Source organism: Micromonospora sp. NPDC049836 (assembly GCF_044465125.1).
Classification (GTDB): Bacteria; Actinomycetota; Actinomycetes; order Mycobacteriales; family Micromonosporaceae; genus Micromonospora.
The window spans coordinates 55891-166565 of record NZ_JBITLH010000009.1 but is presented as its reverse complement, the minus strand read 5'-3'; the positions used below and the strand labels follow the sequence as shown (position 1 = coordinate 166565).

At 74.5% G+C, this 110675-nt stretch carries 110 protein-coding genes (2 of these 110 only partly in view); 66 read left to right on the top strand and 44 right to left on the bottom strand.

Annotated elements, in window-relative coordinates; all coding sequences use genetic code 11:
- A protein-coding gene (locus ACIBPB_RS23845; RefSeq protein ID WP_396841690.1) for a molybdopterin-dependent oxidoreductase crosses the window boundary here: on the bottom strand, positions 1-1733 show its 5' portion. Its footprint begins 430 nt before the window's first position; only the first 1733 of its 2163 coding nucleotides appear in the window; it begins with the start codon at positions 1731-1733; the stop codon falls past the left edge of the window.
- Between the two features lie 229 nt (positions 1734-1962).
- Between ACIBPB_RS23845 and ACIBPB_RS23840 the strand changes: the two genes are divergently transcribed.
- On the top strand, positions 1963-2361 hold the full coding sequence (locus ACIBPB_RS23840) for a DUF2267 domain-containing protein (RefSeq protein ID WP_396841689.1): 399 nt from the start codon (positions 1963-1965) through the stop codon (positions 2359-2361).
- Between the two features lie 16 nt (positions 2362-2377).
- On the opposite strand, the gene ACIBPB_RS23835 is transcribed toward ACIBPB_RS23840, so the two are convergent.
- Positions 2378-3622, bottom strand: a complete 1245-nt coding sequence (locus ACIBPB_RS23835) for a hypothetical protein (RefSeq protein WP_396841688.1) — start codon at positions 3620-3622, stop codon at positions 2378-2380.
- A 31-nt stretch (positions 3623-3653) separates the two neighbouring features.
- Complete coding sequence (locus ACIBPB_RS23830; RefSeq protein ID WP_396841687.1) at positions 3654-4172, bottom strand: NUDIX hydrolase; 519 nt, start codon at positions 4170-4172, stop codon at positions 3654-3656.
- 43 nt (positions 4173-4215) lie between these two features.
- Between ACIBPB_RS23830 and ACIBPB_RS23825 the strand changes: the two genes are divergently transcribed.
- Positions 4216-4962 carry a class I SAM-dependent methyltransferase gene (locus ACIBPB_RS23825; protein WP_396841686.1) on the top strand — a complete coding sequence of 249 codons (747 nt, stop codon included), beginning with the start codon at positions 4216-4218 and terminating at the stop codon, positions 4960-4962.
- Between the two features lie 6 nt (positions 4963-4968).
- Here ACIBPB_RS23825 and ACIBPB_RS23820 read toward each other — a convergent pair whose 3' ends face one another.
- A complete protein-coding gene (locus tag ACIBPB_RS23820) occupies positions 4969-5397 on the bottom strand; it encodes an OsmC family protein (protein ID WP_357326030.1) in 429 nt (142 codons plus the stop codon).
- Positions 5398-5547: 150 nt separating this feature from the next.
- Here ACIBPB_RS23820 and ACIBPB_RS23815 point away from each other — a divergent pair, with 150 nt between their 5' ends.
- Positions 5548-6042 (top strand): type II toxin-antitoxin system PemK/MazF family toxin, encoded by a 495-nt coding sequence (locus ACIBPB_RS23815; protein ID WP_396841685.1) that lies wholly within the window; start codon positions 5548-5550, stop codon positions 6040-6042.
- Between the two features lie 7 nt (positions 6043-6049).
- Entirely contained in the window at positions 6050-7057 is a 1008-nt protein-coding gene (locus ACIBPB_RS23810; protein WP_396841684.1) for a phosphotransferase enzyme family protein, read from the top strand.
- Positions 7058-7069: 12 nt separating this feature from the next.
- On the opposite strand, the gene ACIBPB_RS23805 is transcribed toward ACIBPB_RS23810, so the two are convergent.
- Positions 7070-7705 (bottom strand): GGDEF domain-containing protein, encoded by a 636-nt coding sequence (locus ACIBPB_RS23805; protein ID WP_396841683.1) that lies wholly within the window; start codon positions 7703-7705, stop codon positions 7070-7072.
- Positions 7706-7943: 238 nt separating this feature from the next.
- Here ACIBPB_RS23805 and ACIBPB_RS23800 point away from each other — a divergent pair, with 238 nt between their 5' ends.
- The 3 genes from ACIBPB_RS23800 (at position 7944) to ACIBPB_RS23790 (ending at position 10826) form a co-directional block, all read left to right on the top strand.
- The gene (locus tag ACIBPB_RS23800) at positions 7944-8198 is read left to right on the top strand and encodes a DUF397 domain-containing protein (protein WP_357326041.1); all 255 of its coding nucleotides are present in this window, start codon (positions 7944-7946) and stop codon (positions 8196-8198) included.
- A 116-nt stretch (positions 8199-8314) separates the two neighbouring features.
- Positions 8315-9202 carry a helix-turn-helix domain-containing protein gene (locus ACIBPB_RS23795; RefSeq protein ID WP_396841682.1) on the top strand — a complete coding sequence of 296 codons (888 nt, stop codon included), beginning with the start codon at positions 8315-8317 and terminating at the stop codon, positions 9200-9202.
- 151 nt (positions 9203-9353) lie between these two features.
- Positions 9354-10826, top strand: coding sequence for a protein kinase (locus tag ACIBPB_RS23790; RefSeq protein WP_396841681.1), 1473 nt, complete (start codon positions 9354-9356; stop codon positions 10824-10826).
- A gap of 23 nt (positions 10827-10849) precedes the next feature.
- Here the strand turns inward: ACIBPB_RS23790 and ACIBPB_RS23785 are convergent, their stop codons facing one another.
- Together ACIBPB_RS23785 and ACIBPB_RS23780 are read right to left on the bottom strand one after the other, a co-directional pair.
- Positions 10850-11677 (bottom strand): MOSC domain-containing protein, encoded by an 828-nt coding sequence (locus ACIBPB_RS23785; RefSeq protein ID WP_396841680.1) that lies wholly within the window; start codon positions 11675-11677, stop codon positions 10850-10852.
- A 91-nt stretch (positions 11678-11768) separates the two neighbouring features.
- Entirely contained in the window at positions 11769-12470 is a 702-nt protein-coding gene (locus ACIBPB_RS23780; RefSeq protein ID WP_396841679.1) for a carbon-nitrogen hydrolase family protein, read from the bottom strand.
- A gap of 456 nt (positions 12471-12926) precedes the next feature.
- Here ACIBPB_RS23780 and ACIBPB_RS23775 point away from each other — a divergent pair, with 456 nt between their 5' ends.
- On the top strand, positions 12927-13514 hold the full coding sequence (locus ACIBPB_RS23775) for a hypothetical protein (RefSeq protein WP_396841678.1): 588 nt from the start codon (positions 12927-12929) through the stop codon (positions 13512-13514).
- Between the two features lie 213 nt (positions 13515-13727).
- On the opposite strand, the gene ACIBPB_RS23770 is transcribed toward ACIBPB_RS23775, so the two are convergent.
- Together ACIBPB_RS23770 and gdhA are read right to left on the bottom strand one after the other, a co-directional pair.
- On the bottom strand, positions 13728-15095 hold the full coding sequence (locus tag ACIBPB_RS23770; RefSeq protein ID WP_396841677.1) for a hypothetical protein: 1368 nt from the start codon (positions 15093-15095) through the stop codon (positions 13728-13730).
- Between the two features lie 165 nt (positions 15096-15260).
- Positions 15261-16598, bottom strand: coding sequence for an NADP-specific glutamate dehydrogenase (gene gdhA / locus ACIBPB_RS23765; protein WP_396841807.1), 1338 nt, complete (start codon positions 16596-16598; stop codon positions 15261-15263).
- An 891-nt stretch (positions 16599-17489) separates the two neighbouring features.
- Between gdhA and ACIBPB_RS23760 the strand changes: the two genes are divergently transcribed.
- The 3 genes from ACIBPB_RS23760 to ACIBPB_RS23750 all read left to right on the top strand — a co-directional run bounded on the left by ACIBPB_RS23760 (position 17490) and on the right by ACIBPB_RS23750 (position 20212).
- Positions 17490-18083, top strand: a complete 594-nt coding sequence (locus tag ACIBPB_RS23760; RefSeq protein ID WP_396841676.1) for a hypothetical protein — start codon at positions 17490-17492, stop codon at positions 18081-18083.
- Between the two features lie 460 nt (positions 18084-18543).
- A complete protein-coding gene (locus ACIBPB_RS23755) occupies positions 18544-19515 on the top strand; it encodes a pirin family protein (RefSeq protein ID WP_396841675.1) in 972 nt (323 codons plus the stop codon).
- Between the two features lie 31 nt (positions 19516-19546).
- Positions 19547-20212, top strand: a complete 666-nt coding sequence (locus tag ACIBPB_RS23750) for a hypothetical protein (protein WP_396841674.1) — start codon at positions 19547-19549, stop codon at positions 20210-20212.
- Between the two features lie 214 nt (positions 20213-20426).
- Here ACIBPB_RS23750 and ACIBPB_RS23745 read toward each other — a convergent pair whose 3' ends face one another.
- The gene (locus ACIBPB_RS23745; protein ID WP_396841673.1) at positions 20427-21089 is read right to left on the bottom strand and encodes a DUF1345 domain-containing protein; all 663 of its coding nucleotides are present in this window, start codon (positions 21087-21089) and stop codon (positions 20427-20429) included.
- A gap of 9 nt (positions 21090-21098) precedes the next feature.
- Positions 21099-21368: a DUF2795 domain-containing protein gene (locus tag ACIBPB_RS23740; protein WP_357327873.1), complete on the bottom strand. Its 270-nt coding sequence runs from the start codon at positions 21366-21368 to the stop codon at positions 21099-21101.
- Positions 21369-21517: 149 nt separating this feature from the next.
- Between ACIBPB_RS23740 and ACIBPB_RS23735 the strand changes: the two genes are divergently transcribed.
- A complete protein-coding gene (locus tag ACIBPB_RS23735) occupies positions 21518-21922 on the top strand; it encodes a DUF2267 domain-containing protein (protein WP_357327876.1) in 405 nt (134 codons plus the stop codon).
- Between the two features lie 129 nt (positions 21923-22051).
- Here the strand turns inward: ACIBPB_RS23735 and ACIBPB_RS23730 are convergent, their stop codons facing one another.
- Positions 22052-23200, bottom strand: a complete 1149-nt coding sequence (locus tag ACIBPB_RS23730) for a CaiB/BaiF CoA transferase family protein (RefSeq protein WP_396841672.1) — start codon at positions 23198-23200, stop codon at positions 22052-22054.
- Positions 23201-23502: 302 nt separating this feature from the next.
- On the opposite strand from ACIBPB_RS23730, the gene ACIBPB_RS23725 reads away from it, so the two are divergent.
- The 4 genes from ACIBPB_RS23725 to ACIBPB_RS23710 all read left to right on the top strand — a co-directional run bounded on the left by ACIBPB_RS23725 (position 23503) and on the right by ACIBPB_RS23710 (position 26226).
- Positions 23503-24462 (top strand): TerC/Alx family metal homeostasis membrane protein, encoded by a 960-nt coding sequence (locus ACIBPB_RS23725; protein WP_396841806.1) that lies wholly within the window; start codon positions 23503-23505, stop codon positions 24460-24462.
- 91 nt (positions 24463-24553) lie between these two features.
- A complete protein-coding gene (locus tag ACIBPB_RS23720; RefSeq protein ID WP_396841671.1) occupies positions 24554-25153 on the top strand; it encodes a sulfite oxidase-like oxidoreductase in 600 nt (199 codons plus the stop codon).
- Between the two features lies 1 nt (position 25154).
- Positions 25155-25916 carry a ferredoxin reductase gene (locus ACIBPB_RS23715; protein ID WP_396841670.1) on the top strand — a complete coding sequence of 254 codons (762 nt, stop codon included), beginning with the start codon at positions 25155-25157 and terminating at the stop codon, positions 25914-25916.
- A 16-nt stretch (positions 25917-25932) separates the two neighbouring features.
- Entirely contained in the window at positions 25933-26226 is a 294-nt protein-coding gene (locus ACIBPB_RS23710) for a DUF6510 family protein (protein ID WP_046565919.1), read from the top strand.
- Positions 26227-26272: 46 nt separating this feature from the next.
- On the opposite strand, the gene ACIBPB_RS23705 is transcribed toward ACIBPB_RS23710, so the two are convergent.
- On the bottom strand, positions 26273-27502 hold the full coding sequence (locus ACIBPB_RS23705; RefSeq protein WP_396841669.1) for an MFS transporter: 1230 nt from the start codon (positions 27500-27502) through the stop codon (positions 26273-26275).
- Between the two features lie 382 nt (positions 27503-27884).
- Between ACIBPB_RS23705 and ACIBPB_RS23700 the strand changes: the two genes are divergently transcribed.
- The 3 genes from ACIBPB_RS23700 to ACIBPB_RS23690 all read left to right on the top strand — a co-directional run bounded on the left by ACIBPB_RS23700 (position 27885) and on the right by ACIBPB_RS23690 (position 32009).
- Entirely contained in the window at positions 27885-28418 is a 534-nt protein-coding gene (locus ACIBPB_RS23700; RefSeq protein ID WP_396841668.1) for a GNAT family N-acetyltransferase, read from the top strand.
- 96 nt (positions 28419-28514) lie between these two features.
- On the top strand, positions 28515-30665 hold the full coding sequence (locus ACIBPB_RS23695) for a glycogen debranching N-terminal domain-containing protein (protein WP_396841667.1): 2151 nt from the start codon (positions 28515-28517) through the stop codon (positions 30663-30665).
- A 42-nt stretch (positions 30666-30707) separates the two neighbouring features.
- Positions 30708-32009, top strand: coding sequence for an NAD(P)/FAD-dependent oxidoreductase (locus ACIBPB_RS23690; protein ID WP_396841666.1), 1302 nt, complete (start codon positions 30708-30710; stop codon positions 32007-32009).
- Between the two features lie 9 nt (positions 32010-32018).
- Here the strand turns inward: ACIBPB_RS23690 and ACIBPB_RS23685 are convergent, their stop codons facing one another.
- The 3 genes from ACIBPB_RS23685 to ACIBPB_RS23675 all read right to left on the bottom strand — a co-directional run bounded on the left by ACIBPB_RS23685 (position 32019) and on the right by ACIBPB_RS23675 (position 35024).
- Positions 32019-33155: an AI-2E family transporter gene (locus tag ACIBPB_RS23685; protein WP_396841665.1), complete on the bottom strand. Its 1137-nt coding sequence runs from the start codon at positions 33153-33155 to the stop codon at positions 32019-32021.
- 43 nt (positions 33156-33198) lie between these two features.
- Positions 33199-33987 carry a spermidine synthase gene (locus ACIBPB_RS23680; protein ID WP_396841664.1) on the bottom strand — a complete coding sequence of 263 codons (789 nt, stop codon included), beginning with the start codon at positions 33985-33987 and terminating at the stop codon, positions 33199-33201.
- Positions 33988-34052: 65 nt separating this feature from the next.
- Positions 34053-35024: a DUF2267 domain-containing protein gene (locus ACIBPB_RS23675; RefSeq protein ID WP_396841663.1), complete on the bottom strand. Its 972-nt coding sequence runs from the start codon at positions 35022-35024 to the stop codon at positions 34053-34055.
- 197 nt (positions 35025-35221) lie between these two features.
- On the opposite strand from ACIBPB_RS23675, the gene ACIBPB_RS23670 reads away from it, so the two are divergent.
- The gene (locus ACIBPB_RS23670) at positions 35222-35536 is read left to right on the top strand and encodes a hypothetical protein (protein WP_396841662.1); all 315 of its coding nucleotides are present in this window, start codon (positions 35222-35224) and stop codon (positions 35534-35536) included.
- A 151-nt stretch (positions 35537-35687) separates the two neighbouring features.
- On the opposite strand, the gene ACIBPB_RS23665 is transcribed toward ACIBPB_RS23670, so the two are convergent.
- Together ACIBPB_RS23665 and ACIBPB_RS23660 are read right to left on the bottom strand one after the other, a co-directional pair.
- On the bottom strand, positions 35688-36032 hold the full coding sequence (locus tag ACIBPB_RS23665) for an STAS domain-containing protein (protein WP_396841661.1): 345 nt from the start codon (positions 36030-36032) through the stop codon (positions 35688-35690).
- A gap of 132 nt (positions 36033-36164) precedes the next feature.
- A complete protein-coding gene (locus ACIBPB_RS23660; protein WP_396841660.1) occupies positions 36165-37031 on the bottom strand; it encodes a GNAT family N-acetyltransferase in 867 nt (288 codons plus the stop codon).
- A gap of 352 nt (positions 37032-37383) precedes the next feature.
- Here ACIBPB_RS23660 and ACIBPB_RS23655 point away from each other — a divergent pair, with 352 nt between their 5' ends.
- The 5 genes from ACIBPB_RS23655 (at position 37384) to ACIBPB_RS23635 (ending at position 41794) form a co-directional block, all read left to right on the top strand.
- A complete protein-coding gene (locus tag ACIBPB_RS23655; RefSeq protein ID WP_396841659.1) occupies positions 37384-39144 on the top strand; it encodes a SpoIIE family protein phosphatase in 1761 nt (586 codons plus the stop codon).
- Positions 39141-40187 carry a B12-binding domain-containing protein gene (locus ACIBPB_RS23650; protein WP_396841658.1) on the top strand — a complete coding sequence of 349 codons (1047 nt, stop codon included), beginning with the start codon at positions 39141-39143 and terminating at the stop codon, positions 40185-40187. Before ACIBPB_RS23655 ends, ACIBPB_RS23650 begins: the two co-directional genes overlap by 4 nt.
- Positions 40188-40276: 89 nt before the next feature.
- Positions 40277-40624, top strand: coding sequence for an STAS domain-containing protein (locus tag ACIBPB_RS23645; protein WP_396841657.1), 348 nt, complete (start codon positions 40277-40279; stop codon positions 40622-40624).
- Between the two features lie 71 nt (positions 40625-40695).
- The gene (locus ACIBPB_RS23640; RefSeq protein ID WP_396841656.1) at positions 40696-41139 is read left to right on the top strand and encodes a response regulator; all 444 of its coding nucleotides are present in this window, start codon (positions 40696-40698) and stop codon (positions 41137-41139) included.
- Between the two features lie 115 nt (positions 41140-41254).
- Positions 41255-41794 (top strand): ATPase, encoded by a 540-nt coding sequence (locus tag ACIBPB_RS23635; RefSeq protein ID WP_396841655.1) that lies wholly within the window; start codon positions 41255-41257, stop codon positions 41792-41794.
- Positions 41795-41800: 6 nt separating this feature from the next.
- On the opposite strand, the gene ACIBPB_RS23630 is transcribed toward ACIBPB_RS23635, so the two are convergent.
- Positions 41801-42634: a hypothetical protein gene (locus tag ACIBPB_RS23630; protein ID WP_396841654.1), complete on the bottom strand. Its 834-nt coding sequence runs from the start codon at positions 42632-42634 to the stop codon at positions 41801-41803.
- A 331-nt stretch (positions 42635-42965) separates the two neighbouring features.
- On the opposite strand from ACIBPB_RS23630, the gene ACIBPB_RS23625 reads away from it, so the two are divergent.
- The gene (locus ACIBPB_RS23625) at positions 42966-43916 is read left to right on the top strand and encodes an endonuclease/exonuclease/phosphatase family protein (RefSeq protein WP_396841653.1); all 951 of its coding nucleotides are present in this window, start codon (positions 42966-42968) and stop codon (positions 43914-43916) included.
- A gap of 6 nt (positions 43917-43922) precedes the next feature.
- On the opposite strand, the gene ACIBPB_RS23620 is transcribed toward ACIBPB_RS23625, so the two are convergent.
- Together ACIBPB_RS23620 and ACIBPB_RS23615 are read right to left on the bottom strand one after the other, a co-directional pair.
- On the bottom strand, positions 43923-44351 hold the full coding sequence (locus ACIBPB_RS23620; protein WP_357327937.1) for an OsmC family protein: 429 nt from the start codon (positions 44349-44351) through the stop codon (positions 43923-43925).
- Between the two features lie 91 nt (positions 44352-44442).
- A complete protein-coding gene (locus ACIBPB_RS23615) occupies positions 44443-45411 on the bottom strand; it encodes a serine/threonine-protein kinase (RefSeq protein ID WP_396841652.1) in 969 nt (322 codons plus the stop codon).
- A 193-nt stretch (positions 45412-45604) separates the two neighbouring features.
- On the opposite strand from ACIBPB_RS23615, the gene ACIBPB_RS23610 reads away from it, so the two are divergent.
- Positions 45605-45820 (top strand): hypothetical protein, encoded by a 216-nt coding sequence (locus ACIBPB_RS23610; RefSeq protein ID WP_396841651.1) that lies wholly within the window; start codon positions 45605-45607, stop codon positions 45818-45820.
- Between the two features lie 7 nt (positions 45821-45827).
- Here the strand turns inward: ACIBPB_RS23610 and ACIBPB_RS23605 are convergent, their stop codons facing one another.
- Both ACIBPB_RS23605 and ACIBPB_RS23600 read right to left on the bottom strand, forming a co-directional pair.
- Entirely contained in the window at positions 45828-46619 is a 792-nt protein-coding gene (locus ACIBPB_RS23605; protein ID WP_396841650.1) for an alpha/beta fold hydrolase, read from the bottom strand.
- Complete coding sequence (locus tag ACIBPB_RS23600; RefSeq protein WP_396841649.1) at positions 46616-47512, bottom strand: SDR family oxidoreductase; 897 nt, start codon at positions 47510-47512, stop codon at positions 46616-46618. The genes ACIBPB_RS23605 and ACIBPB_RS23600 overlap by 4 nt, the downstream gene beginning before the upstream one ends.
- 143 nt (positions 47513-47655) lie before the next feature.
- Here ACIBPB_RS23600 and ACIBPB_RS23595 point away from each other — a divergent pair, with 143 nt between their 5' ends.
- The 3 genes from ACIBPB_RS23595 (at position 47656) to ACIBPB_RS23585 (ending at position 50850) form a co-directional block, all read left to right on the top strand.
- A complete protein-coding gene (locus ACIBPB_RS23595; protein WP_357327976.1) occupies positions 47656-48396 on the top strand; it encodes a response regulator transcription factor in 741 nt (246 codons plus the stop codon).
- Complete coding sequence (locus ACIBPB_RS23590) at positions 48374-49903, top strand: sensor histidine kinase (protein WP_396841648.1); 1530 nt, start codon at positions 48374-48376, stop codon at positions 49901-49903. Before ACIBPB_RS23595 ends, ACIBPB_RS23590 begins: the two co-directional genes overlap by 23 nt.
- 176 nt (positions 49904-50079) lie before the next feature.
- The gene (locus ACIBPB_RS23585; RefSeq protein ID WP_396841647.1) at positions 50080-50850 is read left to right on the top strand and encodes a helix-turn-helix domain-containing protein; all 771 of its coding nucleotides are present in this window, start codon (positions 50080-50082) and stop codon (positions 50848-50850) included.
- Positions 50851-50921: 71 nt separating this feature from the next.
- Here the strand turns inward: ACIBPB_RS23585 and ACIBPB_RS23580 are convergent, their stop codons facing one another.
- Complete coding sequence (locus ACIBPB_RS23580; protein WP_396841646.1) at positions 50922-51317, bottom strand: VOC family protein; 396 nt, start codon at positions 51315-51317, stop codon at positions 50922-50924.
- Between the two features lie 181 nt (positions 51318-51498).
- On the opposite strand from ACIBPB_RS23580, the gene ACIBPB_RS23575 reads away from it, so the two are divergent.
- The 4 genes from ACIBPB_RS23575 to ACIBPB_RS23560 all read left to right on the top strand — a co-directional run bounded on the left by ACIBPB_RS23575 (position 51499) and on the right by ACIBPB_RS23560 (position 56619).
- Complete coding sequence (locus tag ACIBPB_RS23575) at positions 51499-51648, top strand: hypothetical protein (RefSeq protein WP_357327958.1); 150 nt, start codon at positions 51499-51501, stop codon at positions 51646-51648.
- A gap of 4 nt (positions 51649-51652) precedes the next feature.
- Positions 51653-53068 carry a class I SAM-dependent methyltransferase gene (locus tag ACIBPB_RS23570; protein ID WP_396841805.1) on the top strand — a complete coding sequence of 472 codons (1416 nt, stop codon included), beginning with the start codon at positions 51653-51655 and terminating at the stop codon, positions 53066-53068.
- Complete coding sequence (locus ACIBPB_RS23565; RefSeq protein WP_396841645.1) at positions 53061-55106, top strand: sulfatase-like hydrolase/transferase; 2046 nt, start codon at positions 53061-53063, stop codon at positions 55104-55106. Before ACIBPB_RS23570 ends, ACIBPB_RS23565 begins: the two co-directional genes overlap by 8 nt.
- 229 nt (positions 55107-55335) lie before the next feature.
- Positions 55336-56619: a citrate synthase gene (locus ACIBPB_RS23560; RefSeq protein ID WP_396841644.1), complete on the top strand. Its 1284-nt coding sequence runs from the start codon at positions 55336-55338 to the stop codon at positions 56617-56619.
- Between the two features lie 85 nt (positions 56620-56704).
- On the opposite strand, the gene ACIBPB_RS23555 is transcribed toward ACIBPB_RS23560, so the two are convergent.
- Together ACIBPB_RS23555 and ACIBPB_RS23550 are read right to left on the bottom strand one after the other, a co-directional pair.
- Positions 56705-56899 (bottom strand): helix-turn-helix transcriptional regulator, encoded by a 195-nt coding sequence (locus tag ACIBPB_RS23555; protein WP_396841643.1) that lies wholly within the window; start codon positions 56897-56899, stop codon positions 56705-56707.
- A gap of 342 nt (positions 56900-57241) precedes the next feature.
- The gene (locus ACIBPB_RS23550) at positions 57242-58639 is read right to left on the bottom strand and encodes a glycosyltransferase family 4 protein (protein ID WP_396841642.1); all 1398 of its coding nucleotides are present in this window, start codon (positions 58637-58639) and stop codon (positions 57242-57244) included.
- Between the two features lie 320 nt (positions 58640-58959).
- Here ACIBPB_RS23550 and glgX point away from each other — a divergent pair, with 320 nt between their 5' ends.
- Genes glgX through ACIBPB_RS23530 form a run of 4 tightly spaced genes read left to right on the top strand, consistent with a single transcriptional unit; the run spans position 58960 to position 65799 of the window.
- The gene (glgX, locus tag ACIBPB_RS23545) at positions 58960-61080 is read left to right on the top strand and encodes a glycogen debranching protein GlgX (protein ID WP_396841641.1); all 2121 of its coding nucleotides are present in this window, start codon (positions 58960-58962) and stop codon (positions 61078-61080) included.
- 2 nt (positions 61081-61082) lie between these two features.
- A complete protein-coding gene (treY, locus tag ACIBPB_RS23540; protein WP_396841640.1) occupies positions 61083-63389 on the top strand; it encodes a malto-oligosyltrehalose synthase in 2307 nt (768 codons plus the stop codon).
- Positions 63386-65119, top strand: coding sequence for a malto-oligosyltrehalose trehalohydrolase (gene treZ / locus ACIBPB_RS23535; protein WP_396841639.1), 1734 nt, complete (start codon positions 63386-63388; stop codon positions 65117-65119). Before treY ends, treZ begins: the two co-directional genes overlap by 4 nt.
- Before the next feature lie 47 nt (positions 65120-65166).
- On the top strand, positions 65167-65799 hold the full coding sequence (locus ACIBPB_RS23530) for a DUF6518 family protein (protein WP_396841638.1): 633 nt from the start codon (positions 65167-65169) through the stop codon (positions 65797-65799).
- A 64-nt stretch (positions 65800-65863) separates the two neighbouring features.
- On the opposite strand, the gene ACIBPB_RS23525 is transcribed toward ACIBPB_RS23530, so the two are convergent.
- Positions 65864-68713, bottom strand: a complete 2850-nt coding sequence (locus tag ACIBPB_RS23525) for an AfsR/SARP family transcriptional regulator (protein ID WP_396841637.1) — start codon at positions 68711-68713, stop codon at positions 65864-65866.
- A gap of 113 nt (positions 68714-68826) precedes the next feature.
- Complete coding sequence (locus tag ACIBPB_RS23520) at positions 68827-69462, bottom strand: calcium-binding protein (protein ID WP_357328813.1); 636 nt, start codon at positions 69460-69462, stop codon at positions 68827-68829.
- Between the two features lie 149 nt (positions 69463-69611).
- Between ACIBPB_RS23520 and ACIBPB_RS23515 the strand changes: the two genes are divergently transcribed.
- Positions 69612-70181: a GNAT family N-acetyltransferase gene (locus tag ACIBPB_RS23515; RefSeq protein ID WP_396841636.1), complete on the top strand. Its 570-nt coding sequence runs from the start codon at positions 69612-69614 to the stop codon at positions 70179-70181.
- A gap of 10 nt (positions 70182-70191) precedes the next feature.
- Here the strand turns inward: ACIBPB_RS23515 and ACIBPB_RS23510 are convergent, their stop codons facing one another.
- Complete coding sequence (locus tag ACIBPB_RS23510; protein WP_357328820.1) at positions 70192-71670, bottom strand: glutamate--cysteine ligase; 1479 nt, start codon at positions 71668-71670, stop codon at positions 70192-70194.
- A 186-nt stretch (positions 71671-71856) separates the two neighbouring features.
- On the opposite strand from ACIBPB_RS23510, the gene ACIBPB_RS23505 reads away from it, so the two are divergent.
- Positions 71857-72195, top strand: a complete 339-nt coding sequence (locus ACIBPB_RS23505) for a DUF3817 domain-containing protein (protein WP_396841635.1) — start codon at positions 71857-71859, stop codon at positions 72193-72195.
- A gap of 9 nt (positions 72196-72204) precedes the next feature.
- Here ACIBPB_RS23505 and ACIBPB_RS23500 read toward each other — a convergent pair whose 3' ends face one another.
- Entirely contained in the window at positions 72205-73065 is an 861-nt protein-coding gene (locus ACIBPB_RS23500; protein WP_396841634.1) for an alpha/beta fold hydrolase, read from the bottom strand.
- A 36-nt stretch (positions 73066-73101) separates the two neighbouring features.
- On the bottom strand, positions 73102-73650 hold the full coding sequence (locus ACIBPB_RS23495; RefSeq protein WP_357328861.1) for a hypothetical protein: 549 nt from the start codon (positions 73648-73650) through the stop codon (positions 73102-73104).
- Between the two features lie 139 nt (positions 73651-73789).
- On the opposite strand from ACIBPB_RS23495, the gene ACIBPB_RS23490 reads away from it, so the two are divergent.
- Genes ACIBPB_RS23490 through ACIBPB_RS23480 form a run of 3 tightly spaced genes read left to right on the top strand, consistent with a single transcriptional unit; the run spans position 73790 to position 77764 of the window.
- Positions 73790-74914, top strand: a complete 1125-nt coding sequence (locus ACIBPB_RS23490; protein WP_396841633.1) for a Vms1/Ankzf1 family peptidyl-tRNA hydrolase — start codon at positions 73790-73792, stop codon at positions 74912-74914.
- On the top strand, positions 74907-76664 hold the full coding sequence (locus ACIBPB_RS23485) for a thiamine pyrophosphate-binding protein (protein ID WP_396841632.1): 1758 nt from the start codon (positions 74907-74909) through the stop codon (positions 76662-76664). The genes ACIBPB_RS23490 and ACIBPB_RS23485 overlap by 8 nt, the downstream gene beginning before the upstream one ends.
- Before the next feature lie 50 nt (positions 76665-76714).
- Complete coding sequence (locus ACIBPB_RS23480; protein ID WP_396841631.1) at positions 76715-77764, top strand: iron-containing redox enzyme family protein; 1050 nt, start codon at positions 76715-76717, stop codon at positions 77762-77764.
- A gap of 9 nt (positions 77765-77773) precedes the next feature.
- On the opposite strand, the gene ACIBPB_RS23475 is transcribed toward ACIBPB_RS23480, so the two are convergent.
- Entirely contained in the window at positions 77774-77998 is a 225-nt protein-coding gene (locus ACIBPB_RS23475; RefSeq protein ID WP_357328838.1) for a CDGSH iron-sulfur domain-containing protein, read from the bottom strand.
- A gap of 227 nt (positions 77999-78225) precedes the next feature.
- Here ACIBPB_RS23475 and ACIBPB_RS23470 point away from each other — a divergent pair, with 227 nt between their 5' ends.
- Positions 78226-79638: a hypothetical protein gene (locus ACIBPB_RS23470; protein ID WP_396841630.1), complete on the top strand. Its 1413-nt coding sequence runs from the start codon at positions 78226-78228 to the stop codon at positions 79636-79638.
- Between the two features lie 233 nt (positions 79639-79871).
- Positions 79872-81008: a SigB/SigF/SigG family RNA polymerase sigma factor gene (locus ACIBPB_RS23465; RefSeq protein WP_357328844.1), complete on the top strand. Its 1137-nt coding sequence runs from the start codon at positions 79872-79874 to the stop codon at positions 81006-81008.
- A gap of 162 nt (positions 81009-81170) precedes the next feature.
- On the opposite strand, the gene ctaD is transcribed toward ACIBPB_RS23465, so the two are convergent.
- The 5 genes from ctaD to ACIBPB_RS23440 all read right to left on the bottom strand — a co-directional run bounded on the left by ctaD (position 81171) and on the right by ACIBPB_RS23440 (position 86873).
- Positions 81171-83174 carry a cytochrome c oxidase subunit I gene (gene ctaD / locus ACIBPB_RS23460; RefSeq protein WP_396841629.1) on the bottom strand — a complete coding sequence of 668 codons (2004 nt, stop codon included), beginning with the start codon at positions 83172-83174 and terminating at the stop codon, positions 81171-81173.
- A gap of 88 nt (positions 83175-83262) precedes the next feature.
- Positions 83263-83994 (bottom strand): ATP-binding protein, encoded by a 732-nt coding sequence (locus ACIBPB_RS23455; protein ID WP_396841628.1) that lies wholly within the window; start codon positions 83992-83994, stop codon positions 83263-83265.
- A gap of 91 nt (positions 83995-84085) precedes the next feature.
- Complete coding sequence (locus ACIBPB_RS23450; protein ID WP_396841627.1) at positions 84086-84550, bottom strand: DUF4383 domain-containing protein; 465 nt, start codon at positions 84548-84550, stop codon at positions 84086-84088.
- 159 nt (positions 84551-84709) lie between these two features.
- Positions 84710-85864, bottom strand: coding sequence for a glycosyltransferase (locus ACIBPB_RS23445; protein WP_396841626.1), 1155 nt, complete (start codon positions 85862-85864; stop codon positions 84710-84712).
- A gap of 28 nt (positions 85865-85892) precedes the next feature.
- Positions 85893-86873, bottom strand: a complete 981-nt coding sequence (locus tag ACIBPB_RS23440) for a glucosyl-3-phosphoglycerate synthase (RefSeq protein ID WP_396841804.1) — start codon at positions 86871-86873, stop codon at positions 85893-85895.
- A 248-nt stretch (positions 86874-87121) separates the two neighbouring features.
- On the opposite strand from ACIBPB_RS23440, the gene ACIBPB_RS23435 reads away from it, so the two are divergent.
- From ACIBPB_RS23435 to ACIBPB_RS23415, 5 genes are all read left to right on the top strand, one after another.
- Positions 87122-88162, top strand: a complete 1041-nt coding sequence (locus tag ACIBPB_RS23435; protein WP_396841625.1) for a Gfo/Idh/MocA family protein — start codon at positions 87122-87124, stop codon at positions 88160-88162.
- Positions 88155-89243, top strand: coding sequence for a zinc-binding dehydrogenase (locus ACIBPB_RS23430; RefSeq protein ID WP_396841624.1), 1089 nt, complete (start codon positions 88155-88157; stop codon positions 89241-89243). The genes ACIBPB_RS23435 and ACIBPB_RS23430 overlap by 8 nt, the downstream gene beginning before the upstream one ends.
- 108 nt (positions 89244-89351) lie before the next feature.
- Positions 89352-91646, top strand: a complete 2295-nt coding sequence (gene secA2 / locus ACIBPB_RS23425) for an accessory Sec system translocase SecA2 (protein WP_396841623.1) — start codon at positions 89352-89354, stop codon at positions 91644-91646.
- A 216-nt stretch (positions 91647-91862) separates the two neighbouring features.
- On the top strand, positions 91863-92579 hold the full coding sequence (locus tag ACIBPB_RS23420) for a GAF and ANTAR domain-containing protein (protein ID WP_396841622.1): 717 nt from the start codon (positions 91863-91865) through the stop codon (positions 92577-92579).
- 76 nt (positions 92580-92655) lie between these two features.
- Entirely contained in the window at positions 92656-93159 is a 504-nt protein-coding gene (locus ACIBPB_RS23415; protein WP_396841621.1) for a DUF2231 domain-containing protein, read from the top strand.
- A gap of 28 nt (positions 93160-93187) precedes the next feature.
- On the opposite strand, the gene ACIBPB_RS23410 is transcribed toward ACIBPB_RS23415, so the two are convergent.
- Entirely contained in the window at positions 93188-94111 is a 924-nt protein-coding gene (locus tag ACIBPB_RS23410; RefSeq protein WP_396841803.1) for a DUF3500 domain-containing protein, read from the bottom strand.
- 61 nt (positions 94112-94172) lie between these two features.
- Entirely contained in the window at positions 94173-94565 is a 393-nt protein-coding gene (locus ACIBPB_RS23405; RefSeq protein ID WP_396841620.1) for an ankyrin repeat domain-containing protein, read from the bottom strand.
- 68 nt (positions 94566-94633) lie between these two features.
- Here ACIBPB_RS23405 and ACIBPB_RS23400 point away from each other — a divergent pair, with 68 nt between their 5' ends.
- From ACIBPB_RS23400 to ACIBPB_RS23355, 10 genes are all read left to right on the top strand, one after another.
- Positions 94634-95011: a signal peptidase I gene (locus tag ACIBPB_RS23400; protein ID WP_396841619.1), complete on the top strand. Its 378-nt coding sequence runs from the start codon at positions 94634-94636 to the stop codon at positions 95009-95011.
- A 116-nt stretch (positions 95012-95127) separates the two neighbouring features.
- A complete protein-coding gene (locus ACIBPB_RS23395; protein ID WP_396841618.1) occupies positions 95128-95580 on the top strand; it encodes a cysteine dioxygenase in 453 nt (150 codons plus the stop codon).
- A 62-nt stretch (positions 95581-95642) separates the two neighbouring features.
- Positions 95643-96131 (top strand): rhodanese-like domain-containing protein, encoded by a 489-nt coding sequence (locus tag ACIBPB_RS23390; protein WP_396841617.1) that lies wholly within the window; start codon positions 95643-95645, stop codon positions 96129-96131.
- Between the two features lie 104 nt (positions 96132-96235).
- Positions 96236-96808: a winged helix-turn-helix domain-containing protein gene (locus tag ACIBPB_RS23385; protein ID WP_396841616.1), complete on the top strand. Its 573-nt coding sequence runs from the start codon at positions 96236-96238 to the stop codon at positions 96806-96808.
- A gap of 301 nt (positions 96809-97109) precedes the next feature.
- The gene (locus ACIBPB_RS23380; protein WP_357322810.1) at positions 97110-97718 is read left to right on the top strand and encodes a winged helix-turn-helix domain-containing protein; all 609 of its coding nucleotides are present in this window, start codon (positions 97110-97112) and stop codon (positions 97716-97718) included.
- A gap of 61 nt (positions 97719-97779) precedes the next feature.
- Complete coding sequence (locus ACIBPB_RS23375; RefSeq protein WP_357322813.1) at positions 97780-98409, top strand: uridine kinase; 630 nt, start codon at positions 97780-97782, stop codon at positions 98407-98409.
- 242 nt (positions 98410-98651) lie between these two features.
- Complete coding sequence (locus ACIBPB_RS23370) at positions 98652-99050, top strand: TraR/DksA family transcriptional regulator (protein ID WP_396841615.1); 399 nt, start codon at positions 98652-98654, stop codon at positions 99048-99050.
- Between the two features lie 48 nt (positions 99051-99098).
- Positions 99099-99974 carry a DUF72 domain-containing protein gene (locus ACIBPB_RS23365; RefSeq protein WP_396841614.1) on the top strand — a complete coding sequence of 292 codons (876 nt, stop codon included), beginning with the start codon at positions 99099-99101 and terminating at the stop codon, positions 99972-99974.
- Between the two features lie 56 nt (positions 99975-100030).
- The gene (locus ACIBPB_RS23360) at positions 100031-101563 is read left to right on the top strand and encodes a site-specific integrase (protein ID WP_396841613.1); all 1533 of its coding nucleotides are present in this window, start codon (positions 100031-100033) and stop codon (positions 101561-101563) included.
- Positions 101564-101592: 29 nt separating this feature from the next.
- Positions 101593-102426: a hypothetical protein gene (locus ACIBPB_RS23355; protein WP_396841612.1), complete on the top strand. Its 834-nt coding sequence runs from the start codon at positions 101593-101595 to the stop codon at positions 102424-102426.
- On the opposite strand, the gene ACIBPB_RS23350 is transcribed toward ACIBPB_RS23355, so the two are convergent.
- The gene (locus ACIBPB_RS23350) at positions 102423-103511 is read right to left on the bottom strand and encodes an IS630 family transposase (RefSeq protein WP_396841611.1); all 1089 of its coding nucleotides are present in this window, start codon (positions 103509-103511) and stop codon (positions 102423-102425) included. The genes ACIBPB_RS23355 and ACIBPB_RS23350 overlap by 4 nt on opposite strands.
- 215 nt (positions 103512-103726) lie before the next feature.
- On the opposite strand from ACIBPB_RS23350, the gene ACIBPB_RS23345 reads away from it, so the two are divergent.
- The 3 genes from ACIBPB_RS23345 (at position 103727) to ACIBPB_RS23335 (ending at position 105258) form a co-directional block, all read left to right on the top strand.
- The gene (locus tag ACIBPB_RS23345) at positions 103727-104077 is read left to right on the top strand and encodes a hypothetical protein (RefSeq protein WP_396841610.1); all 351 of its coding nucleotides are present in this window, start codon (positions 103727-103729) and stop codon (positions 104075-104077) included.
- Between the two features lie 60 nt (positions 104078-104137).
- Entirely contained in the window at positions 104138-104392 is a 255-nt protein-coding gene (locus ACIBPB_RS23340; protein WP_396841609.1) for a hypothetical protein, read from the top strand.
- 437 nt (positions 104393-104829) lie between these two features.
- Positions 104830-105258 carry a DUF2267 domain-containing protein gene (locus tag ACIBPB_RS23335; RefSeq protein ID WP_396841608.1) on the top strand — a complete coding sequence of 143 codons (429 nt, stop codon included), beginning with the start codon at positions 104830-104832 and terminating at the stop codon, positions 105256-105258.
- Here the strand turns inward: ACIBPB_RS23335 and ACIBPB_RS23330 are convergent.
- Positions 105215-106051, bottom strand: coding sequence for a DUF72 domain-containing protein (locus ACIBPB_RS23330; protein ID WP_396841607.1), 837 nt, complete (start codon positions 106049-106051; stop codon positions 105215-105217). The genes ACIBPB_RS23335 and ACIBPB_RS23330 overlap by 44 nt on opposite strands.
- A 225-nt stretch (positions 106052-106276) precedes the next feature.
- Between ACIBPB_RS23330 and ACIBPB_RS23325 the strand changes: the two genes are divergently transcribed.
- Both ACIBPB_RS23325 and ACIBPB_RS23320 read left to right on the top strand, forming a co-directional pair.
- Complete coding sequence (locus ACIBPB_RS23325; protein ID WP_396841606.1) at positions 106277-106564, top strand: hypothetical protein; 288 nt, start codon at positions 106277-106279, stop codon at positions 106562-106564.
- Between the two features lie 9 nt (positions 106565-106573).
- Positions 106574-107845, top strand: a complete 1272-nt coding sequence (locus ACIBPB_RS23320) for a cupin domain-containing protein (RefSeq protein ID WP_396841802.1) — start codon at positions 106574-106576, stop codon at positions 107843-107845.
- A 356-nt stretch (positions 107846-108201) separates the two neighbouring features.
- Here the strand turns inward: ACIBPB_RS23320 and ACIBPB_RS23315 are convergent, their stop codons facing one another.
- Positions 108202-108624, bottom strand: coding sequence for an MmcQ/YjbR family DNA-binding protein (locus ACIBPB_RS23315; RefSeq protein WP_396841605.1), 423 nt, complete (start codon positions 108622-108624; stop codon positions 108202-108204).
- Positions 108625-108724: 100 nt separating this feature from the next.
- Here ACIBPB_RS23315 and ACIBPB_RS23310 point away from each other — a divergent pair, with 100 nt between their 5' ends.
- Positions 108725-109276, top strand: coding sequence for a dihydrofolate reductase family protein (locus ACIBPB_RS23310; RefSeq protein ID WP_396841604.1), 552 nt, complete (start codon positions 108725-108727; stop codon positions 109274-109276).
- 35 nt (positions 109277-109311) lie between these two features.
- Here ACIBPB_RS23310 and ACIBPB_RS23305 read toward each other — a convergent pair whose 3' ends face one another.
- Both ACIBPB_RS23305 and ACIBPB_RS23300 read right to left on the bottom strand, forming a co-directional pair.
- Positions 109312-110538, bottom strand: coding sequence for an MFS transporter (locus tag ACIBPB_RS23305; RefSeq protein ID WP_396841603.1), 1227 nt, complete (start codon positions 110536-110538; stop codon positions 109312-109314).
- Positions 110535-110675 carry the 3' end of a class I adenylate-forming enzyme family protein gene (locus ACIBPB_RS23300; RefSeq protein ID WP_396841602.1) on the bottom strand. The gene runs 1440 nt beyond the window's last position, so 141 of the gene's 1581 nt are visible here — the last part of the coding sequence; its start codon lies beyond the right edge, outside the window; its stop codon occupies positions 110535-110537. The genes ACIBPB_RS23305 and ACIBPB_RS23300 overlap by 4 nt, the downstream gene beginning before the upstream one ends.

The window sequence follows — 110675 nt, the reverse complement described above, 5'->3', positions numbered from 1 at the left end:
TTCATCAGGAACCGGCCGGCCGGGGCGACCAGCACCAGCGGGAACCGGCGGGCCAGCTCCCGGTCGGTCGCCTCCACCGGCGGGGTGTGCCCGGGCAGCGGGTCCACCCCGAGCCGGACCAGCGACGGGTCGTGCAGCCGGGCCCGACCGTCGGGGGTGCGGAACCCGCCGTGGGCGTACGGTGCGCTGCCCACCGCCACCCCGGTGGTCCGGACGTACGTGCGTTCGCGCAGCTCCTCGAAGCTGACCGGGGTGCCGCGCAGCAGTTGCCGGGCCAGCTCCTCGTCGCTGTCGCGCAGCCGGGGATGGTCGATGCCCAGCGCGGCGGCCAGCCGGCGGAAGATCTCGGTGTTCGGCAGCGCCTCGCCGGGCGCCTCGGTGACCGGCAGGTTCAGCGTCGTGTAGTGGTGGCCGTAGGAGGAGTGCAGGTCGAGGTGCTCCGGCTGCATGGTGGCCGGCAGCACCACGTCGGCGTAGTCGCAGGTGTCGGTCCAGCGCTGCTCCAGCACCACGGTGTGCAGGTCGTCGCGGCGCAGGCCGGCGAGCAGCCGGTTCTGGTCCGGTGCGGTGGCCGCCGGGTTCGCGTTGAACACCACCAGCGAGGTCACCGGCGGGTCGGCCTCCCCGGTGAGCACGGCGGCGAGCCGGCTCATGTTCACCGACCGGGCGGGCGGGGCCGGCATGTCCGGCGGGCGGACCACCGGCCCCTCCTCGATCGGGTGGTGCCCGCTGGTCGACACCAGGGCGCCCCCGCCCGGGTACCGGAAGTCGCCGGTGACCAGCGGCAGCGCGCAGATCGCCCGGATCGCCTGCCCGGCGCCGTGGTGGCGTTGCAGCCCCAGCCCGACCCGCACGGCGGTGGGCCGGGTGGTGGCGATCCGGGTGCCGAGGTCGCGGACCACCTCGACCGGCAGGCCGCACTCGGCGGCGGCGCGCTCCACCGGCCACTCGCCGAGCCGGGCGGCCAGCTCCGGCCAGCCGACGGTGTGCGCGGCCAGCCACTCCTCGTCGGCCGCGCCGGCGTCCAGCACGTGCCGCATCAGGCCGAGCGCCAGCGCCGCGTCGGTGCCGGGCAGCGGGGCCACGTGCTGGTCGCTGCGGGCCGCGCTGTCGGTGCGCAGCGGGTCGATGGTGACCAGGTACGCGCCGCGCTCCCGGGCCTGCTGGATGAACGGCCAGAGGTGCAGGTTGGTGGCGAGCGGGTTGGCGCCCCAGAGGACGATCAGCCGGGCGTCCACGATCGACTCGGGCTCGAAGCCGACCGAGCCGCCGTAGATCGAGCGCAGCGCGGCCTGCGCCGCCCCGGTGCAGATGGTGGTCTCCAGCCGCGACGCGCCCAGGTGCGCGAAGAGCCGCGGACCCAGGGACCAGCCCTGCACGTGGCCCATGGTGCCGGCGAAGTAGTACGGGAGGACCGACTCGGGCCCGTCCCGGTCGATGCCGGCGCGCAGCCCGGTGGCCGCCCGGGCGATCGCCTCGGCCCAGCTCGCCGGCCGGTAGGAGACCCGCCCGACCCCCTTCGGCCCGGTCCGGACGTAGGGGGTGGTGAGCCGGTCGGGGCCGTTGACCGCGTCGAGGTAGCGGTTGACCTTGCCGCAGAGCGCCCCACGGGTGAACGGGTGATCACGGTCGCCGCGCAGCGCGACGGCGCGGCCGTCCGCCACCGTGAGCTGCCAGACGCAGGTGTCGGGGCAGTCGAGCGGGCAGGCGCCGGGGTGGGTGCTGCGAGCCATGCGGCGAGCCTACCGAGCCACGGCCGCGCGGCGCTGACCTGAGCGCGCCGGGCGCGGGCACCCCGGACCGCCGGCCCGACGCGCTGGGCGGCGGCCCGGGGGCGCCATGCCGGCACGGCCCCTCGGCGGGCCGCCGACCGGCTCGGGCCGCCGTTTGCCGCCGCCCGGGCCGGGTAACCGGCGGGTCGTCCGCCGCCGCGTCGGCGGCCGGTGGTCACAGGAGGCTGGTGTGCGGTTTCCCCGATTCGTGGAGGCGGTGTCCCGCCGGGCCGAGCTGCCCGACGACCTGGCCGCCACGATCTCCCGCGCGGTGCTGCAGACCCTCGCCGACCGGGTCACCGGCGGCGAGTCCGGCGACCTGGCCGCCCAGCTGCCCGACGAGCTGAGCGGCTACCTGACCGCCCCGGCCGAGGAGCCGGCGACCGGCGGCGCGGTCGACTTCGTGCACCGGGTCGCCGACCGGGCCGCGGTGGACCCGGCGGTGGCCGAGATGGGCACCCGCGCGGTGCTGACCACGCTGCGCGAGACGGTGACCGTGGGCGAGTTCCACGACCTGGTGGCCCAGCTGCCGAAGGGCTTCGACGCGATGGTCGACCCGATCCCGCGCCCGCCCTACGGCGCCCCCTGAGCCGCGTCGGCCCGGCTCACCACTGCTCGGGCGGGTCGGCCAGCTCGGCCTCGGGCAGCTCCTGCGGCTCCGCCACCCAGGCCGAGTAGACCGGCAGGCTGTGCCAGGGCCCGCCATTGCTGTCGGTGGCCACCGCGACCACCGCGTACGGGTGCCCGAAGCGCAGCTCCGCGCGGCGGGCCACGCCCTCCGGCGGCAGGCCGGCGGCCACCCCGAACGCGGTCACCGCAGCCGCCTCGAAGCCGTACCGCCCGTACCGGGCCACCGCCGACTGCACCGCCGCGTACGGCAGATCCGGGTTGCCGAGCAGCGTGCCGAGCGCCCGCGCGGCGGCGTCGAAGCCGAACCCGGCCGGCGTGAGGTCGTGCCGGCTCTCCGCCGACCAGCAGGGCAGCACGGCGCTGGCCAGCTCCTCCCGGCCGTCCCGGGCGAAGGTGCGGATCGGCTCCTCCCGTACCGTCCAGGCGGGACCGTCACCGAGCGGCAGGTCGAACAGCGACCGCCGGCCGGGCCGCTGCCCCGCGGGCCCGGTGGCCGCGCTCACGGCCAGTTCCTGGGCCGCGGCGAGCACGTCCACCGCCGGCACGTCCGGGGCGGCGGCGACCGAGAAGACCAGCAGGCCCGCCTCGCCGTCGGCGCCCGGCGCCGGCCGGGCCGGCGCGGCGTGCACCGCGACGTCCCCGGCCCGCGCGCTGGCCGCGATCCAGCAGGAGTGCCCGTGCCAGGGGGTACGCAGCACCCGCGCCAGCCGGCCCGCCCACGCGCTGCCGGCGCCGAGCTGGTCGGCCGGCGCCACCTGGAACGGGTCCGCCCAGGACACCCGGGTGGCCAGCGCGCTGGCCAGGATCAGCAGGGTGTCCGCCTCGACGGCCACCGGGAACCGTTCGATCAGCCCGCCGGTACGCTCCCGGGCCCAGGCGTCGAGGGCGGCCTGGTCGGGCAGCGGGCCGCGCTCGGTGCGCTCCGGCAGGCCGGCCCGCCACCGGGCCAGCCCGTCGAAGGGCTGCCGTTCCCAGAGCGCGGTGGCCGCCGCGACCAGCGGGTGCGGCGCGGCCAGCAGCGCGTGGGCCGCCGCCGAGGCGGTGGCCGCGTCGGTGCCGAGGGCGTCCTCCAGCCCGGCCCGGGCGTCACCGGTGGCGGCGGGGGCGGTGAGGGCGAGCAGCAGCCAGGCGCCCAGCGGGGAGGCGATGTGGTGGGCCTCGCCGGCGGCGCCGTGCAGCCGCTCGGCGTACCGGGCGAGCGGTAGGTGCAGAGGGGTCACCGCTCCACTGTGCCGGTTGCCGGCGCGTACGTCACGACCACAGCTCGAACGGCTCATCGATCTCCGTGCCGGCCAGGAACGCCGGCAGCAGCTCCGGCAGCCGCCCCGGGTAGCAGCGCGGCCGGTCGGCGACCAGCTCGGCCACCGGCCACCAGCGGAAGCCGAAGTAGTCCTCCACCTCGTAGTCGAGCCGGTGCGTCTCGTCGATGTCGGGTCCCGGCCCGGGCAGCCGTACCGGGACCACCACCTCGTCCTGGAGGTGGCGCAGCCGGCGGTGCACGAAGCTGGCCCGGCGCCGCCAGGTCGGCGCGCCGACCTCGGCCGGGCCGACCACGATCCCGGTCTCCTCCCGCAGCTCCCGCAGCGCCGCGTCGAGGTAGGTCTCCCCGGGGTCGAGGCCGCCGCCGGGCAGCTCCCACCAGACGCCCAGCCGGGGGTGCTCCGGGTCCCGGGTGTGGAACAGCAGCACCCGCTCGGCGCTGTCGAGCACCACCAGGCGGACCGCGCGGCGCTCGATCACCGGCAGGTCGCGGGGCAGTTCGGGTTGCACGGCTCCTCCGGAGGGACGGTGGCGACGGCGCCACCCTGCGATGATGGTGATCATGTCGCAGCTCTTCGGCGAGGTCGCCGACGACTACCACGAGGCCCGCCCAGGCTATCCAGCGGAGCTCGTCGAGGCGATCCGCGGGTACCACGGCGGCCCGCCGGTCACCCTCGTCGAGGTCGGCGCCGGGACCGGCCTGGCCACCCGGACACTGCTCGACCTGGGCGCGCGGACGACCTGCGTGGAACCGGACCGCCGGATGGCGGCCGTGCTCGCCGCCCGCTTCCCGGAGGTCGAGGTGGTCGCCGCCGCGTTCGAGGAGTGGACCCCGCCGGCCGGCGGCGTGGCCGCGCTGGCCTGCGCGATGGCCTGGCACTGGCTCGACCCGGCCACCCGCAACCGGCGGGCGTACGACGCGCTCACGCCCGGCGGCACCCTGGCCGTCTTCGGCCACCGCTACGACTACCTGGACCCGGCCCACGCCGCCGGGCTGCGGGCGGCGTTCGAGTCCGTCGATCCGCAGCCGACCACGGACCGCCCGGACGGCTGGGTCCACGACGACGTGCTCGCCAGTGGGCTCTTCACCGACGTGCGGTCGCGGATGTTCCGCCGGGCCGTGCCGCTGGACACCGCGGCGTACCTGCGCCTGGTTGCCACCTTCTCGCCGCAGCTCAAGCGCCCGCCGGAGCTGCGGGAACGGGTGCGCGACGCGCTGCGCGCGACGATCGACGGGTTCGGCGGCAGCGTGGTGCTCGACCTGCGCACCACCCTGGTGCTGGCCCGCCGCCCGGCCTGACCGGCCTCAGCCGGGATCCGGGTGGCCGGTCAGCTCGGCGTGCCGCAGCCGGACCGGGGTGCCCCGGCGCAGCGAGTTGGGGATCTCCGCGATCGCGTCGACCCGGTCCACCAGCTCCCGCAGCCGCGCCGCGTCCGCGTCGCCGTCGAGCCGTACGTCGTAGCCGATCTCGGTGGAGACGGCGGGGTCGCCGGTGAAGTCGCCGTGCACGGTGATCTCGACCCGGTGCAGGGTGATGCCCAGCGCCCGAGCCTCCCGGAACAGGTCGTTGGAGACGCAGCCGGCGACGGCCAGATAGAGCAACTGCCCGCCGTTGAAGCCGAGCCCGTCCCCGCCACCGTCGGCCGGCCGGTCCACCACCAGCGTGAACGGCCCGGCGGACCCGATCGCCGCGGGCCGGTCCGGCAGGCTGCGGGTACGCACCTCGAAGGGCATCGGACCACCTCCGTACCCGACTCAACCACCCGGGGCCGGTCGGCCGCCTCGGCGCTTCGGCCCGAACCGGCGTCGACCGCCCGGCCGACCTCGACCGGTGGCCAGGGCCGGCCGGGCCGCCCGGCGACGGCGGGCGATAGGCTGCCGGCCGTGGCAGGTCTGTTGAGGAGCGTGGCGTCCCGGCTCGGCCGGATCACCGGGGGCGCCGCGGCGCCGGCCGGCACCCCGCGGGTGATCCCCGCCCAGCTCGCGCGGCGGCGCCAGGTCGCCGCCCTGCAGCGGCGGGAGCTGGCGTACGCCCCGGAGCTGGACGGCCAGGCCGACCCGGGAGAGATCGTCTGGACCTGGGTCCCCTACGAGGACGACCCCCGGCAGGGCAAGGACCGACCGGTGCTGGTGGTGGGCCGGCAGAGCCGGACGCTGTACGGGCTGATGCTGTCCAGCCAGAGCGACCGGGACGGGCAGCGGCACTGGCTGGCCCTCGGCCCGGGGGAGTGGGACCGCGACAAGCGCCCGAGCTGGGTACGCCTGGACCGGGTGCTCACCATGCGCGAGGACAGCATCCGCCGCGAGGGCGCCGTGCTGGACCGGCCCCGGTTCGACCGGGTGGGCCAGGCGCTGCGCGCCGGCTACGGCTGGCGCTGACGGGCGGGTGGACGAGCGGCTCGCCGCCCGGGTCGCGGCCGAGTTCGGGCTGCGCCTGGTCAGCTCCGCCCCGGTGGACCTGGGCGCGGATCCGGCCGCCCGGACCTGGCGGGCGACCACCGCCGACGGTCACGCGTACGCGGTGAAGCTCACCGGCGGGGGCACCCCGGCCGGCTCGGTGGTGGCCGCGCTGCTGGCCGAGCGGGGCGTACCCGGTGTGCCCGCGCCGCTGACCACCCGGGACGGGCGGCTCGACGCCGTCCACGACGGGCGCCGCCTCACCGTGGTGCCGTGGGTCTCCGACGAGCCGGCCCCCGACGGCGACCTGCGCGCCGCGCACTGGCGCGGCTACGGCGCGCTGCTCGCCGCCGTCCACGCGGTCCCGGTGACCGGCGAGCTGGCGGGGCTGCCCCGCGAGGACCACAGCCACGCCGCGGTCGGGGCGGCCGTCCGCGAGACGGACCGCCGGTTGCGCGCGGTCGACGGGGCCACGGCCGACCGCTGGACCGGGGAGGTGGTTGCCCACTGGCGGGCCGCCGGCGCCGACCTCGACCGGCTGCTCGCCGCGGTGGACCGGCTCGGCGCGGAGTTGCGGGCCCGCCCGGCCGAGCTGGTCGTCTGCCACGGCGACCCGCACCTGGGCAACCTGCTGCTCGGCGCGGACGGGCAGGTCTGGTTGATCGACTGGGACGACGCCGTGCTCGCCCCGCGGGAACGCGACCTGATGTTCGTCCTCGAGGGCGGGCCGGCGTTCGCGCCGCGGGGGCGGGTGGACGAGGCGTCCTTCCGGGCCGGCTATGGGCCGGTGACGCCGGACCCGCTGCGGCTGGCGTACCACCTCGGGGTGCGGGCGCTGGACGACATGTGGAGCTGGTCGGCGGAGGCGGCCGATCCCGGGCGGCCGGAGGCGGACCGGGTGCGCGCGCTGCGGATCCTGGCCGGGCTGCGGTCGCCGTCGGGGCTGCTCACCCTGGCCCGGGGTGCGCTGGCGGCGGCGGGCCGCTGGCCGCGGTGACCGGCCGGCCGCTCAGCACTCGGCCATCAGCTCCCGCGCGGCGCGCGCGGCGCTGACGCTCTTCGCCTGGTACATCGCGGCGTCCGCCCGGCAGAGCGCGTCGGTGAGCTGGGTGGGTCCGTGTACCGGTGCGAGCCCGACGGACGCGGTGACCTGCACCGTCCGGGTGCCGACCGGGATGGGCGCGGCGAGCGCCTCGCAGAGCCGGCGGGTGGCGTGCTCGATCCACCGACGGTCCATGGTGGGGCTGGCCAGCAGGCCGGCGAACTCGTCGCCGCCGAGCCGGGCCACCAGGTTGTCCCCGGCGAACGCGGCCAGCCGCTGCGCGACGCTGATCAGCACCTGATCGCCGGCGGCGTGCCCGTAGCGGTCGTTGACCTGCTTGAAGCCGTCGAGGTCGAGCACCACGGCGACCAGCGGCCGGCCGGCCGGGTTGGTCAGCAACGCCGCCGCGAGCCGGAAGAAGGCCCGCCGGTTCGGCAGGCCGGTGAGCGGGTCGTGGCTGGCCGCGTGCCGTTCGGCCTCCAGTTCGGCCTGGAGCAGTTCGACCTCCGCCTCGGCGCGCAGCGCCCGGCGGCGCAGTTGCCAGACGGAGACCAGGGCACCGACGGCGGAGACTCCGGAGGCGACGGTCATCGGATCCGGCACGCGCCCTCCTCCCCGTAACGCACGGGTCTGGGCCCCCGCCCGCGCTCGTCTCGACCGGCAGCCTGGTTACCCAAAGTGAACGGTTGGGCACACCGCACGTGCGTTATCATGCTCGCTGTCCAATGCAGATGCAATAGCAGATGCACGTGCATCACGATCCTGAATAGACGACATCCCCTCCGCCGCCAGCACCGCCCCTCCCCGCGGCACCGGCTGGCTCGGCCCAGAAAGACGCCCAATGCAGCAGCCTGAGAACGGCGTACCCACCAGCCAACTGCCGCCGTTGCGGTGGCAGAAGAGCCGCCGGAGCAACCCCAGCGGGAACTGTGTCGAGCTGGCCGAGCTGCCCGGCGGCGCCGGGATCGCGGTGCGCAACTCCCGGCACCCGGAGGGTCCGGCGCTGATCTACAGCGTGGACGAGATCGCCGCCTTCGTGCTCGGCGCCCGCGACGGCGACTTCGACCACCTGATCGCCGGCCGCCCGTCCCCCTGACCCGACCGACTCGGCCGTCCGGGGGAGTTCACCTCACCGAGGGTTCATGGCATGCTTACTCGTCGGTTGGGCTGGGGCGCCCGGCCGACACCCGCCGGCATGCGAAGGACGCGCACGTGACGATGGTGCCCGCCGAGGGCGGCCCGGCCAGTGGGCCGACGGTGCTGCGCATGCTGCTCGGGGGGCAGTTGCGCCGCCTGCGGGAAGGCGCCGGGGTCACCCGGGAGGCGGCCGGCTGGGAGATCCGCTCCTCCGAGTCCAAGATCAGCCGGATGGAGCTGGGCCGGGTCGGCTTCAAGGAGCGCGACGTCGCCGACCTGCTCACCCTCTACGGCGTCACGGCCGAGCAGGAACGGGCGGCGCTGCTGGCCCTGGCCCGCGACGCCAACAGCCCCGGCTGGTGGCACCGCTACGGCGACGTCCTGCCCAGCTGGTTCCAGTCCTACCTCGGCCTGGAGGCCGCCGCCGCGCTGATCCGCACGTACGAGGTGCAGTTCGTGCCCGGCCTGCTCCAGACCGCCGACTACGCCCGCGCGGTGATCCTCCTCGGTCACCAGGGCGCCCCGCCCGAGGAGCTCGAACGCCGGGTCGGCCTGCGGATGAAGCGCCAGGAGCTGCTGCACCGCCCCGACCCGCCGCAGCTCTGGGCGGTGCTCGACGAGGCCGCCCTGCGCCGGCCGATCGGCGGGCACGCCGTGATGCGTGCCCAGCTGGACGCCCTGATCGAGGCCACCGCCGCCGCGCACATCCGGTTGCAGGTCGTGCCCTTCGACGCCGGCGGGCACGCCGCGGCCAGCGGTGCCTTCAGCATCCTGCGCTTCGGCGACGAGGACCTGCCCGACATCGTCTACATCGAGCAGCTCACCAGCGCGATCTACCTCGACAAGCGCGACGACCTCGACTACTACGCGCTGGCCATGGAACGGCTCTGCGTCGAGGCCGCCCCGCCCGAGAGCACGCCCGAGCTGCTCGCCAAGATCCGCGACGAGCTCTACCCGGGCTGACCCGGCCGGGCGTTTCCCCGGCTGCCGGGCCCGCTCGTCGACCCCCCGGGTGGTGCGGGTGCGACCCGGTTCGGTTGGGAATCGCCCGACCGGTGCGGAACCGGGCACCGGGTTGGCCGAGCCGGCCGGGCGGCAGGCAGACTGGGGCACCATGTCGCCGTTGACGCCCTCGCTGCGCCTGCACGATCGGTACGTCCTGCGCGAGCGCATCGGACTCGGCGGGATGTCCGAGGTGTGGCGCGCCGACGACGAGGTGCTGCACCGCCCCGTCGCGGTCAAGGCCCTCGCCACGCAGCTCGCCGCCGACCCGCACCTGCGCGCCACCATCCAGCGCGAGGCGCGCGCCGCGGCCCGGCTCACCCACCCGCACGTGACCCAGGTGTACGACTACGGCGAGGCCACCCTGCCCGACGGCGCGGTCGTGCCGTACCTGGTGATGGAGTTGGTGGAGGGGCGCACGTTGGCCGACCGGTTGTCCGGCGGCCCGCTCGCCTGGCCCGAGGCGGTCCGGTTGGCCGGCCAGGTCGCCGGCGCGCTGGCCGCCGCGCACAAACTCGGCGTGGTGCACCGCGACATCAAGCCCGGCAACGTCATGCTCACCGAGACCGGCGCGAAGGTCCTCGACTTCGGCATCGCCACGCTCGCCGGCCCCCGGCACCCGCTGGCCGGCCAGACCGGCGAGCTGATGATGGGTACGCCCGCCTACTTCGCCCCGGAGCGGATGACCCCCGGCCCGGCGAACCCGGCCAGCGACGTGTACGCCCTCGGCGCACTGCTCTACCGCACCCTCACCGGCCGGGCCCCGCTGCCCGTGCAGACCTGGGACGACGTACTCGACCTGCGGACCCAGCGGCCCCCGGTGCCGCCGCTGCGCATCCCCGGGCTCCCCGCCGACGTCGCCGAGCTCACCCTGGCCTGCCTCGCCGCGGACCCGGCCGGGCGACCCACCGCCGCCCAGCTCGCGGCCCGCTTCGGCGCCGGCCGGCCCGCCGACCCGCCGACCGCGGTCCTGCCCACGGTGGCCCAGCCCGAGCAGGCCCCGACGCTGATCGACCGGGCCGCCGTGCCGGTCCACCCGACCCCGCCACCGCGAGCCGCGGCCCGCCCGGTCCCGCCACCGCGAACCGTGGCCGGCCCGCCGGTCCGGTCCAACCGGCTCCTCGGCGTGCTCCTCGCGGCCGGCCTGGTGCTGCTGCTCGGCCTCGTCGGCACGCTGCTGCTCGACGACGACCCGCACTCGCCCGCGGCCACCGCGCCGGGCACCACCGCCCCGGCCGACGAGCCGGCCCCCGAGTCGTCCAGCGCGCCCGCGCCGGCCACCACCGGGCCCGCCAGCGCCCGCCCGGCGCCGGTCACCCTGCGCCAGCTCGCAGCGCAGTTCGCGGACCTCCTCAGCCAGGCCGTGGCGGACGGCCGGGTCGACGGGAAGATCGCCAACGACCTGCGCAAGAAGGCGGGCGAGCTGGACCGGGGCAAGCCCAAGGACCGCGCCAAGCGGATCGAGGACCTCCGCGAGCGCATCGACGACGCCGCCGACGACGGCACGCTCGACCAACGGACCGCCGCCGCCCTCCAGCGGCTGCTCGCCGCGTACGCGCTGCTGCACGGCCGCGGCCAGGGCTGACCGGGGGCCGTAGCAGGCTCCGGTCAGTCCAGCCGCACCGGGTCGCCGACGCGGACCTGCCCCGGGCGCACCACCTGCGCGTACCCGCCGACGCAGGGCTGCGCCGCCAGGCCGGGCAGCGGCACCACCCGGTTCAGCCGCGCGGGCGCGCGCAACGCGTCCGGGTCGCGGGGGAGCGGGCCGTGCGCCAGGGTCGGGACCGCGCAGCGGGGCGTCGGCGCCAGCATCCGCAGCACCACCTCGTCGCCGAGCCGCAGCTCCCGCCCCACCCAGTCGTTCTCGGCGAAGCCCGCGCCCTCGGTGTCGAGCAGCAGGTTCGGCCGGTACCGGGCCGGGTCGACCACGCCGGCCGGCACGGCCGCGCCGAGCCGGCGCAGGGTCGCGGTGGTCACCAGGTGCAGCGGCGCGAAGTCGACGAAACTGCCCGGCGGGGCGGCCGCCCCGAGCCGACCCTCGTCCATCGGCACCGGAACCGTCACACCCGCCGCGAGCACCGCCTCCGGGCGGGACCGTTCGAGAACGGCGTCCGGCGGTGGAGTGTCGACCAACGTCACCGGCTCGCCCAGCACCTCGGAGAGCACCGCGTCCACCCGGTCGTCGTCCGCGCCGACGGTGCGGCCGTCGGGCAGCACGATCCGGACCGGTCCGGCCCCGGCGGCCCGCAGCCTGAGCAGGGCCCGCCAGCGGTACGGATTCTTCGCGCTGGCCACCCGGCCGGACACCCGGTCCAACAGCGCGAGCCGCCGGTCGCCGACCAGCCCACCCGCCCGCACCTCCGCCGCGTCCAGTTCCTCGCCGAGCAGCGACTTCACCGGGTAGCGCCGGATCCCGGCGATCTGCCCGAGCAACACCTGCCACCCCTCACCCGGGCCGCTCCACCCGTCATCCGTACCCTCCCCGGACCGCGGCCCGCCACGTGGGTGGGCCGGCCGCCGCCGGCGCTCAGTGGAGAGTCGCCCGTACCAACTCGCCGGTGCCCGTGCCGGCCCGCCCCACCGGCGACCCGTCCGGCATCCAGATCCCCGAACCGCCCGCCGCCCGCGGGTAGCCGCCACCGGTGCCCCCGGCGAAGCTCGCCACCGCCACCCACACCCGGTGCGTGGTGGCGATCCGTCGGGCCCGCTCCGCCGGCACCGCCGCGTCGTCGGCCGTCTCCAGCACCCCGGCGAGGTACGCGTCCGCGCCCAGGGCCGCCGTCCCGGCCGCGTGTTCGGCGATTCCGGTGTCCCGGCACACGGCCAGGCCGAGCCGCCAACCGTCCACCTCGAGCACCGCCGGTCGGGTGCCGGGCGCGAACCGGTCCGGCTCCGCGCCACCCAACCACATCTTCCGGTACGCCACCCGGGCGCCGCCCCCGTCCACCGCGAGGACCGCCAGGTAGGGCCGGCTTGGCCCCGGCGCCGGGGCACCCACCAACGCCACCGCCCCCGTCTCGGCGCACGCCACCACGAGCGGCGCGAGCCGGGCGTCCCCGGGCCGCACCGGCTCGGCGTCCAGCTCGTACCCGGTCAGCGACAGCTCGGGAAAGACCACCACCCGCGCCCCGGCCGCGCGCACGGTCGCGGCGTGCACGGCCGCGTTGCCGGCGACGTCGTACGAGCGGCAACGCGGTTGGGCGACCGCCAGGCGCAGCGGCGTACGCATCGGCCCCACCCTTCTTCCTCCACCGTCGGTGCCCGCAGCCTAGGCGTCACCGGCCCAACCCGCCTTCCCCGATTGCGGCATGGTGTGGTGTCCGTGGCCGGGAAGGGCCGCTTTGCCGCATCCGGAGTTGACCATCCCGGCCGGGCGCCGTGGCCGTCGCTGGGTGGTATGTCCGGTCCGACGGTGACCCGGGACATCCCCCGGCCGGAATGGTTGGCGGCCGGGGGTCGTTGAACACGGGTGAACGGCCGAGGAAGAGCGCCTCACCCCGGGTGCCTGCCCTGCGGGAATGATGGTGGGCAGCCGGTCGTTACACCTGGTCCCGGCGCCGTGAAGAGGCCCCCGCCCCGCGGGCCGGGTGATCCCCCCTTTCAAGACTTTCTGAGCGCCTGACGGTGCTTGCGCACGTTGCGACCCCCATCGCCGTGTGCGCCGACCCCCGAATGGAGCTTTCCCATGAACACGATGCTGCGTAAGAGCGTGCTCGGTATCGCTGGTCTGACCGTTGCCGGTGGTCTCGCCGCCGGTCCGCTGAACCATCACGAGGCCACCCCGAACACCGCCCTGACCGAGGCCGCCGTCGTGCAGGCCGACAAGCCGGACATGGGCAAGCTGATCCCGCACGGTGTGCAGGGCGCCCAGTCGCGTATCGACCTGTCCGATGAGCAGACCGCCAACGCCAAGGCCATCATCGCCGCCACGAAGAAGGCCGGTCTGCCGGAGCGGGCCGCGGTGATCTCCATCGCGACCAGTCTGCAGGAGTCGAAGCTGGAGAACCTGGGCCACCTCGGCGACCGCAACGACCACGACTCGCTGGGCCTGTTCCAGCAGCGCCCGAGCTCGGGTTGGGGCACGCCGGAGCAGATCACCGACCCCGAGTACTCCACCCTCGCCTTCCTCAAGGGCCTCAAGCAGGTCGACGGCTGGCAGGACATGCCGCTGACCGTCGCCGCGCAGACCGTGCAGGTCTCGGCCTACCCGGACGCCTACGCCCAGTGGGAGCAGCAGGCCGCCGACATCGTCGCCCAGCACTGGAACAGCTGACCACAACCACCAACCACCAAGCGTGAGAGCTGACAAGCTCAGGAACGTGACTGCCGCTGGCCGGCACCCGAACCGGGTGCCGGCCAGCGGCGTCTGTGTGCCCGTAGGGCCAGGCAGCCCAAGCCTCAGCAGGCTGCGCACACGGCAGCGCAGCCCAGGCCCCGGCGGCTGCGGTGCAACCGGTGCTTCAGCGGGCCGCGTGCAGCCGGCGCTTCAGCAGGCCGCGTACAACCGGCGGGTTCCCGCGCCGGCGGCCCACGCCGCGCGGTCGCTGAACCGGCACCCGAAGTCGGCTGCCCGCACCGCCCGCGGATCGGTGACCGCGTCGCCGGCCGGCCGCTTCCCGGTGCGTACCCAGGAAACCAGGTCGTCCCAGGCGGCGCCGGCCTCGGCCGGGCTGAACTCGCAGTGCTGCGCGGCGCGGACGGCGCGCTGCACGACCAGCCGGCTGCGCCCGTGCCATGCCGCGTCCCGGGCGTAGGCCTGCTCCATGCTGAAGGGTACGAAGAGGTCGCCGAGGTCGTGCAGGGTGAGTACCGGCACGGTGGGCCGGCCGTTGATCCGGGGCACCTCGGTCAGCGTCGGGGACAGCCGCTGCCGCAGGTTCTCCGGGGCGACCCGCTGCACGGTGGCGTTCAGGTCGACCGGGCTGTTCGGGGAGTACCGGGTGAGCAGGTTGGTGGCGAGCTGGCCGGGCCGCTGGGCGGGGGAGTCGCCGCCGTCGGTGGTGGTGATGCCGAACAGGAAGTCCTTCCAGACCGCGAAGGCCGCGTCGGCGCCGGGCCGGGGACCGCCGGAGCGTTCGATGGTGACGGCGCGCAGCTGCTTGCCGAGGTCGTTGGTGGTGTCCGGACCGCCCGGCGTGAGGCCGGCCAGGCCCAGCGCCACCTGGATCCGGGGCACCGCGTTGGTCAGGTAGTCGGCCGGCGTCGGGTAGGCGCGCACCCCGGCGAGGGCCTGCGCGACGAGGTTGTAGTCGAGGAAGAAGTCGAACAGCTCGTGGTCGCCGAGGACGCCGCACATGGGCAGCGCCCCGTCGTAGTAGCCCGGGTACTGCTCCAACGAGCGGCCGATGATGTGCCCGCCCATCGACACACCGGCGAGGTACACCCGGTGTGGGCGTCGCACCGTGTCGGCGAAGAGGTCGGCCAGGTGCCGGGTGCTGAGCACGCCGGAGCGGATGTCGTAGCCGTTGCGGTCGTACGAGGACGACGCCCAGGCGTATCCCTGCCCGAGCAGGCGCTGGCGCAGGTCGTACGCGGGCGGCTCGGGGGAGAGCTCGGTGCCCTGACCGCGGTAGCCGTGCGCCCACATGACGAGGTCGCCGTTCCAGCGGGCGGGGGTCTCGATGATGTAGCCGGCGTGCTCGTGCACGCCCTGGCGGACGGTGGTGGGCGCGCCGCCGACGACCAGCGGCGCCAGGGGCGGGTTGCTGATGGTGTAGCCGGGCAGCGGCTGGCCGCCGTCGGTGCCACGGTCGCCCGCGACGGCGGGGGTGGCGCCGGCGAGGCCGGCCGCGAGGGTGAGGGCCGCGCCGGCGGCGAGCAGCCGGCGGACCAGGCGGGTGGATGAGGTCAGCATCGTTGCTCCCCCGGGGACGGGTGCCGCCCCGGGACGGGGGCGGCCAGGCGGGACGGATGCCTACCGGCCGGTAGCGCCCTGAACGTAGGCCCGACCTCGACCCCTGTCAATCGCTGACTGACCGCATGGTCAGCCCGGCCCGCCCGCTCCGGCCACAGTGGCGGCTCAGACCAGACCGTGCGCCAGCATCGCCTCGGCGACCCGGCGGAAACCGTTGATGTTCGCGCCGGCCACGTAGTCGCCGGGCAGGCCGTACTCCTCGGCGGTGGCCCAGCAGCGGGCGTGGATGTCCCGCATCGTCTCCCGCAACCGCTGCTCCGACTGGGCGAACGTCCACGCGTCCCGGCTGGCGTTCTGCTGCATCTCCAGCGCGCTCACCGTCACCCCGCCCGCGTTGGCCGCCTTGCCCGGGGCGAACCGCACCCCGGCCCGGCCCAGGATGCGCACCGCCTCCGGGGTGGTCGGCATGTTGGCTCCCTCCACCACCGCGACGCAGCCGCCGGCGACCAGCGCCGTGGCCTCCGCGCCGCCGATCTCGTTCTGCGTCGCGCAGGGCAACGCCAGATCGCAGGGCACCTCCCAGACGGTACGACCGGAGACCGCCACCGCGTGCGGCACATGCCGCACGTAGTCGTCCAGCCGGACCCGGCGCTCCTCCTTCAACTCCCGCAGCAGCTCCAGGTCGATGCCCTTCTCGTCCAGCACGTACCCGTCCGAGTCGGAGCAGGCCACCACCGTGCCGCCGAGCTGGTGCACCTTCTCGATCGCGTAGACGGCCACGTTGCCCGAGCCGGAGACCACCACCCGCTTGCCGTCCAGGCCGTCCCCGGTCTGCTTCAGCATCTCCTCGGCGAAGAAGACCGCCCCATAGCCGGTCGCCTCCCGCCGCACCTGCGCACCCCCGTACGCGAGCCCCTTGCCGGTGAGCACCCCCGACTCGTACCGGTTGGTGATCCGCTTGTACTGCCCGAACAGATAGCCGATCTCCCGGCCACCCACCCCGACGTCCCCGGCCGGCACGTCCGTCTGCGCGCCGATGTGCCGGTACAACTCGGTCATGAAACTCTGGCAGAAGCGCATCACCTCCCGGTCCGAGCGGCCCTTCGGGTCGAAGTCCGCGCCCCCCTTGCCGCCGCCGATCGGCAGCCCGGTCAACGCGTTCTTGAAGATCTGCTCGAAGCCGAGGAACTTCACGATGCCCAGGTAGACCGACGGGTGGAAGCGCAGACCACCCTTGAACGGCCCGAGCGCACTGTTGAACTCCACCCGGAAACCCCGGTTCACCCGTACCCGGCCGTGGTCGTCCTCCCAGGGCACCCGGAAGATGACCTGCCGCTCCGGCTCGCAGATCCGCTCGACGATCCGCGCGTGCGCGTACTCGGGGTGCCGGGCCAGGGCCGGACCGATGCTCTCCAGCACCTCGCGGACCGCCTGGTGGAACTCGGGCTCACCCGGGTTCCGCTTGACCACGTCCGCGAACACCGTCTCGACGGTCTCCGGCATCACCGTACGCCCCTTCCGGTCCCGGACCGGGCCTCGTCGCCCCGCCGGATCGGCATCCCGCCGACGCCCCCGAGTACGGATCGTCACCGCCGTCCGGTTCACTGATCCGCTGGACGACTGGATCTAGAACGCGGGTCAGCTTGATCGTTGCGATCGGCCCCGTGGGTGGTTGCGGTGGGCGGGTGGGACCCGCCGTGCCCGGCTCCGGGCGGTCAGGCTTGGTCCCTGCGCCGGTCACGGCAGGTCCCACCCGCGTCGTGCGTGCGCACCGTCGGGATGGTCGCCCGTCGGGACAGCCGTGATGGCCGCTCCGGCCGCCGCCCCGGCGCCGCCCGGGCGAGCCGGGTCCGGGAGGACGGTACGCGGCTGCGACGGGTGTGCGGCCCGGCTCCCGCGGTGAGTGGAACGTCATGGAGGTCTCCGGGCTCCGGAAACCTCCATACCGTTCCACCGACGGTTGGACGTCCGTGCACCACTGGGTGGCTTGAGGTGGTCTGTCCGGTTCGGGGGTGTGGTCGGCGGCACCGTGGGCCCGGAATGGCTGGGGGCCGGGGGTCGTTGTATCCGCGTGAACGGCCGAGGAAGACCACCCCACGGGGTGCGGCCCCACCGGGTGCAGGCCCCACAGGGTGCCGGGCCCTCGGGAATGATGGTGGGCCGGCGGTCGTTACATATGGTCCCGGCGCCGCGAAGAGGCCCCCCGCCCCGCGGCCGGGATGATCCCCCTAAGACTTTCCTCTTTGGGTGCGCGCCACCGGCGTGCGTTCCGAAGACCTTTCCCTTTGGGTGCGCGCTTATCGCGTTGTCATCCGTTGAGCGCCTGACGGTGCTTGCGCACACGATGCCGACCCCCCGGTCGGGTGTGCGCCGACCCCCGAATGGAGCTTTGTCATGAACACGATGCTGCGTAAGAGCGTGCTGGGTATTGCTGGTCTGGCGTTCACCGGTGGTGTGTTCGCCGGTCCGATCGCCGCCCACGCCGACACCCCGACCATGCAGGCGAAGCCGGTCGCGGCCGTGCAGGCCGACAAGCCCAGCGTCGACAAGGGCAAGCTGATTCCGCACGGTGTGCAGGGCGCCCAGTCGCGTATCGACCTGTCCGATGAGCAGACCGCCAACGCCAAGGCGATCATCGCCGCCACCAAGAAGGCGGGTCTGCCGGAGCGGGCCGCGGTGATCTCCATCGCCACGAGTCTGCAGGAGTCGAAGCTGGAGAACCTGGGCCACCTCGGCGACAAGAACGACCACGATTCGCTGGGCCTGTTCCAGCAGCGCCCGTCCAGTGGTTGGGGCACGCCGGAGCAGATCACCGACCCGGAGTACGCGACGCTGGCGTTCGAGAAGGGTCTGAAGCAGGTCGACGGCTGGCAGGACCTGCCGCTGACCGTCGCCGCGCAGACCGTGCAGGTCTCGGCCTACCCGGATGCCTACGCCCAGTGGGAGCAGCAGGCCGCCGACATCGTCGCCCAGCACTGGAACAGCTGACCACAACCACCCAAGCACCAAGCACACGCTGGCCGGCACCCGACAACGGGTGCCGGCCAGCGGCGTCTCCCGCCAGCCAAGCACAACCGGCTCAGCGAGCAGCCACCGCCGGCCGACGAACGCCCACCACAGGCCGAAGGGTGAGCGTGCCTGCCGAACCGACGACCGAACACAACGGCCCGACCGAGCAGTCACCGCCGGCCCGCGAAGGCCCACCACGGACCGGAGGCCAGAGCGGACCCGCCGACGACCGAACACAACGGCCTGAGCAAGTACAGCCGGTCACCGCCCGACGCCGAACGCCCACGACGGGCTGGGGGCGAGGGTGACCGGCGCAGGGATCAAGCCTGACCGCCCGGAGCCGGTCACCCTCGCCCCCAGCCCCCAAGCGCAACCACCCAGCCCGGTAGCAGGCCCGAACACCGTGATCATCGACAAGAGCGGAGCGTAGAGTCGGGCGGTGGACCGTACCGAATCGTTGCCCGCCCAGATGCTCCCGCCCGGTGCCGCCCCGGCGGAGCAGCCCAGCGTGCTGCTGCCCGGCCACGACGTGCCGCTCGGCCGTTACACCACGGTGCGGCGGCTGCTGCCGCAGCGGCAGCGGCGGCTGGTCGGGGCGTGGTGTTTCGTGGACCATTTCGGACCGGACGACGTCAACGAACGCCCCGGCATGGAGGTGCCGCCGCACCCGCACACCGGCTTGCAGACGGTCACCTGGCTGCTCGACGGCGAGATCGTGCACCGGGACAGCCTCGGCAACGTGCAGCCGATCCGCCCGGGCCAGCTCAACGTGATGACCTCCGGGCACGGTATCGCCCACTCGGAGCGTTCGCCGGTGGTGCACCCGCCGGTGATGCACGGCGTACAGCTGTGGGTGGCGTTGCCGGATCCGGCGCGTGCCGGGGCCGCGGACTTCGCGCACCACGCGACGCTGCCCCGGTGGCGCGAGGGTGACCTGGACGTCACGCTGCTGGTCGGCGAGGTCGGCGGCGAGCGTTCGCCGGCCGTGGTGTACACCCCGCTGCTGGGCGCGCAGCTCGAGGTTCGCGGTCCGGCGCCGGCCACGTTGCCGCTGCGCCGCGACTTCGAGTACGGCTTGCTGGCGATGTCCGGCGCCGCGGAGGTGGACGGGGTGTCGCTGGAGGTGGGCGCGCTGCTCTACCTGGGCACCGGCCGGGACACGCTCACCGTGCGGGCCACAGCGGGCAGCAAGCTGCTGTTGCTCGGCGGTACGCCGTTCGAGGAGCCGCTGGTGATGTGGTGGAACTTCGTCGGCCGTTCGCACGAGGAGATCGTGGCGGCCCGGGAGGAGTGGATGGCGGGGCGGCGCTTCGGCACGGTGGCCGACGACCCGGCGCCGCCGCTGCCGGCTCCGGCGCTGCCGACCACCCGGCTGAAGGCGCGCGACCGCAGCGGCGGCTTCCAGGACTGAATGCCCGCCCCTCGCCCGGGTAGACGTGGGTATGCCGACCACTGGGATCGCCAGCATCGAGGACAAGAAGCGGCTGGTCCGCCGGCTCGCCGGGGACGGTCGCGGCTTCGCCGAGCAGTACGGGTTCCGGGTGACGAACAACCCGGCGCAGTTGTTCCAGGTGCTCTACCTGTCCGTCCTGCTCGCCCGCCGGGGTGATTTCCGCAAGGCGGTGGACGCCGCGGCGGCGTTGCGGGACGCCGGTTGGGACAGCGCCGCCCGGATGGCCCGCTCGCTGCACGAGGATCGGGTTCGGGTGCTGCGCGGCGCGGGGCAGCGCGGTGACGTGGACGCGCTCGCCTCGACGCTGGGCGACCTGGCCCGGACGGTGGTCGACCGGTATCGGGGTGACCTGCGCCGGTTGCGTACCGGCGCGCACCAGGATCCGGCCCGGGAGCGGCGGTTGCTCACCGCGCTGCCGGGTGTGGACGACGCGGTGGCCGACCTGTTCCTGCGGGAGGCGCAGGCGGTGTGGCGGGAGGTGGCCCCGGTGGCGGACCGGCGGGCGCTGGCCGCGGCCCGGCGGCTGGGGCTGGGCCGGTCGGCGCAGGATCTGGCGGGCCTGGCCGGCAGCGGCGAGTCGGAGCGGTTGGCCTGGCTGGTGGGGGCGTTGGCCCGGGTGGATCTGGAGAAGCGGTACGCGGAACTGACCGGTTGAGCCGGAGTGCCGCCCGCCACAGTTTTGCGAAAGTCACCCGTTCGGCTGATGTTGCATCGTAGGATGATCGTGGCAGTGATGCCCGCCCGGTTCGGGCGAACATCCACCGCCTGGCGGTCGCGACCCGGTTCGGGCGCGGACCGGCAGGAGCAGGTGTTGCGTGGCGCCCCAGGTCGCGGTTCGTGACCCGGGGCGCCCGCCTGTCGTCCGGGGCTCACGGGGCGAGGCTGGCCAGCAGGTTCACCGTCGCCGCGACGATGACCGCGCCGAACAGGTACGACAGCAGCGAGTGCCGCAGCGCCGTGCGGCGCATCTCCGACGTGCACAGGTCGGTGTCGGAGACCTGGAAGGTGGTGCCCAGGGTGAAGCCGACGTACGCGAAGTCCGCGAAGCAGGGTGGCTCGTCCTGGTGGAAGTTGATCCCGCCGGGTGTCCCGCTGTAGTACAGCCGGGCGTACCGGGTGGTGAAGACGGTGTGCACCACGAACCAGGAGAGCACGACGCTGAGCACGCCGAGCCCTCCGTACAGGTCACGAGGCAGGCCGGTCCGGACGCTGTGCGCGGTGGTCAGCACCACGCCGACGGCGAGCAGGCTGGCCAGGCAGGCGGCCAGCAGCAGGCCGTCCCGGGTGGCCCGGTTCGGGTCCTCCAGCTTGGCCAGTCGGGCCGTGCGGGCGGCGTCCAGCTTGCCCAGCCGGGACCATTGCAGGACCAGCCAGCTCAGCGCGGCGGTGTCCCAGCCGACCAGCGGGGCGAGCGTCGGCGCGATCATGACGGCGGCCGCCCCGCCGGCCACGACGCCGACCAGCGTCATGCCGACCAACTGGACCGCCGCCGGCAGGTGCCGGCCGGCCCGCCCGGCCGTCCGGCGCGCCACGGTACGGGATCAGATGCCGCGCAGGTGCTGCGAGACCCGCGTGTGCGGCTCCCGCGCCTGTGCCGCCCGCTGTGACCGGCTGACCTCGGGGGCGGCGTCGATGCCGGCCGACCGGGCCACCTCGGTGCCGTTGGCGTAGTCCACCGGGGGCAGCGCGCGCAGCGCCCGCAACACCTCCGGCGGGGCACCCTCCCGTTCGGCCTCCCGGATGACGTCGTCCTTCCCGGCCGGATAGTCCAGCGCGGACAGGTACTCAAGGACGTCCGTGTAACTCGCCATGGGTCGGGCTCCTCGCGCCTGTAGTCACGGTCACGACCGGCGGCGGTTACCCGTCGCGCGCCTGGTCACGCGCGGTCCGGTCGGGAAATGTGGCGCGGTTTCCGGCGCTGCGGGGCGGGTAGCCGGGCAGCCGTGAGGGGGGAGCGCCGATGAACTACGACACCTTCGTCGACCAGGTCGCCCAGCGGGCGGCAGCGCCCACGGAACGGGCTGCCGCACTGACCCGGGCCGCCCTGGAGACCCTCGCCGAACGGCTGACCGGCGGCGAGGTGCTGGATCTGGCGGCGCAGCTACCCAAACCGCTGCAACAGGTGCTCAAGCCGCACCCGGCCACGGAGGCGGCGGAACGGTTCGGGGCCGCCGAGTTCGTCGCCCGGGTGGCGCAGCGGGCCGGCGTGGACGAGAACGTCGCCCGCGACGGCGTGCGCGCGGTCTTCACCACGTTGCGCGAGGCGATCAGCGGCGGCGAGTTCGACGACGTGGTGGTGCAGTTGCCGCGTGACTTCCGGGCGGTGGTCGAGCCCGCGATGGCACCGGGCGCCACCCGCCGCTGACCCGGCCCGGCGGCGCCTGCCCGCTGTCGCGACGTCCCGCGCCGGCCGGCTCAACCACGCCCACCCCTTCTCCGGCCCGGGTGGCCGCGGCAAGCCCGCCTGCCGGGGGCAGGGAGGCGCTCGGACGGGTCAGGCGATGGTGCCGGTGGACCGGAGGGCGGCGATCCGGGCGGCGTCGAAGCCCGCCTCGGCCAGCACCTCGTCGGTGTGCTCGCCGGGCTCGGGCGGGGGCCGGCGTACCGAGGTGGGGGTGGCGGAGAAGCGTGGGGCGGGCGCCGGCTGGGTGACCCCGTCGGGCGCGACGAAGACGCCGCGCGCGGCCAGGTGCGGGTGAGCCGGCGCCTCCGCCCAGTCCAGCACGGGCGCCGCGCACGCGTCGGAGTCGGCGAGCAGCTCCGCCCACTCGTCGCGGGTACGGGTCCGGAACAGCCGCGCCCACGCCGCCCGCAGCGCCGGCCAGTTCGCCGGGTCGGTCCGGTCCGGCGCCTCGTCGCCGTCGAGTGGGAAGCCGGTGAGCCGGACCAGCTCGTCGTAGAAGCGCGGCTCCAGGGCACCCACCGCCAGGTGGCGGCCGTCGGCGCACTCGTACGTGTCGTAGAAGGGGGCGCCCCCGTCGAGCAGGTTCGTCCCGCGCGCGTCCTGCCACATGCCCACCCGGCGCAGCGCGTGGATCTGGGTGGCCAGCACCGACACGCCGTCCACGATGGCCGCGTCGACGACCTGGCCGGGCGCGCCGGCGCGGACCGCGTACAGGGCGGCGACGACGCCGAGGGCCAGCATCATCCCGCCGCCGCCGAAGTCGCCGAGCAGGTTCATCGGCGGCACCGGCCGCTCGCCGGCCCGGCCGGTGCCGTGCAGCGCGCCGGTCAACGCCAGGTAGTCGATGTCGTGGCCGGCGGTGGGGGCGAGCGGCCCGTCCTGCCCCCAGCCGGTCATCCGGCCGTACACCAGGCGGGGGTTGACCGCCCGGCAGTCCGCGGGCCCGAGGCCGAGCCGCTCGGTGACCCCCGGCCGGAAGCCCTCGACGAGCGCGTCCGCGCCGGCGACCAGGGCGAGCACGACGTCCCGCCCGGCGGGCGTCTTGAGGTCGACGGCGAGCGAGCGCCGGTTGCGGTTGAGCAGGTCGCCGGGCAGCGCGCCGAAGCCGCCGCCGCCCACCCGGTCCACCCGGACCACGTCCGCACCGAGGTCGGCCAGCATCATGGCGGCGAACGGGCCGGGTCCGATGCCGGCCAGCTCGATCACCCGTACGCCGGTCAGGGGTCCCTGGTCAGTCATCGCGTCACCATAGGTCCCGATCGCGCCGGGCACCACGTCGCGGCGTGCACACAGCGGTTGACCAGGGCAATCATGTGCGTCCCCAGTTGGCGTCCGGGCCGGGGTGCCCTAACCTTGGACGCGCGAGGGGAGTACTTCCCACGAACCATTCCGGTCAGTACGGCACGCCTGGACGTGCCTCGGGTGGTTGCCCACGTTCTGGTGGGTGAAGGAGACCTCGAACATGACACGGTGTTCGAGGAGGCCCTGTGACCGCGTTGTCCCCCCTGTCCGCCACCGAGCTGTCGTCGGTGGGCACCCCCATGCTCTGGGCGGTGACCATCGCCGGCGTGCTCGCCCTGCTGGTGCTGGACTTCCTGGTCACCCGCCGGCCGCACGAGGTGTCGCTCAAGGAGGCGCTCGGCTGGTCGGCGTTCTACGTCGCGCTGCCGCTGGCCTTCGGCGTCTGGGTGTGGTCGCGGTGGGGCTCCGAGCTGGGTGTGCAGTACCTGACCGGCTACCTGGTGGAGAAGTCGCTCTCGGTCGACAATCTCTTCGTCTTCATGCTGCTGCTGGCCGCGTTCGCGGTGCCCGCCGTGCTGGCCCAGCGGGTGCTGCTCTACGGCATCGCCGGCGCGCTCGTGCTGCGGGCGGTCTTCATCGCCCTGGGCGCGGCCGCGCTGCAGACCCTCGACTTCGCCTTCCTGCTCTTCGCGCTGATCCTCATCGCCACCGCGGTGAAGCTGCTGCGCGACGCCCTGTCCGGGCACGCGCAGGAGGTCGACATCGACACGATGCGGTCGGTGCGGCTGCTCCGCAAGGTCATGCCGGTGGTCGACGAGTACCACGGTCCGAAGCTGACCATCCGGCACGCCGGGCGCCGGGCGCTGACCCCGTTCGCCCTGGTCGTGGTCGCGGTGCTCGCCACCGACGTGGTCTTCGCGGTCGACTCGGTGCCCGCCGTGTACGGCATCACCGAGGACCCGTACCTGGTCTTCGCCACCAACGCGTTCGCCCTGCTCGGGCTGCGCGCGCTCTACTTCGTGCTGCACGCCGCGCTGAGTCGCCTGGTGCACCTCAGCTACGGCCTGGCGGCCATCCTGGCGTTCATCGGGCTCAAGCTCGGCCTGCACTGGGCGCACGGGATCTGGCCGGGCGTGCCGCAGATCCCCACGCTGGCCTCCCTCGGCGTGATCGTCGCCGTCCTGGTCGTGGTGACCCTCACGAGCCTGCGCGCCACCCGCGACCCGGTGGGCGGGGCGGCCCCGGGAGACCCGAGGTAGCGGCCGGACGACCGGCCGCGCGGTGGTCGATCACGCGGCGGAGTCGGCCGAAGCACTGCCGCCGCGCACCCCGGGGTGGTACGACTGACCGGTGGGAATTGTGTCGCCAGGCTTTCAGGGCCGGCCCCGCTCGGCCGAACCGGCCCTGCCGCCGGGCCAGTACCTCACCCAGGACTTCCCGGTGCTCTCGGCCGGGCCGACGCCGAGGGTGTCGTTGGACACCTGGGAATTCGTGCTCAGCACCGAGGACGGCCGCGAGTTCCGCTGGTCCTGGGACGAGCTGATGTCCCTGCCGCAGGAGACCCCGACCGTGGACATCCACTGCGTGACCCGCTGGTCGAAGCTGGCCACCACGTGGCGGGGCGTCTCCCTGGACACCCTGCTCGACGGGGTCGACACCGCGGCCCGCTACGCGCTGGCCCACTCCTACGGCGGGTACACCACGAACCTGCCCCTGGACGACCTGCGCGGCGGCCGGGCCTGGGTGGCGCACACCTTCGACGGCGAACCGCTGCCGGCCGAGCACGGCGGGCCGGCGCGGCTGCTCGTCCCGCACCTGTACTTCTGGAAGTCGGCCAAGTGGGTGCGCGGGATCCGGCTGTTCGTCGACGACCATCCCGGCTTCTGGGAGACCGCCGGCTACCACGACTACGGTGACCCGTGGCGCGAGCAGCGCTACCAGGGCGACTGAGGTGGCCGCACCCACGAGTGGCCGGGTGGCCGCCACCCCGCTGACCTGGCAGGTGGCCCGGCTGGCCGAGCGGCGGATCGAGACGGCGAGCGCGCACACCCTGGTGCTGGACGTGCCCGGCTGGCCCGGACACCTGGCCGGGCAGCACGTCGACGTGCGGCTGACCGCCCCGGACGGCTACCAGGCGGCCCGGTCGTACTCGCTGGCCGCGCCCGCCGACGGCGAGCGCATCGAGCTGAGCGTGCAGCGGGTGTCCGACGGGGAGGTGTCGCCGTACCTCATCGACACCTATGCCGAGGGCGACCCGGTGGAGGTGCGCGGCCCGGTCGGCGGCTGGTTCGTCTGGCGTACCGACGAGACGGCCCCGGTGCTGCTGGTGGCCGGCGGCTCCGGGGTGGTGCCGCTGATGGCCATGGTCCGGGCCCGGCGCGCGGCGGGCAGCCGGGTGCCGTTCCGGCTGATCTACTCGGTCCGCACCCCCGACGACGTCTTCTACGCCGACGAGCTGCGCCGCCGCGCCCGCGAGGACCAGGGCCTCGACGTGGCGTACGTGTACACCCGGGCGGCCCCGGAGGGCTGGCGGGGCGAGCCGCACCGGATCGGCCTGGCCGACGTGAACAGCCACGGCTGGCCGCCGGAGTTGGAGCCGCTCTGCTACGTCTGCGGCCCGACCGGTTTCGTGGAGACCGTGGCGGACCTGCTGGTGGGGCTGGGGCACCCGACCCGGCGGGTGAAGACCGAACGGTTCGGCCCGACCGGCTGACGAGCGAGGAGGACGCATGACGGATCTGTCCTATCTGGACGGCAACATGCTCGACGGGCCGCTGCGCGAGATCTTCGCGGTCGACCTGAGCAGCGCCACCGGGCGGTGCGCCAACTGCGGCACGACCGGCCCGGTGGCCGGGCTGCGGGTCTACTCGCACGCCCCCGGGCTGGTCGGCCGCTGCCCGGCCTGCGCCGATGTGATGCTCCGGCTGGTCCGGGCCCCCGACCGGGCCTGGCTGGACCTGCGCGGCTCCACGTACCTCATGGTCCCGATGCCGCTAGACCAGCCCCACCCCGGCCCGCTCTGACCGGGCCGGCCCGCCGGGTGGTCGGCGGGCCGGCGTACCGGTCCGGTCAGCCGTCCGTTTCCGCCAACCGCCGCCAGACCAGCGCGGTGAGCAGCGTCAGCGCGGCGGCCGCCAGCCAGAACGGGGTCAGGACGCTGCCGGTGGCCCGGGCGACGGTGCCGCCGAGCGCCGTGCCGACGGCGGCCCCGCCCAGGTCGGCGAGGGAGTAGACGCTGTTCACCCGGCCGCGCAGCCGGTCCGGCACGAGGCGCTGCCGCAGCGACACCACGAGCACGCCCCAGACCATGGTGTGCGCGCCCCAGATCGCCAGGGCCGCGCCGGCCAGCCAGGGCTGCCGGGTGACCGCCAGCACCAGGTGCAGACCGATCTCGATCAGCAGTCCGGCCCGCAGCAGCGCCGGGGTGCCGAACCGGGCCCGCAGCCGGGTCGCCAGGGTGCTGCCGGCGAGGCCGCCGAGCGCCGAGGCGGTCAGCAGCACGCCGTACCCGACCGGGGCGAGGTCGAGGCGTTGCCGGGCGTAGAGCACGAACACCGCGAACGCCGCGCAGAACGCCACGTTCATCACCGCGATGCTGAGCGCCAGGGTGCGCAGCACCGGTGCCTGCCAGAGCGTGCGTACCCCGGTGGCGATGTCGGCCCGGATCGAGCGCACCGGCCGCGCGGCGCCGGGCTCCGGCGTGGCCGGCGGGACGGGACGCCAGCGGAGCAGCGCCAGCAGCAGCGCGGCCAGCCCGAAGGTGGCCGCGTCGAACCCGAACGGCAGCGCCGCGGCCAGCACGAAGAGGTAGGCCCCGAGCGGCTTCGCCGCGAACTGGTTGCCGACGACGAAGGTGGCGAAGAGCCGGCTGTTCGCCTCCTCGAGCCGCTCCGGCGGCACCACGGAGGGCAGCAGCGCCCCGGACGCGGTGTCGGCGAGGGTCTCCCCGATCCCGGTGAGCAGGAACGCCAGCAGGATCAGCGGCACGGTGGCCACCCCGGCGAGCACCGCCCCGGCCAGCGCGGCGAGGACCAGGCCCCGGCCGACGTTGACCGCGACGATCAGCCGGCGCCGGTCGAGGCGGTCGACGAGCGCCCCGCTGACCAGAGCGAACAGCAGCCAGGGCAGTTGTGGGGCGAGGGCCGCCGCGGCCACCGCGGCCGGGTCGGGGGTGAGCGAGGCGACCAGCAGCGGGGCCGCGACCATGGTGACGCCGTCGCCCAGGTTGGACACCGCGCTGGCGGTCCAGAGCCGGTAGAAGTCGCGGCCGAGCCGGCCGGTGGGAGCGGTGGCCGTCATGCCGGCCACCGGACAGGGGTACGCGGTCCGGGCGCGGCGGGGCGCCCGGACGGGATCTCCGGAAACACGAGGAACTCCCTCGGAAGCGATGTGGTGGCGTACGCACGCCAGGACGGGGGACCCGCGCGGGGCGGGTCGCCTGATCGCTTCGCGGCCGAGGGGGAGGTGTCGGGGGAGCGGCGGGGCGGCTGCCGGGGGCGGCCGCCGGCGGCCCGGATCAGGACACCGTGGTCCCCAGCGGCGAAGCGGAAACCAGCATCGTGCCGAGCGGAGCAATCCTCATGATCGACCTCCCGTCGTCCGGGCCCACGGTAGGGGACGTGCCGCCTCCGCGCGACCCCGGTCGCATCCCGTTCGCGCCGGTGGGCGAGAGTAGGGCAACGTGAGATACCTTCGTACCGACGGCCGGGTCGGCATCCGGCGTCCGCGCCCCGCCGACGAGGCCGAGTTCATCGCCGCCGCCCGCCGCAGCCGCGACCTGCACCATCCCTGGCTCGCCGCCCCCGACGACCCGGAGAAGTACGCCGCCTACCTGCGCAAGAACCGCAGGCAGGACGCCGACGGTTACCTGTTCTGCGACCGGGCCAGCGGCGAGATCGCCGGGTACGCGAACATCAGCGGCATCGTGCTGGGCGCCCTGCGCGGCGGCTACCTGGGCTACGCCGCCTTCCTGCCGTACGCGGGCACCGGGCACGCCTCGGCCGGCATCCGGCTGGTCATCGCGCACGCCTTCACCGCGCTCGGGCTGCACCGCCTGGAGGCGAACATCCAACCCGGCAACGAGCCGTCGAAACGGCTGGCGCAGCGGCTCGGCTTCCGGCTGGAGGGCTTCTCCCCGGACTACCTCTTCATCGACGGCGCCTGGCGGGACCACGAGCGCTGGGCGATCACCGCGCCGCTACCCGGAGAGGGCTGAGCGGCCCCCGCCGTCCTGGCGTTGCGGTTCCCGGGCCGGGCTTCGCCCGGATCGGGTGATGGCCGCCTCACCCGTGCCGCTCCTACCGTCGGCGGCATGGTTGTGGCACGTCCGACCCCGGCCGATCCGACCCCCGGCCTCGCCGCCTCCGGCGGGCCGGGCGACCAGCGGGCGGCCCCGCCCGAGCTGGGCCCCCAGTCGATCGCCGTGCTCAGCGGCCCGACCTTCATGTACTCCGACCCGGCTGGGGACGTGCCGCCGGGCAGCATCGGCGGGCTCGTCCACCTGGACACCCGGCTGCTCAGCGGGTGGACGCTGACCGTGAACGGTGGCCGCTTCCTGGTGTTGCGTTCGGAGACCATCGACCACTACTCGGCGCAGTTCGTGCTCACCAATCCGGAACTGCCCGGCCTGCCGCCGGACAGCGTCGGGGCCGGCCGGCTGCGCTACGTCGGGGAGGGCTTCCACGAGCGGATCGAGCTGCTCTCGTACCGGGCCGAACCGGTCCGGGTCGAGCTGCGCCTCGCCGTCGCGGCCGACTTCGCCGACCTGTTCGAGGTCAAGTCCGGGGTGCGGGACCGCTCGGCGGACATCGTCCGCCGGCACGACCCGGACGGCAGCCCGCTCTGCTTCCGCTACGAGACCGACGGCTTCGCCGCGCAGACCGAGGTCTGCTCGTCGCTGGCGCCGGACCGGATCGAGGGCGACGAACTGGTCTGGGAGGTCCAGCTGCAACCCCGGCAGGAGTGGCAGCTGAACCTGTCCGTGCCGCTGCCGCCCGGGCCGGGCACGGTCGAGCCGGTCCGCGGGGACATCGCCGACGTGTTGCACCGCCGGTACTCCAACCCGGTGCGCGCCTGGATCGAGAACCGGGCGACGCTGGACAGCGACAACCCGGTGCTGGAACGCACCACCCGGCAGTCCCGGCACGACCTCGCCGCGCTCCGGCTCGAACTCGAGGTCAAGGGGCAGCGCGTCGAGCTGCCCGGCGCCGGACTGCCCTGGTTCCTCACCGTGTTCGGCCGGGACACCCTGATCACCGCGTACCAGACGCTGACCGCCGGGCTGGCGTTGGCCCGCGGGGCGCTGGTGGCGCTCGCCCGGTTGCAGGGCACCCGGTGCGACGACTTCACCGACGAGGAACCCGGCCGGATCCTGCACGAGGTCCGCTTCGGCGAGCTGACCCGGACCGGGGCGAAGCCGTACACGCCGTACTACGGCACCGCCGACGCGACCCAGCTCTGGCTGATCCTGCTCTCCGAGTACTGGCGGTGGACCGGGGACGACGAGCTGATCCGCCGGCTGCGGCAGCAGGCGCTGGCCGCGCTGCACTGGATCGACCACTTCGGCGACCGGGACGGTGACGGTTACGTCGAGTACGCCACCCGCTCCCCGGAAGGGCTGGGCAACCAGTGCTGGCGGGACTCCCCGGACGGCGTCTGCTTCTCCGACGGCCGGATCCCGGTGCTGCCCATCGCGACCTGCGAACTGCAGGGCTACACGTACGACGCGAAGCTGCGCCTGGCCGAGCTGGCCGACGGGCCGCTCGCCGAGCCCACCCTCGCCGCCCGGCTGCGCGACGACGCCGCGCGGCTGTACCGGCAGTTCAACCAGGACTTCTGGCTCGACGAGCGGGGCGGCTTCTACGCGGTCGGGCTGGACGGCGACAAGACGCCCATCGACTCGAAGACCTCCAACATGGGACACCTGCTGTGGAGCGGGATCGTGCCGCCGGAGCGCGCCGGGGCGGTGGTGCGCCAGCTCATGCACGAGGACATGTACTCCGGCTGGGGCATCCGCACCCTGTCCCGCGAGGACCGGTTGTTCAACGCGCTCGGCTACCACCTCGGCACGGTCTGGCCGCATGACAACTCCATCGCGGTGCTGGGCCTGGCCCGGTACGGCTACCGGGCCGAGGCCAACCGGATCAGCCTGGCCCTGCTCGACGCGGCCGAGCAGTTCGGCTACCGGCTTCCCGAGGCGCTCAGCGGATACATCCGCGAACGCACCATGTTCGCCGTGCCGTATCCCACCGCGTGCAGCCCACAAGCCTGGGCGGCGGGGGCGCCGCTGGCCCTGGTGCGGGCGATGCTCGGTCTCAACCCGGTGAACGGCCGCCTGGAGATCGACCCCGACGTGCCGGCCGAGATCGGCCGGATCACCGCCTCGCGGGTCCGCGCCTTCGGCCACCACTGGGACCTCGAGGCGGTCGGCCGCGCCGGTCACATCCGCCTGGCGCCCGGCTGACCCGAACGTTTGTCGAGGTCCTCGACGGGAACGGCAGCGGGCATGACGAAACCTCGTGTGGTGATCGTGGGGGCCGGGTTCGCCGGATACCACGCGGCGAAGACGTTGCACCGACTGGCCGGCAAGCGGGCCGAGATCGTCCTGCTGAACACGACCGACTACTTCCTCTACCTGCCGCTGCTGCCGGAGGTCGCCGCCGGGGTGGTCGAGCCGACCCGGATCGCCGTACCGCTGGCCGGCACCCTCGACGGCGTCCGGGTCGTGATCGGCGAGGCGAACCGGGTCGACCTGCAGAACCGCTGGGTCGGCTACCGCTCCCAGGAGGGTGACCTCGGCCAGCTGGCGTACGACCGGCTCGTGCTCTCCGTGGGCAGCGTCAACAAGCTGCTGCCGATCCCGGGGGTGACCGAGTACGCGCACGGCTTCCGCGGCCTGCCCGAGGCGCTCTACCTGCACGACCACGTGGTCCGTCAGCTCGAGCTGGCGGAGCTGACCGACGACCCGGCCGAGCAGCGGGCCCGGACCACCTTCGTGGTGGTGGGCGCCGGCTACACCGGCACCGAGGTCGCCGCGCACGGCCAGCTCTTCACCGACCGGCTGATGGCCCAGCGGCCGCACCTCAAGGTGCGCCCCCGGTGGATGCTGCTCGACATCGCCCCGCGCGTCCTCCCCGAGCTGGACCAGCGGATGTCCGTCACCGCCGACCGGGTGCTGCGCCGGCGCGGGGTGGACGTGCGGATGGGCACCTCGGTCTCCGAGGCCACCCCGGACGGGGTCATGCTCACCGACGGCGAGTACGTCCCCACCTGCAGCCTGGTCTGGTGCGTCGGGGTACGCCCCGACCCGTTCGTCGCCGAGGTGGGCCTGCGCACCGAGCGGGGCCGGCTGGTGGTCGACGAGTTCCTCAACGTCCCCGGCCACCCCGAGGTGTTCGCCTGCGGTGACGCGGCCGCGGTGCCCGACCTGACCCGCCCCGGGCAGATCTGCGCGATGACCGCCCAGCACGCGCAGCGGCAGGGCAAGCTCGCCGCGCACAACATCGCCGCCTCCTACGGCCAGGGCACCCGGAAGCCGTACAAGCACCACGACCTGGGCTGGGTGGTCGACCTCGGTGGCAAGGACGCGGCGGCCAACCCGCTGAAGGTGTCCCTGGCCGGCCTGCCGGCGAAGGCGGTCACCCGCGGCTACCACCTGCTCGCCATGCCCGGCAACCGGGCCCGGGTGGCGGCGGACTGGGCGCTGGACGCCACGCTGCCCCGGCCGGCGGTGCAGCTCGGGCTGGTGCCGGCGAACGCCGTGCCGCTGGAGAGCGAGTCGCCCGAGGTGGTGGCCCGCGGTCGCTGAACGCTCCGGTCAGCCGCCGGCCGGCGGCGGGGTCTCCCGCGACGGGGTCCCGCCGCCGGCCGGCGGCCGTGCCGGGTGGCGGCGCCGATCCGGCGCGGGCGGGGGCAGCGTCCGCCGCCCGGCCGGGGCGAACTCGCGCAGCAGGATCTGCCCGACGCCCGCCGCCGGGATCGCCAGCAGGGCGCCCAGCAGGCCCGCCAGCTCGGCCGCGAGCAGCACGCTGACCAGCACGGTCAGCGGGTTCAGCCGGACCGCGCGGGACATGATGACCGGTTGCAGCAGGTGGTTCTCGAGCTGCTGGTAGATCACGAAGAAGACCAGCACCACCACCCCGGTGGTGGGGGAGTGCAGGAATCCCGCCCCGGCCGCGACGATCGCGCCGATCGTCGCCCCGACCAGCGGGATCAGGTCGGCCACGGCGACCACCAGGGCGATCACCGCGGCGAACGGCACCCCGGCGACGAAGAGCACCAGGAAGGTCAGCCCGCCGCAGATCACGCTGATCAGCAGGTTGCCGGTGAGGTAGCCGGTGATGGTGCGGGAGGAGTCCCGGCCGATGCGGCGCAACCGCTCCGCGGCGCCGTCGCCGAGCAGCGTGAGCGTACCGGCGATGATCTTCGGGGCCTCCAGCACCATGAGGTACGCCAGCACCACCACGGTCACCACGCCGGCCACCGTCTCCAGCACGCCCCGGACCACGCCGACCGCCGGCTCGCCGAGCCGGCTGCCGTAGCGCTGGAGCTGGTCGGCGTGGGCGTCGGCGTACCGCCGCAGGTGGAACCGCTCCAGCAGCTCACCGAGCTGGCCCCGGCCGGCCCGGGCCTCGCGTACCAGGTCGGGGGCGCGATCGGCGAACCGGGCCAGCTCGTCCAGCAGCGGCAGCACGATCACCGCGGCCAGCGCGGCGAGGACGGTGAAGGCGGCCACGAAGACCAGCAGGGTGGCCAGCGCCCGGTGCCGTACGAACCGGCGTTCCACGCCGTCGACCAGGGGCTTGAGGGCGACCGCGAAGAACGCGGCGACCAGCGCCCAGACGAGCACCCGCCGGGTCGCCCAGACCAGGCCCAGCACCAGCGCGGTGGCCAGCACCAGACCGATGACGATCAGCGCCCGCCGGGCGGTGGACCGGTCGTCGGCGTGGCTCATCCGGCGCGGCTACCCGCGCGCCGGGCGGGGAAACCCGGCCGGCTCAGCGACCGGCCAGGTCGGCGTCGGTGGCCGGACGGGCACCGGCGACGAACGCGTCGAGGTCCGGCCCGTGCAGCACCGCGCCGGGGATCGGGTCGCGGGCGGCGCGGGCGGCCAGCCGGCCGACCGGCAGCCGGCCCGCCCGGTGGGTGGCGGCGAGCACCAGGTTGCCGTACCGCCGGCCGCGCAGCATCCGCCGGTCGGCGACCAGGCAGACATCACCGAAGACGGCGCGCAGCGTCGCCACCTGGGTACGGGAGATCACCAGCGGCGGCAGGTCGGTGACGTTGACCAGGTAGACGCCGTCCGGGGCGAGCACCCGGGCCACCTCGGCGACGAACTCGACGGTGGCCACGTGCCGGGGCATCCGGGCGGCCCGGTAGACGTCGGCCAGCACCACGTCGTAGTGCCCGGACGACGCGCCGCGCACCGCCTCCCGGGCGTCACCGATGATCACCTCGACGTCGGCCGGCAGCGCGGGCAGCTCCCCGGCGACCAGCTCCACCACGGCCGGGTCCCGCTCGACGACCCGCTGCGGCGAGGTGGGGCGGGTGGCGGCCAGCCAGCGCGGCAGGGTGAGCGCGCCGCCGCCCAGGTGCAGGGCGGCCAGCGGGCGGCCCGGCGGGGCGGCCAGGTCGACCACGGCGGCCATCCGCCGGATGTACTCGAAGTGCAGGTGGCGCGGTTCGGAGACGTCCACGTAGGACTGTTCGACGCCAGCGGCGAGCAGGGTCCGGCCGGTGGGCCGGACCGGGTCGACGACGATCTTCAGACCCTCGGCGTTGTGCACGGCGGGCAACGCTACCGGCACCGCGCCGGGCCGGCGGGCGGGGTGCCCGCCGGCCCGCGGCCGGCTCAGCCGGCGGCCATGCCGGCGCCGGCCTCGTCGATGGCCGCGTCGACCCGCCGGGCCAGGTCCACGTCCGGTGCCGTGACCCCGTCGACCTGCCGGCTGCGCACCGTGATCACCGCGCTGTCCGGATCGGGCCGGCCGATCTGCGGCCCGCGGCCGGCCTCCACCCGGAGCCGGTCGAGCCGGTCGAGCACCCGGTCCAGGTTGCCGGCCGGCAGCTCGATGGTGCGCACCAGCGACTGCCGGTCGCTGGACCAGTACGGCAACCCGGCCAGCGCGTCGCGCAGCTCCTGCTCGCTCAGGGGCGCGGTGGCCGAGGTCGGACCCACCAGGCCACCGCCGGCGGGCTCCGACGGGCCGAGCAGATCCCGCAACCCGTCCGGTACGCGCAGCGACTCGACCAGCTCGCCGTCGGCGTCGGCCAGCGCGGCGAGGGTCGCCTCGGCCTGGTAACGCGCCTGCTCCGGGGTGAGGCGGCTGCGCCGGCCCACCTCGGCCAGGAAGCCGGGCAGGTCGCGGCGGCGCTCGATGCCGTCCACCGGCACCACGTCGTGCAGCTTCACCGGCACCGCCTCGAGCAGCCGTTCCCGTTCCGCGTCGTCGAGCGCCCAGGCCAGCGCCAGTACGGTGGCCTCGGCCGCCACCTTGGCGGTGGAGAAGTCCACCCCGGCCCGCCGGCTGACGTCGTCGACGAGATCCCGGTAGCCGAGGGTGGTCACCCCGGCGGGTCGCTCGTCGGGCAGCGGCCGGGTCCGTTCCGGCACACCGGGCTGCGGCGGCGCCGGGCCACCGCGTACGTCCGACTTGTGCCGGTTGGCGGGCGCCGGGCCGGCCCGTTCGTGCCGGTCCAGCGAGGCGATCTGCTTGGACGCGCTCAGGCTGGCGCCGACCTCGCTCGGCTGGCGACCGCGCTCCCGGGCCTGCCGGGCCAGTGCCCGGCGGCGTTGGTTGTCGCCCTCCATCTGCTTGCGCATCGTCGCACCTCGTTCCTCGTTGGGTTGCGCCTTGCCCGGGTCGCGTTCCCGGCGCTGCCGGGAAGGAAACGGCGCGGCCGGGGCCGGCCGGTGGTCGGCGAGCTTCATACGCTGCGGGTGAGGGGCGCTCACCCCGGCCCGCCCCATGCTCGGAGTGGACCGGGAGACTTCCGGCGCACGCGGAAGGGAAGATCGTCATGAAACGGATCGTTGAGATCGTTCCCGCCCGACCCGGCTGGTATGCGCGGTGGCAGGTCGACCCGCAGACCACCCGGTGCTACCCGGTGACCCTGTGGGCGCTGATGGAGGAGGCAGACGGGACCGGACGAGAGGTCGTCGGGGTCGACTGTGTGGGGCAGTGGCCCGGCGCCGACGACAACGAGGCGGGTGGGGAGTTCGTCCGGTACCTGTTCCAGACGCCCGATTCGGGCGCGCCGGAGGACGCCGAACCACCGATGACCGCACCACCCCGGGAGAACGGCCCGCGCCTGCAACCGGTGCCCGCCGCCTGAGCCACCCTCCCCGGCCCCCGGCCCCTGGTCCCAGGGTCGGGGGCCTCCCCCTGCCCGCTGCGGGAGGCTGAGCAGGTCCGGCAGGTCGCGGGCCCGCCGCGAGCCGGCCTGGTGGGGGGGAGGGTGTCAGCCGGCCTGGTGGGGGACAGTGTCAGCCGGCCTGGCGGGCCTGCCCGATCTCGCCGGGCGGGACCGCCAGCAGCTCGCCCAGCCCGGTGCGGGTCAGGAGCTGGCGGACCTGGGGCTGCAGCGCGGTGAGGTGGACCCCGGCGGTGCCCACGCGGTGGATCCGCACCAGCGCGCTCAGCCCCGAGGAGTCGCAGAGCGCCACCTCGGTGAAATCGAGGACCAGCTCCTGGTAGCCGTCGCGGCGCAGCTCGGTGGCCGCGGCGAGCAGCTCCGGGGCGCTCTCGAAGTCCAGCTCACCGCTCAGCCGGAGCCGGGCCCGTCCGGCGTCGAGCCGGTCCACCTCGATGATCAACAGCTGGGATGGCACGCCGCTATGTTCCCAGTCCCTTCCGATCGGGAAACCTCGGGGTGTGCTCACGCCGGCGCGGAGCCGCCGGAGCGCAGCGACGCGGCCGTTCGGTGAGCGGAAGGTGCGGGCGGGGGGAGGGCGTCGCCGCGTTCAGCTCGCGGGTGTGAGGTCGCGCTGGTAGAGCAGGCTACGGTGGGTGGCCCGGTAACCGAGCGACTCGTTGACGTGGCGCATCGCCGTGTTGCTGTCGGCGGTGTCGGCGAGCAGTCCGGCAAGGCCCGGGAACCGTTCGCGGATCCAGGTGATCTGCTCGGCCTTCATCCAACGGGCCAGGCCGCGACCGCGGTGCTCCGGCAGAACGCCCGTGCCGTAGTGCTGGCCGTGCCCTCGCCCGTCGCCGGGCACCACCATTTCGGTGAAACCCACGATCTCTCCATCGGCCGCCACGGCGGCCGTGGTGCAGAGGATCTCGTCTCGGCGCGCGACCGCGTCGGCGATGGCGTGCAGGCGCTCGACGTCCCAGGGCTGTGCGACGTAGCCGGTATCCCCCATGGGCATGTCGTCCATCGCCCGCCGCGACCGGGCGAACGTGTTCGCGAGTTCGTCCGGGACGGCCCCTTCCCAGTGGATCAGCCGGTAGCCGGGCACCGCCGCGCCCGTCGGCTTCTCACCGTCCAGCCGCAGCCGGGTGTAGGTGAGGGCCAACACCGGTCGCAGCCCGGTTGCCACACAGAACCGGTCGCCCTCCTCACCCTGCCGGACGGGTTCGGTGAGCAGCCCCCGCATGCCCCGATCGGCCGCGGCGCCGGTGGCCGCGTCAAGCAGCCGTGTACCGACGCCGGCCCGACGCTCGGCAGGGTGCACCCGCAGTTGAAGGTCCGCGACACCACCGGCGTCGGGAACCCAGAGAAACGCGGTTCCCAGTGGCCGGCCGTCCTCGCCAGCGGCCAGCCACGCCAGCCGCTGGCCCGACGACCCGCGGGCCGGATCGATCAACGGGGTGATATGCATGATCATGACGCTATCCTGCCGGGCCGGCAGACGACGCACCGATCTGCCGCTGGCCGCGCGTCTCTGACCGGCACCGAGGGTCGTCGGCGGGGGCGCCCGGTCCACGGAGCGGCTCAGCGGAGTCGCCGCGGCCCGCTCCGCGGAGGTACCACCAACGCGCCTTTCCGCTGGCCGCCGGGTGGGCCGGAACAGCCGGACCGCAGCGGTCCCGACGGCGTCCCGCCCCGTGCCGCAACCCGGCCGGCCTGCCGGTCGTCGGGTGGCGGTCCCGGCATACCGGCGTAGGGTGGGGCGAGGAGACGCGACCACAGGCACCGATTCGGTGCGGCGCGGATCGACAAGGAGTGGGGCTCAGCTGGTGACTGCTGCCGACGTCAGGGAGTCTGACCCGGGCGACGGACGGACCCCCACGCCGGGTGCCAGCCGAGTTCCGGCGCGGCCGGCCGCGTCCCCGCTGCCGCCCCTGGCCCCGGAGCCCGGTGTCGTCACCCCGGAGTGGGCCGAGGTCGTGGAGCACTTCCGCGAGGGCTTGATCGTCTGCGACGCCGACGGCGTGGTCCGGCACCTCAGCCCGGCGGCCCAGCGGCTGATCCCCGAGCTGCTGCCCGGTGTGGTGCCCGCTGTGGCGGGCGTCACCGCGCTCGCCGCCCTCACCGCCGACCAGCCCGTCGAGTTCCCGCACCACGGCCGCCGGCTGCGGGTACGCCAGGTGCCGCTCTCCCGGGCCCGCCGCTGCTGGTACGTCGAGGACGTCACGGAGAGCGTGAGCCGGGCCGACGCGCTGCTGGCCGAGCGGGCCCGCTCGGCGTTCCTGGCCGTGGTGGGGGAGAAGCTGGGCAATCCGCTGCACCCCGACCGGGCCGCCGCCGCGGTGGTCCGGCTGGCCGTGCCCACCGTGGCCGACGTGGCCGTGCTGGTGCTGGCCCCCCGCGCCGGCCGGGCCCGCTGGTGGCGGGCCAGCCGGGTCGACGGCGAGGCGCCGGCCGTGGACGCCGGGAGCCTGCCCGCGGCGGCCCTGCCCGCGGCGATCGGCGAAGGACTCGCCGGCGTGGAGCCGCACGCGCTGGACTGGCTGGTCGAGCAGGCCGTCGAGGCCGGCTGGTTGCCGGGGCGGGACGCGGCCGCGCTGAGCGCCCGGGTGGTGCCGCTGCCCGGTCGGGACGCTCCGGCCGGGGTGCTGCTGGTCGCCCGGGGCGCCGCCCGCTGGTACGACGACGCCGACGTCGACCTGCTCCGGGCCTTCGCCGCCCGGGGCGGCGCCGCGCTGACCACCGCCGTCCTCTACCGGGACCAGGCCGAGGTCGCCGACACGCTCCAGGCCAGCCTGCTGCCCGTCGAGCCGGCGGAGGCCGCCGGGGTGCAGTGGGGGACGGCGTACCGGCCCGCGCAGGCGGGGCTGCGCATCGGTGGCGACTTCTACGGCTCGCACCGGCTCGCCGACGGCGGTTCGGTGTTCTTCCTCGGTGACGTGTCCGGCAAGGGGGTGGAGGCGGCCGTCTTCACCGGCCAGCTCCGCCAGTGCCTGCAGGCCCTGCACCGGGTCGAGACCCAGCCGGGGCGGCTGCTGCGGCTGCTCAACGGGGCGCTGCTGGAGACCACCCAGGCGCACGGGCAGGGCCGGTTCGCCACCATGGTGCTCGGCGTGGTGCGCGCGCACGGCGACGGCAGCCTCAGCCTGACCATGGCCGGCGGCGGGCATCTGCCGCCGTTGGTGCTGCGCGCCTCCGGCGAGATCGAGGTGGTGCCGTTGACCGGCATGCTGATCGGTGTGGTGCCGGATCCCCGCGTCGGTGAGGTGACCGTGCGGTTGGCGCCCGGCGAGACCTGCCTGCTCTACAGCGACGGGGTGACCGAGGCCCGGGGCGGCCGGCGCGGCGACGAGCAGTTCGGCAGTGAGCGGCTGCTCAACGCGCTCGCCGGCTGTCACCGGATGCCGGCGCCCGCCCTGGCGGAGCGGATCGAGCAGGTGACCTGCGACTGGCTCGGCCACGGTGACCACGACGACATCGCGGTGCTCGCCCTGCGGGCGACCGGCGGGCCGGCGCGGCCGATCCGGCATCTGCACGCGGTGCCCGGGCCGGCACGGTCCGGTACGCAGCCGGAAGGAACCGAGGCGTGACCGCCACCACCACCGGGGCCGACCCGGCCGCCGCCTACCCGGGCTACCTGGACGCGTTGGCGGACGCCGACGAGTACGGCGCGGTCGAGGTCGCCGTCGGGCTGCTCGAGGGCGGCGTGCCCGCCGAACGGGTGCTGCTCGACCTGGTCGCGCCGGCGCAGGCCGAGGTGGGGGAGCGGTGGGCGCGCAACGAGTGGAGCGTGGCCCAGGAGCACGCCGCCACGCACGTCAGCGAGCGGGTGGTGGCGGCCGTCGCCGGGTACGCCAACCCGCGCCCGACCCGGGGCCGGATCGTGGTGGCCTGCATGGACGGCGAGTGGCACGCCCTGCCGGCCCGGCTGGTCGCCGAGGTGCTGCGGCTGCGCGGCTGGCAGATCACCTTCCTGGGGGCCAGCGTTCCCGCCGCCCACCTGGTGTCCTACCTGCACCGGTACGACGCGGACGCGGTCGCCCTGGCCTGCGCGCTGCCGATGCGCCTGCCGCACGCGCACCGGATGATCGAGGCGTGCCGCCGCTCGGACGTGCCGGTGGTGGTGGGTGGGCGCGGCTTCGGCCCCGACGGCCGCTGGGCCCGGGTGCTCGGGGTGCCGTGGGCGCCGGACGCGCCGGCCGCGGCCGACCTGGTGGCCGACGAGCGGGCGCTGCGCGCCGGTCCGCCGGCCCGGCTGGACCATCTGGCCGACGACGAGTACGCGAGTCTGGTGAAGCGGCGTGGCGAGCTGATCGACAGCGCGCTCGCCGACCTGCGCGCCCGGGTGCCGGCGGTGTCCGACTACACCCCCGCGCAGCTGGACTCGACCATCAGCGACCTCGGCTACATCGTGGACTTCCTGGCCGCCGCGCTCTACGTCGACGACGGCACGCTGTTCACCGAGTTCACCGACTGGCTGGTGGCGATCCTGGCCAGCCGGGGCGTGCCGCCGGCCGCGGTGGCGCTCACCCTTGACCACTATGGACAGCGGCTGCACGATTTCCCCCGCGCCGCGGGCTTCCTCGCCGCGGCGCGGGCCGCGTTCGGCCCGGCGGCGCGCCCGCAACGTTGACCGCCGCGCTGCCGGCGGCCCGTCCCCGCCCGCGTATACTTGCCGCACTGCAAACGTCCCGCCTGGGGCCGGAGCGAGAGGGGCCACCGGTGACGTTCGCCGTCACGGAAGCCCGGCGGGACGGGGGTGTCGCGGGCCTCCGGCTCGCCGGTGAACTCGACCTGAGCACCGTGCCGCAGCTCAACGACGCCATCGACCGGCTGATCGCCGAGGGCTGCCGGCACCTGCTGCTGGACCTCGCCGAGTTGACCTTCTGCGACTCCGCCGGCATCGGCGCGTTCCTGCGCGGCGACAACCGGCTGGCCGCCGACGGCGGGTGGCTGCGGGTCACCGGGGCGGGCGGCCGGGTGGCCCGGGTGCTCCAGGTGACCGGCCTCGTCGACGTCCTGGCGTACGCGCCGGAGCGGGTCGACCCGGCCGCATCCGCCGGTCCCTGATCGGCTAAATTTCCCCGGCCGGCCGGTGACCGTACCGTACGGCTCCGCCTTCGAACCGAAGCAGGTGTCCGATGGGCCCACGCACGAGCCCCGTCCGCATTCTCGTGGTGGACGACGACCCGGGTGACGTCCTCATGATCGAGGAGGCCCTGGAGGACTCCGACGTCGAGAAGGTCATCGACGTGGTCAACGACGGCCAGGAGGCGATGGAGTTCCTCCGCCGGGAGGGCCGGCACGCCGCCGCCCGGCGTCCCGACGTCATCCTGCTCGACCTGAACATGCCGCGGATGGACGGGCGGCAGGTGCTCGGCGCGGTCAAGCAGGACGAGGACCTGCGGACCATCCCGATCGTCGTGCTCACCACCTCCAACGCCGACACCGACATCGTCGGCAGCTACGTGCTGCAGGCCAACGCGTACGTGACGAAGCCGATCGACCTGGACGACTTCAACGACGTGGTGCGCCGCATCGACGAGTTCTTCGGCCGGGTGGTCGTGCTGCCCAAGCACCCCTGACCGGCCGGCGCCGCGCGGATACTGAACATTTTTTGGGATCCGCCGCGCGTGCCGCCGGCAGCCCTCAGGATCGGCAGTTGGGGACATGAACACCAGCTGCCTGGGGGGCGACAGTATGAGGTTCTCCGTCGTTGAGACCGGTTACGACCAGCGGCAGGTGGATTCCTGCCTGGACGAGTTGGGCATCCGGTTGGTCCGGCTCGCGGCGCGGGCGGAGGGCGCCCCCGGCGAGAGCCGGGAGTGGGACCAGGTCCGGCAGGAGGCCGGCTACCTCTGCGACTTCCTGCGCCGGCGTACCGCCCCGGGCGAGGGTGACGTCGAGGCGGTGCGGGCCGGCGTCAGCGCGGTCGAACGGGAGGCCGCCGAGCTGCTGGCTCTGGCGCGCGGCGAGCTGGAGGCGGCCAGGGAGGAGGCCCGCCGGGTGCGCGAGCAGGCGTACGCCGAGGCGGTGCGGGCCCGCCGCGACGTCGAGGCGGCGCTGCTGGTCCGCCGGCGTCGGGCCGCCCAGGTGGAGGAGATCCTGGCCGGGGCGCGCGCCGAGACGGTCCCGGCGGACACGCCGACCGCGGCGGCCGGGGTGCCGGGGACCAGGGTGGGCGCCGGGGCGCCGGGGGAGCCCGGGCCGGGTTCCGCCGGGCGCGGCGCGGCCGCCTGAGCCGGCTCAGACCAGCGCCGCCACCACCGTGGTGGCCCGCTCCTCGTGCGGGGCGTACGCGTCCGGGTAGGCGGAGACCTGCACGGCCTGCGCGGCGGCGGTCAGGCTCAGCTCCGTCCAGCCGGGCACCTCCTTGAGCGCGGCGTAGAAGGCCTGGGCCGCGTACGACGGGCGCATGAGCTGGGCGACGGTGCCCCAGCCGCTGCTCGGCCGCTGCTGGAACAGGCCGACGGAGTCGTGGTCGGAGCCGCTGCCCTGGTGTGGGTAGTCGTAGGACTCGGGCAGCACGTCGCTGGCCAGGTTGTAGAGGTTGCTCTCCTGCATGGCGGTGGCGACGGCGATCACGAGCGCGCGGCGGGGCAGCCGCATGGTCCGACCCACGTCGACGATCACCTTGGCGTTGTCCATCTGGCGCTGGTCGAGGCCGGCGACCGGGCGGGGACGGCTGGGCCGGGCGGGCTTCTTGGTGGCCTTCCGGGTGGGCTTCGCGGTGGGGGTGGCGACCGGGATCGGGGTGACCGGCACGGCGACCGGCGGGGCGGTCCGCTGGTAGTCGCGGGAGGCCCGCTGCTCGCTGGCGGCCCGGTCGGCCAGCACCTCGCGGACCGGCTCGTGGCGCTGGCCGGTGTCGTGTGCGCCGAGGAAGCCGACGAGGCCGAGGCAGCAGGTCACGCCGGTGGCGGCGGCGATCCGGGCGGGGTTGGACCGGATCGGCCCGCGCCGGGGCGGTGGGAGGGCCCGATGCCGGCCGATCGTCCGTTCGGCTGATGCCGGGTCGATCGGATGGCGAACGGGTTGCTTCTCGGTCGGCGTCTGGTCCGGGGCGTCGTCGGGATGCACCCGCCGAGGCTAGAAAGCATCGCGGCGCTTGCCATCGGGGTGCTTGGTGGCATGCGTCACAATTTGCCATGATCCGCACCCGCATTACGCACGGTGGTTCATGAAAGGTGCCAACCAGGCTTTCCCGCTTTATCTGATATTGCGGGAAGGCCCGGAACAACGGGGCCGTTGATCATCTTTGTGGCGAGCCGCCCGCGCCTCCGCCGTTCGGCCCATGCGCCCCTCCCTCACCTGGTGGCACCGGCCGGGCCGGAGGGGCCGGGTGCCCCGCCCGGGGGCCGTGCCGGGATCACCGCCACCCGCGTCCCGCCGGCTCGATACGATGCGGACGGTGACGGAGCAGATGGTCGATGAACCGGCCGCCGGCGACCCGGCCCGCCGCCGGGACCGGCGGGGGCTGGGCGTCGTCGCCCTCGCCGTGCTGCTCGCCGCCCTGATCGCCGGGCACCGGGCGGTGCCCAACGTGCACGGGCTGGGCAGCCTGGTGGACAGCGCCACCCCGCTGCTCGGTCTCGGCGTACCCCTGCTCGGGCTGGCCGCGGCGCTGCGCCGCTCGCCGCGGGCGCTGCTGGCCGTGGCGCTGCCCGCGGTCCTCTGGTTGGCCCTCTACGGCGGCGCCTGGCTGCCTCCGGCGGCCGGCGCCGGGCCCACCGCCGTCCGGGTGGCCAGCCAGAACCTGCGCGCCGGCAACCCCGACCCGGCCGCCACCGTCGGCGCGCTCACCGATGCGGCGCCGGACCTGATCGGCCTTCAGGAGGTCGACGACGGCGACCGGGTCGAGGCCGCCCTCGGCGCCCGCTACCCGCACCGGAGCGCGGTCTCCACGGTCGCGCTGTGGAGCCGCTGGCCGATCCGCGAGTCCCACGGCATCGACACCGGCCTGGGCTGGGACCGGGCGTTGCGCGCCGTCGTGGCCGCCCCGCCCGGCGACCTCGTCGTCTACGTCGTGCACCTGGGTTCCGCCCGGGCCGGACACACCGCGACCCGGGACGAGACCGTCGCCGCCCTCGCCGCCACCGTCCGCGCCGATCCGGCGCCCCGGCTCGTGGTGCTCGGCGACCTCAACACCGCCCCCACCGACCGGGCCTTCGTCCCGCTGACCCGGCTGCTGCGCGACGCGCAGGCCGACGCCGGTCAGGGCTTCGGCTTCACCTGGCCGGCGGAGCTGCCGGTGACCCGGCCCGACCACGTGCTGTATCGCGGGCTCACCCCCACCGCGGCGGACGTGCTGCACACCCCGGACAGCGACCACCGGGCGGTGACCGCCGGCTTCCGCTGGTGAACCCCGTCAATGCCGGCCGTTCTCCGCCGGCGTGACGGTGAGCCGGTGCCGGCTGTTGTCGTCGCTGGAGAACGGCCAGAGCCGGTCGGCGTGCGCGACCAGGTCGGCCAACTGCTCCCGGGTGAGACCGGCCGAGGAGATCTCCGCGTGCACGTCGGCCCGGTACCGGCCGTCGTCGTCGCGGCCGAGCTTCGCCTCGGCCGTCACCTCGACCGTGTGCGCCTCGTCGGTGATCCCGCCGGCCGCCTCCACCGCCGCGTGATGCAGGCAGGACGCGAACGCGGCGGCCAGCAACTGCTCCGGGGTCAACCCGGTGCAGTGCGGGGCCAGCGGGGACGCCAGGGCGGTGGACAGACCGCCGTCGTCGGTACGTACGTGACCGCCTGACGCGGTCGCTGTGGCCGACTCGGGCAGCCAGGAACTCGGATCCGGCATCGCGTTCCTCCCGTCACTCACCCGCCCGGCTACCCGGCCGTCGGCCCGCGAAACCGCAGGTGGACGGGGGCGTGCCCGGGCCGGGGCCGGGTCAGCGGCCCGGTACGCCGGAACGCGGCCGGCCGGCCGGACCCGGCTCCACGGCCATCGCCTCGGTCGCCTCCGCGGCGGCCCGCTCGGTCCACGGCGACACCGAAACCCGGCGCTGCCGTGGCACGGCGGCCCGCATCGGCACGTACACCCGGGCGTCGACCGCCTCAGCGAGCAGCAACGCCGCCATCAGGCTGGTCGGCCGGACCGCCGGGTCGTCGGCGAGGCAGCGCCGGCACAGGTCGGCGATCTCGACGGGCAGCCCGTCGACCTCGGGCAGCGGCTGCGGCGGCCGGCGCCGGCGCTCACCGATCAGCTGGGTGGCGCTGCCGCCGGCCGGGTACGGCAGCCGGCCGGCCAGGCAGTAGTAGAGCAGCACGCCGAGGGCGTACATGTCGGCGGCGGGCGTGGCCGGGTGCCGGTCCAGCTGCTCCGGCGCCAGGTAGGCGGGCGTGCCCAGCACGATGCCCTCCGGCGTGTCGTCGGCCGCTCCCGCCGAGGTCGCGATGCCGAAGTCGAGCACCTTCACCCCGGTCGGGGTGAGCACCACGTTGGCGGGCTTCACGTCCCGGTGCACGATCCCGTCCGCGTGCGCGGCGGCCAGCGCGGCGCTCACCTCGGCGCAGACCCGGACCGCGATCCGCCAGTCCAGCGGGCCGCCGCGCAGGTGCGCCGCCAGCGTCTCGCCCTCGGCCAGCTCCATGACGATGTACGGCACCTCCCGGCCGCCCGGCGCCGGTGACGTGCCGAAGTCGTGCACGCTGGCCACGTTCGGGTGGACCAGCCGGGCCGCCGACCGCGCCTCGTCGCGGATGCGGGCCACCGAGCCGGCCTCGCCGTCCCGGACCGGGGAGATCAGTTTCACCGCCACCGTCCGGTCCAGCACGAGGTCGTGGGCGCGCCAGACCTCCGACATCCCGCCGATGCCGATCCGCCGTTCGAGCTCGTACCGCCCGCCCAGCGTCCTCATCGACCACTCCTCGCCCTCGTCCGGTCCCGGTCGCCGCGCACGTCGCCGCCCCGGCTGCTCCGCATCGCGGTACCCGAGCCCCGAGCTGGGCAAACCGGCGAGGGGCGCCGCCGGCCGCGCCGGCGCGGGGTAGCTTCGCCTGGAGGGCCGCGCGACGGGCGCGGTGGGAACGGAGGGCGCGGGGGTGGCTCAGGTGCGCGTGCGGTTCGTCGGCGGCCCCGCCGACGAGCTGGTCCGGGACGTACCGGCCGAACCGGACGGGGAACCGCCACGCCGCTGGATCATGCGGCACCCCGACGGCCGGGGCGGCGGCGAGGCCGACCACCTCTACGAGCGGGGCCGCCCCGACGGCTCCGGCACCTGGACCATGCGCTACGTGCGCACCGATCCCTTCGGCGCCACCGAGTGACCCGGCCTCAGGCCGCCCGGGTGGTCTCCAGGATGACCGAGACGACCCGGTCCGGATCGTCGTGCATGGGCACGTGGCCGCAGCCGGTGAGCTCGAGGTGGCGCGCGCCGGGCAGCCGGCTCCGGGCCAGCGCGGCCTGCCGGTAGGGCAGGATCCGGTCCCGGGTGCCCCACGCCACGGTCACCGGCACCGTCGGCGCGCCCGAGAACGCGTACCCCCGGCCGGCGCGGGCCACCGCGCGGAAGGCGCGCGCCTCGCGCAGCGCCCGGGCGTCGGCCAGCGCCGCGTCCAGGGTCATCGCGTTGGGCCGGGCCAGGATCATGCCCAGGGCCAGGGTGCGCAGCGCCGGGGAGCCGAACACCGAGCGCAGCACCGGCTCGGGCAGCCGGGCGGCGTTGCGGTGCAGGGTCAGCACGGTCAGCGCCCAGCGCAGCTCGCGCGGCGCGCAGAACCCGGCCGGGGAGAGCGCGGTGGCCGAGGAGACCGCCCCGGCGGCGGCCAGCTCCAGGGCGATCGCCCCGCCCAGGCTGTTGCCGGCCACGTGCGGGCGGTGCAGGCCCAGCGCGGCGAAGACCTCGGCGACGGCCGCGACCAGGCCGGACATGTCCTTGGGCAGGCCGCTCGCCGGCACCGGGGAGCGGCCGAAACCGGGCAGGTCCAGGGCGATCACGTCGTGCGCCTCGGCGAGCCGGTCGAGCACCGGGGACCAGGCGGCCCAGTGGTGTCCGATGCCGTGCAGCAGCACCAGCGGCGGGCCGGCGCCGCGCCGCTCGAAGACGACCTCGACCGGGGCGCTCACCGCCGCACCTCCGGCGGCGTGCTCACCCCGAACCCGCGGCCCAGCGCCCGGGACTGTTCCTCGATCAGCGGTACGGTGCTGCGCGCCGTACGCCCGACCACCCGGTCGGCGAGCGGGCTGGTCAGCAGCGACCGCATCGCCTGCACGGCGCCGACGGCGCGGGGCACGTACACCCGGCGGCGGCGGCGCTCGACGGCCCGGACGAACGCCTCGGCGCACTCCTCGACCGAGGTGGTGCTGCGCATCGGCCAGGGCAGCCGGCTCAGCGCCGTCTCGAACGCCGGCAGGTCCGCCCGCGCCTCGCGGACCAGGTCGGTGTCCACCCAGGACGGATGGGCCGTGCCGACCGCCACGCCGCGGTGCGCCAGCTCCAGCCGGATCGCGGTGCCGAAGTGCTCCACCCCGGCCTTCGAGGCGCAGTAGGCGGCCATCCCGGGCAGCGCGGCGAACGCGGCGGCGGAGGAGACGATCAGCAGGTAGCCCCGGCGGGCGATGAGCGCCGGCACGGTGGCCGCGGCGGTGCGCATCACCCCGATCAGGTTCACCTCGACGGTGCGGACCAGCGCGTCGACGTCGCCGACGGCGATGGTGCCCCGGTTGGCCACCCCGGCGTTGGCGACCACCGCGTCGATGCCGCCGAGCGCCGCGACCGTGCCCTCGGCCGCCGCCGTCAGGGCGTCCTGGTCGGTGACGTCGGCGGGGAACCACACGTGCTCGGGGCCCAGTTCGGCGGCGAGCGCGGCCAGCCGGTCGGGCTCCAGGCCCACCAGGGCCAGGGTCGCGCCCCGCGCCGCCGCGAGCCGGGCGGTGTGCTCGCCGATGCCGCGGGCCGCCCCGGTCACCAGCACCACCTTGCCGGCCAACCGGCCGGCGGGACGACCGTCGATGGACATGCCGGCAAGTTACCACTCGGTAGCCTTCGGCGGAAGAACCAGCTTGGCGCGCGGGCCGATTCCGTCCGGCCGGCCGGCACAGCTGGTACACAGGATCGGGACAGGCCCGGCACAGCGGGTACGCCCACGATGGGGGCATGGTCATGGAGGGGCGGGCCGCGCAGGGCCGGATCGAGCTGCGGCGACCGGACGGCGAGCCGGTGCGGGTGCTGGTGGTGGACGACGAGCCGACCCTCACCGACCTGCTCTCCATGGCGCTGCGCTACGAAGGCTGGCAGGTCTCCACCGCCGGCAACGGGATGGCCGCGATCAGCGCCGCCCGGCAGTTCCACCCGGACGCCGTGGTGCTCGACGTCATGCTGCCCGACCTGGACGGCTTCCAGGTGCTGCGCCGCCTCCGCGAACAGGCCCCCACCGTGCCGGTGCTCTTCCTGACCGCCCGCGACGCCGTGGAGGAGCGCATCGCCGGGCTCACCGTCGGCGGCGACGACTACGTGACCAAGCCGTTCAGCCTGGAGGAGGTGATCGCCCGGCTGCGCGCCCTGCTGCGCCGCTCCGGGTTCGCCGTCGCCACCCGCGAGGACGCCGTGCTCACCGTCGGCGACCTCACCCTGGACGAGGACAGCCACGAGGTACGCCGGGGCGGCGACCTGATCACCCTCACCGCCACCGAGTTCGAGCTGCTGCGCTACCTGATGCGCAACCCGCGCCGGGTGCTCAGCAAGGCGCAGATCCTCGACCGGGTGTGGAACTACGACTTCGGCGGCCAGGCCAACGTCGTCGAGCTCTACATCTCGTACCTGCGCAAGAAGATCGACGTGGGCCGGGATCCGATGATCCACACCTTGCGGGGTGCCGGCTATGTCCTCAAGCCAGCGGAGTGACCGGGCCGGACGGCTGCGGCGGCGGCTGGCCGGCTGGTCGCTGCGCCGGCGGCTGGTGCTCTCCGTGGTGGCGCTGCTCGCCCTGGTCAGTGTCGGCATCGGTGGGCTGACCACGGTCGCCCTGCGGCACTTCCTCATCCAGCAGGTCGACAACCAGCTCACTCTCGGCGACCGGCGTCCCGCCGACCTGGCCCGGATGCTCCGGCCCGGCGGCGACCCGTCCCGGCCCGCCCTGCCCGGGCAGCCCGGCGAGGAGTGGGGGGTGCCGGAACCGCCGCGCGGGCTGCCGTCGGGCTCGATCGCCGTCCGGGTGGCGCCGTCCGGGGACACCACGGCCGGCATCCGGGCCGAGAGCGGCACCACCGAGGAGGTGCCGGACGCCGACGTCGCCGGGCTGGCCGCCGTGCCCCCCGACGAGCGGCCCCGCACCGTGGACGTCGCCCACCGCGACGACTACCGCGCGATCGCCATGCGCTCACCCCGCGGGGACGGGGACGTGCTGGTCATCGCCGTGCCGCTGGCCCAGGTCGACGAGACGGTGATGTGGATGCTGCTCGCCCAGGCCGGGGTCGTCACGGCCGGGCTGCTGATCGCCGGCAGCCTGGGCGCGGTGATCGTGCGGGCCACGCTGCGCCCCCTGAACCGGGTCGCCGCCACCGCCGCGCGGGTCGCCGAGCTGCCGCTGGACCGGGGCGAGGTGGCGCTGTCGGTGCGGGTGCCGCAGCCCGACACCGATCCGCGCACCGAGGTCGGGCAGGTGGGCGGCGCGCTCAACCGGATGCTCGGCCATGTCGCCGCCGCGCTCGCCGCGCGCCAGGCCAGCGAGATGCGGGTACGCCAGTTCGTCGCCGACGCCAGCCACGAGCTGCGTACCCCCCTCGCCGCGATCCGCGGCTACGCGGAGGTCGCCCGGCGCGGGCGCGCCGAGGTGCCGGCGGACGTGGCGCACGCGCTGCGCCGGGTGGAGTCGGAGAGCACCCGGATGACCAGCCTCGTCGACGACCTGCTGCTGCTCGCCCGCATCGATTCCGGCCGGCCGCTCGCCGCCGAACCGGTCGACCTGACCGCGCTGCTGGTCGACGCGGTCAGCGACGCGCACGTGGCCGGCCCCGACCACCGCTGGCAGCTCGACCTGCCCGACGAACCGGTGACCGTCACCGGCGACGCGCACCGGCTGCACCAGGTGGTCGCGAACCTGCTCACCAACGCCCGGGTGCACACCCCGCCCGGCACGACCGTCACCACCCGGCTGGCCCCGGTGGCCGGCGGCGTCGAACTCGACGTCACCGACGACGGCCCGGGCATCCCCGCCGACCTCCAGCCGGAGGTCTTCGAGCGCTTCGCCCGCGGCGACAGCTCCCGTTCCCGGGCCCACGGCAGCACCGGCCTGGGCCTGGCCATCGTGGCCGCGGTGGTCGAGGCGCACCATGGCCGGGTGGACGTGTCCAGCCGCCCCGGGCGGACCGTGTTCACGGTTCGGCTGCCGGGAGCCACAGCCGACGCATAGCGCTGACGGGCCGGGCCGGGCGGAGCCGTCGAACCTGTCTGGCATGGACGCCACAGGGCGCCTGCCGACCGCGCTGGTCGGCGGTCGCGGTCACCGCGGCACCGGGGCCGCGGGCGGCCGGCCGCCGGCCAGCACCGAGGCGGCCGGCTGCCAGGGGGGCGTGGCAGGGTGGAGGGATGTACCGGGAGCGGGCGGCCGTGCGGATCCGGGGCGCGGTGCGCTGGGAGAGCGTCTCCCGTGGCGGCGTGCCCGCCCGGGTGCTCCCGGACGGCTGCCTGGACCTGCTCTGGTCCACCCGGGCCGGGCTGCTGGTCGCCGGCCCGGACCGGACCGCCCACCTCTCCACCGGCGCGGCGGGGGAGCGGTGGGTGGGTTTGCGGTTGCCGCCCGGCGTCGGGCCCGCCGTGTTCGGGGTGCCCGCCCACGAGCTGCGGGACCTGCGGGTAGCCCTGGTGGACCTGTGGGGCGGGGCCGCCGCCGACCTGGCCGACCGGGTCGACGCCGCCCGCGCGGCAGCCGAGGCGGCTCCGACCGGCGTACCCCCGGGTTTCGCCCGGCCGGCGACGGGCCCGGCCGGCGAGTCCGGTGCGGTGGCCGCGGTGCTGGAGGGGGTGGCCGTGGCGCGGCTGCGGGCCGCGGGCGGTCCGGATCCGCTCGGCACCCGGGTCGCCGCCCGGCTGGCCGCCGGCGGCACCGTCGCCGCCACCGCCGCCGAGGTCGGCCTCGGCGCGCGCGCCCTGCACCGGCGCAGCCAGCTCCTCTTCGGGTACGGACCGAAGACCCTCGCCCGCATCCTGCGGATGCGCCGCGCCCTGGACCTGGCCGGCACCGGCGTCCCGCTGGCCGAGGTGGCCGCCCGGGCCGGCTACGCCGACCAGGCCCACCTCACCCGCGACGTCACCGACCTCGCCGGCCTGCCGCCGGCCCGCCTACTCACCCCCGGCTGACCCCACCCGCTCGGCAGCCGATCTGCGTCGGCGCGACGACTTCCTGACCGACGGGTGCGGCGGGGTGGGGGTCAGGGGGTCAGCGGGGCGAAGAGGTCGACGGGGGTGCCGTCCGGGTCGTGCACGACGGCGTAGCGCTGGCCCCAGACCGCGTCGAACGGGGGCAGATGGCCGTGGTGGCCGGCGGCGGTCAGGTCGGCGTACCAGCCGTCGACCTCGGCGGGCTCGGCGCAGCGGAACGCCAGGCCGGCGCGCGGGCCGCCGCTGGGCGGGGTGTAGCCGGGGTCGAAGCCGCGGATCGTCTCGACGGTGTCCCAGGCCAGCCGGAGGCCGTTGTCGAGGGTGATCTCCACGTGCGGCTCGTGCTCGGCGCCGGCCGGGACCGGCAGGCCGAGCCGACGGTAGAACTCCAGCGTGCGGCCCATGTCGGTGACGACCAGGCCGATCAGGTCGAAGTGCGGTGTCATGCCGCCACCGTAGGCAGCGGTGGTGCCAGCCGTCTTGAACGGATCGGACGGGGGTGGTGTGGCCGGTGTGGCCCGCACGGTCGGGATCGAGGGCGTACCGTGGGGACAAGTCCGCCTAAGAGGGGCGAAAGCCCTTATTTCGTCCTGGGTTTGGACAACCGGCGAGGGAAGGGAGTCAGCCGTGACGCACCTGGCCTACCTGGACGCGGGGTCCGGCAGCCTGATCGTGCAGGCGGTGGTCGGCGGGGTCGCCGGCACCGCGGTGGCCGCGAAGCTCTACTGGCGGCGGCTGGTCGCCCGGTTCCGGCGTCAGCCGAGTGACCAGGGCTGACCGCGTGGTCGTCTCCGACACCGGCGTACGCGTCGAACCCGGCTCCTTCCGGGACCCCGGCAACCGGGTCTTCCACCGCCACGGCGAGGTGTTCCGCGGTCTGGACGAGCGCTCCGCCCGGGACTGGCGGGCCCTCGCGGCCAGCGACTTCTTCCGCGACCTGCTCGCCACCGGCCGGGTCTGCGGCACCGAGGAACTGCTGCCCACCCCGGTGGACCTGCCGTGGGCGGCGGTGCTGCGGCACGAGCGCATCCCGTTCGTCAGCCACCCCTACGAGTGGTCGTACGCGATGCTGCGCGACGCGGCCCTGCTGCACCTGGAGATTCTCGCGGCGGCCCTGGCGGCCGGGTTCACCCTCAAGGACGGCTCGGCCTACAACCTCCAGTGGCGGGGCGCCACGCCGGTCTTCATCGACGTGGGCTCGTTCGAGCCGGCCCGCGACGGGGAGCCCTGGGCCGGGTACCGGCAGTTCTGCCAGACCCTGCTCTATCCGCTGCTGCTCCAGGCCCACCTGGGGCTGGACTTCCAGCCGTGGCTGCGGGCCCGCGTCGACGGCATCGAGCCGGACCAGATGCGCCGCCTGTTCGCCGGCGCCCGCCGGCTGTGCGCCGGCGTGCTCACCCACGTCCACCTGCACGGCGCGATGCAGGCCCGCAACGCGGGCGCCAGCACCACCGACGTCCGCGCCCAGCTCCGCGCGGCCGGCTACTCCCGGGAGCTGGCCCTGGCCACGGTACGCGGGCTGACGAAGCTCGTCCGCCGGCTGGACCACCGGCCCGAGGACAGCCACTGGGTCGACTACCAGCGCACCTGCGCGTACTCGGTGCCGGACCGGCAGGCCAAGGAGCAGTTCGTCGACCGCGCGGTGGCGGCCACCGGTGGCGGCCTCGCGCTCGACCTGGGCGCCAACGACGGCCGGTACGCCCGGATCGCCGCCCGGCACGCCGACCAGGTGGTCGCCGTCGAGCAGGACCCGGCGGTGGTCGACGCGCTCTACCGGGCGCTGCGGGACGAGGGCGAGCAGCGGATCCTGCCGCTGGTCATGGACCTGGCCGACCCGTCGCCGGGCGGGGGCTGGCGGGGGGTGGAGCGGGCCGGCTTCGCCGACCGGTCCCGGGCCGACGCGGTCCTCGCCCTGGCGCTCGTGCACCACCTGGCGCTCGGCCGCAACGTCCCGCTCGCCGACGTGCTGGACCAGCTCGTCGGCCTCGGCACCGCGGGCGGCACCCTGGTGGTGGAGTTCGTCCACCCCGAGGACCCGATGGCCCGCCGGCTGCTCGACAACAAGCCGGACGGGCTCTTCCCCGACTACCGCCGGGACACCTTCGAGGCGCTGCTCGCGGCCCGGGGCCGGCTCGTCCGCCGGGTCGAGCTGCCGTCGGGCACCCGGACGCTGTACCAGGTGACCGTGGGTGGCTGAGCGGACCCTCGCGCCGGCGGAGGCCGCACCGGCCCCGCCCGGGCGGCTGCGGAGCGGGACCGGCTGGCGGGCCGAGGCCGGCCGGCTGGCGGAGGTGGTCGCGCTGGTCGGGCTGGTGGTCACCCAGCCGCTGCTCGACGTGCTCGGCCACAGTCCCGACTTCTTCCTGTTCCACCAGGCCACCCGGCTGGACGTGCTGGCCCTGGTGGCCCTGGTGGCGATCGCGCCGACCGTGCCGTTCGCCCTGCTCGGCGCGGCCAGCCTGGCCGCCGGTCGGGTCACCCGGGCGGCCGTGCACACGCTGCTGGTCGGGCTGCTGCTGGCCGCGCTGGCGGTCCAGGTCGGGCGGCACGGCACGCCGCTGCGGGGCGTACCGCTGCTGCTGGTGGCCGCGGCGGCCGGGGCCGCCGGGGCGGTCGCGCACCGGCGGTGGCGGGCCCTCGCGCGGGTGCTGCGGGTGGCCGCGGTGGGACCGCTGGTCTTCGTCGGGCTGTTCCTGTTCGCCTCGCCCGCCTCCGCGGTGGTGCTGCCGCACGGGCACGACGGCGTGGCCGGGGTGGCCAGCGCGGGCGGCCACCCCCCGGTGGTGATGATCGTGCTGGACGAGCTGCCCCTGGTGTCCCTGCTCGGCCCGGGCGGCACCATCGACGCGACCCGCTACCCGCACTTCGCCGAGTTGGCCGCCGGCTCGACCTGGTACCGCAACGCCACCGGGGTCAGCGGCTGGACCCCGTACGCGCTGCCGGCCATGCTGACCGGCCGGTACCCGGCGCAGGGGCTGGCCCCGCACTACTCGCAGTACCCGGACAACCTGTTCACCGCCCTGGGCGGCCTGTACGACATCAAGGCCGAGGAGAGCATCACCCGGCTCTGCCCGCCCAGCCGCTGCGAGCAGCCGGCCAGCCGGCCGCAGGGGCTCGGCGTGCTGGTCCGGGAGAGCGGCCGGCTGCTGGGCCAGGTCACCGCGCCGGTGGAGAGCCGGATCGACCCGGAGGACTCGTACCGGGAGCAGACCCGGGCCGAGGCCGGGCTGGACGCCGCCGAGCCGGTCCCGGCCGACCCGAAGTTCCGCTGGGACACCCTGGACGACAACCAGCCGGCCCGGTTCACCACGTTCCTGGCCGGGCTGCGCCCGTCGGCCCAGCCCACCCTGCACTTCCTGCACCTGCTGATGCCGCACTCGCCGTGGCGGTACCTGCCGTCCGGGGCGCAGTACGCCGCGCCGGAGGACCTGCCCAACGACGGCGCCGGCTGGGCCGAGCTGGCCCGGGCGCGGCATCTGGCCCAGCTCGGCTACACCGACCGGCTGATCGGCGAGACGCTGCGTACCCTGCGCGCCAGCGGCCTGTACGACAAGGCGCTGGTGCTGGTCACCGCCGACCACGGGGTGAGCTTCCGCGAGGGCTGGCAGGGCCGCGGGCTGGATGCCATCCAGCATGCCCCTGACCAGGTGGCCTGGGTGCCGCTGTTCGTCAAGGAGCCGGGCCAGCGGGCCGGTCGGGTCGACGACCGCAACTGGGAGCACGTGGACCTGCTGCCCACCATCCTCGACGAGACCCACATCCGGGTGCCCTGGCGGATGGAGGGCAGCCCGGCGCGGCTGGCCCCCCGGCAGCGGGCCGACAAACGCTTCTACGACCGGCCGGGGCAGCCGCTGACCATCACCGGCGGGGTGCCGGCCCCGCCGCCCACGCCCGCACCGGACCCGCTGGTCGGCACCCGGGTCGGCGACCGGCCCGCCGGCGGTACGGCCACCGTGGCGAACCTCGACGCGTTCCGCGCCGTCGACCCGGCCCACGGCCGGTTGCCCGCCCTCGTCTGGGGCACCGTGCCGGCGTCGGTGCCGGACGGCACCCGGCTCGCGGTGGCGGTCAACGGCACCGTGGGGGCGGTCGTCCCGGTGGTGCCGCCCGACCCCGGGGGCCGGCGGTTCGCCGCCTTCCTCCCCGACGACCGGCTCTTCGCCGCCGGCGCCAACCGGCTGGACCTCTACCGGGTGGACGGCGCCGGTGGGCTACGCCGGCTCACCCTCTCCTGAGCGCCGGCCCGACCGCGCCGGGAGTGCCGGCCTGCGGGTTCGACGCCCGGCCGGCCACCTGCCTCGACGCCCCGTGGGCGCGCTTCCACCGGGTTTCCGAGCCGGCAAGTCGGGAATCGGGTGACGCATACCTCACCGAAGAACCATGACGAGCGGTGTCCCTCCGACCGTGACTACGGTAAAAGCGAAGGCAATTCAACGAAGATCTTGCCGGCGAAGCGAGGAACAGATGACGGAAGTCAAGCTCGACCACCCCGGTGGCCAGCTGTCGATGCCGGTGCAGTCCGCGGTCGAGGGCCCCGCCGGCATCAAGGTCGGCAGTCTGCTCAAGGAAACCGGGATGACCACCTACGACCCCGGTTTCGTCAACACCGCGTCCTGCTCGTCCGCGATCACCTACATCGACGGTGACGCGGGCATCCTGCGGTACCGGGGCTACCCGATCGAGCAACTGGCCGAGAAGTCCTCCTTCCTGGAGGTCTCGTACCTGCTCATCTACGGCGAGCTGCCCAGCCAGACGCAGCTGACCGAGTTCAGCGAGCGGGTCCGGCGGCACTCGCTGCTGCACGAGGAGATGCGCCGCTTCTTCGACGGCTTCCCGCGCGACGCGCACCCGATGGCCGTGCTCTCCTCCGCGGTGAGCGCCATCTCCACCTTCTACCAGGACAGCCTGGACCCGTTCGACTCCGAGCACGTGGAGATGTCCACGGTGCGGCTGATGGCGAAGGTCCCCACCATCGCCTCGTACGCCTACAAGAAGTCGATCGGGCAGCCGCTGCTGTACCCGGACAACTCGCTGGGCTACGTCGAGAACTTCCTGCGGATGACCTTCGGTGTGCCGGCCGAGCCGTACGAGGTCGACCCGGTGATGGCCCGGGTGCTGGACATGCTCTTCGTCCTGCACGCCGACCACGAGCAGAACTGCTCCACCTCGACGGTCCGCCTCGTCGGCTCCAGCAACGCCAACCTCTTCGCCTCGGTCTCGGCCGGCGTGAACGCCCTCTTCGGCCCGCTGCACGGCGGCGCCAACCAGGCCGTGCTGGAGATGCTCCAGCAGATCCAGGCCGACGGTGGCGACGTCCGGTCCTTCGTGCGGAAGGTCAAGGACAAGCAGGACGGCGTGAAGCTGATGGGCTTCGGCCACCGGGTCTACAAGAACTACGACCCGCGCGCCGCCATCGTGAAGAAGGCCGCCCAGGACGTGCTCGGCCGGATGGCCAAGCCGGACCCGCTGCTGGACCTCGCGGTGCAGTTGGAGGAGATCGCCCTCGCCGACGACTTCTTCGTCTCCCGCCGGCTCTACCCGAACGTGGACTTCTACACCGGCCTGATCTACAAGGCCATGGGCTTCCCCACCAAGATGTTCACGGTGCTCTTCGCGCTGGGCCGCCTCCCCGGCTGGATCGCCCAGTGGCGCGAGATGATCAACGACCCGGAGACCAAGATCGGCCGCCCGCGGCAGATCTACACCGGCGCCGCCGAGCGCGACTACGTCCCCGCCGACCAGCGCTGACCCCGGTCTGACGACAAGCCCCCGGTCTGACGAGAAAGGCCGCCGGCCCCGCGAGGGGTCGGCGGCCTTTTCGCGTACGCCGGCACTAGTCCATCTCGGGTCGCTTCTCGGCGATCCACCGCTCGACGTCCTCGGCGAGCCAGACGTTGCCCATCTGGAGCACGGCAACGGGTTCGGGGAAGTCGCGGCGACTGGTGATCTGATACACGCGCTGTCGCGACACGCCTCCGAGGAGCACACGGATCTCCGCCGAGCCGACCAGCCGCAGCTTCTTGGCCATGTACCGGACGCTAGGTGTCCGACAACTAGTCACGTATCAGCTTGATGCACGCCTAGTAGGCGATGATACTAGTCGTCTATCATCACCACGTGACTAGCAGCTGGGAACCTGAGCCGCCATTCCTCGTCATAGCCGCCGGCTTCATGGTCGATTTCCACACGCGCAAGCGCTGCCCGCACTGCCGTGCCGACGGGACATGTCCCCGCGTACAGCACGCCAAGAAGCTGCTCCGGGCCTGGCGTTTGACGGTCGAGGCGAGACGGAGGCAGCGCTACTTCCGCTGTCCGTGACCGCGACGACGGCCGCCGCCCCAGCCGGGGTCGGCGGCCGTCGTGGCTCGGTTCAGCGCAGGCCGGCGGCGGCGAGCAGGTTGCCCTCCGGCAGGGCGGGCACGGGCCGGCCGAGGGCCATCCGCTGCTCCGCGCGGGCGGCGGTGAACGCCGGATCGCCCGCGATGGCGGCGGCGTACGCGGCGGCCGTGCGGGACGCGATGGCCGACCAGCCGTACTGTTCGTGGACCATGGTGCGGGCCCGGCGGGCCAGGGCGCGGGCGCGCTCCCGGTCCGACAGCAGGGCGTGCACGGCCTCGGTGAGGCCGTCCGGGTCCTGCGGGGCGAAGGTCATCCCGGTGACGCCCGGCTCGACGATCTCGGCCAGCCCGCCGGTGCGCGAGACGGCCAGCGGCGCGCCGGCCGCGGCGCCCTCCAGGGCGACCATGCCGAACGGCTCGTAGATGCTCGGCACCGCGAAGCAGTCGGCGGCGGCCATCACGGCCGGCAGTTCGGTGCCGCCGAGGAAGCCCGGCATGCTCACCGTGGCGCCCAGCCCGAGCCGGTGCACCTCGGCCTCCAGGGTCGCCTTGTACGGCCCGTCGCCCACGATCACCGCGCGCAGTCCGGGGTGCCGGTCGCGCAGCCGGGGCAGCCCGGCGAGCAGGTGCTGCACGCCCTTCTCGTAGACCAGCCGGCCGGCGAAGGTGACCAGGGGGCCGTCCCCGGCGAACCGGGCCCGGGCGGCGGCGACCGCCGAGGCCGGCACCCGCCACCGCTGCGGCTCCACCCCGTTGGGCACCACGTCGACCCGGGCCGGCGCCACCCCGAACAGCGCGCCCACCTCGTCGCGCATGTAGCCGGAGCAGACGATGACCCGGCCGGACTCGCTGGCCAGCCAGTGCTCGACGCCGTGGATGGTGCGGTTCATCTCCTCGGGCAGCCAGCCCTGGTGCCGGCCCGCCTCGGTGGCGTGGATGGTGCTGACCAGCGGGATGTCCAGGTGCTCGCGCAGCGTCATGGCGGTGTGCGCGACCAGCCAGTCGTGGGCGTGGATGACGTCGTACCCGCCGGACTCGGCGGCGCGCAGGGCGGCCCGGGTGAGGGTGTGGTTGAAGGCCATCGTCCAGGCCAGCAGGGAGTCGGTGGCCAGCGGGAAGGTGACCGGGTCCTCGGCGGCCCGGACGATCCGCACGCCGTCGGCGTACTCCTCCAGGGGTGCGCCGTCGGCGTGCCGGGTGACGACGGTGACCTCGTGGCCGGCGGCGGCCAGGGCGACGGAGAGGGCGTGCACGTGGCGGCCGAGGCCACCCACGAGCACGGGCGGGTACTCCCAGGACAGCATGAGGATGCGGCGGGTCCGGGGCGGCATGCCCGGCTGCGGGGGGATGGTGGGGCGGGAGGTGAGGGTGGGCCGGTGGGTCCGGTCCGTCGCGGTGGCGGGCTGCTCGCCGACCCGCAGGATGGTCACATCGATCTCCGTCCGTGCATGCTGGCGCACGCCGGCGACAGTGGCGGCGTGGAGGTGCGGTGAGGGTGGCCGAGAGGCCGGGCGGACCCGCGCGGGCGCGCACGTCCACGAACAAGGAAACGGCATCCGGCATCGAGCCGCATCTCGAAAAGGGCGTTGGTGACGGAAGACACCTGACGGGCCGGTCGGGGCCCGGACGGGTGGATTCGGGCTACCGTCCGAACGGGTGGATTGACAGCGCGTACGGCGGGGCAATAGCGGCGTGCGCATCGGCCGGCCCGCCCGTCCGGTGCGTTCACGATCATGGCCGAAGGAGCGACATGCAGGTCTGGCCGGGCGAGAGCTACCCCCTGGGCGCCACCTACGACGGGATGGGCACCAACTTCGCGATCTTCTCGGAGGTGGCGGAGAAGATCGAGCTCTGCCTCTTCGACGAGTGGGACACCGGGGCCGAGCGCCGGGTCGAGCTGCGCGAGGTCGACGCCTACGTCTGGCACGCGTACCTGCCGGGCGTCGAGCCGGGCCAGCGCTACGGGTACCGGGTGCACGGCCCGTGGGACCCGGCCAACGGGCTGCGCTGCAACCCGCGCAAGCTGCTCCTCGACCCGTACGCCAAGGCGGTCGACGGGGAGGTCGGCTGGGGTCCGGCCGTCTACGACTACGAGGTGGGCGGCGACCCGGACCGGCGCAACGACACCGACTCGGCGCCGTTCATGCCGAAGTCGGTGGTGGTGAACCCGTACTTCGACTGGGGCAACGACCGGCCGCCGCGCACGCCCTACCACCACTCGGTGATCTACGAGGCGCACGTGCGCGGGCTGACCATGCGCCACCCCGACATCCCGGAGGAACTGCGCGGCACGTACGCGGCGATCGCCTCACCCGTGATGATCGACTACTTCAAGCGGCTCGGGGTGACCGCGGTCGAGTTGATGCCGGTGCACGAGTTCGTGCACGACCACCGCCTGGTCGACCTGGGGCTGCGCAACTACTGGGGCTACAACACCATCGGCTTCTTCGCCCCGCACCACGGCTACTCGGCCCTGGGCCGGCTCGGCCAGCAGGTGCAGGAGTTCCGGGGCATGGTCAAGGCGCTGCACGCGGCCGGCATCGAGGTGATCCTCGACGTGGTCTACAACCACACCGCCGAGGGCAACCACCTCGGGCCGTCGCTGAGCTTCAAGGGCATCGACACCCCGAGCTACTACCGGCTCTCGGAGAACGATCGCCGCTACTTCGTCGACTACACCGGCACCGGCAACAGCCTCAACGTGCGCAGCCCGCACTCCCTGCAACTGATCATGGATTCGCTGCGCTACTGGGTCACCGAGATGCACGTGGACGGCTTCCGCTTCGACCTCGCGGCCACCCTGGCCCGGGAGTTCTACGAGGTGGACCGCCTGTCGACCTTCTTCGAGGTGGTGCAGCAGGATCCGGTGGTCGGCCGGGTCAAGCTGATCGCCGAGCCGTGGGACGTCGGCCCGGGCGGCTACCAGGTGGGCAACTTCCCGCCGCAGTGGACCGAGTGGAACGGCAAGTACCGGGACACCGTGCGGGACTTCTGGCGCGGCGAGCCGGCCACCCTGGCCGAGTTCGCCTCCCGCATCTCCGGCTCCGCCGACCTCTACCAGGACGACGGCCGGCGGCCGTTCCACAGCATCAACTTCGTCACCTGCCACGACGGGTTCACCCTCACCGACCTGGTCTCCTACAACGACAAGCACAACGAGGCCAACGGCGAGGAGAACCGGGACGGGGAGAGCCACAACCGGTCCTGGAACTGCGGCGTCGAGGGGGAGACCGACGACCCGGGCGTACGGGCCCTGCGCGCCCGGCAGCGGCGCAACTTCCTGGCCACCCTGATCCTGAGCCAGGGCGTGCCGATGCTCGGGCACGGCGACGAGCTGGGCCGCACCCAGCGCGGCAACAACAACGCGTACTGCCAGGACAGCGAGCTGGCCTGGGTCGACTGGGAGCACGCCGACGAGGAGCTGCTGGCCTTCGTCCGCCGGCTCACCGCGTTCCGGGCGCGGCATCAGGTGTTCCACCGCCGGCGGTTCTTCACCGGGCTGCCGGTCGGCGGGCGCGCCGCCGGCACCGACCTGCCCGACCTGGCCTGGTACACCCCGGACGGCCGGGAGATGACCGGCGAGGACTGGGGCAACGACTTCGGCCGCTCGGTGGCCCTCTTCGTCAACGGCGACGGCATCCCGGAACGCGGCCAGTACGGCCAGCGCCACCGCGACGACTCGTTCCTGCTGCTGTTCAACGCCCACGACGCGCCGCTGGACTTCACCCTGCCCGGCCCCGAGTTCGGGCAGCGGTGGGAGCTGGTGATCAGCACGGCGGAACCGGATCCGGAGAAGACCCTCACGGTCGAGGCGGGCGGCAGCGTCTGCGTCCCCGACCGCTCGCTGCTGGTCCTGGAGAGGACGGCCTGACCATGCCCGACACCCCCCACCCCCGCAGCACCTACCGGGTCCAGGTCCGCCCCGGCTTCGACCTCGACGCCACCGCCGGCCTCGCCGGCTACCTGGCCGACCTCGGCGTCACCCACCTCTACAGCGCGCCCCTGCTCACCGCCACCCCCGGCTCCCCGCACGGCTACGACGTGGTCGACCACCGGTCGGTCAACCCGGAACTCGGCGGCGAGGCCGGCCGGCAGCGGCTGGTCCGGGCGCTGCGCGCGGCCGGGCTCGGCCTGGTCGTGGACATCGTGCCGAACCACGCCGGGGTGGCCCGGCCGGCGGCCAACCCGGCCTGGTGGGACGTGCTGCGCCGGGGGCGCGCCTCGGCGTACGCGGACTGGTTCGACATCGACTGGGACCGGGGCCGGCTGCTGCTGCCGGTGCTCGCCGACGCCCCCGACGCCCTGGACGACCTGAAGCTGGTCGACGGGGAGCTGCGCTACCACGAGCACCGCTTCCCGGTCGCCGACGGCACCGGCGACGGGACACCGCGCGAGGTGCACGACCGGCAGCACTACGAGCTGGTCGCCTGGCGGCGCGGCGACCGGGAGCTGACGTACCGCCGGTTCTTCGCCGTCTCCGACCTGGCCGGGCTCCGGGTGGAGGACCCGGCGGTGTTCCGGGCCACGCACGCGGAGATCCTGCGCTGGGTCGACGCCGGCGAGGTCGACGGCATCCGGGTCGACCACCCGGACGGGCTGCGCGACCCGGGCGGCTACCTGGCCCGGCTGCGCGCCGCCGCGCCGGCCGCGTGGCTGGTGGTGGAGAAGATCCTGGAGTACGGCGAGGAGCTGCCGGACTGGCCGGTCGACGGCACCACCGGCTACGACGCCCTCGCCGCGGTGTGCGGGCTCTTCGTCGACCCGGCCGCCGAGGCGGACTTCACGGCGCTGGACGGCCGGCTCACCGGCCGGCACACCTCCTGGCAGGACCTCACCCACGACACCAAGCTGGCCGCCGCCACCCGGCTGCTCGCCGCCGAACTGAACCGGCTGGCCGCGCTCGTCCCGGAGCTGGCCGGCGAGCAGGTCCGGGCGGCCCTGGCCGAGCTGGCCGCCGCCTTCGGTGTCTACCGCGGCTACCCGCCGGAGGGGGCCCGGCACCTCGCCGCCGCGCGCGCCGAGGCCGGCCGGCGCCGCCCCGACCTGAGCGCCGTCCTGGACGCGGTCACCGCCCGGCTGCGCGACCCCGGTCACGAGCTGGCCGCCCGGTTCCCGCAGTTCACCGGCGCGGTGATGGCCAAGGGCGTGGAGGACACCGCGTACTACCGGTGGAGCCGGTTCGTCGCGCTCAACGAGGTGGGCGGCAGCCCGGCCCACTTCGGCGTGCCGCCGGCCGAGTTCCACCGCTTCGCCGCCGCCCGGCAGGTCCGCTGGCCGGCGAGCATGACCACGCTGTCCACCCACGACACCAAGCGCGGCGAGGACGTCCGGGCCCGCCTCGCGGTGCTGTCCGAGCTGCCCGGCCGCTGGGCCGAGCGGGTGGCCGACTGGACGTCCCGGGCGCCGCTGCCCGACCCGGCCCTCGCCCACCTGCTCTGGCAGACCGCCGTCGGCGCCTGGCCCGTCGAGCGGGAGCGGCTGCACGCATACGCGGAGAAGGCCGCCCGGGAGGCGTCGGTCTCGACCGGCTGGGCCGACCCCGACCCGGCCTTCGAGCACGAGCTGCACGCCCTGGTCGACCGGATGTACGACGACCCGGAGCTGCACGCCCAGCTGACCGCGTTCGCCGCCGAGATCACCCCGGCCGGCTGGTCCAACGCGCTCGGGCAGAAGCTGGTGCAGCTCGCCATGCCCGGCGTGCCGGACACCTACCAGGGCACCGAGCTGTGGGAGAACTCCCTGGTCGACCCGGACAACCGCCGCCCGGTCGACTTCGCCGTACGCCGGGACCTGCTGGCCCGGCTCGACGCCGGTGACCGGCCGGCGGTGGCCGCCGACGGCGCGGCCAAGCTGCTCGTGGTCTCCCGCACCCTGCGGCTGCGCCGCGACCGCCCGGAGCTGTTCACCGGCTACCGACCGGTGCCGGCGCGCGGCCCGGCCGGCGGGCACGCGGTGGCCTTCGACCGGGGCGGCGCGATCGCGGTGGCCACCCGGCTGCCGCTGGGGTTGGCGCGGGCCGGCGGGTGGCGTGACACGAGACTGTCACTTCCTGTTCATCGGGTCACTGACTTGTTCACCGGCCAGGTCTACAGTGGGTCTGAGCTGCTCCTTCATGATCTGTTGAGCACCTATCCCGTCGCCCTGCTGGCTCCCACCGACTCCGTGGAGGCTGCCGCATGACCGAGTTCACGGTGTGGGCGCCCGAGGCCGCCCGGGTCCGGCTGCGCCTGCCCGGCGCCGCCGACCACGACATGCGCTCCGGGCCGGGCGGCTGGTGGCGGGTCGAGGTGCCCGGCGCGGGGCCGGGCACCGACTACGCGTTCCTGCTCGACGACGACGAGCAGGCGCTGCCGGACCCCCGGTCGGCCTGGCAGCCGCAGGGCGTGCACGGGCCGAGCCGCCGCTACGACCACGCCGCGTTCGACTGGACCGACCAGGGCTGGACCGGCCGGCAACTGCCCGGCAGCGTCCTCTACGAGCTGCACGTCGGCACGTTCACCCCGGAGGGCACCTTCGACGCGGCGATCGGCCGCCTCGACCACCTGGTCGACCTCGGCGTCGACCTGGTCGAGCTGCTGCCGGTCAACGCCTTCAACGGCGAGCACAACTGGGGCTACGACGGCGTCTGCTGGTACGCGCCGCACGAGCCGTACGGCGGGCCGGACGGGCTCAAGCGTTTCGTCGACGCGGCGCACGCCAAGGGGCTGGGGGTGATCCTCGACGTCGTCTACAACCATTTCGGGCCCTCCGGGGCCTACGCGCCGCGCTTCGCGCCGTACCTGGCCGAGCAGAGCAACCCGTGGGGCCGCACGGTCAACCTGGACGGGCCGCACTCCGACGGGGTGCGCCGCTACATCGTCGACAGCGTGCTGATGTGGTTGCGCGACTACCACGTCGACGGGCTGCGGCTCGACGCCGTGCACGCCCTGCCCGACTCCCGGGCCACCCACCTGCTCGAGGAGATGGCGGCCGAGGTGGAGGGCCTCTCCACCCACCTGGGCCGGCCGCTGTCGCTGATCGCCGAGAGCGACCTCAACGACCCGAAGCTGATCACCCCGCGCGAGGCCGGCGGGTACGGCCTGCACGCCCAGTGGAACGACGACGCCCACCACGCGCTGCACAGCCTGCTCACCGGGGAACGGCAGGGCTACTACGGTGACTTCGGCTCGCTGGAGTGCCTCACCGACGTGCTGACCGGCGGTTTCTTCCACGCCGGCACCTGGTCCAGCTTCCGCAACCGCAGCCACGGCCGGCCGGTGGACCGGCAGCGCACCCCGGGGCACCGGTTCGTGGCGTACCTGCAGAACCACGACCAGATCGGCAACCGGGCCACCGGGGACCGCAGCTCGGCGACCCTGTCGGCGGGGTTGCTGCGGGTCGGCGCCACCCTGCTGATGACCGCGCCGTTCACCCCGATGCTGTTCATGGGGGAGGAGTGGGCGGCCAGCACCCCGTGGCAGTTCTTCACCAGCCACCCCGAGCCGGAGCTGGCCACGGCGGTGGCGACCGGGCGGCGGCGGGAGTTCGCGGCGCACGGCTGGCCGCCGGGGGAGGTGCCCGACCCGCAGGACCCGCAGACCTTCGTCCGGTCCCGGCTGGACTGGGCCGAGCTGGACAAGCCCGAGCACCGGGAGATGTACGACTTCCACCGGCGGCTGATCGCCCTGCGCAAGAGCCGCCCCGAGCTGTCCGACCCGCGGCTGAGCCACGTGGACGTGCGGCACGGCGATCAGTTCCTGCTGATGCGCCGGGGCGAGTGCCTGGTGGTGGCCAACCTGGCCGGCAAGCCGCAGCGGATCAATCTGCCCGGGGTGGTGCGCAGCGTGCTGCTGGCCACCTCCGAGGGGGTCACCGTGATGCGCGACGGCATCGAGCTGCCGGCGGAGTCCGCCGCGATCGTGGCGCTGTAGTTCGGGCGCTTCGCGGCCCCGTTTGCATACTGGGTATGCTGCACGCCGTGAATCCTGGTCATCGGGCGGTCGCGGGCATCTCGGTGGCCGGCGGCGTCGCGCTCGGCGTTCTCGACTTCCTGTGGATCAAGTTCCTGCCCTACCCGTTCGCCGAGCTGGGCAACTCCACGGCCACCTGGGCCGTCGCCGCCTTCTTCCTGGGCCGCTGGGTGCGGTCGGGCCCGCCGCGCGCCGCCCTGGCCGCCTCGGTCCTGCTCGTCGTCGCGGTACCCAGCTACTACCTCGCGGCGACCCTCGTCCAGGGTGACGACCTGGCCGTGCTCTGGGCGCCCTCGTCGCTGCTCTGGATGGCTTTCGGGGTGGTCGCGGGCGTGGTGTTCGGCGTCGGCGGGACCTGGAGCCGCCGCGCCGGCTGGCGGCAGGTGGTCGGCGCCGCGCTGCCGGCCGCCGTGTTCGTCGAGGAGGCCGCCCGGTTCGCCGGCCGCGTCAACGACCCCGGCTATCCGGGCGCGGGCTGGAACGTGGCCATCGACCTCGCGCTCGGCGTCCTGCTCCTCGTGCTCGTCGGCCGGTCGCACCGACAGCGGGCGCTCGCCGCCGCGGTGGCCCTGCCGCTGGCCGGCCTCATCCTGGTCGCCTTCGCCGTCGTCGGCGGCTCGGCCGCGAGCGCCCTCGGGTGACGGGGACCTGCCGGCGCCCGGCGCGGCGCGGCGGTCCGTCGCGGTTCGGGGCGCGCCGCGGGCCTCACCGGTCCGGGCACCCGGCCAGCTTCCGGCGGACCGCCTCGGCATCGGCGTGGCCGAGTTCCTCGAAGAGCGCGAGTGAGCGCCGCCAGGCGTCCCGGGCGGCGAGCGACCGGCCCGCCGCCGCCCAGGTGTCCCCGAGGTGATCCAGCACGATGCCCTCGGCGTGCCGGTCACCCATCCCGGCGAAGAGGGCGAGCGCCTGTTGGAAGCAGTCGACGGCCTGCTCGTGCTCGCCCAGGTGGTGGTGGGCGTAGCCGATGCTGTCCCACGTGTTCGCCTGCCCGTACGCGCTGCCGACCTGCTCGGACAGGGCCAGCGCCCGGCGGCAGAAGGCGATCGCCTCGCGGTGCTCGCCGAGCTGCGAGTGGTACCAGCCGATCGCGTTGAGCGCGACCGCCTGCTTGAGCGGGCTCCCGACCCGCTCGTAGAGGGCGAGGCTCTGCCGCGCGTGCGGCAGCGCCTCCCGGGGCCGCCGCTGCCGGTCCTGGAGCATGCTCAGGTCGAAGTGGGTGTGCGCCCGCCCCTCGTCGTCGGCCAGCGCGGCGAACAGGTCCAGCGCCGCGAGCAGGTTGCCCTGCGCCTCCTCGTACCGGCCCAGGTTGGAGCAGGCCCCGGCGAGCAGCCGGTGCGCCTGGGCCTGGGCCGGGCGGTCACCCAGCCGCCCGGTCGACTCGACCGCCCGGCGGGCCACCGTGGCCCAGTCGTGCCAGTGGCCCTGCCGGTCGAAGTAGGTGGCCAGGGTCCACGAGAGCTGCCCGGTCGCGGCGTCCAGGCCGGCGTCGCCGGCGTACCCGATGGTCGCCAGGAGCACCTGGTGTTCGCGGGTGAACCAGGCCAGCGCCGCCGCCAGGTCGTCGAGCCGCTCGACGGTCACCCCGGGCGCGGCCGGCGGCAGGGTCAGCGGATCGCGCTGCGGGGACAGCAGCAGCGCGGCCGCGTGCGCGGTGTGCAGGTGGTGGTCGACCAGCCGGCACAGCGCCGACCTTGAACCGGTCGGATCCCCGGCCGCCCGCTCCACCGCGAACACCCGGACCAGGTCGTGCATGCGGTACCGGCCCGGGACGTGCTCCTGGACCAGGTAGGCGTCGCTGAGCTCGCGCAGCAGCGGGCGCAGCCCGTCCGGCGTACGGGCGGTCAGGCTGGCCGCGGCGGCCCGGCCGATGTCCGGGCCCGGGGCCAGGCCGAGCAGCGTGAAGACCGCCGCGGCGGGCGGCGTGAGCGCCCGCACCGAGCTGGACAGCACCACTCGCAGGTTCGTCGTCACCTCGTCGCCGTCGAGCACGTCCAGCGGGTTGGTCGCGGCGGCCAGCTCCGCCGCGATCGACGACAGGGCGAGGTCGGGGCGGAGCGCGGCGCGGGCCGCCACGATCCCGAGGGCCAGCGGCAGGCCACCGCAGAACCGCAGGATGTCCGCGACGGCGGCGGGCTCGCCCGCGACCCGCGCGGCGCCCACCTGCCGGACGAGCAGTTCGTGTGCCTCGCCGTCGGGCAGCACGTCCAGTGGCAGCGGTCGTGCGCCGTGGGTGGTGACGAGGCTGGCCAGTTGCCGGCGGCTGGTCACCAGGACCGCGCTCGTGGGGGTGCCGGGCAGCAGCGGGATCACCGTGCCGGCGTCGCGGGCGTCGTCGAGGACGACGAGCATCCGGCGGCCGGCCACCAGCGTGCGGTACAGCGACGCCTGCGCCTCCGGCTCGGCCGGCACCCGCGCCGGTTCGACCCCGAGCGCTTCGAGGAAGCCGCGCACGGCCGCCGGCCAGCCCACCGGGAGGGCGGTCGGGTCGAAGCCGCGCAGGTTGACGTAGAGCTGCCCGTCGGGAAAACGCTCGGCGTTGGCGTGCGCCCACCGCAGGGCCAGCCAGGTCTTGCCGACCCCACCGCCGCCACCGATGGACGAGATCACGACCGGCGATCCGCGGTCCCGGTGCCCCGCGCCGCCGAGTTGGTCGTCGAGGCGCGCGAGCTGGGCGGCCCGGCCGGCGAACACCCCGGGCGACGCCGGCAACTGCCGGGGCACGGTGGGCACCGCCGGGGTCGCGCCGGGCCGGCCGGGTGCCGGGTCCGGAGCCGCGGTCGGTCCGGCGCCGCCCGCCGGGGGCAGGTCCGGCGCGGCGAGCGCCGGATCGGCGGTGAGGATCCGCTGGTACAGCAGGGCCAGGGGCGGGCTGGGATCGGTGCCGACCTCGGCGGCCAGCCGGTGGCGCATCTGGTGGAACTGCGCGAGGGCGTCGGCCTGCCGTCCGCACCGGTAGAGCGCGAGCATCGCCTGCCCCGCGAGGCGTTCGTCCCACGGGTACCGGCTGCTCAGCGCCAGGACGTCGGGGAGCAGCTGCGCGTGCCGGCCATGGCGCAGGGCCAGGTCGTTGCGGTCCAGCGTGGCCGCGAGGCGCCGCCGGTCCAGGGTCTGCCGGTAGGCGACCAACCACGGTGTGGCCAGCCCGGCGAACGCCTCGCCACGCCAGAGCCCCAGCGCCCGCTCCAGGCAGCTGATCGCGGTCGCGTCGTCGGTGGTGCGCCGGGCCTGCTCGACCAGTTCGTGGAAGCGGTGCAGGTCGACACGGTCCGGGTCGACGGCGAGCAGGTAGCCGGGATGACGTCGGACGATGCGGACCTCGCTCGCGCCGGCCAGCGCCTGGCGGAGCCGGGACAGGTAGCCGCGCAGGGTGACGGCGGCCGCGTCCGGCACCTCGTCGCCCCAGACCCGGCCGACGAGCTGTTCGGTCGCGACCACCCGGTTGGGCTCGACCAGCAGGGCGGCGAGGACACACTGCTGACGGGCGTGACCGATCCCGACCGCCCGGCCGTCGATCCGGACGTCGAGGTCGCCGAGCACCCGGAACTCCACCGCCACGGCCTACGACGCTAGCCGCGGTCGGTGGTGGCCGGAGCAGGCCTGACGAGGATCCGACACGCGGCGGTCCGCGGGCCCGGCCTTCGGACCCGCGGACCACCGAGGTGGGTCGATCAGGGGCAGTTGACGGTGGGCAGGTCCAGTGTGGGCCGGCAGTCGTCGACGTCCGGGCCGCCGTCACCGAAGTCGCCGGAGCCGAGGCCACCGACCAGGATGTCCACCCCTCCGTCACCGTAGAGGCTGTCGTTGTCCCGCTCGCCGTCCAGCCGGTCGTCGCCGTCCAGGGCGCTCGGCCCGATGAACCGGTCGCCGTGGATGGTGTCGGTGCCGCCGTCGCCGTGGAGGTTGTCGTTGCCCAGGTCACCCCAGATGTCGTCGCCGACCGCCCCGCCGTAGACGATGTCGTCACCGCTGTCGGCCTGGATGTTGTCGCTCCCGTCGAGCCCGCAGATGATGTCGTCGTGGACGCTCCCGACGATCACGTCGGAGCCGGTCCTGCCGATGATGAACTCCGGGCCGTTGTTGTTGTTGCTGAGGTAGAGCCCGCCGGCGGGAACGTGCTGCGGGGAGTACCCGGCCGGCACCGGCGCGCCGGAGTACGGGCCGCAGTCGGCGGGGACCAACACGACCGCCGCGGCCGCCGGCGCGGCGGTGGCGCCGGCCAGCCCCGCAGTGGCCAGGACGAGTGCCCCGGCCACCGCGACGGCCCGGCGACCGGTCGGCGGTGTGGAACGGAAACGGTGTGGCATGACGCTTCTCCTTACTGCTGGTGGATGCGAGAAGCGTCGCCACCGGGCGTTGCACGGACGTGCAGCAGACGTTGAGCCGCGGCGGTGCGCCCGGCCCGGAGCACGCCGGGGGACAGCGAGACGCCCCGCCGGCCGCTAGCGTTCCGGACATGGACGAGGCGGAGCCGAGGCTCGTCGGCATCGCGCACCAGGCCGGCGGCAGCACGGTCCGGCTGCGCCCGGTGGCCGAGCCGGACCTGGCGATGCTCCGCCGGTTCCGCACCGAGCCGGGCCTGATCGGGCTGGACTGGGACGGCTTCCGGGACCCGGGCGCGCCGGCCCGCCGGTACGCCGAGGACGGCTGGCTGGGCGAGCGGGACGGCCGGCTCGTCGTCCAGGTCGAGCCCGAGGAGGCCGCCGCCGGGATCGTGAGCTACCGGTCGGGTCTCTACGGCGGACGCGCACCGTACTGGGAGATCGGCATCGCCCTGCTGCCCGAGTGGCGTGGCCGGGGCATCGGGTGGCGGGCCCAGGCGCTGTTCTGTGACTACCTGTTCGCGCACACGCCGGCGCAGCGGATCCAGGCCGGCACCCACCCGGAGAACGTCGCCGAGCAGCGGTCGCTGGAGAAGGCCGGCTTCCAGCTCGAAGGGGTCATCCGGGCCTGCGAGTTCCGGGCCGGCGCCTGGCGCGACGGCTGGCTCTACAGCCGGCTGCGCGACGACCCGTCCCCGCTGTGAGCCCGGGCGGTCACGGGATCGGCCACTCGTGGACCGGGCGGTTGCTGTGCATCAGGTCGACGTAGTGGCGGACCACCTCGCGCAGCGCCGCCGGCCGGTCCAGGTGGTCGGCGGACTCCAACCGGTGCAGCGTCTCCACCTGCCAGGTGGCGCCGTTGCGGCCGGTCAGGCAGCGCTGCTCGATGATGCCGAGCAGCCGGTCCCGCTCGTCCGGGTCCAGACCCCACCGGTCCAGCCCGTGGTGCGCCAGCGGCAGCAGCCGGCGCAGCACCAACTCGGTCACCGGCAGGTAACCCAGCCCGGGCCAGTACACCTGCGCGTCGATGCCGTGCCGGGCGCAGATGGTGAAGTTCTCCTCGGCGGCGCTGAACGACATCTGCGACCACAGCGGCCGGTCCGACTCGGCGAGGGCGCGGACCAGGCCGAAATAGAAGGCGCCGTTGGCGACGGTGTCCAGCACGGTCGGGCCGGCGGGCAGCACCCGGTTCTCCACCCGCAGGTGCGGACGGCCGTTGAACACGTCGTAGACCGGGCGGTTCCACCGGTAGACGGTGCCGTTGTGCAGCCGCAACTCGGCCAGCCGGGGCACGCCGCCGCCGGCCAGCGCCTCGGCCGGGTCCTCCGGGTCACAGACCGGCAGCAACGCGGGGAAGTAGCGGACGTTCTCCTCGAACAGGTCGAAGACGCTGGTGATCCAGCGTTCGCCGAACCAGACCCGGGGGCGTACGCCCTGGGCCTTGATCTCCTCGGCGCGGGTGTCGGTGGCCTGCTGGAACAGGGGCACCCGGGTCTCCCGCCACAGCTCCCGACCGAACAACAGCGGCGAGTTGGCGCCCAACGCCACCTGCACGCCGGCGATCGCCTGGGCGGCGTTCCAGTGGTCGGCGAACTGCGCCGGGCTGACCTGGACGTGGAACTGGGTGCTGGTGCAGGCGGCCTCGGGGGTGATCGTGTCGGCGGTGACCGCCAGCCGTTCCACGCCGCTGATCGCGATCCGCAGGTCCTCGCCGCGGGCGGCGAAGATCTGCTCGTTGAGCAGTGCGTAGCGGGGGTTGGCCGAGAGCGTCTCGGCGGTCAGGTGCTCCGGGCGCAGCGTCGGCAGGATGCCGATCATCACCATGTGCGCGCCGACCGTCCGGGCCTTCTCCTCGGCGGCGTTGAGGCTGGCCCGGACGTGCTCCTCGAACTGTGCCGTGCCGGTGCCGGTCAGCCGGCGCGGCGCCACATTGATCTCCACGTTGAACTGGCCCAGCTCGGTCTGGAAGCTCGGGTCGGCCACCGCCGCCAGCACGTCGGCGTTGCGCATCGCCGGCTGCGCCTCGTCGTCGACCAGGTTCAACTCGATCTCCAGGCCGGTCATCGGCCGTTCCACGTCGAAGCGCGACTCGCGCAGCATCTCGGCGAAGACGTCCAGGCAGCGCCGCACCTTGTCGCGGTAGCGGGCCCGGTCCTCGCGGCTGAAGGTCCGTACGCCGACGTCCTCGCCCATGGTCACCGCCCTGTCACCGTTGGTTCCCCTAACCTCGCACGTGCCGGCGGCAGCGGGGAAGACTTGAAACACCCTCTACCTACCCAGGGGCGGCCGACGTGACGCCTGTCGCGTTCGGCCGGGCGACCGCCCGGATTCCCGCCGCGGGCTGGCTAGCATGGCCGTCGACCGAGGGGGAGTGGGTTGATGCGCGAGACGTGGATCCGGCCGTTCGTGGCGGCGGCGATCGCCGAGGCCTGCTCCTGGGCCGCCCTGCTGGCCGGCATGGCGGTCAAGTACGGGCCGCCGCGCAACGAGTGGGGCGTGCACGTGTTCGGTCCGATCCACGGTGCGCTCTTCGTGGCGTACGGGCTGCTCGTGCTGGTGGTGGCCCGGCAGCGGCGCTGGTCGCTGTGGCACACCGCGATCGCGCTGGCCTGCGCCGTGCCGCCGTTCGCCACGGTGCTCTTCGAGCGCTGGGCGCGTCGCCGTGGCCTGCTCGGCACCCCGGCGCGCGCCGACCGTCCCCGCACCCTGGTCGGCTGACCGCCCCGGTCACTCGGCCAGGAAGTCGCGGAGCAGGGCGGCCAGTTCGGTGGGCGCCTCCTCGGCCAGGTGGTGCCCGGAGTCGATCGAGGCCACCCGTACGTCGTCCGCCCAGTCCCGCCAGATCGCGGCCGGGTCGCCGTACAGGTCGACCAGGTCGTCCCGCTCCGACCAGGCGAAGAGCACCGGACAGCCGATCCGCCGGCCGGCGGCCCGGTCGGCGTCGTCCGCGGCCCGGTCGGGGCCGAGCCCGGCCCGGTAGTCCTCGCACATCGCGTGGACGGTGGCCGGGTCGTGGATGGCCCGCCGGTAGTCGGCGTACGCCTCCGCGCCCATCGCCTCGGGCGAGCCGCCGTACCACGCGTCCGGGTCGGCGTTGATCACCCGCTCGGCCGGCTTGGCGAGCTGCCCGAGGAAGAACCAGTGCCACCAGCGCGCGGCGAACCGGGCGTCGCAGCGGGACAGGGCCTCGCCGATCGGCACCCCGTCGAGCACCCCGAGCCGGCTCACCCGGTCCGGGTGGTCCAGGGCCGCCCGCATCGCCACGTACGAGCCCCGGTCGTGGCCGACGACCGCGGCGCGCCGGTGGCCGAGCGCGTCGAGCAGCGCCACCACGTCGGCGGCCATCGCCCGCTTCGAGTAGACGGTGTGCCCGGGGTCGCTCGGCGGTTTCGAGGAGCCGCCGTAGCCGCGCAGGTCCGGGCAGATCACGGTGTGCCCGTCGGCGAGCAGGGGGGCGACCCGGTGCCAGGTGGCGTGGGTGCGCGGGTGGCCGTGCAGGAGCACCACCGCCGGCCCGGAGCCGCCGTAGCGGACCCGCAGGCGGACCGGGCCGACGTCGATCTCGTCGAGGGTGAAGCCGGGGAACATGGCCGCGACGGTGCCCCGGCCCGGCGCGGCCGAAACCTAGCTGACGACGGAGCAGGCGGCGACGGCCAGCACGACCAGCGCGCCGAGCGCCGCCTGGAGCAGCAGCGGCGGGCCGAGATGCGACCAGACGGTGGCGGTGCGCGGCGTGAGCAGCTGACCGGTGGTCAGGTTGACGATCCGCTCGATCCGGGGCGGCAGGTCCGGGTCCCGCTGCGGGCGCAGGGTGAGCTGCACGTGGTCGCCCGGGTGCAGGGCGCTCTGCGGCAGGTGGCCGTGCAGCTCGACCTCCAGCAGCCGGTCCGCGACGTCGCGCACCCGCACCGGGGTGACCAGGAACTCCGGCCCCTTCTTGAGCTCCTTGAAGCTGCGCCGGGCGGCCCCGCCGCCGCTGCTCAACAGCGCTCGTACCACCCGCATCAGCAGCCCCGCCACGCCGGCCGCGGTGAGCACCGCGACCAGCACCGGCTGTCCCACCCGCACCTCACGGGCGTAGCCCTCCATGAGCCGGACCAGCCGGCCGGTGACGACGCGTTCCGTGGGGTGGACGACGCGCCGGGCGCGCAGCTCCGTGTCCATGTTCACCACCCAGAGTCCCGTTCCGTTCACTGATGGTATCGGCCCTCCGGGTTGAACGACGTGAATGAACGCCGGTCACGGCCGGCCGGTCAGGTGACATCCCGGATGGCGCGGGTATGCGAGCGGCCGAGCTGGAAAGGGGTCGAGCATGCAGCTGTCCTTCCTGCGCCCGCTCTACGACCGTCCCGGGCCGTGGTGCTCGGTGTACATGGACGCCTCCCGGGACACCCACGACTCGCGCCCGCAGGTCGACCTGCGCTGGCGGGCCCTCAAGGGGGACCTGTTGGCGCAGGGCGCCGACCAGGTGACCGTCGAGGCGGTCGAGGAGGTCGTCCGTCGGCACCAGCCGATGCCCGGCGACTACGGCATCGCCGTGTTCGCCACCCGCGGGCGGGTGGTGCTGACCGAGTACCTCTCCGCGCCGCCCCTGCGGGACCTGGGCTCCTGGTCCGCGCTGCCACACACCATGCCGCTGGTCGCCCAGCGGGGCGAGCAGATCGCCTGGGTGCGGGTGCTGGCCGACCGTACCGGGGCGGACGCGGTCGCGGTCAGCGCCGGCGGGGTGCCCCGGCGGGCCACCGTGCAGGGGCGGGAGAGCTGGCAGCTGCGCCGGGTGCAGCCGGGCGGCTGGTCCCAGTCGCGCTACCAGCGCGCCGCCATGGAGGCCTGGCACCACAACGCCGGCGACGCCGCGGCGGCCACCGCCGAACTGGCCGACCGGGTCGGCGCGGACGTGGTGGTGGTGGCCGGGGACATCCGGGCCACCGGCATGATCGCCGCCCAGCTGCCGGAGCGCTGGCAGGACATCCTGGTCCGCACCGACGCCGGGGCCCGCAACGCCGGCGCCGACGACACCATGGTGGACGACCTCACCGTGCAGACCATCGCGGAGGTCGCCGACCAGCGGATCGCCGCCGCGCTGGACCGGTTCGGCATGCAGGAGGACGTCGGCGCCGGCCTGGCCGCGGTGGTCTCCGCGCTGCAACGCAACCAGGTGGACACGATGCTGATCGTCGACGACGCGTCGGCCGACGGCGAACTCTGGGTCGGACCCGACCCGACCGAGATCGCCACCGACCCGGCCCAGCTGCGGGACATGTCGGTGCGCGACCCGCAGAAGGTACGCGCCGACGCGGCGCTGCTGCGTGCGCTGGTCGGTACCGACGCCGAGCTGACCGTGCTGGCGCCGGAGGAGGCGCCGGAACTCACCGACGGGGTCGGCGCGGTGCTGCGCTACGTCGACGCCAGCACCCCGGGGCGGGGCAATGGCTGATCGTACGGTGGCGGACCTGGTCGTCGAGCGGCTGCGTGCCTGGCACGTGCCACGCGCGTTCGGCTACCCGGGTGCGGCGATCGCCCCCCTGGTGGCCGCGCTCGACGCGGCCGGCGGCGACCCGGAGTTCGTGCCGGCCCGGCACGAGGAGACCGCCGCGTTCATGGCCACCGGGCACGCGAAGTTCACCGGCGAGATCGGGGTCTGCCTGGCCACCCAGGGGCCGAGCGCGGTGCACCTGCTCAACGGCCTCTACGACGCGAAGCTGGACAGCAAGCCGGTGGTGGCGATCGTCGGCGAGGACGTCACCGGGCCGCTCGGCGGCGCACACGAGGAGATCGGGCTGAGCCGGCTCTTCGGCGACGTGTGCCACCAGTTCCTCCGGTACGGGCGTACCCCCGACCAGGTGCCGGGCCTGCTCGACCAGGCGTTCCGGACGGCGGCCGCGACCCGCAGCCCGACCTGCGTGGTGCTGCCGCACGCGTTGCAGCTCGCCGCGGTGCCGGATCTGCTGCCGCAGACCGCCGGCGTGGTCTCGGCCACGCCCGGCGAGCCGCTGGCCCGGGTGCTGCCGCACGACGGCGACCTGGACGCCGCCGCCTCGCTGCTGATCACCGGCCAGCGGCTGGCGATCCTGGTCGGCCAGGGCGCGCAGCACGCCGCGGACGAGATCGTCGAGCTGGCCGACCGGCTCGGCGCCGGGGTGGCCACCTCGCTGCTGGGCAAGCCGGTGCTGGACGAGCGGCTGCCGTTCCACACCGGCGTGCTCGGTGAGGTCGGCACGACCGCCGCCGCCCAGCTGATGGGGGGCTGCGACACCCTGCTGCTGGTCGGCACGACCGACCCGTGGACCGACTGGTACCCGCTGCCGGGCCAGGTCCGGACCATCCAGATCGACATCGACGGCCGGCGCATCGGCACCCGCTACCCGGTGGACGTCGCGCTGGTGGGCGACGCCGCCGAGACCCTGCGGGCCCTGCTGGGCCGGGTGCGTGAGCGGCCCCAGCAGCAGTGGCGGGGCGTGGTGGAGAGCGCGGTGGACCGGTGGCGGGAGGCCGCCGCCGAGCGGGCCGCCGCGCCGGCCGACCCGGTCAACCCGCAGCTGGTGCTGCGGGAGCTGTCCGCCCGGATGCCGGAGCGGGCCGCGCTCGCCGTCGACGTCGGCTCGGTCATCTACTGGTACGCCCGGCACCTGCAGCTGCCGCCCGGTGTCCGCGCGCAGCTCTGCGGCACGCTCGGCTCGATGGGCTGCGCCCTGCCGTACGCGGTGGCGGCGAAGCTGGCCCGCCCGGACGAGCCGGTGGTGGCGCTGCTCGGCGACGGCGCGATGCAGCTCAACGGCCTGGCCGAGCTGATCACGGTGGCGCACCACTGGCCCGAGTGGCGGGACCCGCGCCTGGTGGTGCTGGTGCTGAACAACCGGGACCAGTCGGGGACCGGCGGCGGGCGGCAGCCCGGCCGGCCGTCCCGGCGCCCCGACGTGCCGTACGCCGGCTGGGCCCGGCTGCTCGGCCTGCACGGGGTCCGGGTGGACCGCCCCGAACTGGTCGGCCCGGCCTGGGACGAGGTGCTGGCGGCGGACCGGCCGAGCGTGCTGGAAGCGGTGGTCGACCCGGCGGTGGCGCTGGACCCGCCCGAGCCGGCCCTGGCCGACCTGCGTGGGCTCTTCGCCGACGGCGACGCCGCCCGCCGGGTGCGGGAGCGGGTGCTGCAGACCCAGGTGACCGTGGAGGCGGACGACCTCGTTTAGCCGGGCCGGCGCCGGGCATGAGGTCCGCACCCACCGTCCCGGGAGGTCAGATGTCCGCAGCCGCCGATCGTCGTTTCGGCCCCGCGCCGCTGCCCGCGGCCCGCGGCCCGGTGTCGGCGGCGCTGCTCGCCGCGCTGCGGCAGGCGCCGCACGACCTGCCGGGCGGCCTCGGCGCCGGGTTCGCGTCGGTGGCCGACCCGATCGGGGACGAGGACCTCCAACTCACCCTCTTCCTCTGCTACGAGCTGCACTACCGAGGCTGGCAGCAGGTCGACGAGGCGTGGGAGTGGCAGCCGTCCCTGCTGGCGTTGCGGGCCCGCGCCGAGCACCCGTTCGAGGTGGCGCTGCGCCGGGTGGCCGGTGCGCCGCCGGCGCCGCTGCCCGCGGCCCTGCCGGCGGCGCTCGTCGAGCTGGTGGCCGCCGACGACGGGCCGGCGCTGGCCGGCGCGCTGCAGCGCCGGGCGAACCTCGACCAGTTCCGCGAGTTCGTCATGCACCGCTCGGTCTATCACCTGCGCGAGGCGGATCCGCACAGTTGGGCGCTGCCCCGCCTCGGCGGCCCGGCCAAGGCCGCCCTGGTCGAGATCCAGATGGACGAGTACGGCAACGGCCGGCTGGACCGGATGCACGCCGAGTTGTTCCGGACCACCATGGCGTGCCTCGGCCTGGACACCGGATACGGCGCCCACCTGGACCGGGTGCCGGCGGTGACCCTGGCGACCAACAACCTGATGTCGCTGTTCGGCCTGCACCGGCGGCTGCGCGGCGCGCTCCTCGGGCACCTGGCCGCCTTCGAGATGACCTCCTCGCTGCCGAACCGCCGCTACGGCAACGGGCTGCGCCGGCTCGGGCTGGACGAGACGGCCACCCGCTTCTACGACGAGCACGTCGAGGCCGACGCGGTGCACGAGCAGATCGCCGCGTACGACCTCTGTGGCGGTCTGGTCCGGGCGGAGCCGGCGCTGGCCGGTGACGTCCTGTTCGGCGCCGCCGCGGCGCTCGCCGTCGACCGCCGCTTCGCCGCTCACCTGCTGGATGCCTGGACGGCCGGGCGCTCCTCGCTGCGCGCGCCGGCCGTCGCGGAGCCGGTCGCCGCCTGAGCCGCCCGCTCAGGCGTCGCGGCCGGTGCCGGCGCGGAAGTCGACGGCCTTGTGGGTGCCGTCGCAGAACGGTTTGCGGGCCGACCGGCCGCAGCGGCACAGCGCGATGGTGCCCCGGCGCGTCTCGATGGCCTCGCCGTCGGGGGTGAGCAGCGCGAAGTCGCCGCGCACCAGCAACGGACCGTCCTGATACGGGGTGATCGTCGCCGCCGGGCTGATCTCGTCGTCGGGCATGCGCGCTGAAGTGCCCGTACCGGTACCGCCGAAACCCGGCCGGGCCCTCCCGTTGCGTCCCTGGACGGCCCGGCACGGCGACTCGACGTGGCTGGGCCCGGTGCGAAGTCAGGGCCTCGCCGACGGACACCCGGGGATTGGTCCGGCCCGTGGGGGGATGCCCGTTTAGACCCCATAGGGACGGGAAGCCGGGGCGCGTGGTGAGCGAACGAGGCACGGTGGGGTCGGTGCCCAAGGGGCCCCTGGGACGGTCGACCGGCGGGGCGGGTCTGGCCGGCGACCGGGTGCTGGCCGCCGGCAGCACGGCCCGGGTCCTGCTCGGCGCGACCGTGCGCGGCCTGCGCGGCGACGACTGCGCCGACCTCGGCCCCGCCGTCGGGTTCGCCCGCTTCTCCGGCGCGCCGGAACCGGTCCGCCGGGCCGCCGCCGCGCGGGCCGCCGGCCGGCTCGCGCTGACCCCGGCCCAGGTCGCCGAGGTGGACGCCGAGCGGGTCGCCGGCTGGGCCGCCGACCAGTACCCGGCCCGCCGGTGGCCGGGCGCGGTGCTGGGCGCCCCGCACGGCGCGGCCGCGCACCTCGCCGTCGCGCTCGGCGTGCCGTGGCTGCCGGCCGCCTTCGAGACGACGGTGTCCTGGTCCGGCGGCACGGTCGACCGGCCCTTGGCCGCGCTGGACCACGGCGCCGCCCTGGCCGGCCGGCTGCTCGCCGGGAACCCCGGGGTGCACGTACGCCAGGTGCACTGCCCGGCCAGCCGGGGCGCGGCGGCCGGGGCCACGGTGACCCTCGCGGTGCGCTGGCGGTCGCTGCCCGGCGCGTACGCCCGGTTCCTCGCCGACCGGCTGGAGCCCGGCGCCCCGGTGCTGCTGCTGGACGACGGCCGCACCTGGCCGGTGCGGGACGAGGGGAACGGCCACAGCTTCCAGGTGGGCTCCCCGGCCAGCGGCCTCGACCCGGTCGACTTCCACCCCGACGCGCACGCGCTGCGGCAGGTGCTCCGCTCGGCCGGCGGCGACGGCGCACGGTGGGAGCCGCCGGACGTCACCTCGCCGCAGGCCTTCGCCGAGCACGGCGTCGAGTCCGGTTTCGCCCACGGCCTGGACTCCTGGGCCGGCCGGCACGGGCATCCCGTGCACCGGGTGCTCGCCCCGCAGCCGGACGCGCTCAGCGCGGCCACCGCCGACCTGTACCGGCAGTGGCTGCGCCGGGCCGGCAAGACCGGTGACCGCCTGGTGGTGGAGTGCGGGCGGCTGCTCGACCCGTGGCAGGTGATCCGGGCCGGCCTGGTGCCCTACTGGTGCGAGAACGCGACCCGGCGCCGGGTGGACGGGGTGGAGTACTGGCTCGCCGGCAGCGAGCCGTTCAGCTCCGTGGACGTGCTGCCCGAGCCACCCGGGGTGCGCTCGCCGGCGCTGGCCGGGCTGCCGCAGTGGCTCGCCGTGGCCGGCTTCGGCCGGCGACGCCGGGCGCTGGACCGCGGCGCCGCGCGGGGCTACCCGGTCGCCGCCGTACCGACCCGGCGTGCCACGGAGGTGTTGCGCAACCAGCCGTACGACCTGCCGGTGGCGCCGCCGCTGGCGATGACCGAGGCGCTCGTCGCGCTGCGCGAGGCGGGCGCCGCCCAGGGACTGCTCGTCTCCTGAGCGGTCCCGCCACCAACACCCGCGAAACATCCTCGCGATCCTGCGGACCGTGATTGAGTACCTACGGAGCGGGAACACCGCTCGCTGCGAACGGCGCACGATGCCGGGTGGCGAGCCGCCGCCCGTTCCTGGCGTTCCGTCACGTAACCCACTTCCGGCCCGGTGCGTGGCCCGACCACGCGCACGACCGGTCTTCCCAATCCGGGCGGGGGACCTTCCTGAGGGAGGCGCGGATGTTCGGACAGACCACCACACCCACACCACCACCCACCGAGCGGGGCCTGGAGGACCTCGACGCGGCGGCGCTGGCGTACGCGGCACGGATCGAAGGGCTGCCGCCCGAGCGGCGCCAGGAGGCCCGCGACGACCTGGTCCGGTTCGCGCTCCCGTTCGCCGGCCGGCTGGCCCGGCGGTACCGGGGTCGCGGGGAACCGCTGGAGGACCTGGAGCAGGTGGCCCGCCTCGGCCTGGTCAACGCCGTGGACCGGTACGACCCGGAACGGGGCTCCTTCACCGCGTACGCGGCGATCACCATCGTCGGCGAGATCAAACGGCACTTCCGGGACCGCACCTGGGGCGTGCACGTGCCCCGCCGGCTGCGCGACCTGATCCTCGAGGTCGGCCAGGCCACGGCGGCGCTGACCAGCGAGCTGTCCCGGGCGCCCACGGTCGCCGAGCTGGCCGAACGGCTGGAGACGCCGGAGGAGGAGATCCTCGCGGCGCTGGAGTCGGCGGCCGGCTACAGCCCGGCCTCGCTGAACGCGCCGGTCGGTGGGGAGAGCTCGGCCGAGTTCGGTGACCTGGTCGGGGAGTCGGACAACGCCCTGGAGTCGGTCGACGACCGGGTGACCGTCGCCGGCCTGCTGCACCGGCTGCCCTGGCGGGAGCGGCGGATCCTGGCGATGCGCTTCTACGGCAACCAGACCCAGGCGGAGATCGCGGCCCGGTTCGGTATCTCCCAGATGCACGTGTCCCGGCTGCTGTCCCGGGCGCTCACCTGGCTGCGCCAGGCGATGCTCGCCGACGCGCCGCCGCCCTGGCAGAACGGGGCGGCCGAGACCGAGTCGGCGAAGTCGAGGATCTCGGTCAAGCAGAACGGCGACCGGGTGGTGGTCGAGGTCGGGGGAGAGGTCGACCGGGACGGCGCGGACCAGTTGCGCAAGGCGATGCTGGAGGCGGTCACCGGGCAGCCCCGCGAGGTGGTGGTCGACCTGGTCGGGGCCGGTGGCTTCGACGCCGGCGGGATCGCCGCGCTGATGGCCGGTCGGGACGCGGCCGCCCGGACCGGGGTGCCGTTGCGGCTCACCCGGGTGCAGCCCGCGGTACGCCGCTCGCTGGCCGCGGCCGGGCTGCCGCCGGCCGCCGACTGAGTCCACGGCGCCCTGACTCCTACGGCAGGGCGCCGCTCCGGCGGAAGACGGACGGAAAAGGGCCGGCGCCCTCGGGCGCCGGCCCTTTCACGTGGCCCGGTGACCCGGGGCGCCGACCCTTCTCGCGGTGACCCGGGTCGCCGGCCCTTTCGCGCGGTCCGGTCAGTTCTCCGTGGTGTCGCCGTGCCCGCGGGGGTGTTCCCACCGGGGGTTGCCCGGCTCGTTGCGCTGCGGGCCCAACTGGGTCTGCTCCGGTTCGTCGGCCTCGTCGAAGCTGGGCCGCAGCACCTCCTCCGGCTCCGGCACGTCGACCGGCCGGGCGCCGGACTGCGGCGCGGGGGTGTACTCCGCGGCCTCGCGCGCGCCGTGCGCGCCCTCGGCGGACGGCGACTCCTTGGCCTTCGGCACGTGGTGCAGCTCCTGTGCCAGGTGCTGGGGTGGCTTGGTCGTCCGTTGTGGCAGGTCCCGGCCGAGGTCGCTGACCAGCGGGCCGTACTTGAGGTCGAACGCCGGGCGCTCGGAGCGGATCCGCGGCATCCGGTCGAAGTTGCGCAGCGGGGGCGGGCAGGTGGTCGCCCACTCCAGGGAGTTGCCGAAGCCCCACGGGTCGTCCACGGTCACCTGCGCGCCGTACCGCCAGGACTTCCAGAGGTTGTAGATGAAGAACAGGGTGGACGCGCCGAGCACGAACGAGCCGATCGTGGAGATCTCGTTCAGCGTGGTGAAGCCGTCGCCGGGCAGGTAGTCGGCGTACCGGCGGGGCATGCCCTCGTTGCCCAGCCAGTGCTGCACCAGGAAGGTGGCGTGGAAGCCGAGGAACATGGTCCAGAAGTGAATCTTGCCGAGCCGCTCGTCGAGCAGCCGGCCGGTCATCTTCGGGAACCAGAAGTAGATGCCGCCGAAGGCGGCGAAGACGATGGTGCCGAAGAGCACGTAGTGGAAGTGCGCCACCACGAAGTAGGAGTCGGTGACCTGGAAGTCGGCGGGCGGGCTGGCCAGCAGCACCCCGGTGAGGCCGCCGAGCAGGAAGGTGACCAGGAAGCCGACGGCGAAGAGCATCGGCGTCTCGAAGGTGATCTGCCCCTTCCACATGGTGCCGATCCAGTTGAAGAACTTCACCCCGGTCGGTACGGCGATCAGATAGCTGAGGATGCTGAAGAAGGGCAGCAGCACCTGGCCGGTGGCGAACATGTGGTGCGCCCAGACGCTCATCGACAGCACGGTGATCGCGATGGTGGCGAGCACCAGACCGGTGTAGCCGAAGATCGGCTTCCGGGAGAAGACCGGGATGATCTCGGTGATGATGCCGAAGAACGGCAGCGCGATGATGTAGACCTCGGGATGGCCGAAGAACCAGAACAGGTGCTGCCACAGCATCGGACCGCCGGTGGTCGCGTCGTAGACGTGCGAGTGCAGGATCCGGTCCGAGGCGAGGGCGAAGAGCGCGGCGGCCAGCAGCGGGAAGACGAAGATCACCAGCACGCTGGTGAGCAGCAGGTTCCAGGTGAAGATCGGCATCCGGAACATGGTCATGCCGGGGGCGCGCAGGGTCAGGATCGTGGTGATCAGGTTGACCGCGCCGAGGATGGTGCCCAGACCCGAGACGGCCAGGCCCACCACCCACATGTTGCCGCCCACGCCCGGGCTGTGCTGGGCGGTGCTCAGCGGCGTGTACGCGGTCCAGCCGAAGTCCGCGGCGCCCTGCGGGGTGAAGAAACCGGCCATGGCGATCAGCGCGCCGAAGAAGTACAGCCAGTAGGCGAACGCGTTGAGCCGCGGGAACGCCACGTCCGGCGCGCCGATCTGCAACGGCACGATGTAGTTGCCGAAGCCGAACACCATCGGCGTCGCGAACAGCAGCAGCATGACGGTGCCGTGCATGGTGAACAGCTGGTTGTACTGCTCGGGGGAGAGGAACTGCATCCCGGGCCGGGCCAGTTCCCCCCGCAGCAGCATCGCCATGATGCCGCCCACGACGAAGTAGAAGAAGGAGGTCGCCAGGTAGAGCAGGCCGATCAGCTTCGCGTCGGTCGTACCCAGCAGCCGCCACAGGGTGCTGCCCTTGACCGCCTCCCGCACCGGGCCGGGGTAGCCCCCGAACCGGGCCGGCGCGAGGATCGCCGGCCCTCGGTCTCGTGCCGGCTCCGTGACTACCCGCTTGGGCATGGCTTCTCACCCCGTCGTGACGGCAGAAAGGACGGGCGCGCGTACCCGGCCCGCTACCTATAAAACCAGGCGAGAGCGGAAAATTCGGTCAGTTCGCCGGTAGCATCGCCCAGACGACCTTGCCGGCCCCGGCGGGCGTGCTGCCCCAACGCTGGGTCAGGTCGCGCACCAGCATCAATCCCCGGCCGCCCTCCGCGCGGGGGTCGTGGTCGGCCGCCGCCCGCGCGGCGGCCGGGCTGCCGTCCATCACGGCGACCCGCAGGTACGGCCTGCGCAGGGTCAGCGTCACGTGCATCGGGGTGCCCGCGTGCCGCACCACGTTGCCGACCAGCTCGGTGAGCACCAGCGAGGCGGGACCGGCCAGCTCCGGGATGTTCCACCGCCCGCAGGCATCGGTGACCAGCTCCCGGGCCCGCCGGCAGGCGCCGGCGACCGGTTCGAGGCGGGCCCGCAGCCGGGGAGCCACCCCGGCGCCGGCCAGGGCGCTCGCCGCGGCGCAGTCCGGCCGGACCGGCACCACCCGGCACGCGGTGCTCTCGGCGAGCCAGGCGGCGGCGTCCGGCGGCGGGGCGCAGAGCACCATCGGCACCGCCGGCCAGTCGGCGGCCCGCCGGGCCGCCGCCGCGAAGACCGAGAGCGCCAGCGGGTCGGCGACGTCGAGCCGCCCCAGGTCCACCACGAGCGCGTCGGGCTGCGCGGTCAGGCACCCGTCCAGCACGGTGTGCACCGATCGCATGGTGGACAGGTCGAGTTCGCCGGCCAGCCGTACCACGGTGACCGGCGACTCGTCGCGGACCTCGTAGCTGATCCGGGTCGACATCGGGGCCCTCGTTTCGGTCTCTTCGGCGGGACCTGGAACGTACCCCCGTCCCGGCCGGGTGAAACCGGACCAGCCGGCGTTCCGCGCCCGGTCAGCGACGATTCGGGCCGCGGGTGGTGAGCAGCCCCAGGGCGATCATGCCGACCCCGAGGAAGAAGTGCAGCCAGTCGTCGGCGCCGTTGAGCGGGATGAAGTTCGCCCCGCTCTCGTGGTCGATCACCACGCCGTAGAGCCAGAGCACCAGGTAGATCGCGCCACCGGCGATGAGGTAGGCGCGCGACCCGGAGATCGTCCGGGCCAGCAGCAGGCCGGCCACCCCGAACGCCAGGTGCACGACGTTGTGCAGCACGGAGACCTGGAAGAGCCCGAGCAGCTTGGCGTCGGAGTTGTGCCCGGCCCAGGCCAGGTCGCCGAAGTTGCTGGTGATGCCGGGGACGAAGCCCAGCACCCCGATGATCAGGAAGAGCACGCCGACCGTCGCCGCGGCCCGGCGCACCGGCGCCCGGCCGTCGGCCGGGTTGCGTCGCCCCCGCGAGTGCGCCATCGCGTTCGTCATGCCGGCCTCCTCAGCTGCCTCGGACCGCGCGCGGATTCCCGGCACATCGGCGGGCAAACCGGGTCCTCGACGCCGAGCGGGGTGGGCTGCCCATGACCGTTCCGCCCGAGCCCTCTGCCGGCCGGCGGGTCGGAGCTTCGTGTGCTCGTCCCGCTGGGTTCAGGCGGGCAGCAGCGGGCGGGTGGCGAGCTGCCGGACCTGCTCGTACAGGGCCACGTACCGCTGCGCCATCAGCTCCGGGGTGAACCGGGCCGCGGCCTCCCGCCGGCACTCGTCCGGATCGAGCAGACCGGCGGCCAGCACCAGCTCGCCCAGCTCCTCCTCGTCGCCGGCGAGCAGCCCGGTGCGGCCGTGCGTGATCAGCTCGGGCAGACAGCCCCGGGCGGTGGCCACCACCGGCGTACCCAGGGCCAGCGACTCGACCACCGCCGTGCCGCCCGGCTCCTCCCAGCGCAGCGGGAACAGCGCGGCCCGGGCCCCGGCCAGCAGCTCGTCGCGCTCCCGGCCGGCCACCGTGCCGACCCAGCGGACCAGGTCACCGTCCACCCACGGCGCGACCTCGTCGTAGAAGAACCGCACGTCCGGGTTCTGCCGGGCCTCGTCGCCCGCCGCCGCCAGGTCCTCCGGCCGGTGGTACGGCCCCACCGGCCCGGCCAGCACCAGCGGGAAGCCGACCTGCCGGGCCAGCCGGGCGCCCAGGTCCTGCCCCTTGCCGGGGTTGATCCGGCCCAGCACGACCACATGGTCGCCCTTCGCCACGGCCGGCCGGCGGTCCGCGTCGACCGCGAGCGGCGTGGACAGGTGCACATGGCCCACCGAGTGCTCGCGTAGCGCCCGGGGCGCCCGGGCGAGCTGCGCGGCGGAGACGCCGTTGACCCGGACCCGCTCGCCGCCGTCCAGGTTGCCGTACAGCTCGGGGTGCTTGGCCAGGTCCCAGTGCAGGGTGTGCAGCGCCGGCGGCGCGTCCGGCCCCATCGCGGTCAGCGTGGCCAGCCCGACCGCCTCCACGTGGTCGTGCACCAGGTCGATGTCGTCGCGGCGGCGCAGCGCGCGGACCACCCCGTTGAGGTGGGCCTGGGAGATCCCGCACACCTGGTTGTACGGGCGTTGCAGGGCGTGGAACTGGCCGTCCGGGAAGACCGAGAGCCGCTCGTCGACCGGCAGCGTGCTGCTCTCCACCGAGGCGAGGACCACCCGTACGCCGAGCTTGCGCAGCTCCGGCACGAGGGTGGCGATGACGTTCTCGATGCCGCCGTAGCCCGGGGGCGGGACCGACAACCACGGACCGGCGTTCATCAGCACGGTGAGAGTCATCCGGCGCTGCTCCTTCGCTCGGCGGCGGTCACGCCGCGACCCGCCGCTGGGGGACCCGGTGGCGCAGGTGCGCCAGCGGCGGCCGTTCCTCGATCGAGACGTCGCTGACCACGATCTCGCGGTCCAGGTGGGGCAGCGCCTCCGAGCCGCCCCGCCGGAACTGGGTGAGCAGCGCGGTGGGCATCGCGCCCGGGGCCGCCCAGCCGCGCCGTTGCAGGCGGGCCCAGACGGTCAGCAGGATCTGCGCCGACATCCGGCCCAGCGCCGCAGTGTCCTGGTGCCGGTGCTTGCGCTCGCCCAGGTCCACCTGGGCCAGGGCGTCCAGCCCGACCAGCTCCAGCAGGTCGATCAGCATGGCCGTCTCGACGCCGTACCCGGAGACGAACGGCACCTGCTCCAGCACCTCGCGGCGGCCGGCGTACTCACCCGCCAGGGGCTGCACGAAGCCGGCCAGCTCCGGCCAGAACAGGTTGAGCAGCGGCCGGGCCATCAGCTCCGTCACCCGCCCACCGCCGTCGGCCTCCACGCCGGCCGTGCCGATCAGCGGGCGGTGGTAGAAGCCCTTCACGAAGTCCACCGACGGGTCGGTCAGCAGCGGGCCCAGCAGCCCGGTGACGAAGTGCGGCCGGAACTCCCGCAGGTCCGCGTCGATGAACGCCACCACGTCACCCCGGGCGGCCGCGAGCCCGGCCCAGAGCGCGTCCCCCTTGCCGGTGAGCCGGGGCAGCCCGCGGGTCATCGCGTCCTGGCCGACCACCTCGGCGCCCGCCGCCCGGGCCACCTGCGCGGTCCGGTCGGTGGACCGGGAGTCCACCACGATCAGCTCGTCCACCAGCGGGACACGGTCCATCAGGTGCTCGCGGACCGTCGACACGATCGCGCCGACGGTCGCCTCCTCGTTGCGCGCCGGCAGCACCACGCTGACCCGGCTGTCGCCCTTGGCCCGCAGCAGCCGCCGCGCGGGCCAGTCCTCCGCCGACGTGGTGCGGTACGTGGCCCAGGCCTCCACCACCGGTGAGACGATCGTTTCTCTGTCCCGCACGGGCACACTCCCAGGTTTCGTGGCGGAAACGCGGCTCCTGGTTTGCCCAGTGCCGGGCCCCGCTAACCGGATCCTGCCGAACAGCGTGATCACGACCGGCGCGCTGGTCGGTTCCCTGCCGGTGAACGTTGCATTACGGCCGCGTCCGCGTTTGGCGGCGCTCCCACCAGGGGAGTGCTGTCGGCAGTCTGTCAGCAGCGGCGGGAGGGCCAGGAATGCGCGCATGCCGGGTGGGACTGGTAGGGGCCGGTGGGGTGGCGCAACGCCATGCCCGGGTGCTCAGCGGCTTCGAGGACGTGGCGTTGGTCGGGGTGACCGACGTCGCGCGGGACGCCGCGGCGGCCCTCGCCGAGGCGTACGGCGGACGCGCCTTCGCCGACGTGGACGGGCTGCTGGCGGCCGGCGTCGACGCGGTCTACGTCTGCGTGCCGCCGTTCGCCCACGGCCCGGTGGAGGAGGCGGTGATCGCCGCCGGCGTGCCGATGTTCGTGGAGAAACCGGTCGCCCTGGACCTGGAGACCGCCGAGCGGATCGCCGGCCTGGTCGAGCGCCGGGGGCTGCTCACCGGGGTCGGCCACCACTGGCGTTACCTGCACATGGTCGACCAGGCCCGGCAGCTGCTGGCCGGCCGGCCGGTGCGGATGGTCAACGGGGCCTGGCTGGACAAGGTGCCGCCGGTGGCCTGGTGGGCCCGGCGGGACTCCTCCGGCGGGCCGGTCGTGGAGCAGGCCGCGCACGTGCTGGACCTGGTCCGGCTGCTGGCCGGCGAGGTGACCGAGGTGACCGCGTACGGCGACGGCACCCCACCGCCGGTGCCGGACGCGGACATCGACTCGGTCACCGCGGCGACGCTGCGCTTCGCCTCGGGCGCCGTCGGCACCCTCGCGGCGGCCTGCGTGCTCGGCTGGAAGCACCGGGCCGGCCTGGAGATCCTCGCCGACGGGCTGGCCCTGTCGTTGGCGGAGGACGGCCTGACCGTCTGCGACGGCGCGGGCGAGCGGCACCTGCCCGCCGACCCGGACGGGGCCCGGGTCGCCGTCGACCGGGCCTTCGTCGACGCGGTCCGCGGCGTCGGCGACGACGTCCGGGTCCGGTACGCCGAGGCGCTGCGCACCCACCGGCTCGCCCTCGCGGTGGCCGAGTCGGCCCGGACCGGGCGTCCCGTGGCGCTGCCCACCGGGCCGGCCGCCCGGCTCACCGCGGCCGTCGCCGACGCGGCGCCGGCCGAGCCGGCGGGGGTGGCGCTCGATGCGTGACCGGGTGGTGGTGGTCACCGGCCCGGGCCGGGTCGAGCTGGTCGAGCAGGACGCGGCCGAGCCGCGTGACGGCACCTTCCGGGTGGCGACGCTCTACAGCGGGGTCTCGGCCGGCACCGAGCTGAGCTACGTCAAGGGCAGCAACCCCTACCTCCACCTCAGCTGGAACGCCGAGCTGGGCCTCTTCCAACCGGGGACGGCGAGCAGCCCGTACCCGGTGACCCGGCTCGGCTACATGCAGGTCGGTCGGGTGGTGGAGAGCCGCACGCCGGCCGTGGCCGTGGGCACGGTCGGCGCGATGACCTACGGCCACCGCAGCGGGTACCTGGCAGACCCGCTCGCCGAACGCTTCGTACCGCTGCCCGCCGACCTCGACCCCCTGCTCGGCGTCTACGTCGCGCACCTGGGCCCGATCTGCGCCAACGGGCTGCTGCACGCCGCCGCCGACCTGTACGGCAGCGGGGTCCGCTCGCTCGGCGACGGTGTCCGGGGTCGGCGGGTGGCGGTGGTCGGCGCCGGCGTGGTCGCCCTGCTCACCGCGCTCTTCGCCCGCCTCCACGGTGCCGCCTCGGTGGTGGTGCTCGATCCCACCCCGGCCCGGCGGCGGGTGGCCGAGGCGCTCGGTCTGGAGACCCTCGACCCGGCCGCGGACGACCCGGCCGTGGTGCTCAAGACCCGGTGGCCGCACGCCGCCGGCGACCGCGGCGCCGACCTGGTCTTCCAGTGCCGCGGCCAGGCCTGGGCGCTCCAGCTGGCGCTGCGCCTGCTCCGCCCGCAGGGCACCGTGATCGACCTGGCCTTCTACCAGTCCGGCGCGGACGCCGTCCGGCTGGGCGAGGAGTTCCACCACAACGGCCTGGCGGTGCGCTGCGCCCAGATCGGCCGGGTGCCGCGCGGGCTCGCCCCCGCCTGGGACCGGGAGCGGCTCTCCGCGGCGACCATCGAGCTGCTGCGCCACGACGGCGACCTGATCCGCACGCACCTCGTCTCGGCGGTGGTGCCACTGGAGGAGGCGCCGGCGCTCCTCACCGACCTGGCCGAGCGGCGCCGCGCCGACCTTCAGGTGGTCTTCACCGGCTGATCACCAAACCGCGCTGAGCTGCGGAAACGGCCACGAATCCGGACACCGCCCGGCGCCCGCGCCGGGCGGGGGTCACAATCGGCTCCGGTTCGCGTACCGTTGCCGCTCATGGGTGTGTCGCAACGGTTGAAGACCAGGTTCCGGCGGTTCCTCCAGCGCCCGGGAACGACGGTCGACCTGGCCCCGCTGGAGAAGCTGCTGCCGGCCATCGAGGCCCGCGAGGCGGAGCTGGAAAAGCTCTCCGACGCCGAGCTGACCGAGGCGGCCCGGCAGGCCGAGGGGTACGAGGAGATCTGCGCGATCGGCCGCGAGGCGGCCCGCCGCGGCCTCGACCAGCGGCCGTACGACGTCCAGCTGCTCGGCGCCATGGCGCTGCTCTCCGGCAAGGTCGCCGAGATGGCCACCGGTGAGGGCAAGACGCTGACCGCAGCCATCGCCGCGTACGGGCACGTCCGGCTGGGCAACGGCCCGGTGCACGTGCTCACCGTCAACGACTACCTGGCCCGCCGCGACGCCGAGTGGATGGCGCCGGTCTACACCCTGCTCGGGCTCACCGTCGGCTGGGTCAACGAGGCCTCCACCCCGGCCGAGCGGCGCGCCGCGTACGGCTGTGACGTCACCTACGTGGCGGTCAGCGAGGCCGGCTTCGACTTCCTCCGCGACCAGCTCGTCACCGACCTGGCCGACCGGGTCCAGCCGGCGCTGAAGACCGCCATCGTGGACGAGGCCGACTCGATCCTCATCGACGAGGCGCGGGTGCCGATGGTGCTCGCCGGCGCGGTCCCCGGCGAGCAGGACCCGGTGCACGCGGCCGCCGCGCTGGTCCGCGGGCTGCGCAAGGGCAAGCACTACACGATCGCCGAGGACGGCCGCAGCGTCGCCTTCACCTCCGCCGGCCTGGCCACCGTCGAGGCCAAGCTCGGCGGCATCGACCTGTACGACGAGGAGCACGTCGGGCAGCTCTCCGCGGTGAACGTGGCGCTGCACGCGCACGCCCTGCTGCACCGGGACGTGGACTACATCGTCCGGGACGGCTCGGTCGAGCTGATCGACGAGATGCGCGGCCGGGTGGCCCAGCGCCGCCGCTGGCCGGACGGTCTGCAGGCCGCGGTCGAGGCGAAGGAGGGCCTGGACGCCACCGCCGAGGGTGAGGTGCTGGGCACCATCACCGTGCAGGCGTTCATCGCGCTCTACCCGACGGTGTGCGGCATGACCGCCACCGCGGTCCTCGTCGGCGACCAGTTGCGCGAGTACTTCGGCCTCGAGGTGGCGGTGATCCCGCCGAACACCCCGTGCGTGCGGGAGGACGAACCGGACCGGATCTACGCCACCCGGGCGGAGAAGGAGGAGGCGCTGGTCGACGAGATCAGCCGCTGCCACGAGGCGGGGCGGCCGGTGCTGGTCGGCACCCTGGACGTCAAGGAGTCCGAGGGGCTGGCCGCCGCGCTCAACGCCGCCGGGGTCTCGTGCGTGGTGCTCAACGCCAAGAACGACGACGAGGAGGCGGCGATCATCGCCGAGGCCGGCGCGTACGGCGCGGTGACGGTCTCCACCCAGATGGCCGGCCGGGGCGTCGACATCCGGCTGGGCGGCAGCGACCAGGCCGACCGGGAGCGGGTGGCGGAGCTGGGCGGCCTCTACGTGATCGGCAGCGGCCGGCACGACAGCCGCCGGGTCGACGACCAGCTGCGCGGCCGGGCCGGCCGGCAGGGCGACCCGGGCGGGTCGGCCTTCTTCGTCAGCCTGGAGGACGACCTGGTCGTCCGGCACGCCGGTGACACCGTCCCGGCGTCGCCGCGGATGAACGCCGACGGCCTGGTCACCGACCCGCAGGTCGACTACGCCGTGGAGCACGCCCAGCGGGTCGCCGAGGGCGTCAACCACGAGATCCACCGCAACACCTGGCGCTACAGCCAGGTGATCGAGCAGCAGCGCATGGCGCTCGCCGAGCGCCGGGAGCGGCTGCTGACCAGCGACATCGCCGCGCTGATGCTGCTGGAGCGGGTGCCGGAGAAGGCCGGCGAGATGGACGAGGACCTGCTGGCCGAGGTGGCCCGGTCGATCGCGCTCTACCACCTGGACCGGCTCTGGGCCGAGCACCTGGCCGAGCTGTCCGAGGTGCGCGAGGGCGTGCACCTGCGCGCGCTGGGCCGGCTCGACCCGCTGGACGAGTTCCACCGCAGCGCGGTCCCGGCGTTCAACGCGCTGGTCCCCGAGATCGAGGCGCGCACGATCGCCACCTTCGAGGAGACCGAGTTCGAAGAGGGCTGGGAGCCGGACGCCGCGAAGCTGGTCCGGCCGACCGCCACCTGGACCTACCTGGTGCACGACAACCCGTTCGGCTCGGAGCTGGACCGGCTGATCGCCTCGGTGGGGCGCCGGTTGATCTCCGGGTCGCGCTGACCCGTCGCCACGGGGTCCCGTCCGGCCGGAAACCGCGCCGGATGGGACCCCTTTGCGCGGTTTCGGGAGGAGTTTGCGAGGGTAGTAGGCCGGGTCCTCGAATCAGGGAGTGCAGAGCGTAATGCGACAGGCAATGGCGCCGGACCGTGCCACCGCGTGGTGGCACCCGCGGTCGGTCGGGATCGTGGCCCGGTGAACCTCGACACGCGAGGCTCCATGATCGATACGCTCGGCGTGCTGGAAACCGCCGGACTGCTGCGCGAGCTGACCGCCGGCCTGATCGCCGTGCGCGACTTCGACGAGGCGCTGCACCAGCTGGTGCGGATCGCCCGGGACGCCGTACCCGGGGTGGACTGCTGCGGCTTCACCGCGCTGCGCGCCGGGGAGCCGGCCGGGGTGGCCGCCTCCGACCCGGCGCGGGCCGAGCTGGACGACCTCCGGCACGGGCCGGACACGCCGGCGCTGACCGCCATCCGGCGCCGCGAAATGATCATCGCGCAGGACCTCGGCCGGGAGACGCGCTGGCCCGGCTGGACCGACCGGGCGCGCGGGCTGGGCGTGCACGGGGTGATCTCCGCGCCGCTCGACGTCGACGACCAGGTGGTCGGCGCGATCAACCTGTACGCCGCGTCCGGCGCGGCGCTCACCACCCGGCACCAGCTCACCGCGATGCTGCTCGCCGAGCACGCCGGCCTGCTGCTGGCCGCGGTCCGCGACCGGGAGCGGCAGGCGGCCCTGGCCGGCCAGCTCGACTCGGCGCTGCTGGAGGAGGGCGTCGTCGGCCAGGCCGTGGGCGTGATCATGACCCAGCGCGGCTGTGCCGCGCCGGAGGCGCTGGACGTGCTGCGCAGCGCCGCCTCCTCGTTGGACATACCGCTGCGCGAGGTGGCCGAGCGGCTGGTGCTCACGGTCTCCCGGCCCCGGGACAACTGAGCGACACTCGTTTCGCCCTGGTGGGCCCCGGGTAGCACCCTGGACTGGTGAGCTGCGCGGACCTGGGGAGGAACCGATGGAGAGCCGACTGCGGGTGCAGGGGCACCCCATCCAACCGATGCTGGTGACGTTCCCGTTCGGGCTCTTCGTCAGCGCGGCGGTGTTCGACCTGGCCGACGTCGCCGGCGGCCCGGACTTCCTCGGCGAGGTGGGTTACTGGACGGCCGTGGCGGCCCTGGTCGCCGCCGCGCTCACCACGGTCGCCGGGATGGTCGACCTCTGGGACGTGCGCGCCGACCGCACCCGCCGCACCGCCGTCACGTTCAATCTGGTCAACGCCGCGATGGCGGCGCTGTTTCTGCTGACCTGCCTGATCCGGGCGCGCGCGCCGCAGCGGGGCGCGACCGGCGTCGAGCTGGCCACCGAGGTGCTCGCCCTGGCGGTCGGCTCGGTCGGGGTGTGGCTGGGCGCCCGGCTGATGCGCCAGTTCGACCGGCGCCGGGCCGCCGAGCCGAGCGGCTTCGAGGCGCTGCCGGACATCCCCGGCTCCACCGTGGAGATCATCCGCCCCCGCGCCTGACCCGGCCGGCGCCGACCGCGCTGCCGGTTCAGTGGGCGGTGGCGTGGTGGGCGGCGAGGACGTCGGCGCCGAAGTCGCTGGCCGGGCGGCGGAGCACGGTGTGCGCGTGGTTGCCGTCGTCGGTGGTGTTGTCGTACTCGATCAGCAGGTCCTCGCCCTGGACGCGGTAGTAGTGGCGCTGGCCGGGCTGGGTCGGACCGGCCCAGGCGAAGTGCAGCTCGGCGCCGGCGAGCCGGCCGGCCTCGCGGGCGGCCAACTCGGGCGGGAGCCGGTCCAGGTAGAGCGCGACGAGCTGGTCCAGCAGCGCCCGGCCGGTGGCGCTGAGCCGGCCTCGGGGCACCCCGAGCGGTTCGAGCCGGCCCGGCGCGGTGGGCCGGGTCGCGCTGATGATGTCGGCCGGCGCGTCCGCCGCGACGATGGCGGCGGCCCGCCCGGCCGGCCCGAGCGCGTCGAGCAGTTCGCGGGCCAGGTCCTCCTCCGGCCCGAGCGGGCGGGACACCGGTCGGCCGGCGTGTCGGACGGTGGCCGGGTTCGCGCCGAGGAAGAGCGGCGCGGGGGAGACCTGGTCGTCGACCACGGTCATGGTCACCGACAGGTGGTGGCCCTCGAACCGCCACCCCCACCGGTCGTCGCGGGCCGGGTCCCCGAAGATCGCCACCCAGTAGTCACCGCTGTGCCGGCCGCGCCGCCAGCCTTCGGCCCGGTCGAGCACCTCCTCCAGCGCCGTCACCGCCATGGCTTGCGCGTACGCGGCCGGGCTGAGCGCGGTGGCGAGCAGCCGGTGCGCCGCCTTGCGGGCGGTGACGTCCAGGCCGGCCAGGGCCACCCCGGGCCGGGGGCGCGGCCGGTACTCCAGCCAGCGGCGGGCCGCGTCGTCGGTGAAGTCGTGCCGGGCGCGCTGCCGGGCCGGCTCGTCGAGCGCCGCCAGCAACGCGCCGGCCGCCGTGCGCATCTGCTCGGGTACGGGATCCTCCACCGCCCTTGTATACCGCTCGCGCCGACCCGACGCGCGGTCAGCCGCGACCGAGCAGGGTGAGCATCTCGGGCAGGTCGAAGAAGCGGGCCACCGCCACCGCCGACGGGTCGCCCCGGTCGGGGTCGGCGCCGGCGTCGACCAGCGCGCGGACCGTCTCCGGATTCCGCCGGAACACCGCCGCGCCGAGCGCCGTCTGCCCCCGGTCGTTGGTGCGGGTGTGGTCCGCGCCCCGGGCGAGCAGCGCGGCCACCGTCTCCGGGTGGGCGTGGTACGCGGCCAGGATCAGCAGGGTGTCGCCCTTGGCGTTGGTCAGGTTGACCGGTAGGCCGGCGTCCACCTGCTCGACCAGCTCCCCGGTCGCCCCGTCGCGCGCCAGGTCGAACATCCGGTGTGCGAAGGCGAGCGTCTCGGCGTCGAGTTCGTCGGGCATCCGTCCAGGTTAGTGGGACGCCCGCCGGTCCGGCCTGGTAGCTTGCCGAGCCGGCAGGGGAGGGGACGATGGACGATCGGGTGTACGTCGGCAACGCGGCGGTGGACGGCGCGACCGACGCCGGCTGGCTGCTCGGTCACTTCAAGCCACCGGGCGACGTCCGGCACAGCACGGAGGTCGAGGTGAAGTGGGGGGTGCACCCGGCGGGGGAGACCCGGTCCCGCTGGGCCACCGCCGAGCGGCGTACCGCCCTGCTGGTCCTCGTCAGCGGCGCGTTCCGGGTGGAGCTGCCGGACCGCACGGTGCTGCTGCGCGCTCCCGGTGACTACGTGGTCTGGGGGCGGGGGGTGGACCACTCCTGGTACGCGGAGCGGGAGTCGGTGGTGCTCACCGTGCGCTGGCCCTCGGTGCCGGGCTACCGGGTGGGCCCGCCCGTGCTGCGCTGACCCGGACCGCCGGGCGGTCGCCGTCCCGGCATGCGGTATAACCTACTAAACCTATAGGGTTTACCGGCTAGAGTGACGGGGCACCCGCCGCCCGTACCCGTGAGGACGTACCGCCGATGAGCCGCACCGACCCGACCGACCTGCTCGCCGTCGCCGCCCGCTGGGCCGACCCGACCCGTTGGCCGGTCCCGCTGCGCTTCGACCGCGCCCAGCGGTGGTACGCCCGGCTCGCCGCCGGCGACGCGCACGAGGTGTGGGCGCTGAGCTGGCTGCCCGGGCAGGGCACCGACCTGCACGACCACGGCGGCTCCGCCGGCGCCTTCCTGGTCGTCGCCGGCACCCTCACCGAGGAGACGGTCAGTGGCGGCCGGCTGCGCCCGCACCGGCTCGCCCCCGGCGCCGGGCGGCGCTTCGGCCCGCGCCACGTGCACGTGGTCACCAACCGCGACCGGCTGCCGGCGGTCAGCGTGCACGTCTACCGGCCCGCGCTGCGCCGGATGACCCGCTACCACCTGGTCGCCGGCCGGCTCCGGGCCGCCGAGGTCGCCGAGGCCGGGGTGGCCTGGTGAGCCGGCCACCGCACCGCCCGCACGTCCCGCCCCCGACCGCCGCCGCCCGAAAGGACGCACCGATGCCGACCCCGACCCCCGCCCCGCGCTGTCCGGCCCCGCCACCCGGCTCGCGCGGCATCGACGAGATCCTCGCCGCCGCCCGCGCCCGGCTGCGCCGGCTCGACCCGGAGCAGGCCCACCTCGCCCACCGGGGCGGCGCGCTGCTGGTCGACATCCGCCCCGCCGGCCAGCGCGCCGCGCACGGCACCGTGCCCGGCGCCCTCGCCGTGGAACGCAACGTCCTGGAATGGCGGTTCGACCCGCGCTGCCCGGCCCGGCTGCCCGAGGCCGTCGGCTACGACCTGCCGGTGGTGATCCTCTGCCAGGAGGGCTACACCTCCTCGCTGGCCGCCGCCGCCCTCCAGGACATCGGCCTGCGCCGGGCCACCGACGTGGTCGGTGGGTTCGCCGCCTGGCGCATCGCCGGGCTGCCCACCCTCGGCCCCACCCCACCGCTCCGACCCTCGTCCGCCGCGCCCCCGGTCACCGCCGGCCGGGCGTACCACTGACCGCCACGCCCACCCGGCGTGGCGGGCGACGGCTTCAGGTCGTGGCGCGGCGCAAGACGCGCCGAGCTGAAGCCGTCGCAGCGACCGCCAGCTCAGGAGGCACCATGTCCGTCGTCGCCATCGCCCCGCGCCGACCCGGCCGCCCCGACCGGGCCGCGCCGGGCCGACCGCGCACCGCGTCCACCCTGACCATCACCGTCGACCTCGGCGTCGCCGGCCCGCTCACGCCCAGCCTGGCCCGGCTGGTCGACCTGCTCGACGAGCTCGCCGCCAGCGGCGAGGGCGTGTTCCGCGCCACGGACCCCGCCGTCCGCCCGGTGCGCGACCCGCGACCCGCCACCGCGCCGCCCGCGCCGGAGGCGCCGGACGACCCCGGCACGGTCCGGATCCTCGCCGGCACCCGGGTGGTCCGCCAGGACGGCCGGGAGGTCCCGCTCACCCGGATCGAGTACGACCTGCTCCTCTTCCTCGCCGAGCACCCCCGCCGGGTGTTCACCCGGCGGCAACTGCTGGCCAGCGTCTGGGGCTACGAACACGCGGTGGCGCGCACCGTGGACGTCCACGTGCGCCGGCTGCGCGCCAAGCTGGGCCTCCGCACCCCGCTGGTGACCACCGTGTACGGGGTGGGCTACCGGCTCGCCGACGAGGCCCGGATCGTGGTCGACCCCGGTCGCTGACACCGGTCGCGGCCCGGCGCGGCGTACCCGGGTCCCCGGGTGCGCCGCGCCTCGTCATGGCGGCGTCCGGGCGCCGTACCGCCCATTGTGAATAGGCAGGACCCCCCGTAACGGGTCAACTCGCCGCTCTGCTGTAATCATCTGGCCTCGTACGCAGAGCGAGCATCCGGCTCCGATGTGTTCGTCAATTGTCACATTCATGCAACGCAGCCGCCCCTTGACCCTCGCACAGGCGCCGGGAAGCATCGATGAAGCGGCGTCCCGGGCCGTGGGGACAATCCCGGACCAGCCAAGGAGGACCATGTCGGTCAGCCCCGCCTCGTCGCGCGCCGGATGGCATACGTCCCAGCCCGCGGTCCCCGGCCGGCCTCCCGGCGGCCAGCGCCGACCGGCCAACACCGGCGGACCGGTGCTCACGGTGACGCTCAACATCCCGCTCGCCTGCGAGGAGTCGCTGACCCCGGCCGCCCGCCGGCTCCTGGACGCCGCCCGCGAGCTGCTCGAACGCGGCGACGCCGTGGTCTCCAGCGGCCCCGCCCCGGTGGAGCGGCGACCGGATCCGGTGCCGGCCGGGCGGTCCCCGGGCCGTCCCCTGGCGCCCACCATCCCGTCGCTGCACATCCTGGCCGCCTCCCGGTCGGTGCTGCGCGACGGCGAGCCGCTGCCGCTCACCCGGCTCGAGTTCGACCTGCTGCTGCACCTCGTCGCCCACCCCCGCCGGGTGTTCACCCGGCTGCAACTGCTCAACGCGGTCTGGGGGTACGAGCACGCCGGCGTCCGCACCGTCGACGTGCACGTACGCCGGCTGCGCGGCAAGGTCGGGGTGGACGTGCCGCTGGTCACCACCGTCTACGGCGTCGGCTACCGGCTCGCCGACGACGCCCGGGTCACCGTCGACCGCAGCGGCTGACCCCGCCGCCTCCTCGCGCCCAGCCCGCCGGCCCGGCCGAGCCGGCAGGCAGGATGGACGGATGCGCGTCCGTCCGATCAGCCCTGAGCGACTCGTCACCGAGCTGGCCGACCGGCTGGCCGGCACCGAGGTGCCCGGGCGGCTCCGGGTGGCCGTCGACGGGCCGCCGGCCGCCGCGCCCGAGGTGCTGGCCGCCGCCCTGATCGACCCGTTGCGTGCCGCCGGCCGCCCGGCGCTGCACGTCCGCGCCGCCGACTTCCTCCGCCCCGCCTCGGTCCGCCTCGAACACGGCCGGACCAATCCGGACGCGTACTACGAGGGCTGGCTCGACGAGGCCGGGCTGCGCCGCGAGGTGCTCGACCCGGCCGGCCCGGACGGTTCGGGCCGGCTGCTGCCCTCGCTCTGGGACGTCGCCGCCGACCGGGCCAGCCGGGCCGGGTACGTCGAGCTGCCGGCCGGCGGGGTGGTGCTGGTCAGTGGTGCCCTGCTGCTCGGCGGCGGGCTGCCGTTCGACGTCACCGTGCACCTCGTGCTCTCCCCGCCGGCCCTGGACCGGCGCACCGACCCGGAGCTGCGCTGGACGCTGCCGGCCTTCGCCCGCTACGCCGACGAGGTGGACCCGGCCTCCTTCGCCGACGTGGTGGTCCGGGCCGACGACCCGCGCCGCCCGGCCCTGGTCGAAGCCGGCTGACGCCCCGGAGAGCGCCGATCCGGACAGCCGGTCGATCGGCCGGACCGACCGGCACGGACCGCCCGGCGCAGGCGGGCACGAACGGCCGGAAAGAACGCGTACCGCGCCGGTTTGATCCGCCGACCGGGTGGGTAATCGCCCGGCTCACAGAGCACGGGTGATCTCGCCCGGGCTTCCCATCGGAGACGTCCGGGGCGCGTGCGCCCCGGACCGGCATGAGGCCCCAGGAAAGGCAGGCAGCGATGCTCGTACACGACACGGTGACCACGGGTCGCTCCCAGGCGGAGGTCGACCGGATCCGGCAGTCCCTGCAGTCGCGGTACGACGAGCTGACCGCGGAGTACGACCAGGCCGTCCAGCAGAGCCAGGTGCTGCGGCTGGTCGAGATCGGCGACACCGCCGGCGACGACCAGGCCGACAGCGGCACCAAGACCGCCGAGCGGGACACCGCGCAGTCGCTGCTGCGTACCATCCTGGACCGGCGCGCCCAGTTCGAGCACGCGCTCACCCGCCTGGAGGAGGGCACCTACGGGTTCTGCGAGGGCTGCTCCGCGCCGATCCCGGTGGAGCGGCTGGAGATCTTCCCGTCGGCCACCGCCTGCGTGTCCTGCAAGCAGACCCGGGAGCGGCGGGCGGCCTGACCGGCCGCCCCGGTTGCCGGTCGGTCCCAGACCAGGTGGACTCGCCAGATGGGTGAGATAAAGGTGGGCACCGCCTCGTGGACCGACCGGACCCTGCTCGACTCCGGGTGGTATCCGCAGACCGCGGACACCCCGGAGAAGCGGCTGGCGTACTACGCTCGGCAGTTCCCGCTGGTCGAGGTGGACGCCACCTACTACTCGCCGCCGGCGGAACGCACCGCGCGGCTGTGGGCGGAGCGCACCCCGCCCGGCTTCACCTTCAACGTCAAGGCGTTCAGCCTGCTCACCGGGCACCCGACCCGGGTGAGCGCGCTCTACAAGGACCTGCGCCCGGAGACGGAGAAGAAGAACCTCTACCCGGACGACCTGCCGGCGCAGGCGTACGAGGAGGTCTGGACCCGGTTCCTGTCCGCGCTCGACCCGCTGGTCGAGGCGGGCAAGCTCGGCGCGATCCTGTTCCAGTTCCCGCCCTGGTTCACCATCAAGCGGGACAACAAGCAGTACCTGCTCGAGGTGGCGAAGCGCTGCGCCCCGCTGCGGCCGGTCGTCGAGTTCCGGCACGCCTCCTGGTTCGACGGGGACAACGCCGAGGAGACCCTGGGCTTCCTGCGCACGCACCGGCTGCCCTTCGTCTGCGTGGACATGCCGCAGGGGCACCGGTCGTCGGTGCCGCCGGTGCTGGCGGCCACCGCGGAACTCGCGGTGGTCCGCTTCCACGGGCACAGCGACAAGTGGACCAGCAAGGACATCCACGAGAAGTTCGGCTACGACTACTCCGACCGGGAGTTGCGCGACTGGGCGCCGAAGCTGCGCGAACTGGCCGGCGAGGCGGAACGTACGCACGTGCTGATGAACAACTGTTACCGGGACTACGCCCAGCGCAACGGGCAGCAGCTACAGGCCCTACTAGCTGCGGAAACCTAGATATCGACCAGGCTGAGGGCTTGGTACAGCGCTAATAGTGCCGATAGCTTCGAGCGATGCCCCACCCTGAATTCGGCACCCTCGGCACGTCATGGGAGTTGTCCCTCGACGCCGACGCCGACGCCGACGCCGACGCCGACGCCGACGCCGACGCCGACGCCGACGCCGACGCCGACGCCGACGCCGACGCCGACGCCGACGCCTACTCCACAAACACGATCAAGTCGTACCAACAGGCGCTCCGCAGCCTGGCAGCCTGGCTACCGCCCGACACCGCCCCTGTTCAGGTCACCCGCGACCAGATCAGGGGGTGGATCGTGGCCACCCGCGAGGCGACGTCATCCGGCACCGCCCGGTCCTGGTTCGCGGGCGTCCGGCACTTCTACCGCTGGCTCGTCGCCGAGGGCGAGACCGGCGACTTCTTCGAGTTCCGCCCCTCCCACACGATCATCATGGTCACCAACGACCTGCCGAAGGTGCAGGGCGACGACGCCGCGATCTGGCGGCGCATCCTGGTCGTCCCCTTCGACGTAGTGATCACAGCCGTTGATCCGGAGCTACCCGACCGGCTGCGGCTGGAGATGCCCGCCGTCCTGGCATGGCTCCTAAACGGCTACCGGGCGTGGCAGGCAGGCAGCGGCGGCCTCCCTCGGGGTGCTGCTCGTCGCCTACGGCTACTTCGCGTACACGTTCAGCCGGTTCACCAACAACCCGGGGAAGATCACCGGCACCGGCCTCGCCGCCCCTGCCGGATTCTGATCTGGCACAGACTGCGGCCCGCCCCGGTTCCGTGCTCGGGGCGGGCCGCCCTGTCAGCGGCGGCGGATCAGTGCTACGCCGACGGCGATGATCGCCGCCACGGCGACCTGCCAGCTCGCAGGTGGGCACATGGGCGACACGGTACCGCTGCCCGCCGGCCGCTCCCGTGTGCACGCCTGCTCTACCGTGTGGCCGTGGCGGATGGAAGTTGGCCAGTGCTGGCCGCCGGCCTGGGCGGCACGTTGCTCGGCTCAGTCCTGCAATGGGCGCAGAGCAGCGTCCAGGCGCGGCGCGAACGAAAGCAGGAACGCCTCGCCTGGTCGAGGGAGGACCGGCGGCTGTGGGCCGAGAAGCGCCAGCGGATCTATCTAGACACGATTGCCGCCGCGCGTCGGCAGATTGGGTCCCTTGAGGAGAGCCGCCTACGGCGGTTTGGCCGAGCACATCCGGACGTGACAGACAGACCGAGCGGCGTATGGCACGACGAGCCCGGCGCCTTTACCAACTGGAAGCAGCGACTAGCCGAAATAGAGTTCTACGGCTCGGACGAGGTCCGTGCGATTGTCAACAAGCTCGACGTCGCGTTCGAACTGCTAGAGGTGTTTCCTCCGGGAGAGCCCCGAGCGACGATGGTGGCCTACGCGGAGAGCCTGTACGCGGATTGCGTCTCGCTCATGCGGCACGATCTCGGCCTGTCGGACGGAGGCCGGGTCGATTTCGCAGGCGGTAGCGACGAGGTGATGGAGATTGCCTCCCTGGCGCTCGATGTGAGCGACCCGCCGCAACCGAGCGATCAACATGGGCCCGGCGGGTCGCAGGCGCGGGGCTAAGAGGTGGACCCACCGACTACCCTGACGCGGTGGTCGCCGCTGAACTTCCGAAGGTCACCGACTGGATGCAGGGATGGGGCAGCCTCGCCGGCGTCCTCGTCTCGACACTCGCCGTCATCATCACCGGCTTCCTCCTGCGCCATGAGATGCGGGCACGCCGCGAGGACACCGAGGACAGGGAAGCCGCGCAGGCGCGGCTGATCTCGACCAGCCTGGGTCTGCCCGATGTGGGGCCGGACGGATACGTGGACCGGGTGATCGTGACGTTGAAGAACTACAGCGCCGCCCCGATCTACGACCTGTCGGCGGAGTTGCGGGAGAGCACCATCAGGGACCCGGATGGATTTATCGGGATCGCGGTTACCGGCAGTCCGTGGCACTTTGAGTCCCGAGTGTTGCCCGGCGACGAGATTGAGATGACCTACCGCTTCGAGGTCGAGCTGGACCCAGGTGATCTAACTGTGTTCGGCTGCGTATTCATCAGGTTCACCGACGCTGCTGGGCTTCCCTGGGAGAGGGTAGGCACGGCACCGCCGGTCCGGCTGCGCGGCCTCTACGGCGACCCCGTCAAGCAGGACACGTTCTGGTCGCTGCTGTGGCTGTACCTGTGGCCGATCTCTGCGCCCATCCGGCGTATCCGCAGATTCCGCCAACGGCTGCACCAGCGGGCGACGACGATCCGTCAGTGGATGATCGACCACATGAAGACGAAAATCAATCAACGCATCTCCGACCAGCATGACGCTCGGGAGGCCCGGCAGGCGGCCCGGGTGTACCGGCTACGGGCGGACGGGACATGGGCGTCTGAACCCGGTGGTCGAAGCGTGCCGCCGGATAGCGCCAACGAGAAGGCCCCCCGCTAGTGTCCCGAGTCGTTAATTCGTCTGCAGTAGGCGGCGAGGGATTCGAGGATCTCGTCGGCGGTGCGGGTCCATACGAACGGTTTCGGGTCGGCGTTCCAGGCGTCGATCCATGCGCGCACGTCGGCTTCGAGAGCGGCGACGCTGCGATGGGTGGAACGACGCAGTTTCCGGTTGGTCAGTTCGGCGAACCAGCGTTCCACGATGTTGAGCCATGACGAGTAGGTCGGCGTGAAATGCAGGTGAAACCTCGGATGCTTGACCAGCCACTGCTGGATCTGCGGCGTCTTGTGGGTGCCGTAGTTGTCGAGGATGAGGTGCAGATCCATATCGGATGGTGTGGCCCGGTCGATCGTGCGCAGGAACCGCAGGAACTCCTGATGCCGGTGTCGGCGCTGGGTCTGCCCGATCACTCGGCCGGTGGCCAGGTCCAACGCGGCGAACAGGCTGGTGGTGCCGTGACGGACGTAGTCGTGGGTCTGGCGACTCGGCGCGGCCGGCATCATCGGCAGCACCGGCGCCGTGCGGTCGAGGGCCTGCATCTGGCTCTTCTCGTCCACCGCCAGGACCATCGCCCCGACCGGCGGGTCGAGGTACAACCCGACGATGTCGCGGACCTTCTCGATGAACTGCGGGTCGGTGGACAGCTTCCAGTCGTCCACCAGGTGCGGCTTGAGCCCGAAAGCCCGCCAGATCCGCGACACCGCGGTCTGGTTCAACCCGACCGCCTTGGCCATCGACCGTGTCGACCAGTGGCTGTCGCCGCGCGGCGGCGCCTGCTCCAACGTGGCCACCACCACCGCCTCGACCACGTCGTCGGTCACCTTGCGCGGCGCGCCCGGGCGAGGCTCGTCCGACAAGCCCTCCAGCCGCCTGACGATGAACCGCGACCGCCACTTACCCACCATGTCCCGTGACACACCGAGTTGCGCGGCCACCCGCGTGTTCGGCGTCCCGTCCGCACACGCCAACACGATCCGCGCCCGCATCGCCAACGCCTGCGACGACTTCGCCCGTCGCGTCCACCGCAGCAGTGTCTGCCGCTCGTCGTCGGACAGCACCAACGACCCCTGCGCCTTCCCTGGCATGAACAAAGTGTAGGCGAATTAACGACTCAGGACACTAGCGTTCCTCCTGTAGGGCCGGGGCGCGCTGTCAGCAGGAGGACGAGCGCTGCCGTGCCACACTGACGGCCGTGAACTTCTCGCATCGACGCGCGATCGTCTCCGCGGTTGTGCTAGCCGCTCACGCCGTCCACTACACGGCTTCGTCGTGGTCGCCTGACGACGCGGGGACGACCAACGTGCATCCGACCCGCGTCGAGGCCACGAACGCTCCCACCCGATTCGACAGCGAATCCCCGCAGCAGGAGGGCCAGTTCGGCACCGAGGGCGCGCAGACCAACGACCGAGCCGAGTCCGGCGTCGCATACCTCCACGTCGAGGGCGAGCCCGACGTCGGCAGCGAGAACTACGCGATCTTGTCCCAGCAGAAGGACTGGTTCACCGGATACCACCGGTCCCGAGGCCATGTCGTGAACGAACTCCCCGCGAGCGCCTTCGCGGCGCACCACGACCGGATGTTGGCCCGACTGCGGGAGATGGCGGCCACGATCGGCGACGACTTCGTCGCCATCCCCTTCTCCTTCTCGTAGCGGCGGGCGCACCCCGCCGCGACCGAGGGCGGGGTGGTGCCAGGCTGTCAGAATGGCGGGGTGACACCGCGCTTCGCCTGCCCGATGCTGTGCATCATCCTCGCCGCCCACACATCACAGTTCGCGACATACAAGGGGATTCCCGACCCCGACCTGCCGCCGCCCGGTGCCCAGATCATGGCGACCCGCGACGCCCCAAGGTGGCAGGGGATCAACGCCCCGAACTACTTCGACTCCGAGGATCCGACGCTCCAGGTGCCGGTGCGGCTGCCGCTCAACTACGCCCCGGGCGTCACCGGAGCCGCCTACACCTGATTTCCGAGCGATGGTGCCGGACACAGCAGGGGCGCACCCGCCACGGGTGCGCCCCTGCTTGTTGCCTGGCGGCATCAGTTGTTACCGGGACTACGCCCAGCGCAACGCGACCATCCTCGCGGGTCTGCTGGACGCCGGCTGAGGCTTCACCCGCCCCGGGTGAGGCCGGCTCACCCCGGCCCTCGCCAGCATGGACGGTGTGTGCGGTCCGTCGACCGACGCGACCGCGCGGCCGAGGAGGAGGTGGGCCATGACGGTGCGAATCGTTGCGGATCGACGCCGCGGCGGGGTGCTGCACGTGGTCGGGCGGTCCGACGCGCCCCGGCGCGGAGAGCGGCCCGGTCGGTTCAGTCCGACCCGGCTCTGGCGGGGGCCCAGCGGGCCGCCGCGACGCACCGACGACCGACGCTGGGAGACCGATACACGGGGGTGGGCAGATGGCTGAGCAGGTGATGTCCGCGTTCGAGTCCTCGCTGGACAAGACCAACGTGATCCTCAAGGAGATCGAATCGGCGTACGGCTGGCCGAAGGAGCAGCGCAACCAGTCCTACGCGGCGCTGCGCACGGTGCTGCACCTGCTGCGCGACCGGCTGCCGGTGTCGGAGAGCACCGAGTTCGCCCAGCAGTTGCCGGTGCTGCTGCGGGGCATCTACTTCGACGGCTGGCAGCCGGAGAACGTGCCGATCAAGCTGAACCGGGACGACTTCCTCTACGAGGTCCGGCAGGGCTTCCCGTACGACGTGGAGGGCGGCCCGCAGCGGGTGGTGCAGGTGGTGCTGGACACCCTGCGCCGGCACGTGACCCAGGGCGAGTGGCAGGACGTCAAGTCGTCGATGCCGCGGGACCTGGGCGCGATGATCCCGTGACCGGCACCGTCCCGGCCCGCTCCACCGCACCGGTGGGGCGGGCCGCCGGTGTGCGGGTCACCGGCCGGCCGGCGCGCCGGGCCAGTGCCGCGAAGGCCACCGCGTCGACGATCGCGGCGCCGCCGGGGTCGTTGTTGAAGTAGACGTACGCCGGCTCGTCGGCGCCGAAGGTGTCGGCCAGCCGGCGTACCCAGGTGGCCAGGGCGGTGCGGCCGTAGCGTGGCCAGGGCCGGGCGCGTCCCTCGTGCAGCCGCAGGTAGCCGAAGTCGGTGGTCCGCCACAGCGGGGTGACCGGTCGGCTGCCCCGGTCCGCCCAGACCAGCGCGGCGCGCCGGCGCTCCAGCACCCGCCGGACGTCGTCGGTCCACCAGGACGGGTGCCGCGGCTCCACCGCCACCCGCACCTCGTGTGGGAACAGCCGCAGCGTGGCGTCCAGCGCCGTCGGGTCGGCGCGCAGGTTCGGCGGCAGCTGCACGAGCACCGGCCCGAGCCGGTCGCCCAGGCCGCCGGCCCGGTCCAGGAAGCGGGCCACCGGCTCGGCGGGCTCGCGCAGCCGCTTGATGTGGGTGAGGTAGCGGCTCATCTTCACCGCCACGCAGAAGTCGTCCGGGGTCCGGTCCCGCCACGCCACGAAGGTGTCCCGCTCGGGCAGTCGGTAGAACGCGTTGTTCACCTCCACCGTGGCGAACCGGGCCGCGAAGTGCTCCAACCAGCCCCGCTGCGGCAGCTTCGCCGGGTAGAAGCGCTCCCGCCAGTCGCGGTACTGCCAGCCGGAGGTGCCGATCAGGAACATCGCCCACCCTCCCGCCGCGCCGTCCGCACCGCCATCCTGACACCGGTCGACGGCGTCCGCCCGGCGGGCGCGGACCGGACGCCACCGGGCGGCGCGCGGCGAACCGTCCGTACCGGCGGGTTCCGGCGTCTACGGTGTGGTTAGAGCAGATCGCGCGTGGGGTACGAACCCGCTGCACGACGGACCCCGACGCAGGGGCGGGGCGGCACACCCGAGGGAGCACCCATGGCACTCAACGACGACGACATGCAGACCACCGGCGGCGGCGGGCTGGAAGGCCCCGCGGACGGTGGCGCTACTCCGGGCCAGCAGGACGGCGGTGCCGACGGCGGCGCGGACCGGGGCGCGGAGCGCGGCGCCGACCGTGGCGCGGACCAGGGCGCCGAGGGCCCGGCCGACGGTGGGGCGACCCCCGGGCAGCAGGACGGTGGCGCGGACGGCGGCGCCGAAGGCCCGGCCGACGGCGGCGCGACGCCCGGCCAGCGTGACGGCGGCGCCGACGGCAGCGCCTGACACATGACCATGACGCACCTCGTCCCGCCGGGCGGCCACGGCCGCCCGGCGGTTCCGTCTGCCGCGGCCGCGGCGCTGGCCCGGTGCGTGGCGGTCGAGCCGGCCAAGTTCGCCGCCGACCACTGGGGGCGTAGCCCGCTGCTGTCCCGCGCCGCCGAGCTGCCCAACCCGGCCGGTTTCCGCGACCTGCTCAGCCCGGCCGACGCCGACGAACTGCTCAGCCGGCGCGGCCTGCGTACCCCGTTCCTGCGGGTGGCCAAGGACGGCCAGCTCGTGCCCGCGGCGCGCTGGACCGGCGGCGGCGGCGCGGGCGCCGAGATCGGCGACCAGGTCCTCGACGAGCAGATCCTGGCCCTGTACGCCGACGGCGCCACCCTGGTCCTGCAGGGCCTGCACCGCACCTGGCCGGCGCTGGTCGACTTCGCCCGCGACCTGGGCGTCGCGCTGGCCCAGCCGTTGCAGGTCAACGCCTACCTGACCCCGGCCGGAAGCCAGGGCTTCGCCACCCACTACGACACCCACGACGTGTTCGTGCTCCAGGTCGACGGCCGCAAGCACTGGCGGATCCACCCGCCGGTGCTGCCGGACCCGCTGGAGAAGCAGCCCTGGGGCGGGCGGGCCGACGAGATCGCCGCGACCGCCGAGGGCCGGCCCGCGCTGGACGTGGTGCTCCAGCCCGGTGACGCGCTCTACCTGCCGCGCGGCTGGCTGCACAGCGCCCAGGCGCAGGAGTCCAGCTCGCTGCACCTGACCGTGGGCATCCGGGCGCTGACCCGGTACGCGCTGGTCGAGGAGCTGCTGGCGCTGGCCGCCGAGGATCCCCGGCTGCGCGCCGGGCTGCCCTTCGGCCTCGACGTGGCCGACCCGGACGCCATCGAACCGGAGCTGACCGAGACGGTGGAGGCGCTGCGCGACTGGCTGCTGCGGGCCGACCCGGCGTCGCTGGCCGCCCGGCTGCGCGCCCGAGCCTGGCCGGCCGCGCGCCCCGCGCCGATCCGGCCGCTCGCCCAGGCCGCCGCGCTGGCCGCGCTCGGCCCGGACAGCCAGGTGGCGGTCCGCGCCGGCCTGCGCTGGCAGCTCGCCCCGACCGGCGACGGCAGGGTGGCGCTGCGCCTGTTCGACCGCACCATCACCCTGCCGGGCACCTGCGAGCCCGCGCTGCGGGCGGTGCTCACCGGCGACGTCACCCGGGTGGGGGACCTGCCCGGCCTGGACGACGACGCCGACCGGCTGGTCCTGGCCCGCCGCCTGCTCAAGGAGGCGGTCCTCACCCCGGTCTGAGCGGGCTCTCGGCGGGAAGGGCGGATGCAGGTCGCGGTCCGCGCCGCCGTGCGCTCCGGCGGCCGACCGCGGACCGCTGCCGGCCGGCGTCTGGCCGGCCGCCGAGGCGGATGCCTGCCGCGCCCGGTTCGGGGAGCGCGTCCGGTTCGGGGGCGCGTCCGGTTCGGGGAGCGCGTCCGGAGTTGTCCGGCGGCGGGGAGTCACGGTCTGTCACCCCGGCGGGACCGACCTCACTCGTGAGCGATATGCCTCAGCGTCATATTGATGCCGCTGAGGCATATCGTCGAAAAGCAGGGGTGCGGTTCGGCGGGCTGAGCCCGCACAGGTCGCGCGGGGCTGGGTGGGCGGCCGCGCGGTCAGCCTGCCGGCCGGGCCTGGTCGGGCTCGTCGGTGGCGGCCTTCCGACGGGCGGCGGCGAGGCGCTTCGGGGCGCGCGCGTACCACGCCTCGGTGATCAGCTCGGTCAGCTCGGCCACGTCGATCCGGTCGAGGCGGACCAGCACGGCGGGGTAGCCGTCGAAGTGCGGGGTGGTGAAGTAGACCGCCGGGTCGTCGGCGAGCAGCGCCTCCTTCGCGCCCAGGTCGGGCACCCGGGCGCCGAGGATCAAGCCGTCCGGCGCGGCGTCGCCGAGGGCCGCCCGGTCGGGCGCGTGCAGCGGCCGCTCCCAGACGAAGATCTTGTCGCGTACCCGCCAGGCGGGCCGGTCGTCGTAGCTGCCCCGCTCGCTGGTCTCCGGCAGGGCCAGCGCGATCCGGCGTACGTCGTCCCAGGTCGCCATCGCCCGACCATACGCGGCCCGGGGCGGGCGCAGCGTCCCCCGGCGCGCGGGGGGAGCCTGGCAGACTGGCCGGACGGCCCGGCAACCGGATGGAGCAGAGATGCGCAGGATCATCGTGGCCATGTCGGTCTCCCTCGACGGATTCTTCGAGGGGCCCGACGGCGACCTGAGCTGGCACCGGGTCGACGAGGAGCTGCACCAGCACTTCAACGACGAACTGCGCGGGATGGGCGCCTTCCTCGACGGCCGGCGCACCTACGAGCTGATGGCCGGCTACTGGCCCACGGCCGACCGCGACCCGGCCAGCAGCGGCCCGGAGAAGGAGTTCGCCGCCATCTGGCGGGACATGCCGAAGATCGTCTACTCGCGCACGCTGGACCGCGCCGACTGGAACACCACGGTGGTGCGCGAGGTCGTGCCGGAGCAGGTGCGGGCGCTCCAGGAGCAGCCCGGCGGTGACCTGGCCCTCGGCGGCGCCGAACTGGCCGCCACGTTCGCCCGGCACGGCCTGGTCGACGAGTGGCGGCTCTACGTCAACCCGGTCGTGCTCGGCGCCGGCCGGCCGCTCTTCCCGCCCGGGATGCGCCTCGACCTGGACCTGGTGGCCGAACGGCGGTTCGGCAACGGCGTCGTGCTGCTCACCTACCGCTGACGCCGGGGCGGGTCGCCCGGCCCGGCGCCGACCGGTCAGGCCGGGGTGGAGGCCACCGGCTCCGCCGCCGCCGGCCGGTCGGCGGCCCGCCGGCGCAGCAGCAGCGGCCCCACGGTCAGCACCAGGCAGGCCACGGTCATCACCAGCAGCGCCGGCCGCAGGTCGAGCGCGGCCACCGACCAGCCACCCAGCAGCGCCCCCACCGGCAGGCCGAGGAAGGCCACCGAGCCGGCGATGCCCAGCACCCGGGTCTGCAACGCGGCCGGCACCCGCTCGTACAGGGCGGCGCCGAGCAGCGGGTTGACCGCCGCGATCGCGATGCCGGAGACGAACGTGACGACCAGCACCACGACCAGGTCGTCGCTGAGCGCCAGCGCGAGCAGCCGCGGCGCGCCGCTGAGCGCCAGCCCCAGCGCGAAGGTGGCCTGGCGGGGCAGCCGCGTACCGGCCACGGTGAACAGCAGGTTGCCCAGCAGCGCGCCGCCGGAGAAGACCCCGAGCACCAGGCCGAACCCGGCCGGGTCGCCGAGCACCCGGTCCACCCAGAGCGGGATCCACACCGCCACGCTGGCGTTGGCGAACATGTTCGACACCGAGACCACGACCAGCATGGTCAGCAGCACCCGGTCGGTGCGCAGATAGCCGAAGCCGCCGCGCAGCGCGCGCAGGTAGCTCTCCCGGGGGGCCGGCTGCGCCGGCGCGGGCGGGCGGACCAGCACCCCGATCAGCAGCGCGCAGACCGCGAAGGTGGCGGCGTCGAGCCAGATCGCCCGGGTGACTCCCACCCAGTTGATGAGCAGCCCGCCCAGCACCGCCCCGAACAGCGTCATCCCCCGGGCCAGCCCGTCGTAGGCGGAGGTGAGCCGGAGCAGTGGCACCCCGGCCCGCTCGGCGGCCGGCTTGAACAGCACGTGCTTGACCCGGTCGCCGATGCCGCGCAACCCCCCGGCCACCGCGACCAGGGCCAGCAGCGCCCCGAACCCCAGCCAGGGGGCGAGCGCCACCACGGCCATGGCCGCGGCGCTGGCCGCGTCGACCGTCACCGCGGTACGGCGTACCCCGAACCGGTCCGCCCACGGGGTCGCGAGGGCGCTGGAGAGCATGTACGGCAGGGTCTCGGCGGCGGCGACCAGGCCCATCCGGGTCGGGCTGCCGGTGGTCTGCAGCACCAGCCAGGGGATGGCCACCACCGAGATCCGGGTGCCGAGGTTCGACAGCAGGTCGGCGCCGACCAGCGTGTACAGCTCCCGGCGCGGGCTCACGCCGGGCTGCCGATCACCGTGCCCACCGCGTCCGCGTCGGTCGGATGGTCGGCCGCGTACCGGGCGCGCAGGGCACGCTTGTCCACCTTGGCCGAGCGGTTCAGCGGTAACGCGTCGACGAACTCCACCGCGCCCGG

Bases quoted from the DNA above. Each gene is read 5' to 3' on its own strand.
- ACIBPB_RS23825 (WP_396841686.1), top strand. From the start codon at position 4,216: ATGGTGATCATGTCGCAGCTCTTCGGCGAGGTCGCCGACGACTACCAC.
- ACIBPB_RS23820 (WP_357326030.1), bottom strand. From the start codon at position 5,397: ATGCCCTTCGAGGTGCGTACCCGCAGCCTGCCGGACCGGCCCGCGGCG.
- ACIBPB_RS23800 (WP_357326041.1), top strand. From the start codon at position 7,944: ATGCAGCAGCCTGAGAACGGCGTACCCACCAGCCAACTGCCGCCGTTG.
- ACIBPB_RS23790 (WP_396841681.1), top strand. From the start codon at position 9,354: ATGTCGCCGTTGACGCCCTCGCTGCGCCTGCACGATCGGTACGTCCTG.
- ACIBPB_RS23780 (WP_396841679.1), bottom strand. From the start codon at position 12,470: ATGCGTACGCCGCTGCGCCTGGCGGTCGCCCAACCGCGTTGCCGCTCG.
- ACIBPB_RS23775 (WP_396841678.1), top strand. From the start codon at position 12,927: ATGAACACGATGCTGCGTAAGAGCGTGCTCGGTATCGCTGGTCTGACC.
- ACIBPB_RS23770 (WP_396841677.1), bottom strand. From the start codon at position 15,095: ATGCTGACCTCATCCACCCGCCTGGTCCGCCGGCTGCTCGCCGCCGGC.
- gdhA (WP_396841807.1), bottom strand. From the start codon at position 16,598: ATGCCGGAGACCGTCGAGACGGTGTTCGCGGACGTGGTCAAGCGGAAC.
- ACIBPB_RS23760 (WP_396841676.1), top strand. From the start codon at position 17,490: ATGAACACGATGCTGCGTAAGAGCGTGCTGGGTATTGCTGGTCTGGCG.
- ACIBPB_RS23750 (WP_396841674.1), top strand. From the start codon at position 19,547: ATGCCGACCACTGGGATCGCCAGCATCGAGGACAAGAAGCGGCTGGTC.
- ACIBPB_RS23740 (WP_357327873.1), bottom strand. From the start codon at position 21,368: ATGGCGAGTTACACGGACGTCCTTGAGTACCTGTCCGCGCTGGACTAT.
- ACIBPB_RS23735 (WP_357327876.1), top strand. From the start codon at position 21,518: ATGAACTACGACACCTTCGTCGACCAGGTCGCCCAGCGGGCGGCAGCG.
- ACIBPB_RS23730 (WP_396841672.1), bottom strand. From the start codon at position 23,200: ATGACTGACCAGGGACCCCTGACCGGCGTACGGGTGATCGAGCTGGCC.
- ACIBPB_RS23725 (WP_396841806.1), top strand. From the start codon at position 23,503: ATGCTCTGGGCGGTGACCATCGCCGGCGTGCTCGCCCTGCTGGTGCTG.
- ACIBPB_RS23710 (WP_046565919.1), top strand. From the start codon at position 25,933: ATGACGGATCTGTCCTATCTGGACGGCAACATGCTCGACGGGCCGCTG.
- ACIBPB_RS23705 (WP_396841669.1), bottom strand. From the start codon at position 27,502: ATGACGGCCACCGCTCCCACCGGCCGGCTCGGCCGCGACTTCTACCGG.
- ACIBPB_RS23695 (WP_396841667.1), top strand. From the start codon at position 28,515: ATGGTTGTGGCACGTCCGACCCCGGCCGATCCGACCCCCGGCCTCGCC.
- ACIBPB_RS23690 (WP_396841666.1), top strand. From the start codon at position 30,708: ATGACGAAACCTCGTGTGGTGATCGTGGGGGCCGGGTTCGCCGGATAC.
- ACIBPB_RS23685 (WP_396841665.1), bottom strand. From the start codon at position 33,155: ATGAGCCACGCCGACGACCGGTCCACCGCCCGGCGGGCGCTGATCGTC.
- ACIBPB_RS23675 (WP_396841663.1), bottom strand. From the start codon at position 35,024: ATGCGCAAGCAGATGGAGGGCGACAACCAACGCCGCCGGGCACTGGCC.
- ACIBPB_RS23670 (WP_396841662.1), top strand. From the start codon at position 35,222: ATGAAACGGATCGTTGAGATCGTTCCCGCCCGACCCGGCTGGTATGCG.
- ACIBPB_RS23660 (WP_396841660.1), bottom strand. From the start codon at position 37,031: ATGATCATGCATATCACCCCGTTGATCGATCCGGCCCGCGGGTCGTCG.
- ACIBPB_RS23640 (WP_396841656.1), top strand. From the start codon at position 40,696: ATGGGCCCACGCACGAGCCCCGTCCGCATTCTCGTGGTGGACGACGAC.
- ACIBPB_RS23635 (WP_396841655.1), top strand. From the start codon at position 41,255: ATGAGGTTCTCCGTCGTTGAGACCGGTTACGACCAGCGGCAGGTGGAT.
- ACIBPB_RS23620 (WP_357327937.1), bottom strand. From the start codon at position 44,351: ATGCCGGATCCGAGTTCCTGGCTGCCCGAGTCGGCCACAGCGACCGCG.
- ACIBPB_RS23615 (WP_396841652.1), bottom strand. From the start codon at position 45,411: ATGAGGACGCTGGGCGGGCGGTACGAGCTCGAACGGCGGATCGGCATC.
- ACIBPB_RS23600 (WP_396841649.1), bottom strand. From the start codon at position 47,512: ATGTCCATCGACGGTCGTCCCGCCGGCCGGTTGGCCGGCAAGGTGGTG.
- ACIBPB_RS23595 (WP_357327976.1), top strand. From the start codon at position 47,656: ATGGAGGGGCGGGCCGCGCAGGGCCGGATCGAGCTGCGGCGACCGGAC.
- ACIBPB_RS23590 (WP_396841648.1), top strand. From the start codon at position 48,374: ATGTCCTCAAGCCAGCGGAGTGACCGGGCCGGACGGCTGCGGCGGCGG.
- ACIBPB_RS23585 (WP_396841647.1), top strand. From the start codon at position 50,080: ATGTACCGGGAGCGGGCGGCCGTGCGGATCCGGGGCGCGGTGCGCTGG.
- ACIBPB_RS23580 (WP_396841646.1), bottom strand. From the start codon at position 51,317: ATGACACCGCACTTCGACCTGATCGGCCTGGTCGTCACCGACATGGGC.
- ACIBPB_RS23560 (WP_396841644.1), top strand. From the start codon at position 55,336: ATGACGGAAGTCAAGCTCGACCACCCCGGTGGCCAGCTGTCGATGCCG.
- ACIBPB_RS23555 (WP_396841643.1), bottom strand. From the start codon at position 56,899: ATGGCCAAGAAGCTGCGGCTGGTCGGCTCGGCGGAGATCCGTGTGCTC.
- glgX (WP_396841641.1), top strand. From the start codon at position 58,960: ATGCAGGTCTGGCCGGGCGAGAGCTACCCCCTGGGCGCCACCTACGAC.
- treY (WP_396841640.1), top strand. From the start codon at position 61,083: ATGCCCGACACCCCCCACCCCCGCAGCACCTACCGGGTCCAGGTCCGC.
- treZ (WP_396841639.1), top strand. From the start codon at position 63,386: ATGACCGAGTTCACGGTGTGGGCGCCCGAGGCCGCCCGGGTCCGGCTG.
- ACIBPB_RS23520 (WP_357328813.1), bottom strand. From the start codon at position 69,462: ATGCCACACCGTTTCCGTTCCACACCGCCGACCGGTCGCCGGGCCGTC.
- ACIBPB_RS23515 (WP_396841636.1), top strand. From the start codon at position 69,612: ATGGACGAGGCGGAGCCGAGGCTCGTCGGCATCGCGCACCAGGCCGGC.
- ACIBPB_RS23510 (WP_357328820.1), bottom strand. From the start codon at position 71,670: ATGGGCGAGGACGTCGGCGTACGGACCTTCAGCCGCGAGGACCGGGCC.
- ACIBPB_RS23505 (WP_396841635.1), top strand. From the start codon at position 71,857: ATGCGCGAGACGTGGATCCGGCCGTTCGTGGCGGCGGCGATCGCCGAG.
- ACIBPB_RS23500 (WP_396841634.1), bottom strand. From the start codon at position 73,065: ATGTTCCCCGGCTTCACCCTCGACGAGATCGACGTCGGCCCGGTCCGC.
- ACIBPB_RS23490 (WP_396841633.1), top strand. From the start codon at position 73,790: ATGCAGCTGTCCTTCCTGCGCCCGCTCTACGACCGTCCCGGGCCGTGG.
- ACIBPB_RS23485 (WP_396841632.1), top strand. From the start codon at position 74,907: ATGGCTGATCGTACGGTGGCGGACCTGGTCGTCGAGCGGCTGCGTGCC.
- ACIBPB_RS23480 (WP_396841631.1), top strand. From the start codon at position 76,715: ATGTCCGCAGCCGCCGATCGTCGTTTCGGCCCCGCGCCGCTGCCCGCG.
- ACIBPB_RS23475 (WP_357328838.1), bottom strand. From the start codon at position 77,998: ATGCCCGACGACGAGATCAGCCCGGCGGCGACGATCACCCCGTATCAG.
- ACIBPB_RS23465 (WP_357328844.1), top strand. From the start codon at position 79,872: ATGTTCGGACAGACCACCACACCCACACCACCACCCACCGAGCGGGGC.
- ctaD (WP_396841629.1), bottom strand. From the start codon at position 83,174: ATGCCCAAGCGGGTAGTCACGGAGCCGGCACGAGACCGAGGGCCGGCG.
- ACIBPB_RS23455 (WP_396841628.1), bottom strand. From the start codon at position 83,994: ATGTCGACCCGGATCAGCTACGAGGTCCGCGACGAGTCGCCGGTCACC.
- ACIBPB_RS23450 (WP_396841627.1), bottom strand. From the start codon at position 84,550: ATGACGAACGCGATGGCGCACTCGCGGGGGCGACGCAACCCGGCCGAC.
- ACIBPB_RS23445 (WP_396841626.1), bottom strand. From the start codon at position 85,864: ATGACTCTCACCGTGCTGATGAACGCCGGTCCGTGGTTGTCGGTCCCG.
- ACIBPB_RS23435 (WP_396841625.1), top strand. From the start codon at position 87,122: ATGCGCGCATGCCGGGTGGGACTGGTAGGGGCCGGTGGGGTGGCGCAA.
- ACIBPB_RS23430 (WP_396841624.1), top strand. From the start codon at position 88,155: ATGCGTGACCGGGTGGTGGTGGTCACCGGCCCGGGCCGGGTCGAGCTG.
- secA2 (WP_396841623.1), top strand. From the start codon at position 89,352: ATGGGTGTGTCGCAACGGTTGAAGACCAGGTTCCGGCGGTTCCTCCAG.
- ACIBPB_RS23420 (WP_396841622.1), top strand. From the start codon at position 91,863: ATGATCGATACGCTCGGCGTGCTGGAAACCGCCGGACTGCTGCGCGAG.
- ACIBPB_RS23415 (WP_396841621.1), top strand. From the start codon at position 92,656: ATGGAGAGCCGACTGCGGGTGCAGGGGCACCCCATCCAACCGATGCTG.
- ACIBPB_RS23410 (WP_396841803.1), bottom strand. From the start codon at position 94,111: ATGCGCACGGCGGCCGGCGCGTTGCTGGCGGCGCTCGACGAGCCGGCC.
- ACIBPB_RS23405 (WP_396841620.1), bottom strand. From the start codon at position 94,565: ATGCCCGACGAACTCGACGCCGAGACGCTCGCCTTCGCACACCGGATG.
- ACIBPB_RS23400 (WP_396841619.1), top strand. From the start codon at position 94,634: ATGGACGATCGGGTGTACGTCGGCAACGCGGCGGTGGACGGCGCGACC.
- ACIBPB_RS23395 (WP_396841618.1), top strand. From the start codon at position 95,128: ATGAGCCGCACCGACCCGACCGACCTGCTCGCCGTCGCCGCCCGCTGG.
- ACIBPB_RS23390 (WP_396841617.1), top strand. From the start codon at position 95,643: ATGCCGACCCCGACCCCCGCCCCGCGCTGTCCGGCCCCGCCACCCGGC.
- ACIBPB_RS23385 (WP_396841616.1), top strand. From the start codon at position 96,236: ATGTCCGTCGTCGCCATCGCCCCGCGCCGACCCGGCCGCCCCGACCGG.
- ACIBPB_RS23380 (WP_357322810.1), top strand. From the start codon at position 97,110: ATGTCGGTCAGCCCCGCCTCGTCGCGCGCCGGATGGCATACGTCCCAG.
- ACIBPB_RS23375 (WP_357322813.1), top strand. From the start codon at position 97,780: ATGCGCGTCCGTCCGATCAGCCCTGAGCGACTCGTCACCGAGCTGGCC.
- ACIBPB_RS23370 (WP_396841615.1), top strand. From the start codon at position 98,652: ATGCTCGTACACGACACGGTGACCACGGGTCGCTCCCAGGCGGAGGTC.
- ACIBPB_RS23365 (WP_396841614.1), top strand. From the start codon at position 99,099: ATGGGTGAGATAAAGGTGGGCACCGCCTCGTGGACCGACCGGACCCTG.
- ACIBPB_RS23360 (WP_396841613.1), top strand. From the start codon at position 100,031: ATGCCCCACCCTGAATTCGGCACCCTCGGCACGTCATGGGAGTTGTCC.
- ACIBPB_RS23350 (WP_396841611.1), bottom strand. From the start codon at position 103,511: ATGCCAGGGAAGGCGCAGGGGTCGTTGGTGCTGTCCGACGACGAGCGG.
- ACIBPB_RS23335 (WP_396841608.1), top strand. From the start codon at position 104,830: ATGGCTGAGCAGGTGATGTCCGCGTTCGAGTCCTCGCTGGACAAGACC.
- ACIBPB_RS23330 (WP_396841607.1), bottom strand. From the start codon at position 106,051: ATGTTCCTGATCGGCACCTCCGGCTGGCAGTACCGCGACTGGCGGGAG.
- ACIBPB_RS23325 (WP_396841606.1), top strand. From the start codon at position 106,277: ATGGCACTCAACGACGACGACATGCAGACCACCGGCGGCGGCGGGCTG.
- ACIBPB_RS23320 (WP_396841802.1), top strand. From the start codon at position 106,574: ATGACGCACCTCGTCCCGCCGGGCGGCCACGGCCGCCCGGCGGTTCCG.
- ACIBPB_RS23315 (WP_396841605.1), bottom strand. From the start codon at position 108,624: ATGGCGACCTGGGACGACGTACGCCGGATCGCGCTGGCCCTGCCGGAG.
- ACIBPB_RS23310 (WP_396841604.1), top strand. From the start codon at position 108,725: ATGCGCAGGATCATCGTGGCCATGTCGGTCTCCCTCGACGGATTCTTC.